This window comes from Isoptericola jiangsuensis (genome assembly GCF_002563715.1).
GTDB classification, from domain to species: domain Bacteria; phylum Actinomycetota; class Actinomycetes; order Actinomycetales; family Cellulomonadaceae; genus Isoptericola; species Isoptericola jiangsuensis.
The window spans coordinates 454,956-567,938 of the sequence record NZ_PDJJ01000001.1; the positions used below are offsets into that span (position 1 = coordinate 454,956).

At 74.6% G+C, this 112,983-nt stretch carries 104 protein-coding genes, 4 tRNA genes and 1 riboswitch (2 of these 109 running past the window's edge); of the genes, 59 read left to right on the forward strand and 49 right to left on the reverse strand.

Annotation, left to right across the window (positions count from 1 at the left end; all coding sequences use genetic code 11):
• From ATJ88_RS02120 to fbaA, 3 genes are all read left to right on the forward strand, one after another.
• Positions 1-956, forward strand: partial view of a DUF368 domain-containing protein gene (locus ATJ88_RS02120; protein ID WP_141538591.1) — the 3' portion only. Its footprint begins 43 nt before the window's first position; 956 of the gene's 999 nt are visible here — the last part of the coding sequence; its start codon lies beyond the left edge, outside the window; it ends in the stop codon at positions 954-956.
• Positions 949-1,611, forward strand: a complete 663-nt coding sequence (locus tag ATJ88_RS02125) for a TrmH family RNA methyltransferase (protein WP_098462400.1) — start codon at positions 949-951, stop codon at positions 1,609-1,611. The genes ATJ88_RS02120 and ATJ88_RS02125 overlap by 8 nt, the downstream gene beginning before the upstream one ends.
• A gap of 241 nt (positions 1,612-1,852) precedes the next feature.
• Positions 1,853-2,872: a class II fructose-bisphosphate aldolase gene (gene fbaA, locus ATJ88_RS02130; protein WP_098462401.1), complete on the forward strand. Its 1,020-nt coding sequence runs from the start codon at positions 1,853-1,855 to the stop codon at positions 2,870-2,872.
• A 142-nt stretch (positions 2,873-3,014) separates the two neighbouring features.
• Here the strand turns inward: fbaA and ATJ88_RS02135 are convergent, their stop codons facing one another.
• Complete coding sequence (locus ATJ88_RS02135) at positions 3,015-3,434, reverse strand: STAS domain-containing protein (RefSeq protein ID WP_342744829.1); 420 nt, start codon at positions 3,432-3,434, stop codon at positions 3,015-3,017.
• 113 nt (positions 3,435-3,547) lie between these two features.
• Here ATJ88_RS02135 and ATJ88_RS02140 point away from each other — a divergent pair, with 113 nt between their 5' ends.
• A complete protein-coding gene (locus ATJ88_RS02140) occupies positions 3,548-5,734 on the forward strand; it encodes an ATP-binding SpoIIE family protein phosphatase (protein WP_098462402.1) in 2,187 nt (728 codons plus the stop codon).
• 29 nt (positions 5,735-5,763) lie between these two features.
• Here ATJ88_RS02140 and ATJ88_RS02145 read toward each other — a convergent pair whose 3' ends face one another.
• A complete protein-coding gene (locus ATJ88_RS02145) occupies positions 5,764-6,207 on the reverse strand; it encodes a DUF3151 domain-containing protein (protein ID WP_098462403.1) in 444 nt (147 codons plus the stop codon).
• Between the two features lie 92 nt (positions 6,208-6,299).
• Here ATJ88_RS02145 and ATJ88_RS02150 point away from each other — a divergent pair, with 92 nt between their 5' ends.
• The 4 genes from ATJ88_RS02150 (at position 6,300) to purD (ending at position 10,311) form a co-directional block, all read left to right on the forward strand.
• Positions 6,300-6,677, forward strand: coding sequence for an STAS domain-containing protein (locus ATJ88_RS02150; protein ID WP_098462404.1), 378 nt, complete (start codon positions 6,300-6,302; stop codon positions 6,675-6,677).
• 100 nt (positions 6,678-6,777) lie between these two features.
• Entirely contained in the window at positions 6,778-8,073 is a 1,296-nt protein-coding gene (locus tag ATJ88_RS02155) for an adenylosuccinate synthase (RefSeq protein WP_098462405.1), read from the forward strand.
• 116 nt (positions 8,074-8,189) lie between these two features.
• Positions 8,190-8,924 (forward strand): transporter substrate-binding domain-containing protein, encoded by a 735-nt coding sequence (locus ATJ88_RS02160; protein ID WP_098462406.1) that lies wholly within the window; start codon positions 8,190-8,192, stop codon positions 8,922-8,924.
• A gap of 91 nt (positions 8,925-9,015) precedes the next feature.
• On the forward strand, positions 9,016-10,311 hold the full coding sequence (gene purD / locus ATJ88_RS02165) for a phosphoribosylamine--glycine ligase (protein ID WP_098462407.1): 1,296 nt from the start codon (positions 9,016-9,018) through the stop codon (positions 10,309-10,311).
• A gap of 18 nt (positions 10,312-10,329) precedes the next feature.
• Here purD and ATJ88_RS02170 read toward each other — a convergent pair whose 3' ends face one another.
• Positions 10,330-10,821: a hypothetical protein gene (locus ATJ88_RS02170; protein WP_098462408.1), complete on the reverse strand. Its 492-nt coding sequence runs from the start codon at positions 10,819-10,821 to the stop codon at positions 10,330-10,332.
• Positions 10,822-11,080: 259 nt separating this feature from the next.
• On the opposite strand from ATJ88_RS02170, the gene ATJ88_RS02175 reads away from it, so the two are divergent.
• A complete protein-coding gene (locus ATJ88_RS02175; protein WP_245852066.1) occupies positions 11,081-12,058 on the forward strand; it encodes a phosphoribosylaminoimidazolesuccinocarboxamide synthase in 978 nt (325 codons plus the stop codon).
• Positions 12,059-12,124: 66 nt separating this feature from the next.
• On the opposite strand, the gene ATJ88_RS17990 is transcribed toward ATJ88_RS02175, so the two are convergent.
• On the reverse strand, positions 12,125-12,868 hold the full coding sequence (locus ATJ88_RS17990; RefSeq protein WP_141538592.1) for a DUF4190 domain-containing protein: 744 nt from the start codon (positions 12,866-12,868) through the stop codon (positions 12,125-12,127).
• Positions 12,869-13,044: 176 nt separating this feature from the next.
• Here ATJ88_RS17990 and ATJ88_RS17995 point away from each other — a divergent pair, with 176 nt between their 5' ends.
• The 4 genes from ATJ88_RS17995 to ATJ88_RS02195 all read left to right on the forward strand — a co-directional run bounded on the left by ATJ88_RS17995 (position 13,045) and on the right by ATJ88_RS02195 (position 14,948).
• Positions 13,045-13,290 carry a hypothetical protein gene (locus tag ATJ88_RS17995; RefSeq protein ID WP_141538593.1) on the forward strand — a complete coding sequence of 82 codons (246 nt, stop codon included), beginning with the start codon at positions 13,045-13,047 and terminating at the stop codon, positions 13,288-13,290.
• A 115-nt stretch (positions 13,291-13,405) separates the two neighbouring features.
• Positions 13,406-13,678, forward strand: a complete 273-nt coding sequence (purS, locus tag ATJ88_RS02185) for a phosphoribosylformylglycinamidine synthase subunit PurS (protein WP_068202872.1) — start codon at positions 13,406-13,408, stop codon at positions 13,676-13,678.
• Positions 13,678-14,397, forward strand: a complete 720-nt coding sequence (gene purQ, locus ATJ88_RS02190) for a phosphoribosylformylglycinamidine synthase subunit PurQ (protein ID WP_098462410.1) — start codon at positions 13,678-13,680, stop codon at positions 14,395-14,397. Before purS ends, purQ begins: the two co-directional genes overlap by 1 nt.
• Complete coding sequence (locus ATJ88_RS02195; RefSeq protein WP_098462411.1) at positions 14,394-14,948, forward strand: GNAT family N-acetyltransferase; 555 nt, start codon at positions 14,394-14,396, stop codon at positions 14,946-14,948. The genes purQ and ATJ88_RS02195 overlap by 4 nt, the downstream gene beginning before the upstream one ends.
• A 30-nt stretch (positions 14,949-14,978) precedes the next feature.
• Here ATJ88_RS02195 and ATJ88_RS02200 read toward each other — a convergent pair whose 3' ends face one another.
• The 4 genes from ATJ88_RS02200 to ATJ88_RS02215 form a co-directional block, all read right to left on the reverse strand.
• On the reverse strand, positions 14,979-15,350 hold the full coding sequence (locus ATJ88_RS02200) for a VOC family protein (RefSeq protein WP_098462412.1): 372 nt from the start codon (positions 15,348-15,350) through the stop codon (positions 14,979-14,981).
• 148 nt (positions 15,351-15,498) lie between these two features.
• Positions 15,499-16,389 carry an LLM class flavin-dependent oxidoreductase gene (locus ATJ88_RS02205; protein ID WP_098462413.1) on the reverse strand — a complete coding sequence of 297 codons (891 nt, stop codon included), beginning with the start codon at positions 16,387-16,389 and terminating at the stop codon, positions 15,499-15,501.
• Between the two features lie 113 nt (positions 16,390-16,502).
• Complete coding sequence (locus tag ATJ88_RS02210) at positions 16,503-17,270, reverse strand: MBL fold metallo-hydrolase (RefSeq protein WP_098462414.1); 768 nt, start codon at positions 17,268-17,270, stop codon at positions 16,503-16,505.
• A gap of 37 nt (positions 17,271-17,307) precedes the next feature.
• Positions 17,308-17,727 (reverse strand): RidA family protein, encoded by a 420-nt coding sequence (locus tag ATJ88_RS02215; RefSeq protein ID WP_098462415.1) that lies wholly within the window; start codon positions 17,725-17,727, stop codon positions 17,308-17,310.
• 202 nt (positions 17,728-17,929) lie between these two features.
• On the opposite strand from ATJ88_RS02215, the gene ATJ88_RS02220 reads away from it, so the two are divergent.
• Positions 17,930-18,484 (forward strand): hypothetical protein, encoded by a 555-nt coding sequence (locus ATJ88_RS02220; protein ID WP_098462416.1) that lies wholly within the window; start codon positions 17,930-17,932, stop codon positions 18,482-18,484.
• A 13-nt stretch (positions 18,485-18,497) separates the two neighbouring features.
• On the opposite strand, the gene ATJ88_RS02225 is transcribed toward ATJ88_RS02220, so the two are convergent.
• The 6 genes from ATJ88_RS02225 to ATJ88_RS02250 all read right to left on the reverse strand — a co-directional run bounded on the left by ATJ88_RS02225 (position 18,498) and on the right by ATJ88_RS02250 (position 30,273).
• Complete coding sequence (locus ATJ88_RS02225) at positions 18,498-19,541, reverse strand: LLM class flavin-dependent oxidoreductase (protein WP_098462417.1); 1,044 nt, start codon at positions 19,539-19,541, stop codon at positions 18,498-18,500.
• A gap of 59 nt (positions 19,542-19,600) precedes the next feature.
• On the reverse strand, positions 19,601-21,574 hold the full coding sequence (recD, locus tag ATJ88_RS02230) for an exodeoxyribonuclease V subunit alpha (RefSeq protein ID WP_098462418.1): 1,974 nt from the start codon (positions 21,572-21,574) through the stop codon (positions 19,601-19,603).
• The gene (locus ATJ88_RS02235; protein WP_098462419.1) at positions 21,571-25,044 is read right to left on the reverse strand and encodes a UvrD-helicase domain-containing protein; all 3,474 of its coding nucleotides are present in this window, start codon (positions 25,042-25,044) and stop codon (positions 21,571-21,573) included. Before ATJ88_RS02235 ends, recD begins: the two co-directional genes overlap by 4 nt.
• Positions 25,041-28,418, reverse strand: coding sequence for an exodeoxyribonuclease V subunit gamma (recC, locus tag ATJ88_RS02240; protein WP_098462420.1), 3,378 nt, complete (start codon positions 28,416-28,418; stop codon positions 25,041-25,043). Before recC ends, ATJ88_RS02235 begins: the two co-directional genes overlap by 4 nt.
• Positions 28,419-28,558: 140 nt before the next feature.
• A complete protein-coding gene (locus ATJ88_RS02245; protein ID WP_098462421.1) occupies positions 28,559-29,830 on the reverse strand; it encodes an O-succinylhomoserine sulfhydrylase in 1,272 nt (423 codons plus the stop codon).
• On the reverse strand, positions 29,827-30,273 hold the full coding sequence (locus ATJ88_RS02250; RefSeq protein ID WP_098465064.1) for a rhodanese-like domain-containing protein: 447 nt from the start codon (positions 30,271-30,273) through the stop codon (positions 29,827-29,829). Before ATJ88_RS02250 ends, ATJ88_RS02245 begins: the two co-directional genes overlap by 4 nt.
• A gap of 266 nt (positions 30,274-30,539) precedes the next feature.
• Positions 30,540-30,655: riboswitch (SAM riboswitch) on the forward strand.
• Between the two features lie 30 nt (positions 30,656-30,685).
• Between ATJ88_RS02250 and ATJ88_RS02255 the strand changes: the two genes are divergently transcribed.
• Entirely contained in the window at positions 30,686-32,113 is a 1,428-nt protein-coding gene (locus tag ATJ88_RS02255; protein WP_098462422.1) for an aminotransferase class V-fold PLP-dependent enzyme, read from the forward strand.
• A 25-nt stretch (positions 32,114-32,138) separates the two neighbouring features.
• On the opposite strand, the gene ATJ88_RS18260 is transcribed toward ATJ88_RS02255, so the two are convergent.
• Positions 32,139-32,621, reverse strand: a complete 483-nt coding sequence (locus tag ATJ88_RS18260) for a redoxin family protein (protein ID WP_098462423.1) — start codon at positions 32,619-32,621, stop codon at positions 32,139-32,141.
• Positions 32,622-32,697: 76 nt separating this feature from the next.
• Between ATJ88_RS18260 and ATJ88_RS02265 the strand changes: the two genes are divergently transcribed.
• The gene (locus ATJ88_RS02265) at positions 32,698-33,156 is read left to right on the forward strand and encodes a MarR family winged helix-turn-helix transcriptional regulator (protein WP_170023491.1); all 459 of its coding nucleotides are present in this window, start codon (positions 32,698-32,700) and stop codon (positions 33,154-33,156) included.
• 6 nt (positions 33,157-33,162) lie between these two features.
• Here the strand turns inward: ATJ88_RS02265 and ATJ88_RS02270 are convergent, their stop codons facing one another.
• Complete coding sequence (locus ATJ88_RS02270; RefSeq protein WP_098462425.1) at positions 33,163-34,617, reverse strand: amidase; 1,455 nt, start codon at positions 34,615-34,617, stop codon at positions 33,163-33,165.
• Between the two features lie 307 nt (positions 34,618-34,924).
• Here ATJ88_RS02270 and ATJ88_RS02275 point away from each other — a divergent pair, with 307 nt between their 5' ends.
• Positions 34,925-35,503 carry a GNAT family N-acetyltransferase gene (locus tag ATJ88_RS02275; RefSeq protein WP_098462426.1) on the forward strand — a complete coding sequence of 193 codons (579 nt, stop codon included), beginning with the start codon at positions 34,925-34,927 and terminating at the stop codon, positions 35,501-35,503.
• A 214-nt stretch (positions 35,504-35,717) separates the two neighbouring features.
• On the opposite strand, the gene ATJ88_RS02280 is transcribed toward ATJ88_RS02275, so the two are convergent.
• Genes ATJ88_RS02280 through ATJ88_RS02290 form a run of 3 tightly spaced genes read right to left on the reverse strand, consistent with a single transcriptional unit; the run spans position 35,718 to position 39,489 of the window.
• Entirely contained in the window at positions 35,718-36,794 is a 1,077-nt protein-coding gene (locus tag ATJ88_RS02280) for a MaoC family dehydratase (protein ID WP_245852067.1), read from the reverse strand.
• Entirely contained in the window at positions 36,791-38,140 is a 1,350-nt protein-coding gene (locus ATJ88_RS02285) for a 3-oxoacyl-ACP reductase (protein ID WP_098462427.1), read from the reverse strand. Before ATJ88_RS02285 ends, ATJ88_RS02280 begins: the two co-directional genes overlap by 4 nt.
• Before the next feature lie 17 nt (positions 38,141-38,157).
• Positions 38,158-39,489, reverse strand: coding sequence for an acetyl-CoA C-acetyltransferase (locus ATJ88_RS02290; RefSeq protein WP_245852068.1), 1,332 nt, complete (start codon positions 39,487-39,489; stop codon positions 38,158-38,160).
• Between the two features lie 90 nt (positions 39,490-39,579).
• On the opposite strand from ATJ88_RS02290, the gene ATJ88_RS02295 reads away from it, so the two are divergent.
• The gene (locus ATJ88_RS02295) at positions 39,580-40,299 is read left to right on the forward strand and encodes a TetR/AcrR family transcriptional regulator (protein WP_098462429.1); all 720 of its coding nucleotides are present in this window, start codon (positions 39,580-39,582) and stop codon (positions 40,297-40,299) included.
• On the forward strand, positions 40,299-42,395 hold the full coding sequence (locus tag ATJ88_RS02300) for an acyl-CoA dehydrogenase family protein (protein WP_098462430.1): 2,097 nt from the start codon (positions 40,299-40,301) through the stop codon (positions 42,393-42,395). Before ATJ88_RS02295 ends, ATJ88_RS02300 begins: the two co-directional genes overlap by 1 nt.
• Positions 42,396-42,419: 24 nt before the next feature.
• Here ATJ88_RS02300 and ATJ88_RS02305 read toward each other — a convergent pair whose 3' ends face one another.
• Both ATJ88_RS02305 and ATJ88_RS02310 read right to left on the reverse strand, forming a co-directional pair.
• Positions 42,420-42,704: a hypothetical protein gene (locus ATJ88_RS02305; protein ID WP_141538595.1), complete on the reverse strand. Its 285-nt coding sequence runs from the start codon at positions 42,702-42,704 to the stop codon at positions 42,420-42,422.
• A gap of 186 nt (positions 42,705-42,890) precedes the next feature.
• Positions 42,891-43,370, reverse strand: a complete 480-nt coding sequence (locus ATJ88_RS02310; RefSeq protein WP_098462432.1) for a hypothetical protein — start codon at positions 43,368-43,370, stop codon at positions 42,891-42,893.
• Positions 43,371-43,551: 181 nt separating this feature from the next.
• On the opposite strand from ATJ88_RS02310, the gene ATJ88_RS02315 reads away from it, so the two are divergent.
• Positions 43,552-44,196, forward strand: a complete 645-nt coding sequence (locus ATJ88_RS02315) for a hypothetical protein (RefSeq protein ID WP_098462433.1) — start codon at positions 43,552-43,554, stop codon at positions 44,194-44,196.
• Positions 44,197-44,296: 100 nt separating this feature from the next.
• Here the strand turns inward: ATJ88_RS02315 and crtI are convergent, their stop codons facing one another.
• From crtI to ATJ88_RS02330, 3 genes are read right to left on the reverse strand one after another with little or no spacing between them, the layout of a single operon-like run.
• A complete protein-coding gene (gene crtI / locus ATJ88_RS02320) occupies positions 44,297-45,946 on the reverse strand; it encodes a phytoene desaturase family protein (protein WP_098462434.1) in 1,650 nt (549 codons plus the stop codon).
• 5 nt (positions 45,947-45,951) lie between these two features.
• Entirely contained in the window at positions 45,952-46,836 is an 885-nt protein-coding gene (locus tag ATJ88_RS02325; RefSeq protein ID WP_098462435.1) for a phytoene/squalene synthase family protein, read from the reverse strand.
• The gene (locus ATJ88_RS02330) at positions 46,833-47,828 is read right to left on the reverse strand and encodes a polyprenyl synthetase family protein (RefSeq protein ID WP_098462436.1); all 996 of its coding nucleotides are present in this window, start codon (positions 47,826-47,828) and stop codon (positions 46,833-46,835) included. The genes ATJ88_RS02325 and ATJ88_RS02330 overlap by 4 nt, the downstream gene beginning before the upstream one ends.
• Before the next feature lie 72 nt (positions 47,829-47,900).
• Between ATJ88_RS02330 and ATJ88_RS02335 the strand changes: the two genes are divergently transcribed.
• A complete protein-coding gene (locus tag ATJ88_RS02335; protein WP_245852069.1) occupies positions 47,901-48,440 on the forward strand; it encodes a MarR family winged helix-turn-helix transcriptional regulator in 540 nt (179 codons plus the stop codon).
• Between the two features lie 129 nt (positions 48,441-48,569).
• Entirely contained in the window at positions 48,570-50,909 is a 2,340-nt protein-coding gene (gene purL / locus ATJ88_RS02340; protein ID WP_098462438.1) for a phosphoribosylformylglycinamidine synthase subunit PurL, read from the forward strand.
• Positions 50,910-51,161: 252 nt separating this feature from the next.
• Here purL and ATJ88_RS02345 read toward each other — a convergent pair whose 3' ends face one another.
• The gene (locus ATJ88_RS02345; RefSeq protein WP_098462439.1) at positions 51,162-51,647 is read right to left on the reverse strand and encodes a Dps family protein; all 486 of its coding nucleotides are present in this window, start codon (positions 51,645-51,647) and stop codon (positions 51,162-51,164) included.
• A gap of 269 nt (positions 51,648-51,916) precedes the next feature.
• Here ATJ88_RS02345 and ATJ88_RS02350 point away from each other — a divergent pair, with 269 nt between their 5' ends.
• Positions 51,917-52,318 (forward strand): hypothetical protein, encoded by a 402-nt coding sequence (locus ATJ88_RS02350; protein ID WP_245852071.1) that lies wholly within the window; start codon positions 51,917-51,919, stop codon positions 52,316-52,318.
• Positions 52,319-52,512: 194 nt separating this feature from the next.
• Here ATJ88_RS02350 and ATJ88_RS02355 read toward each other — a convergent pair whose 3' ends face one another.
• The gene (locus ATJ88_RS02355; protein ID WP_098462440.1) at positions 52,513-54,744 is read right to left on the reverse strand and encodes an NADP-dependent isocitrate dehydrogenase; all 2,232 of its coding nucleotides are present in this window, start codon (positions 54,742-54,744) and stop codon (positions 52,513-52,515) included.
• Positions 54,745-54,879: 135 nt separating this feature from the next.
• On the opposite strand from ATJ88_RS02355, the gene ATJ88_RS02360 reads away from it, so the two are divergent.
• From ATJ88_RS02360 to ATJ88_RS02385, 6 genes are all read left to right on the forward strand, one after another.
• Positions 54,880-56,352 (forward strand): RNB domain-containing ribonuclease, encoded by a 1,473-nt coding sequence (locus ATJ88_RS02360; protein ID WP_098462441.1) that lies wholly within the window; start codon positions 54,880-54,882, stop codon positions 56,350-56,352.
• Positions 56,353-56,534: 182 nt separating this feature from the next.
• Entirely contained in the window at positions 56,535-58,268 is a 1,734-nt protein-coding gene (locus ATJ88_RS02365) for an ABC transporter substrate-binding protein (protein ID WP_098462442.1), read from the forward strand.
• 56 nt (positions 58,269-58,324) lie between these two features.
• A complete protein-coding gene (locus ATJ88_RS02370; protein ID WP_098462443.1) occupies positions 58,325-59,317 on the forward strand; it encodes an ABC transporter permease in 993 nt (330 codons plus the stop codon).
• Positions 59,310-60,353 carry an ABC transporter permease gene (locus ATJ88_RS02375; protein ID WP_098462444.1) on the forward strand — a complete coding sequence of 348 codons (1,044 nt, stop codon included), beginning with the start codon at positions 59,310-59,312 and terminating at the stop codon, positions 60,351-60,353. The genes ATJ88_RS02370 and ATJ88_RS02375 overlap by 8 nt, the downstream gene beginning before the upstream one ends.
• The gene (locus ATJ88_RS02380) at positions 60,350-61,246 is read left to right on the forward strand and encodes an ABC transporter ATP-binding protein (RefSeq protein WP_098462445.1); all 897 of its coding nucleotides are present in this window, start codon (positions 60,350-60,352) and stop codon (positions 61,244-61,246) included. The genes ATJ88_RS02375 and ATJ88_RS02380 overlap by 4 nt, the downstream gene beginning before the upstream one ends.
• Positions 61,243-62,076 (forward strand): ATP-binding cassette domain-containing protein, encoded by an 834-nt coding sequence (locus ATJ88_RS02385; protein ID WP_098462446.1) that lies wholly within the window; start codon positions 61,243-61,245, stop codon positions 62,074-62,076. The genes ATJ88_RS02380 and ATJ88_RS02385 overlap by 4 nt, the downstream gene beginning before the upstream one ends.
• Positions 62,077-62,120: 44 nt before the next feature.
• Here the strand turns inward: ATJ88_RS02385 and ATJ88_RS18515 are convergent, their stop codons facing one another.
• Entirely contained in the window at positions 62,121-62,303 is a 183-nt protein-coding gene (locus tag ATJ88_RS18515) for a hypothetical protein (RefSeq protein ID WP_211287445.1), read from the reverse strand.
• On the opposite strand from ATJ88_RS18515, the gene ATJ88_RS02390 reads away from it, so the two are divergent.
• From ATJ88_RS02390 to purM, 5 genes are all read left to right on the forward strand, one after another.
• Positions 62,294-62,668 (forward strand): sterol carrier family protein, encoded by a 375-nt coding sequence (locus tag ATJ88_RS02390; RefSeq protein WP_098462447.1) that lies wholly within the window; start codon positions 62,294-62,296, stop codon positions 62,666-62,668. The genes ATJ88_RS18515 and ATJ88_RS02390 overlap by 10 nt on opposite strands.
• Before the next feature lie 307 nt (positions 62,669-62,975).
• Positions 62,976-65,669, forward strand: a complete 2,694-nt coding sequence (locus ATJ88_RS02395) for an ExeM/NucH family extracellular endonuclease (RefSeq protein WP_425432697.1) — start codon at positions 62,976-62,978, stop codon at positions 65,667-65,669.
• A gap of 83 nt (positions 65,670-65,752) precedes the next feature.
• Entirely contained in the window at positions 65,753-66,163 is a 411-nt protein-coding gene (locus ATJ88_RS02400) for a hypothetical protein (protein WP_098462449.1), read from the forward strand.
• 84 nt (positions 66,164-66,247) lie between these two features.
• Positions 66,248-67,795, forward strand: a complete 1,548-nt coding sequence (gene purF, locus ATJ88_RS02405; protein ID WP_098462450.1) for an amidophosphoribosyltransferase — start codon at positions 66,248-66,250, stop codon at positions 67,793-67,795.
• Between the two features lie 40 nt (positions 67,796-67,835).
• Positions 67,836-68,939: a phosphoribosylformylglycinamidine cyclo-ligase gene (purM, locus tag ATJ88_RS02410; protein WP_098462451.1), complete on the forward strand. Its 1,104-nt coding sequence runs from the start codon at positions 67,836-67,838 to the stop codon at positions 68,937-68,939.
• A 168-nt stretch (positions 68,940-69,107) separates the two neighbouring features.
• Here purM and ATJ88_RS02415 read toward each other — a convergent pair whose 3' ends face one another.
• Positions 69,108-69,320 carry a DUF3073 domain-containing protein gene (locus tag ATJ88_RS02415; RefSeq protein ID WP_098462452.1) on the reverse strand — a complete coding sequence of 71 codons (213 nt, stop codon included), beginning with the start codon at positions 69,318-69,320 and terminating at the stop codon, positions 69,108-69,110.
• Positions 69,321-69,655: 335 nt separating this feature from the next.
• Here ATJ88_RS02415 and ATJ88_RS02420 point away from each other — a divergent pair, with 335 nt between their 5' ends.
• Complete coding sequence (locus ATJ88_RS02420; RefSeq protein ID WP_098462453.1) at positions 69,656-69,913, forward strand: BldC family transcriptional regulator; 258 nt, start codon at positions 69,656-69,658, stop codon at positions 69,911-69,913.
• Between the two features lie 80 nt (positions 69,914-69,993).
• On the opposite strand, the gene ATJ88_RS02425 is transcribed toward ATJ88_RS02420, so the two are convergent.
• The 5 genes from ATJ88_RS02425 to ATJ88_RS02445 form a co-directional block, all read right to left on the reverse strand.
• Complete coding sequence (locus ATJ88_RS02425) at positions 69,994-70,317, reverse strand: DUF3618 domain-containing protein (protein ID WP_098462454.1); 324 nt, start codon at positions 70,315-70,317, stop codon at positions 69,994-69,996.
• Positions 70,314-70,730: a phage holin family protein gene (locus tag ATJ88_RS02430; RefSeq protein WP_098462455.1), complete on the reverse strand. Its 417-nt coding sequence runs from the start codon at positions 70,728-70,730 to the stop codon at positions 70,314-70,316. The genes ATJ88_RS02425 and ATJ88_RS02430 overlap by 4 nt, the downstream gene beginning before the upstream one ends.
• Before the next feature lie 121 nt (positions 70,731-70,851).
• A tRNA-Phe gene (locus ATJ88_RS02435) sits at positions 70,852-70,924 on the reverse strand.
• A gap of 51 nt (positions 70,925-70,975) precedes the next feature.
• Positions 70,976-71,049, reverse strand: a tRNA-Asp gene (locus ATJ88_RS02440).
• A 146-nt stretch (positions 71,050-71,195) separates the two neighbouring features.
• Positions 71,196-71,271: transfer RNA gene (locus ATJ88_RS02445), tRNA-Glu, on the reverse strand.
• 57 nt (positions 71,272-71,328) lie between these two features.
• Between ATJ88_RS02445 and ATJ88_RS02450 the strand changes: the two genes are divergently transcribed.
• Positions 71,329-71,691 (forward strand): metallopeptidase family protein, encoded by a 363-nt coding sequence (locus ATJ88_RS02450; RefSeq protein WP_098462456.1) that lies wholly within the window; start codon positions 71,329-71,331, stop codon positions 71,689-71,691.
• A gap of 67 nt (positions 71,692-71,758) precedes the next feature.
• Here ATJ88_RS02450 and ATJ88_RS02455 read toward each other — a convergent pair whose 3' ends face one another.
• A complete protein-coding gene (locus tag ATJ88_RS02455; RefSeq protein WP_098462457.1) occupies positions 71,759-73,222 on the reverse strand; it encodes a M15 family metallopeptidase in 1,464 nt (487 codons plus the stop codon).
• Between the two features lie 241 nt (positions 73,223-73,463).
• On the opposite strand from ATJ88_RS02455, the gene ATJ88_RS02460 reads away from it, so the two are divergent.
• Together ATJ88_RS02460 and ATJ88_RS02465 are read left to right on the forward strand one after the other, a co-directional pair.
• The gene (locus tag ATJ88_RS02460; RefSeq protein ID WP_098462458.1) at positions 73,464-74,072 is read left to right on the forward strand and encodes an antibiotic biosynthesis monooxygenase; all 609 of its coding nucleotides are present in this window, start codon (positions 73,464-73,466) and stop codon (positions 74,070-74,072) included.
• A gap of 17 nt (positions 74,073-74,089) precedes the next feature.
• Positions 74,090-75,826 carry a mechanosensitive ion channel family protein gene (locus ATJ88_RS02465; RefSeq protein WP_211287446.1) on the forward strand — a complete coding sequence of 579 codons (1,737 nt, stop codon included), beginning with the start codon at positions 74,090-74,092 and terminating at the stop codon, positions 75,824-75,826.
• 29 nt (positions 75,827-75,855) lie between these two features.
• Here ATJ88_RS02465 and ATJ88_RS02470 read toward each other — a convergent pair whose 3' ends face one another.
• Together ATJ88_RS02470 and ATJ88_RS02475 are read right to left on the reverse strand one after the other, a co-directional pair.
• The gene (locus ATJ88_RS02470) at positions 75,856-76,623 is read right to left on the reverse strand and encodes a glycerophosphodiester phosphodiesterase (protein WP_245852073.1); all 768 of its coding nucleotides are present in this window, start codon (positions 76,621-76,623) and stop codon (positions 75,856-75,858) included.
• Between the two features lie 61 nt (positions 76,624-76,684).
• Positions 76,685-76,757: transfer RNA gene (locus ATJ88_RS02475), tRNA-Lys, on the reverse strand.
• Between the two features lie 188 nt (positions 76,758-76,945).
• Between ATJ88_RS02475 and ATJ88_RS02480 the strand changes: the two genes are divergently transcribed.
• Both ATJ88_RS02480 and ATJ88_RS02485 read left to right on the forward strand, forming a co-directional pair.
• Positions 76,946-77,233, forward strand: a complete 288-nt coding sequence (locus tag ATJ88_RS02480) for a Fe-S cluster assembly protein HesB (RefSeq protein WP_098462460.1) — start codon at positions 76,946-76,948, stop codon at positions 77,231-77,233.
• Positions 77,234-77,425: 192 nt separating this feature from the next.
• Entirely contained in the window at positions 77,426-78,250 is an 825-nt protein-coding gene (locus ATJ88_RS02485) for a DUF1206 domain-containing protein (protein ID WP_098462461.1), read from the forward strand.
• A 9-nt stretch (positions 78,251-78,259) separates the two neighbouring features.
• Here the strand turns inward: ATJ88_RS02485 and ATJ88_RS02490 are convergent, their stop codons facing one another.
• Positions 78,260-79,006 (reverse strand): M50 family metallopeptidase, encoded by a 747-nt coding sequence (locus ATJ88_RS02490; RefSeq protein WP_098462462.1) that lies wholly within the window; start codon positions 79,004-79,006, stop codon positions 78,260-78,262.
• 236 nt (positions 79,007-79,242) lie between these two features.
• On the opposite strand from ATJ88_RS02490, the gene ATJ88_RS02495 reads away from it, so the two are divergent.
• The 3 genes from ATJ88_RS02495 to ATJ88_RS02505 all read left to right on the forward strand — a co-directional run bounded on the left by ATJ88_RS02495 (position 79,243) and on the right by ATJ88_RS02505 (position 82,015).
• Positions 79,243-80,757: a DEAD/DEAH box helicase gene (locus ATJ88_RS02495; RefSeq protein ID WP_098462463.1), complete on the forward strand. Its 1,515-nt coding sequence runs from the start codon at positions 79,243-79,245 to the stop codon at positions 80,755-80,757.
• An 83-nt stretch (positions 80,758-80,840) separates the two neighbouring features.
• The gene (gene msrB, locus ATJ88_RS02500; RefSeq protein WP_098462464.1) at positions 80,841-81,245 is read left to right on the forward strand and encodes a peptide-methionine (R)-S-oxide reductase MsrB; all 405 of its coding nucleotides are present in this window, start codon (positions 80,841-80,843) and stop codon (positions 81,243-81,245) included.
• Between the two features lie 41 nt (positions 81,246-81,286).
• Entirely contained in the window at positions 81,287-82,015 is a 729-nt protein-coding gene (locus ATJ88_RS02505) for a tyrosine-protein phosphatase (protein WP_098462465.1), read from the forward strand.
• On the opposite strand, the gene ATJ88_RS02510 is transcribed toward ATJ88_RS02505, so the two are convergent.
• The 4 genes from ATJ88_RS02510 to ATJ88_RS02525 form a co-directional block, all read right to left on the reverse strand.
• Positions 81,984-82,505, reverse strand: a complete 522-nt coding sequence (locus tag ATJ88_RS02510) for a MarR family winged helix-turn-helix transcriptional regulator (RefSeq protein WP_098462466.1) — start codon at positions 82,503-82,505, stop codon at positions 81,984-81,986. The two genes, ATJ88_RS02505 and ATJ88_RS02510, sit on opposite strands and share 32 nt — an antisense overlap.
• Positions 82,506-82,660: 155 nt before the next feature.
• Positions 82,661-84,232 carry an MDR family MFS transporter gene (locus ATJ88_RS02515; RefSeq protein WP_098462467.1) on the reverse strand — a complete coding sequence of 524 codons (1,572 nt, stop codon included), beginning with the start codon at positions 84,230-84,232 and terminating at the stop codon, positions 82,661-82,663.
• On the reverse strand, positions 84,229-84,678 hold the full coding sequence (locus ATJ88_RS02520; protein ID WP_098462468.1) for a MarR family winged helix-turn-helix transcriptional regulator: 450 nt from the start codon (positions 84,676-84,678) through the stop codon (positions 84,229-84,231). Before ATJ88_RS02520 ends, ATJ88_RS02515 begins: the two co-directional genes overlap by 4 nt.
• A gap of 167 nt (positions 84,679-84,845) precedes the next feature.
• Positions 84,846-86,303, reverse strand: coding sequence for a sugar porter family MFS transporter (locus ATJ88_RS02525; RefSeq protein WP_098462469.1), 1,458 nt, complete (start codon positions 86,301-86,303; stop codon positions 84,846-84,848).
• Positions 86,304-86,483: 180 nt separating this feature from the next.
• Here ATJ88_RS02525 and ATJ88_RS02530 point away from each other — a divergent pair, with 180 nt between their 5' ends.
• The 3 genes from ATJ88_RS02530 to ATJ88_RS02540 all read left to right on the forward strand — a co-directional run bounded on the left by ATJ88_RS02530 (position 86,484) and on the right by ATJ88_RS02540 (position 89,067).
• Complete coding sequence (locus ATJ88_RS02530; RefSeq protein ID WP_098462470.1) at positions 86,484-87,083, forward strand: hypothetical protein; 600 nt, start codon at positions 86,484-86,486, stop codon at positions 87,081-87,083.
• A 356-nt stretch (positions 87,084-87,439) separates the two neighbouring features.
• Complete coding sequence (locus ATJ88_RS02535) at positions 87,440-88,060, forward strand: DUF47 domain-containing protein (RefSeq protein WP_098462471.1); 621 nt, start codon at positions 87,440-87,442, stop codon at positions 88,058-88,060.
• 2 nt (positions 88,061-88,062) lie between these two features.
• Positions 88,063-89,067 (forward strand): inorganic phosphate transporter, encoded by a 1,005-nt coding sequence (locus tag ATJ88_RS02540; protein ID WP_098462472.1) that lies wholly within the window; start codon positions 88,063-88,065, stop codon positions 89,065-89,067.
• A 6-nt stretch (positions 89,068-89,073) separates the two neighbouring features.
• Here the strand turns inward: ATJ88_RS02540 and ATJ88_RS02545 are convergent, their stop codons facing one another.
• The 3 genes from ATJ88_RS02545 to mshD all read right to left on the reverse strand — a co-directional run bounded on the left by ATJ88_RS02545 (position 89,074) and on the right by mshD (position 93,483).
• Positions 89,074-90,123 carry an NUDIX hydrolase gene (locus tag ATJ88_RS02545; RefSeq protein WP_098462473.1) on the reverse strand — a complete coding sequence of 350 codons (1,050 nt, stop codon included), beginning with the start codon at positions 90,121-90,123 and terminating at the stop codon, positions 89,074-89,076.
• Positions 90,124-90,131: 8 nt separating this feature from the next.
• Complete coding sequence (locus ATJ88_RS02550) at positions 90,132-92,363, reverse strand: RNA degradosome polyphosphate kinase (protein ID WP_098465068.1); 2,232 nt, start codon at positions 92,361-92,363, stop codon at positions 90,132-90,134.
• Between the two features lie 181 nt (positions 92,364-92,544).
• On the reverse strand, positions 92,545-93,483 hold the full coding sequence (mshD, locus tag ATJ88_RS02555) for a mycothiol synthase (protein WP_098462474.1): 939 nt from the start codon (positions 93,481-93,483) through the stop codon (positions 92,545-92,547).
• A gap of 94 nt (positions 93,484-93,577) precedes the next feature.
• On the opposite strand from mshD, the gene ATJ88_RS02560 reads away from it, so the two are divergent.
• The 8 genes from ATJ88_RS02560 (at position 93,578) to ATJ88_RS02595 (ending at position 102,566) form a co-directional block, all read left to right on the forward strand.
• Entirely contained in the window at positions 93,578-94,417 is an 840-nt protein-coding gene (locus tag ATJ88_RS02560) for a helix-turn-helix domain-containing protein (protein WP_098462475.1), read from the forward strand.
• Between the two features lie 146 nt (positions 94,418-94,563).
• The gene (locus ATJ88_RS02565; RefSeq protein ID WP_245852075.1) at positions 94,564-95,937 is read left to right on the forward strand and encodes an amidohydrolase family protein; all 1,374 of its coding nucleotides are present in this window, start codon (positions 94,564-94,566) and stop codon (positions 95,935-95,937) included.
• Complete coding sequence (locus ATJ88_RS02570; protein WP_098462476.1) at positions 95,934-96,695, forward strand: ABC transporter ATP-binding protein; 762 nt, start codon at positions 95,934-95,936, stop codon at positions 96,693-96,695. Before ATJ88_RS02565 ends, ATJ88_RS02570 begins: the two co-directional genes overlap by 4 nt.
• The gene (locus ATJ88_RS02575; protein ID WP_098462477.1) at positions 96,692-97,663 is read left to right on the forward strand and encodes an ABC transporter permease; all 972 of its coding nucleotides are present in this window, start codon (positions 96,692-96,694) and stop codon (positions 97,661-97,663) included. Before ATJ88_RS02570 ends, ATJ88_RS02575 begins: the two co-directional genes overlap by 4 nt.
• A gap of 145 nt (positions 97,664-97,808) precedes the next feature.
• On the forward strand, positions 97,809-98,987 hold the full coding sequence (locus ATJ88_RS02580; protein ID WP_098462478.1) for a substrate-binding domain-containing protein: 1,179 nt from the start codon (positions 97,809-97,811) through the stop codon (positions 98,985-98,987).
• Between the two features lie 8 nt (positions 98,988-98,995).
• A complete protein-coding gene (locus ATJ88_RS02585) occupies positions 98,996-100,354 on the forward strand; it encodes an FAD-binding oxidoreductase (protein ID WP_098462479.1) in 1,359 nt (452 codons plus the stop codon).
• Entirely contained in the window at positions 100,354-101,193 is an 840-nt protein-coding gene (locus tag ATJ88_RS02590; protein ID WP_098462480.1) for a creatininase family protein, read from the forward strand. Before ATJ88_RS02585 ends, ATJ88_RS02590 begins: the two co-directional genes overlap by 1 nt.
• On the forward strand, positions 101,190-102,566 hold the full coding sequence (locus tag ATJ88_RS02595; RefSeq protein WP_245852076.1) for an amidohydrolase family protein: 1,377 nt from the start codon (positions 101,190-101,192) through the stop codon (positions 102,564-102,566). The genes ATJ88_RS02590 and ATJ88_RS02595 overlap by 4 nt, the downstream gene beginning before the upstream one ends.
• Here the strand turns inward: ATJ88_RS02595 and ATJ88_RS02600 are convergent.
• Complete coding sequence (locus ATJ88_RS02600; protein ID WP_098462481.1) at positions 102,535-103,170, reverse strand: helix-turn-helix domain-containing protein; 636 nt, start codon at positions 103,168-103,170, stop codon at positions 102,535-102,537. The genes ATJ88_RS02595 and ATJ88_RS02600 overlap by 32 nt on opposite strands.
• Positions 103,171-103,297: 127 nt before the next feature.
• On the opposite strand from ATJ88_RS02600, the gene ATJ88_RS02605 reads away from it, so the two are divergent.
• The 3 genes from ATJ88_RS02605 to ATJ88_RS02615 are packed head-to-tail and all read left to right on the forward strand — an operon-like array spanning position 103,298 to position 106,694.
• Positions 103,298-103,837, forward strand: a complete 540-nt coding sequence (locus ATJ88_RS02605) for a flavin reductase family protein (RefSeq protein ID WP_170023495.1) — start codon at positions 103,298-103,300, stop codon at positions 103,835-103,837.
• A complete protein-coding gene (locus ATJ88_RS02610) occupies positions 103,834-105,255 on the forward strand; it encodes an FAD-binding oxidoreductase (RefSeq protein ID WP_098462483.1) in 1,422 nt (473 codons plus the stop codon). Before ATJ88_RS02605 ends, ATJ88_RS02610 begins: the two co-directional genes overlap by 4 nt.
• Positions 105,252-106,694 (forward strand): amidohydrolase family protein, encoded by a 1,443-nt coding sequence (locus ATJ88_RS02615; protein WP_098462484.1) that lies wholly within the window; start codon positions 105,252-105,254, stop codon positions 106,692-106,694. The genes ATJ88_RS02610 and ATJ88_RS02615 overlap by 4 nt, the downstream gene beginning before the upstream one ends.
• Before the next feature lie 7 nt (positions 106,695-106,701).
• On the opposite strand, the gene ATJ88_RS02620 is transcribed toward ATJ88_RS02615, so the two are convergent.
• Together ATJ88_RS02620 and ATJ88_RS02625 are read right to left on the reverse strand one after the other, a co-directional pair.
• Positions 106,702-107,370 (reverse strand): GntR family transcriptional regulator, encoded by a 669-nt coding sequence (locus ATJ88_RS02620; RefSeq protein ID WP_098462485.1) that lies wholly within the window; start codon positions 107,368-107,370, stop codon positions 106,702-106,704.
• 32 nt (positions 107,371-107,402) lie between these two features.
• Entirely contained in the window at positions 107,403-108,392 is a 990-nt protein-coding gene (locus ATJ88_RS02625) for an isopenicillin N synthase family dioxygenase (protein WP_098462486.1), read from the reverse strand.
• Between the two features lie 202 nt (positions 108,393-108,594).
• Here ATJ88_RS02625 and ATJ88_RS02630 point away from each other — a divergent pair, with 202 nt between their 5' ends.
• Positions 108,595-109,779: a nitrate ABC transporter substrate-binding protein gene (locus ATJ88_RS02630; protein ID WP_098462487.1), complete on the forward strand. Its 1,185-nt coding sequence runs from the start codon at positions 108,595-108,597 to the stop codon at positions 109,777-109,779.
• A 161-nt stretch (positions 109,780-109,940) separates the two neighbouring features.
• Here ATJ88_RS02630 and ATJ88_RS02635 read toward each other — a convergent pair whose 3' ends face one another.
• Positions 109,941-111,380, reverse strand: a complete 1,440-nt coding sequence (locus ATJ88_RS02635) for a cellulase family glycosylhydrolase (protein WP_098462488.1) — start codon at positions 111,378-111,380, stop codon at positions 109,941-109,943.
• Positions 111,381-111,754: 374 nt separating this feature from the next.
• Here ATJ88_RS02635 and ATJ88_RS02640 point away from each other — a divergent pair, with 374 nt between their 5' ends.
• Positions 111,755-112,225, forward strand: a complete 471-nt coding sequence (locus ATJ88_RS02640; protein WP_098462489.1) for a hypothetical protein — start codon at positions 111,755-111,757, stop codon at positions 112,223-112,225.
• A gap of 453 nt (positions 112,226-112,678) precedes the next feature.
• Here the strand turns inward: ATJ88_RS02640 and acs are convergent, their stop codons facing one another.
• On the reverse strand, positions 112,679-112,983 hold the 3' portion of the coding sequence (gene acs, locus ATJ88_RS02645) for an acetate--CoA ligase (protein ID WP_245852077.1). The gene runs 1,705 nt beyond the window's last position; 305 of the gene's 2,010 nt are visible here — the last part of the coding sequence; the start codon falls outside the window, past its right edge — the gene reads right to left on this strand; the stop codon is at positions 112,679-112,681.

The window sequence follows — 112,983 nt, forward strand, 5'->3', positions numbered from 1 at the left end:
GGCGCCATGCCGCGCCGCCCTCCGGGACGCCCTGGCACCACGCCCCGGGCCTGGCCCTGCGGGGCGGGCTCGTGGGGATGGCGGAGTCCGTCCCCGGGATCTCGGGCGGCACGGTCGCGCTGGTCGTGGGTCTGTACGACCGGCTGCTCACCGCGGCCAGCCAGGTGGTGCACGCGCTGCGCGAGCTCGTGCAGGGCGTCGCCCAGGGCCACGGCCTGCGGCCGGCACGCCGGGCGCTGCGGGCCGTCGACTGGCGGTTCCTCGTGCCGGTCGCGCTCGGTATGGTCGTGGTGCTGCTGGTGTCGCTGAGCGTCATCGCGCCGCTGCTGGAGTCGCAGCCGGTGATCATGCGGTCCATCTTCTTCGGGATGATCGCGGTGTCGGTGCTGGTGCCCCTGCGGATGATGCCGGGCCGGTTCCGGGTGCCGGACGCCCTGCTGGTGGTCGGGGGAGCGGCGGCCGCGTTCGTGCTGAGCGGGATGCCGCCGGCACAGGTGACGGACCCGTCGCTCTGGTACGTCGTGCTGGGGGCGGCGATCGCGATCAACGCGCTGGTGCTGCCGGGCATCTCGGGGTCGTTCCTGCTCGTCGTCATGGGCCTGTACGTGCCGGTCCAGGAGGCGATCGCGGACCGCGACCTGGCGTTCGTCGGGGCGTTCCTCGTCGGGGCCGCGCTGGGGCTGGGCAGCTTCGTCAAGCTGCTGCACTGGCTGCTGGAGCACCGGCGGCAGGGGACGATGGCCGTCCTCGCCGGACTGATGCTCGGTTCGCTGCGCGCCCTGTGGCCGTGGCAGGACGCGGACGGCGGGCTGCTGGCGCCGCCGGACGCGACGGCGCTGTTCGGGCCGGTGCTGCTCGCGGTGGCGGGTGCCGCGGTCGTGGGTGCCGCCCTGTGGTGGGAGGCGTCCCGGGCCGCCGAGGCGGACACGGACGCGACCGTCCCCGCCGATGCCTGACGGTGGGGACGAGCCCGCCCAGGTCGGCGTCGGGCCGTGGCCCGGCGGCGAGGCGGCGTGGCCGCGGACGCCCGACGGTGAGCCGGACCCGCGCCTCGACCCGGAGCTGCTCGCGCACGGCGACCGCCGCAACGTGGTGGACCGCTACCGGTACTGGACCGTCGAGGCGGTCCGCGCCGACCTCGACGCGCGCCGCGCGCCGGGCACCGCCCTGCACGTCGCGGTGGAGAACTGGGCGCACGACCTCAACATCGGCTCGGTGGTGCGCACCGCGAACGCGTTCAACGCGGCCGGGGTGCACGTCGTGGGGCGGCGGCGCTGGAACCGGCGCGGCGCGATGGTGACCGACCGCTACCTGCACGTCCACCACCACGAGGGTGCCGACGCCCTGGCGGCGTGGGCGGCGGCCGCGGACGGCGGACCCCTGACCGTGGTGGGTGTGGACAACGTGCCGGGCTCGGTGCCGATCGAGGGTCGGGAGCTGCCGGCGCGCTGCGTGCTGCTGTTCGGCCAGGAGTCGTCGGGGCTGACGCCGCAGGCGCAGGCAGTGTGCGACGTCGTCGTGCACATCACCCAGCACGGCTCCACCCGATCGCTGAACGCGGGCGCGGCCGCCGCGATCGCCCAGCACACGTGGGCGCTGCAGCACCTCTGACGGGTCCCGGCACCTCGTCCCGGGGCCGCGCGCAGGCCCCTCACGGGAGCGCCCGGGACGGCCGTCGCGGACCGCGCCGTCTCACGGGTCCGACGCGATGTGACGTCCGCATCGCGTTCGTGAGAAAATCTGTGTGCATGTGGGCCTCGTGCCCGCCCGCCCGGCTTCGGCACCTGCCGGCGGCACGGACGGCACTGCGCCCGCTGCGTCCCTCGTACGCCCCTTCATTGGAGTACCGCAGATGCCTATCGCAACCCCCGAGGTCTACGCCGAGATGATCGACCGGGCGAAGGCCGGCAAGTTCGCCTACCCCGCCGTCAACATCACGTCGTCGCAGACGATCACCGCTGCCCTCCAGGGCTTCGCCGAGGCGGAGTCGGACGGCATCATCCAGGTCTCCGTCGGTGGCGCGGAGTACGCCTCGGGCTCGACGGTCAAGGACCGCGTCGTCGGCTCCCTCGCGCTGGCCGCGTACGCGACCGAGGTGGCGAAGAACTACTCCGTCAACATCGCGATCCACACCGACCACTGCGTCAAGAAGAACCTGGACTCCTGGGTCCGCCCGCTGCTCGCCCTCGAGGCCGAGCAGGTCAAGGCCGGCAAGAACCCGACGTTCCAGTCGCACATGTTCGATGGCTCGGACATCCCCCTGGACGAGAACCTCGTCATCGCCGCGGAGCTCCTCGAGCTCTCGCAGGCCGCGCGCACCATCCTCGAGATCGAGGTCGGCGTCGTCGGTGGCGAGGAGGACGGCCACGAGGCCGAGATCAACGAGAAGCTGTACACCACCGCCGAGGACGGCCTCGCGACCGTCCGCGCGCTCGGTGCCGGCGAGAAGGGCCGCTACCTGACGGCCCTCACCTTCGGCAACGTGCACGGCGTGTACAAGCCGGGTGCGGTCAAGCTGCGTCCGTCGATCCTCGCGGACATCCAGAAGGCCGTCGGCGACGAGATCGGCCAGGAGAACCCGTTCGACCTGGTGTTCCACGGCGGCTCCGGCTCCACGGCCGAGGAGATCTCCGAGGCGGTCGACAACGGCGTCATCAAGATGAACATCGACACCGACACGCAGTACGCGTTCTCGCGCCCGGTGGCCGACCACTTCTTCAAGAACTACGACGGCGTCCTGAAGATCGACGGCGAGGTCGGCAACAAGAAGACCTACGACCCGCGCGCCTGGGGCAAGCTGGCCGAGGGCGGCATGGCCGCGCGCATCGTCGAGGCCTCGCAGCAGCTGCGGTCCGCCGGCAACAAGATGTGACGACCCCGCCTGCCGCCGGGTCCGCCCGGCACGGGTGAGGTCGAAGGCCCCCGGGACCAGCTGGTCCCGGGGGCCTTCGCGCTGCGCGGGTCGCCGCGGAGCCGTCGACCGGGGTCGGCGACCGGTCCGGGCGACCGTGCGGTCAGTTCGGCGCGGTGGTGATGTCGAGGTCGACGCCGGGGTCGTCGTCGACGATCTCGAGGAGCTCGCCGATGCGGGTGACGTCGAGCAGGAACCGGACGGTGGGCGGGGCGCGCAGCACCCGGACCTTGTGCGGGCTGCGGGTCGCGAGGCGCGCGAGGAAGGCGACGCCGGACGAGTCCATGAAGGTGACGTGGTGGGCGTCGATCTCGACGGGCAGGCCGGAGGCCTCCGCGTCGGAGATGGCGTCGCCGAGCTCGGCGCTGACGTCGGCGTCGATCTCGCCCGACAGCACGACCCGTGCCCGGGAGCTCCCGACGATGACGTGGATGCTGGCGGGCTCGCCGATCGCGGGCGTGGCGTGCTCCGCTCCGGCCCCGGCAGCGGGGTTGCGCGGCGCCGCGTTCGTTCCGTCCTGCACGGTGCTCCTTCCTCGAGCTGGTCGCTCACCTCGTGTCCCGGCGGACACCAATCTACGGTTGAATGTGCTTCGAATGCACCAACCTGGCCGACACCGGAGCTGGACGGAGGGGTATGACCGATTTGCCCGCCCTGCCGTCGATGCCGGTCACAGGATTCCAGCTCGCCTCGGCGCTGACGGTCACCACGGTCCCGGCGTTCATCACGGGGTCGTGGGACGACGGCATGCCGGTGCTGTGGGTGAACGAGGCGTTCGTCCAGCTCGGCGGGGTCGGCGTGACGGACCTGGAGCTCCTGGGCCCGCACGCGCTGCTCGCGCTGGTCGAGGACGACCCGAACCGCGCGGCGGCCCAGAACGACCTGCGCGAGGGGCGCCCCATGCGGCGCATCGTGAGCACGCGGCGGCGCGACGGCGGCACCACCTGGCTCCAGGTCGACGTGACGCCCCTGCCGTCGCCGGACGGGCTGGCGCACGTGTGGGTGGGCGTCACGACGGACGTCTCGGAGTACGTGGACCAGCAGGCCGCGCAGCTCGCGTCCCTGGAGGTGGAGCGTCGTCAGCGGGCCGACCTCGACCTCATCGCCCAGACCACCGAGCTGCTGGGCGACCTGGAGTACCCGTTCGCGCTGCGCGACATCGCCGACCTGCTGCGGTCCCTGGTGCCGTGGGCGGGGTTCTACCTCAACGACGACGGGCTGGTCTTCGCCGAGGGCGTGGACGTCGCCTCCCCGCCGTCGGGGCGCGGTCGGCGGCACGCCCGCTACGTGCCGGACCGCTGGCAGGGCGACCACCTGGAGGACGCGCCGTCGACGCTCCCGGCCCCGGCGTCGGCGGGCACGGACCGGGTGCAGGACCTCCTGGACGGCGTCGTCGACGGGCCCGTGCACCTGGACCTGCAGCGCGAGTACCCGCCGCTGTCGGCGTCGGGCTGGCTGCGTCGGGACCTGCTGCGCCGCGTCGTCGACGAGACGGGTGCGATCCCGCGCCGGGTGGTCGTGCACGCCGTGGCGGGGCGACGCCGGGTGCTCGGCATCCTGGTGACGTGGACGTCGGGCTCGGGCGGACCGCTGGGCGGCACCCCGGAGCCGGAGCACCTGTACACGGTGATCGAGGTGGTGGCGCGGCGCGCGGGCACGGCGGTGGACAACGCCCGGCTGTACGCGCGGGAGCACCGGCTGGCCGAGGCGCTGCAGCGCGCGATGCTCCCCGAGCAGGCCGAGGTGACGGGCCTGGACGTGTGGACGTACTACGCGCCGAACGCCGAGCACGCGCAGGTGGGCGGCGACTGGTACGACGTGCTGCAGATCTCCGAGGACACGGTCGGCCTGGTGATCGGCGACGTCGTGGGGCACGACGTCGAGGCGGCGGCCGCGATGGGCCAGCTCCGCTCGGTGGTGCGGGCGTACGCGTACGAGCTGACAACGCCCGGGATCGTGCTGCACCGCGTGGACCAGCTCGTCGCGGGGATGCGGGTACCGCGCCCGGCGTCGCTGGTGTACGCGGCCCTGCACCACGCCGCCGAGGACGACTCGTGGTTCCTGGAGTACACGCGCGCCGGGCACCTGCCGCCGCTGCTGCTCCGTGACGGCGAGGTGCGGTCGCTGGCGGCCTCCAGCGGGATGCTCGTCGGGTTCGGCGGGGACGTGCGCACCACCGCGCACGAGGAGCTGCGCCGCGGGGACGTGCTGCTGTTCTACACGGACGGGCTGATCGAGCGCCGCGACCGGTCGCTGAAGGTGGGCCTGGACGCGCTGGTCGACATGTCGTCGCGGATCACGGCGCGCGACGCGGCCGGCGTGGGGGAGGAGCTGCTGTCACGGCTCGCGGACGCCCCCGAGGACGACGTGGCGATCGTCGTGGTGCGGGTGCCGGACCCGGAGGCGGACGCCCGCGTGACGGCGCTGAGCCCGCGGTCGCGTCGCTGGCTGCTGCCGAGCGAGCCCGCGTCGATCGGGCGGGCCCGGCACGCGGTGCTGCGGACCTGCCAGGCGTGGGGCCTGCCGGACTCGGCGGCGGCCGAGCTCGTGGTGTCGGAGCTGGTGGCGAACGGCGTGCTGCACGGCTGGGGCAACATCGCCCTGCGGCTCTTCGACACCGGTGACGGCCTGCGCATCGAGGTGGAGGACGCCAACCCGGCGCCGCCGGTCGCGACGGACGGCCACCCCAACCGGCTGGGCGGGTTCGGCATGCAGATCGTCGAGCGCCTCGCCGACTGGGGCTGGCGCCCGGCGGGGTCGGGCAAGCTCGTGTGGGCGAAGCTGCGGCCCGTCCCGGCGGCCGCCACCCCGCCCGAGGACTGACGCCCGGGCGGGTCGGCGGCAGGTCGCGGTCAGCGCAGCGCGCGGACCTCGTCGGCCGACGTGCGCGAGTCCTGGAGGAACCGGGCGCAGCGCTCGGCCTCGTCGTCCTCACCGATGCGGGCGGCGGCCTCCGACAGGGCGAGCAGCGCCCGCAGGAACCCCTGGTTCGGCTCGTGGGTCGCGGGCACGGGACCCTGGCCGCGCCACCCGGCGCGCCGCAGCGCGTCCAGGCCCCGGTGGTAGCCGGTGCGGGCGTAGGCGTACGCCGTGACGGCGTGCACGACGTCGTCGCCGCCGTCGAGGGTCTGCTCGGCGAGCACCGCCCACGCGAGGCTCGCGGCGGGGTGCTCGGCCGCGAGCCGCGCCGGGTCCTCGCCGGCGGCGAGCGCCTCGCGCACCCCGGCGTGGTCGTCCGGGAGCAGGGTCGGCGCGGGGCCGGACAGCAGGTTGTCCACAGGCTCGGAAGGCGTCATGGGCCCATCCTCGCAGGGTCCCCGGGACCGTCACCATCGGTGCCCCCGCTCCCGACCCGCGCTCCGGGCGACCCGCGGGTAGGCTCGGCGCCATGATCGAGATCGCGACGTCCTCCACGACGACGACGCTCGTGATCGCGGGTGACCTGGACCTCGCCGAGAGGGAGCAGTTCCCGGAGATCACGGCACGCGTCGTCGGCCTGCGCCGACAGCTCCTGGTGATCGACATGTGCCGGGTCACCTTCATGGACTCCACGGGCGCGGCGTTCCTCATCTCGCTCGCGGACTCGGGGCGCAAGCGCGGCGGCGCCACGGTGCTGCGCGGTGCCGACGAGCGCGACCTGTTCGTCCTGGAGGTGTGCGGCGCGCTCGACCTGTTCCGCGTCGACTCCGACCACCGGTGCGAGCAGACGGCTCCCGCGTCGGGTGCGACGCCGATCACGCTCCCGCAGCGTCCCCGGCCCGCCTGAGCCGGACCTCCCGACCCCCCAGGTCATGGGCAGGTAAACTCTGGCGGGGCCCGGCCGGTCCGGCCGTGTCCCCAACCGACCCTCGAGGAGAGTGGATCCCATGCCAGCGGTGGTGCTCGTCGGTGCCCAGTGGGGCGATGAGGGCAAGGGGAAGGCGACGGACCTCCTGGGTGACCGGGTCGACTACGTCGTCAAGTTCAACGGCGGCAACAACGCCGGGCACACGGTCGTCATCGGCGACGAGAAGTACGCCCTGCACCTGCTGCCGTCCGGCATCCTCTCCCCGGGTGTCACGCCGGTCATCGCGAACGGCGTCGTGGTGGACATCGAGGTGCTGTACGAGGAGCTCGACGCGCTGAACGAGCGCGGCGTCGACACGTCGAAGCTGCTGGTGTCGTCGGGCGCGCACGTCATCGCCAGCTACCACCGCACCCTCGACAAGGTGACGGAGCGGTTCCTCGGCAAGCGCCGGATCGGCACCACGGGGCGCGGCATCGGCCCCGCGTACGCGGACAAGATCAACCGGGTGGGCCTGCGGATCGCGGACCTGTTCGACCCGAAGATCCTCGCGGAGAAGGTCGAGGGCTCCCTCGACCAGAAGAACCACCTGCTCGTGAAGGTGTACAACCGTCGCGCCGTCGAGGTCGACGAGGTCGTCGAGGAGCTGCTCGCGCACGCCGAGCGGCTCAAGCCGATGGTCGCGGACACGGGCCTGGTGCTGAACCGCGCCCTCGACGACGACAAGACCGTCCTGTTCGAGGGCGGCCAGGCGACCATGCTCGACGTCGACCACGGCACGTACCCGTTCGTCACGTCGTCGAACGCGACGGCCGGCGGCGCGGTGACGGGTTCGGGCGTCGGCCCGACCCGGATCGACTCCGTCATCGGCGTCATCAAGGCGTACACGACCCGCGTCGGCGAGGGGCCGTTCCCCACCGAGCTGTTCGACGCGAACGGCGAGTACCTGCTCAAGACGGGCGGCGAGTACGGCGTGACCACGGGCCGCGCCCGCCGCTGCGGCTGGTACGACTCGGTGATCGCGCGCTACTCGGCGCGCGTCAACGGCCTGACCGACCTCGTGGTGACCAAGCTCGACGTCCTCACGGGCATGGAGAAGGTCCCCGTCTGCGTGGCCTACGACGTCGACGGCACCCGCTACGACGAGATGCCGGACGACCAGTCGGCGTTCCACCACGCGAAGCCGATCTACGAGGAGTTCCCCGGCTGGTGGGAGGACATCTCGCACTGCCGCACCCTGGAGGAGCTCCCGGCCAACGCCCGCGCATACCTGAACGCGCTGGAGGACGTCTCGGGCTGCCGCATCTCCGCGGTGGGCGTGGGCCCGCGTCGTGACGAGATCATCCCGGTCCACGACCTGGTGCACCCGCGCGGCTGACCGCGTCCCGGCCTGCGGGCCGCCCGACGAGCGTCCCCGTGCGTCCCCTCCGGTTCCCCGGAACGGGTCGCGCGGGGACGCTCGTCGCGTCCGGGGCGGTGTCTACACTCGCGCCCATGAGCCACGTGCCCGCCCCCGGCCCCGACGTCGTCGCCGCGCTCGCGCCCACGGGCAGGCTGCGGGCGGTGGTCAACCTCGGCAACCCGGTGCTCGCGCAGGGCACGCCGGACGACCCCCGCGGCGTCACGGTGGACCTCGCGCGCGAGGTCGCCCGGCTGCTCGGCGTCCCGGTGACGTTCGCGTGCGTCGACGCGGCCCGGCTGTCGTTCGCGGCCGTCGCGGAGGGGCGGGCCGACGTCGGGTTCCTCGCCGTCGAGCCGGCCCGTGCCGCCGAGGTGGCGTTCACGGAGCCGTACGTGCTCATCGAGGGCGTGTTCGCCGTCCGCGACGGCTCCCCGGTCCGCACGGCCGAGGACGTCGACGCCGCCGGCGTGCGGGTCGGTGTCAAGGAGGGGTCGGCCTACGACCTGTTCCTCACCCGGACGCTGGAGCGCGCCGAGGTGGTCCGCGGCGCCGAGGGCACCGCGGTGTTCGAGTCCGCCGGGCTGGAGGTCGCCGCGGGCATCCGCCAGCCCGTGCAGCGGTGGGTAGCCGAGCAGGGCGGCCTGAGGGTCCTGGAGCCGCGCTTCACGGAGATCCGGCAGGCCGTCGCCACGGGCCGGGACCGGACGCCGCAGGCCGTCGCCTGGCTGCGCGACGCCGTCGAGCGCCTGCGTGACGGCGGGTTCGTCGCCGCTGCCCTCGCCCGGTCCGGCCAGGACGCCACCGTCCCGCCCGCGGCGCACGGCTGACCTGCGCGGTCGCGCCGCACCGGGGTGGGCGGCCGTCCGGGACCCGACGGTCCGCGCGGACGACCGGCCGCGCCGCCTAGACTTGGCGCCCGTGAAGATCCTCGTCGTCGGGAACGGTGCCCGCGAGCACGCCATCGTCCACGCCCTCGCGTCCGAGTCCGCCACGGGGGGTGCACCGCACGAGCTGCACGCCGCACCCGGCAACCCGGGCATGGGCCGGCAGGCGACGCTGCACGCCGTGGACGCCCTCGACGGCGCCGCCGTCGCGGGCCTCGCGACCTCGCTCGGCGCCGACCTCGTCGTCGTCGGCCCGGAGGCGCCGCTCGTCGCGGGCGTCGCCGACGCCGTGCGCGACGCCGGGATCCCCGTCTTCGGCCCGTCCGCGCAGGCCGCGCAGCTCGAGGGCTCCAAGGCGTTCGCCAAGGAGGTCATGGCCGCCGCCGGCGTGCCGACCGCCATGGCGCACGTCTGCACCACGGTCGACGAGCTCGCCGATGCCCTCGACGCGTTCGGCGCCCCCTACGTCGTCAAGGACGACGGCCTGGCCGCGGGCAAGGGCGTCGTCGTCACGTCCGACCGCGCCGCGGCCCTGGCGCACGGCGAGGCGGCGCTCGCCGCGCGCGGCGACGAGGGTGTCGTCGTCGTCGAGGAGTACCTCGACGGCCCCGAGGTGTCCCTGTTCTGCCTGTGCGACGGCACGACCGTCGTCCCGATGGTCCCCGCGCAGGACTTCAAGCGCGTCTTCGACGCCGACGCCGGCCCCAACACCGGCGGCATGGGCGCCTACACGCCGCTCGACTGGGCGCCCGCCGGGCTCGTCGGGGAGGTCGTGGACCGCATCGCGCAGCCCACCGTCGACGAGATGGCCCGCCGCGGCACCCCGTTCTCCGGCGTCCTGTACGTCGGCCTCGCCCTCACCTCGCGCGGCACCCGCGTCGTCGAGTTCAACGCCCGGTTCGGCGACCCCGAGATCCAGGCCGTCCTCGCGCGCCTCGACACCCCGCTGTCCGGCGTCATGCTGGCCGCCGCCCGCGGCGAGCTCGCCGACCTGCCGCCGCTGCACTGGTCCGACGAGGCCGTCGTCAACGTCGTCGTCGCCTCCCACGGGTACCCCGAGGGTCCCCGCACCGGCGACCCGATCACCGGCATCGAGGACGCCGCAGCCCTGGACGACGTGCACGTCCTGCACGCGGGCACCGCCCTGACCGACGACGGCACGCTCGTGTCCGCCGGCGGCCGCGTGCTGTCCGTCGTGGGTCGCGGCACCGACCTCGCCGCCGCACGCGCAGCGTCCTACGCGGGCGTCGCGAAGATCGACCTGGCGGACTCCCACCACCGCACGGACATCGCGCTGAAGGCCGAGCGGGGCGAGGTCACCGTCCCCTGACCCCGGACCCGTCGTGGGTCAGGACGTGACCGCCAGGACGCCGCCGTCGGTGGTCACGGCGACGCGGTCGGGGAGCAGGCTGTCGGGTGTCGTCAGGCTGCCCGTGTCTCCCTTGACCCGCCACACGCTCTGGCCGCCGACGACGACGAGCTGACCGTCGCCCTCCGTGTCGTCCGGGTCGAAGGACGTCCAGGGCTTGAGGTAGGCGACGTACGACTGGTCCGGGTCGAGGGTCGGCGCGATGTTGGAGAACCGCCCCTGCATCTGGCGGATCTCGATCCCCTGACCGGGCTCGAGATCGCCTCGGGCGTCCGTCGCGGCGACGACGGCGCTGGTGACGGTGAACGGGAGGTCGGGGTCGCCCTCGACCCGACGGTCTTCCGTGGTGGTGAACAGGACTGCCGTGGTGCTCGCGTCCTCGAGTTCGGTGAGGGACGAGTAGGCCACACCGAGGTCCAGCTCCTCGGCCGGCCCGTCGCAGCCTGCTGCCACCAGGGCGGCAAGGGTCATGACGTAAGCCAGGCGCCTGCGTGGTGCACGGGCAGACATGGGTCTCCGATCTCCGGGTCCGGCGAGCTCGTGCGAGTGTGGCAGACGCACCGCTGCTCGCCCGTCACACACTGCTCGACCGAGCAGGCGGTGCCCCGGTGCCGCACCGGGACACCCTCTCCTCCGTCTGACCCGGAGGCGCTGGCGGCGGCGGCGCTGTCGGGGCCGGGGGGACGTGCCGGCGACGGAGTGCGAGGCCCGGGATGGGAGACTGTGCCTCGTGACCGACGCGCGCACCGATGACCTGCCCGACGCCTTCGCCGGCGGCCCGCTCGACCTGCCGGGGTGGACGCACGTCTACTCGGGCAAGGTCCGCGACCTGTACGCGCCGGACCTGCCCGCGCTCGGTGGCGTGCACCCCCTGGGCGACGTCGTGCTGGTCGTGGCGTCCGACCGTGTGTCCGCGTACGACCACGTCCTGAGCCCCGGCATCCCGGACAAGGGCGTGGTCCTCACCCAGCTCAGCCTGTGGTGGTTCGAGCAGCTCGCCGACCTGGTGGACAACCACGTGGTGTCCACCGAGGCCAGCGCGGAGCCGGGCGACGGGCTGGTCCCGGACGTCGTCGCGGGCCGCGCGATGATCTGCCGCCGCCTGGACATGTTCCCCGTCGAGTGCGTCGCGCGCGGCTACCTCACCGGGTCCGGGCTCGCGGAGTACCGCGCGAACGGCGAGGTCACCGGCATCGCGCTGCCGGCGGGGCTCGTCGACGGCTCGCGGCTGCCGGAGCCGATCTTCACGCCCGCCACCAAGGCCGAGGTGGGCGAGCACGACGAGAACGTGTCGTTCGACGAGGTGGCGCGGCGCATCGGCGACGCCGACGCGGCCGCGCTGCGCGACCTCACCCTGGCGGTCTACGGCCGCGCCGAGGAGATCGCCCGCGAGCGCGGCGTCGTCCTCGCGGACACCAAGCTGGAGTTCGGCACCGTCACCGGCCCGGACGGCGAGCGGCGCATCGTCCTCGGCGACGAGGTCCTCACGCCGGACTCGTCGCGGTTCTGGCCCGCCGACGACTGGGAGCCGGGCCGCGCGCAGGCCAGCTTCGACAAGCAGTACGTCCGCGACTGGCTGACGTCCGCGGAGTCCGGCTGGGACCGCGCCGGCGACGCCGCACCGCCCGCGCTGCCCGCCGCCGTCGTGCTGCGCACGCGCGAGCGCTACCTGGAGGCGTACGAGCGCCTCACGGGCCGTCCGCTCTGAGCCGACGCCCGCGGACGACGACGCCCGCCCCTCGGTGCGAGGGGCGGGCGTCGTCGTGTCCGGAGGTCAGAGGGCGCTGCCCGCGACCGTGGTCTCCAGCGGGGTGCCGTCCATCGTCACGATGCCGCACACGACGCGGCGGTCGCCGAAGGTCCACGACACGTCGGTCGGGTGGAAGTACATGACGTCCAGGGAGGAGTCGACGTACTCGGAGCCGACGTAGGGCGCGAACGCGTCGAGGCAGCGGGTCTGCGCCTCGGCCGCGACGGCCTCCATGCCGGGGAAGTCGCCGTCGGGCAGGTCGTAGACCTCGTACGCCTCGGCGGTGTGCGGGGTGGCGCAGTCGGCGCTCTCCAGCGGGTCGCCGCTGGTGAGGTCCGCCGGGGGCTCGAAGCAGTCGCCCACGACGAGGTCGGTGCCGGTCTGCTCCTGGTAGACCTCGTTGAACGAGTCGGCGAGGCTGTCCGCGACGGCGTCCTGGTTGGTGGCGAGGAACACGGCGCCGGCCAGGACGAAGCCCCACACGACGGTCGACAGCACGCCGAGCACGAGGCCCGCGATGGCGAGCCCGCGGCCGCGACGCTTCTTGTCCTTGGTGCGCACGATGCCGGCGATGCCGAGGCTGACGGGGATCAGCGCGAGGCCGAGGAGGCCGGTGACGAGGGCGCCGATGGAGACGCCGTCGGTCGGGACCGGTGCGCCGTACCCGGGCGGGGGACCGGCGGGGGACCCGGGGGCGGGCGGGGCGTCGGTCGGACCGGAGGAGGCGGGCTGCGGGGCGTACGGGTCGCCCGACGGCGGGACGTTCACTGTGTGTCTCCTGACTGAGGGTTGTGCGCCCGACGGTATCGGTCGTGTCCGACATGCCGCACCTGTGTCCCGAGACCGGGACCGGGACGCCGGGTCGCGGCGACGCGTCCGTGAAACGTCCGGGGCGCCGTCTACCGGAAGCTGCTGGCCGCCCACCGCTCGACGACGGTCTCGTCGTGCCGCACGTCCCCACCACGGGCGGCGGCGCGGCGGACGACGCGAGCGGCACACCGGGCGTGGACGCCGCCGAGGAGGAACGGTGGAGCGCGGTGCCGCCGCAGGCCGCGCTGGGCGCCGACGTCGAGCGGCTGCGCGCACAGCTGGAGGAGGCGGAGGACCGCCCCGCCGCACGGGACCCAAGGCCCGCCCGGATCGGTCCGCGGCCGGGCGCCGAGGTCCGGCGACCTCCGGACCCCGGGTAGACTGACCCGCGGAATCCCGCCGTCGTGCTCCCGCCCGCTGCCCGCGCGCCTCCGCGCCGTCCGGCACCGGGATCCCGGAGCGACGGCACCGTGCAGAGCACCTGAGGAGCCCGTTGTGGGACGCGTCGTCGTCGAGGTCATGCCGAAGCCCGAGATCCTGGACCCCCAGGGCAAGGCCGTCGTCGGGGCGCTGCCGCGCCTCGGCTTCACCCAGTTCACCGGTGCCCGTCAGGGCAAGCGGTTCGAGCTCGAGGTCGACGGCGAGGTGACGCCGGAGGTCCTGCAGGCCGCCCGCGAGGCCGCCGAGACCCTCCTGTCGAACCCGATCATCGAGGACGTCGTGCGCGTCGCCGACGCGTCCGAGGAGTCCGCCGGGGTGTCGGCCTGATGAGCGCCCCCACGCTCGCGTCCGCCCGCGTCGGCGTCATCACGTTCCCCGGCACGCTCGACGACCGGGACGCCGCGCGCGCCATCCGCCTGGCCGGCGGCGAGCCGGTGTCGATCTTCCACGCGGACGGCGACCTCCAGGGCGTCGACGCCGTCGTGCTGCCCGGCGGGTTCTCGTACGGCGACTACCTGCGCGCCGGCGCGATCTCCCGGTTCGCGCCCGCGATGGACGCCCTCGTGGACGCCGCGAAGGGCGGGATGCCGGTGCTCGGCATCTGCAACGGCTTCCAGATCCTCACCGAGGCGCACCTGCTGCCCGGCTCGATGGTGAAGAACGACCACCTGCACTTCATCTGCCGCGAGCAGGTCCTGGCCGTCGAGAACGCGGACACCGCGTGGACCAACCGGTACGTCGCGGGCCAGCAGATCACCATCCCGCTGAAGAACCAGGACGGGCAGTTCGTCGCCGACGAGCGCACCCTGGACGAGCTGGAGGGCGAGGGCCGCGTCGCGTTCCGCTACGTCGGCTGGAACCCGAACGGGTCGCGCCGCGACATCGCGGGCATCAGCAACGCGGCGGGCAACGTGGTCGGCCTCATGCCGCACCCCGAGCACGCCGTCGAGGCGGGCTTCGGTCCGGAGGCGGCCGACGGGTCCCGCACCGGCGTCGACGGGCTCGGCTTCTTCACCTCGGTGCTCGCCTCCCTCGTCCACGCATGACGACCGTGCTCCCCGGCCCCGGCCGGCCCGACGGCGACCTCCCGGTCGCGGCGTCGGCGCCGGGCGGGGTCGAGCTCGTCGAGGTGCCGTTCGACCACCCCGACGCCGTCGCGCTGCGCGCCGAGGCGGTGGCCGAGCTGGGCCGCCGGTACGGCGGTGACGACGACGCGCACGAGGTGATCGACGCGGCGACGATCGTCGTCACGCTCCTCGCCGTCGTCGACGGCGTCGCGGTCGCGTGCGGCAGCGTCCGCGACGTGTCCGGCACCGACGACCTCCGCGGCCACGGGACCCTGCACCCGGCGGCCACCGGCGAGCTCAAGCGGGTGTTCGTCCTCGAGGAGCACCGCGGACGGGGGATTGCCCGGCGGCTCACCGTCGAGCTGGAACGGTCCGTCCGGCAGGTCGGGTTCCGCCGGCTCGTGCTGGAGACCGGCACCGCGCAGCCCGAGGCGATCGCCCTGTACACGACGCTCGGCTACGAGCCGGTCGAGTCGTACGGCCGGTACGCGGGCGAGCCCGAGCAGCGCTGCTTCGGCAAGCGTCTCTGACGAGCCGACCGCGCTCCGCCCCCCGAGGGGTCAGGGGCGCGGCGGCAGCTGCTGCAGCGTCCAGCGGTTGCCGTCCGGGTCGCGGAAGGTGACGAACCGGCCCCACGCCTGCTCGTCCACGCCGTCCGCCTCGGCGCCCACCGCGCGCAGGTGCGCCAGCGCCTCGTCGGCGTCCGGCACGACCACCTGGATCGTGTTCTGCCGGCCGGGTTCGAGGTCCACGCCCAGCCCTTCGCCGAACGCGATCGAGCACGCCGACCCGGGCGGCGTCATCTGCACGAACCGCAGGTCCTCGCTCACCACCTGGTCGTGGTCGGGGTGGAACCCGAGGCGTTCGTAGAACTCCTTCGCCCGGTCCACGTCGGTGACGGGCACGAAGATCAGCTCGATCTTCCAGTCCATGGCGGTCTCCTTCGACGTTCCCTCGTCGCTGGTGGGACTCCTCCACGCTAGACCGGACCACCGACACGACTGGGGTCCGGACGGCGGTCCCAGCGGGTCCCGGCGCGCGGCGGCCGGCCCCCGCGCGGCGACCAGCAGGGGCGTCCGATCAGCGCAGGAGCGGGCGGACCTCCGTGCCGAGGAACGTCGCGAAGGCCGCCAGGTCCGGCTCGTCCGCCGTGGGCTGCACCGCCACCGCCGTCGCCCCGGCGTCGGCCAGCGCCCGCACCGCCGCCGCGATCGTCGACGCGTCACCCGCCACGCCCACGCCCCGGCCCGGGGCCGAGCCCCAGGTGGGCAGCTCGGCGTCCAGACGCTCCTGGGCGCGCGGACCCGTCGTCGCGATGAGGGTGGCGTGCACGTCGACCAGGGTGCGGCCCGCCCTCGCGGCGGACTCGCGGGCCGTGCCGGTCGCCGCCCGCACGTCGTCCGGGGTGAGGGCGTTCGCCAGGATGAGACCGTCGCCGAGCTCGCCCGCCAGCGCCAGGGACCGCGGCCCCACGCCGCCCACCCACAGGGGCACCGGCGTCGTCGGCGGCCAGTCCAGCCGGACGGCGTCGAGCGACACGTAGCGGCCCGACGTCGTCACCTCCTCGCCCGCCAGCAGCGCCCGCAGGGCCACGGTGTGCTCCCGCAGCAGCGTCAGCGGCGAGTCGACCCGCACCCCCGCCTGCGCCATCCACGACTGGACGCCGTGCCCCACCGCCGGCACGAACCGGCCCGGGAACAGCCGCGCCAGCGTCGCGACCTCCATCGCCGTGATCGCCGTGCTGCGCAGCGGCGCCGGCATCAGCCCCAGACCCACCCGGACCCGCCCCGTCCAGCCCAGCGCCGCCGCGGCCGCCGCGAGACCGCTCTGCTTGAAGCAGTCCTCCCACACCCACAGGTCGTCCAGGCCCGACGCGTCGGCGGCGACCGCCAGGTCGTGCAAGGTCTCCGGGGCGTGCGTCGGCACCGAGGCGATGCCCAGGCGGACGGGGGTACGGACGTCGTCGGTCATGGGCCTACCGTGCCACGGCTCGCCGACAACCTCGCGAGGTCCGGACCGTGACGGCCCGATCGCGGAGTCACGGCCCGGCGTCGGCCCGTGGCCCGGCGTCCGCCGGGTGCGGGTCAGCGCCGCAGGTAGGCGAGCTGAGCGGCCACCGACTGCCGGGCCGCCCGCAGCACCGACGGGTCGACGTCCGCGTAGACGTGCGCCGTCACCGCGTCGACGTCCGCGTCGGCGCCCAGCACGTCGAGCGCCGACCGTACCTGCGCCAGCCGCACGAGCCGGTGCTCCCGGTAGGCGCGCACCGCCACGCCGAGGTCGTCGACCTCCGGCCCGTGCGCCGGCACGGCGAGGCGGCCGTCACCCACCGCCTCCAGCACGTCGAGGCTCGCCAGGTAGTCGGCCAGCGACCCGTCCGGTTCCGCCAGGACCGTCGTGCCACGCCCCAGCACCGTGTCCCCGGTCAGCACCACCGGGTCCTCGCCCGGACCCGTCACGACGAACGACACCGAGTCCGCGGTGTGCCCCGGCGTCGCCAGCACGTCCACGCGCAGCCCCGCCGCGGCGATCGCCTCGCCCCCGGTCAGCAGGTCACCGCCGTGGCAGTGCGCCGGGTCCGCCGCCCGCACCGGCGCACCCGTGCGCGCCACCAGGCCCGGCGAGCCCGCCGTGTGGTCCGCGTGCCGGTGCGTCACCAGCACCAGTGCCACCGGCCCCACCGCCGCCAGCGCGTCCAGGTGCGCGGCGTCGTCCGGCCCCGGGTCCACCACCACGCACGCGGCGGCACCCGGCGCCCGCAGCACCACCGAACGAGTGCCGTCCAACGTCATCGGGCCAGGGTTGTCCGCCCGCAGGACGGACACCGACGGGGTGAGGCGTCGCAGGGTCATGCCGTCATCGTGGCACGTCGTCCCGGCAGCCCCGGCGTCATTCCGGCCCCGGTCCCTCCGGTAGCGCCGCGACAGCCTCGACCTCGACGAGCTGGTCCGGGTACCCCAGCACCGTCACGCCCAGCAGCGTGCTCGGGACGTCGTGGTCGCCGAACGCGTCCCGCACCACCCGCCACACCGCCACCAGGTCCGCTCGGTCCGCCGACGCGACCAGCACCCGCGTGTACGCGACGTCCGCGAGCGTCGCCCCGACGTCGGCGAGCGCCTGCACGAGGTTCGTCACCACCTGCCCCGCCTGGGCCGCGTGGTCGCCCGGCGCGACCGTCAGCCCGTCCGCGTCGAGCGGGCACGCGCCGGCCAGGTGCACCAGCCGCGTGCCCGCGGGCACCACGGACGCGTACGCGTAGTCGACGTCGTCGGTCAGGGTCGAGGAGCGCACCAGGCGCACGGCGGACATGCGGGCATCGTCGCCGCCGCAGGGGCGGCACGCACGGGAATAAACCGAGGCGCCACGACGGGGATCGTGAGACGGTTCGGCGGCCACCCGCGTCGCCGGGGTCATCCGGAGGCGTGCCGAGGGTGGCACGTGGGGCGGACGGACGGAGGGACGGGTGACCGTGGACGAGACGACCGGGCCGAGCGGGGCCGCCAGGAGGCCGGTGGTCCGGACCGTCTTCGCGACCGCGTCGTACGCGCTGAACCTGCCCGTCGGGCCCGGGCAGGACGAAGTGCCCGCGGCGGTCGAGCACCTGGCGGCACGGCTGCGGCGCGACCGTGTCGCGGCCGAGGACGTGATCGACATCGGCTACCGGTGGGAGCTCACTGACGACGGCGTCGACCTGCCGGGCTTCAGCGTGACGGTGCGTCGCGGGCCGCGTTCGCCCGGGTCGGGCGGGCGCACGTCGCGCACTCCCGCCGCGCCGTTCACGACCGACACGTCGTCGCCAGGCACGGAGTCGCGGCAGGCGGCGGACGGCGACGTCGCCCGGATCGGCGGGTACCCGTCGCGAACCGTGCTGTTCCGCCTACCCGAGGGGCCGGGGCTCGACTCAGTCCCCGACCTCCTCGAAGGGCTCGCCGACACCCTGCGGGAGTGGGAGGTCGGTGCGGAGGACCTCCTCGCCCTCACCCACGTCCACGGTTGCGACGCGCACGGGAACCCGCGCCCGGGGTTCCTGGTGACCCTCGCCGAGCCAGGGGATGATCGCCCGTGACGGCCCGGGGCCGTCAGGTGGTCAGCAGCTCCAGGGTCTGGACGCGGCCCGGGGTCTCGTCGAGCGGCTCGCCCGCGTAGGTGCCCGCGACGGGCACGACCATGACCTCGTCGACGCCGTGCCGGGCGGCCAGGCGGGCGACCTCGGCGCGGGCGGTCTCGGGCTCGGCGACGAGCCAGCGGGCGCGCATGTCCTGGACCATTTGCTGCCCGAGACCGTCCAGGGGCTCGGCGAGCGCCTCCTCGACGGTCTCCGAGCGGCCCATCGGGCGGCCGGTGCGCAGCCGCGCCATGGCGCGCAGCTGCGGCATGGCGCGCTCCTCCGCCTCGGCGAGCGTGGGGGCCACGACGGCGTTCACCGTGAGGAAGGTGCGCGGGCTCGGGTGGGCCTCGCTCGGGGTGTACCCATCGCGGTACAGGGCGAGGACCTGGTCGATGCCCGCACCGGAGAAGTGGTTGGCGAACACGTACGGCAGGCCCAGCTCGGCGGCGAGCCGTGCCGAGTAGTCGCTGGAACCCAGGAGCCACACCGTGGGCGTCGCCTCGGCGGCGGGCGTGGCGTGCACGTCGTACACCTGGCCGTCCGTGAGGCGCAGGCGCGCGCCGTCGGGGTGCATGAGCGCGAGGATGTTCTGCACGTGCTCGGGGAACCGGTCGACGTCGGACGTCGGGCCCGAGGACCGCAGCAGCGCCGTCACGACAGGGTCCGACCCGGGCGCCCGGCCGATGCCGAGGTCCACGCGGCCCGGCGCCAGCGCCTCCAGGGCGGCGAACTGCTCCGCCACGACGAGCGGGGCGTGGTTCGGCAGCATGACGCCGCCCGACCCGACGCGGATCCGCTCGGTCCGCGCCAGGGCCGCGGCGATCATCACCGGCGGCGTCGAGGCGGCGACGGCCGGCATGTTGTGGTGCTCGGCGAACCAGTAGCGCTCGTACCCGAGCGCGTCGGCGCGGCCGGCCAGCGCCAGCGACGCGGCGAGCGCCTGCGCGCTGGACTGGCCCGTGCGCACCGGCACGAGGTCGAGGACGGACAGGCGGGGAGCGGTCATGTCGTTCATCGCTCGGGTCAACCGGTTGTGCTGGTGCGGCATTCCGGCCGGCGGTCGTCGGCCAGGTGTCAGCGGGGGAGCGGGTCGCGCAGCCCGCTCGCCCGGCGGACCGGGCGGGCGACCGCGGCCCGGACCGCCTCGGCGGTGCCGAGCACGCGCACGTGCTCGCTCGCGCGGGTCACGGCCGTGTACAGCAGCTCGCGGGTGAGCAGCGGCGACGACGGCGGCGGCAGGATCAGCGTCACGCGCCGGAACTGGCTGCCCTGCGCGCGGTGCACCGTCATGGCGTGCACGGTCTCGACCGGGGGCAGCCGGTGGGTGCGGACCCGCACCGGGTCGCGCGGGTCGCCGAACGCCGCGACGACGCCGTCGCCGTCCGCCACCACCACGCCGGTGTCCCCGTTGTAGAGGCCGACCTCGGCGTCGTTGCTGGTGACCAGCAGCGGACGCCCCACCACCCACGGCCCGTCCGTGCCGGCCCGGTCGGTGCCGGTGGCCTCCTCGACCCAGGCCTCCACCTGCGCCGCCCACCGGGCGACGCCGACGGGACCCCGCCGGTGCGCCACCATCACGCGGTGCCGCGTGAGGGCGTCGAGCGCCCCGGCCGGGTCCCCGGCCGCCGCGGCGGCCACGAGGAGGCGGCCCGCTTCGAGGGCGTCGTCGTGGACGCCCCGGACGTCGTCCTCGGTGAGCCGCTCGGTGTCCGTCTCGACCAGCTCCACGCCGCCCGTCCCGGCGCGCAGCACCGCGAGGACCGCGTCGGCGTCACCGGTACGGATCGCGCTCGCGAGCGGCAGGATCGCGGAGTCCTCGTCCTGCCGGTGCACCGTCACGAGCCCGACGACGCCGTTGCGCAGCCGGTCGGGCTCCTCACCGGCCAGGGGGACGGGGCCGGCCGCCTCCGCCGCCGTCACGGTCCGCACGCCGTCCACGGCCGGGGCGCCGTCGATCGACGGCCGCTGCACGAGGTCGCCGAGCACGGCCCCCGCCTCGACGGACGCGAGCTGGTCCGGGTCGCCCACGAGCACCAGCCGGGCGTCCGGGCGCAGCGCCTCCAGCAGCCGCGCCATGAGGGACAGCGGCACCATCGACGTCTCGTCGACGACGACGACGTCGTGCGGCAGGTGGTGCCCCGCGTCGTGGCGGAACCGGGTGGCGCTGCGGTACCCGAGCAGCCGGTGCACCGTCGTGGCCACGGGCTCGCCGACGCGCTGCCGGTCGTCGGTGTCCAACGCGCCGACGACGTCGCGCACCGCCTCCTGGAGCCGGGCCGCCGCCTTGCCCGTGGGGGCGGCGAGCGCCACGCGCAGCGGCCGGGCGTCGGCCGCCGCCTGGTCCGCGACGTCGTGCACCACGGCGAGCAGCCGTGCCACCGTCGTCGTCTTGCCCGTGCCCGGGCCGCCGGTGAGCACCGTGATCCGTCGTCGGGCGGCGTGCTCCGCGGCGAGACGCTGCCGGGTGTCGCCGTCGGCGGGGAAGAGCCGGGCGAGCGCCCCGGCGAGCCGGTCGGCCGGCACGTCGAACGGCTCCGCGCGGACGCGGTCGTCCACGAGGCGTCGCACGGTGAGCTCGTCGCGCCAGTACCGGTCCAGGTACAGGCGCCCGCCGACCCACCGGACCGGCAGGTCCGCCGGTCCGTCCGTCCCGACGGCCACCAGGGGGCTCGCCTCGATCGCCGCGACCCAGCCGTGGTGCTCCGGCCAGGGCGACGGCGCGCCCTCCTCGATGCCGTCGGGGGCGTCCTCCGGGGTATCGGTCGACATCGTGCCGTCGTCCTCGGGCCGGGCGAGCGCCGCCAGCTCGGCCGCGTCGTCGAGGCGGACACACACGGACCCGCCGCGCAGCGCGCGCACCGCCAGCGCGACGGCGAGCAGCACCCGCTCGTCGGACTCGTGCGTGAGGCGGCCCAGGCGTCGGGCGACGTGCACGTCCGTCGCGGCGACGATCCCCGCCGCGTTGAGGTCCCCGAGCAGGCCGGGCGTGCCGACGGCGAGGCGGACGTCGCCGTCGACGGGCGCGGCGCTGGTGGTGTCCACGGTCATGCGGCCTCCTCGGCGCTCAGGGTGCCTCGGTCGAGCAGGTCGGACAGCGCGGGGACCAGCCCGGGCGGCGGCACCCACGCGACGACGCCGTGCGGCGCGCCGTCCGGCCCCACCGGCGTCCGCGGCCCGCACATGCCGCGCACGAACAGGTACAGCCCGCCGCCCAGGTGGACGTCCGGGTCGTAGCCGGGCAGCCGCCAGCGCAGGTAGCGGTGCAGCCCCACCAGGTAGAGCACGAGCTGCAACGGGTAGTGGGCGTGCAGCATCGCGTCGACCGTCGCGTCGGGCCGGTAGTCGTACGCCGTCAGGGGGGTGTCGGGCACTCCGAGCCGGTTCGTCTTGTAGTCCACGACGAGGAACCGGGGCGCACCGTCCGCGCCCGTGACGCGCAGCACGGCGTCGATCGATCCCGTGAGGTAGCCGCACAGCACCGCCGGGTGCGGGTCCGCGGCGGCGAGATCGCCGAGCATCGCCGGATAGGCGGCGAACGGGTCGTCGGCGGCGAGGTGCCGACCCAGCAGGGCGGCGACGTCGGCGAGGGTCGCGCCCGCGGTACCGCCGGCCCGGGCGGCGGACGACCGGGCGCCGGGGGACGAGGTGCCGAGACCGTCGCCCCCGGCGAGCGGCAGCTCGAACTCGAGCTCGGCGAGCCGGTCGCGCGGCTGGACGTCGGCCAGCGTGGCCCCGTCGGCGAGCGGGCCCAGCGGGGTGCGGGCGACGACGGCCAGCGCAGCCGCGAGCCGGGCCGGGTCCGTGCCGGGCAGCCGGGACGACGCCGCGGCGCGGGTGCAGTGCGCCAGCAGCTCGGCGTCGAGGTCCGTCGCCGAGGTGTCCACGTACTCCAGCACCTCGTGCACCAGCGTGCCGAACGCCGCCCCGGCGGGCAGGTCCGACATCGGGGACGGCAGGTCGCCGCCCGCGCCGGTCCGGCCGGGGTCGACCGCCCCGACCGGCAGCACGTCCGCCGACTGCTCGGCGGGCTCGTCCTCGACGACGGCGTCCTCCGGCTCGGACGCCACCCCTGTCGGGACCGCGACACCGAACCCGGACCCGGCCGGACCGTGGTGCGCACCCGCGGTGAGCGCCGTGTACGAGGCCCGCCGCCACGAGGCGTCCGGCAGCCGGTCCAGCGTGGACACCCCGAGCGGCGGCAGGTCCCGGGCCGGTGGCCGCCAGCGCGCCGTCGACGGCGTCGCGTCGGCCTCCTCGACCACGACGGTGCCGCGGGACCGCGCGGCCACGGCGTCGAACGCGGCCCGGGCGTCGTCGTCGCGCATCTGCCGCGGCGTCGCGTGCGGGGCGGGCTCCCCGCCGAGCAGCCGGTCGGCGAGCAGCACCCGCGTCAGGGCGCCCTTCGCGGAGTTCGCCTTCGACGGCGCCCAGTGCGCGACCACCTGGTGCCGGGCGCGGGTGAGCGCCACGTACAGCAGACGCAGGTCCTCCCCGGCCTCCTCGGCGCGGCTGCGGTCGAGGGCCGCGTCGTAGCCGGGTGACGCCGGACCGCCGACGTGCAGGGTGCGCTGGCCGTGGTCGTCGTGGAACCGCAGCACGTCGGGCGTCGTCGGCTCCCAGCGGTCCCACGCGTACGGCACGTAGACGACGCCGAACTCCAGCCCCTTGCTGGCGTGGACGGTGACGACCTGCACCGCGGCGGCGTCGGTCTCCAGGCGGCGGCTGCGCTCCTCGTCGAAGTCGACCTTGGCCTCGGCGATGCGGCGCCGCAGCCACGCCGTGAGGGACTGGGTGCCCAGCCCCTCGGCGAGCGCAGCGGCGTGCAGCACCTCGCCGACGTGCCGCAGGTCGGTGAGCTGCCGCTCCCCGGTGGTGGAGGTCAGCAGCCGCTCCGCGAGCCCTTCGCGGGTCACGGCCTCGTGCAGCGCGGCCACGCCGCGGGTCGCGAGCAGGCGCGACCAGCGGCGGACGGTGTCGGACAGGACGTCGTGCGCGGCGTCGTCGGCGCCCGCGAGCCGCGCGGCGTCCCAGCCGACGAACGGCGTCAGTGCGAGCGCGGACGCACGCCCGTGCGCGCCCGGCTGCTCCAGGGCGTCCAGCAGCGTCAGCCAGTCCCGCGCGGCGGGCGTCGCGAACACGCTCGACAGCCCGGACACCACCGCGGGCACGCCCCGGTCCGTCAGCGCCTGGCGCACCAGCTCCGCCTGCACGTTCGTACGGGTCAGGACGGCGACGTCGCGCGGCTCCAGCGGCCGCCGTGCCCCGCCGTCCTCGACGAGGTCCCGGCCCAGGCGCGCGACGACGTCCGCCGCGACGTCCTGCGCGACGTGCGCCCGCGGCGTCCCGACAGCGGGCACCGACCCGGCCTTGAGGCCGAGCGACCGGCTCGTGACGTGCCGCAGCCGCAACGGCGCCCCGCCGTCGAACCGGGCCTCGTGCGCGGCGTCCACCGCTCGCACGACGATCCGCGGGTCGCCGAGCGCGACGTCGCCGAGCAGCGTGTGCAGGGCGTCCAGGAGCGGCCGGTCGCTGCGGTAGGACGTGCCGAGCGTCGCCACCGTCGTCGCGTCCGCCTGCGCGTCGAGGTACGCGACGACGTCGGCGCCGCGGAACGCGTAGATCGCCTGCTTCGGGTCGCCGATGAGCACGAGCGTGCGGTGCCCGTGGAACGCCGTGCGCAGGATGTCCCACTGCACGGGGTCGGTGTCCTGGAACTCGTCCACCATGACGACGCGGTACCGGGACCGGACGCGCTCGGCCGCCGTCGGTCCGTGCACCGGGTCGGTGAGGGTGTCGCGCAGCAGCACCAGCAGGTCGTCGTAGTCCATGAGGTGCTGCGCGCGCTTGCGGCGCAGGGTCTCGGCGCGGGTGTCCGCGGCGACGCGGTGGCGCAGCGCGCCCCCCGACGTCGGCTCGCCGCCGCCGGGCTCCGCCGGGACCAGGCAGGCCTGGTGGTCGCTCACCGCGGCCCGCCCGACCTCGCCCGCCAGCGACGGCGTGAGCGCCGGCCGCGCCTCGTCGGCGAAGCGGCGCACGTACAGGTCGTCCGACACCTCCTGGACGAGGTCGGCCACGTCCGGCAGGAACGTCGCCGCCGGGTCGACGTCCGCGGCGATGCCGAGCGCCACGAGCATCTGCTGGCAGAACCCGTGCGTCGTCGTGATCGTCGCGGCGTCGAGCTGGGACAGGGCTACCGCGAGCCGGTGGCGGCGCGCGTCCAGCTCGTCCGGGTCGACGGCGGCGAGCAGCCGCACCAGCGGGTCGTCGTCGGTGGCCGGGTCGGCGGCGCGCAGCGCCCGCTCCGTGCGCACCAGGCGGTCACGCACCCGGTCGCGCAGCTCGGAGGTGGCGGCACGCCCGAACGTCACCAGCATGAGGTCGCGCAGCTCGGCGACGCCCTCGGCGACGTACCGCGTGGCGAGGGCCGCGATGGTGAACGTCTTGCCCGTGCCTGCGCTCGCCTCCAGCACCGTCGTGCCCTGCGGCAGCGGCCCGTGGACGTCGAACACGGAGGTCATGCGGTCCCCTTCTCCTCGCGCTCCAGCAGCGGGTCCCACACACGGCGCGCCAGCGCCCCGAACCGGGTGGTCTCGCCGGGCAGGGCGCGGCGGTCGTCGTCGGTGGGGAGCCCGGCGAACGCGTCGAGCGCGACCCCGGGGCCCCAGCAGAGCACGTGGTAGGCGTCGTTCTTCTCGAACCCGCCGCCCCACGTGTACCGGGCCTCGCCGAGCGCGGCCGCGACGTCCACGGCGCCCCTGTCGCGGGTCACGGCGTAGGCGTGCGCCGCCTCGGGCGGCGCGGGCAGGGGTGCGCGGGCCGCCTCGGTACGCAGCCGCACGAGGTCGTCGAGCAGCCGTACCGCCTCGGCGTGCTCGGGAGCGGCGATGCGGCTCCACGCCGCCCGCGGGGCGGAGACCGGCGCCCGGCCCACCGTGCCCGTCTCCCACGCCGTGCCCGGGTGCGCCGCGGCCAGCGCCAGCACCTGCACCCAGGACCGTAGGCGGTGCTTCGGCGCCAGCTTCGAGTACTCGGCGCGCACCACCCGGTCGCCGTGCACGCCCGGCACGGTGCCCACCACGGTGACGCCGGACGGCAGGGCGACCGTGAGGTCCACCGACCGGGGCTTGCCGGTGGACATCGCGTTCGACGCCGTCGCGTACACCGGCTTCACCCGGTCCATGACGTTCGACAGCGCAGCGTGGCCGAGCCTGCGCGGCGGCGCCTGCCCGCGCCGCCACTCCGCCTGGAACACCTGCTGCGGGTCCGCGCCCGCCAGCGTCGCCGTGAGGATCCGGTCCCCGGCACCCCAGCCGACCAGCGGGTCCAGGCTCAGCGGCAGGCGGTCGTCCACCTCGTCCGCCTCCAGGGTGAGCCGCACCCCCAGCGCGCGGGTGACGAACCACCGTGCCGGGTGCTCAAGCACGGCGACGAGGTCGTCGAGGTCGACCTCGACCGGCGCAGCCGACACCGGCAGCGGCTCGGTGACCAGCAGTCCGGGTGCCGTCCGGTCCGCGCGGCCCGCCACCGCGCCCGCGAGGGCGGCCGCGTCGTGGCTGAACGGCCCCGGCGTGCCGAGCGCACCCGGCACGAAGTTCGGTTCGCCGACCGCCTGCAACGGGTGCCGCACCACGACGTGCTCGCGCGCCCGCCCGCCGTCGGCCGGGACGGCGAGCCGGTCGAGCGTGTCCAGGAGCTCCGCGACGGGCACCGCGGGCGGTCGGGCCGCGCCCGTACGCTCGTCCGCGCCCGTGTGCAGCACCACGAGGTGCTCCGCGGCCGCGCCCAGGGCGTCGAGGAAGATCTGCCGGTCCTCGGTGCGCCGGTCCCGCTCGCCGACGCACGCGTCGCGGGCCAGCAGGTCGTCCCCGTCCGGGGAGGCGGACCGCGGGAACACCGTGTCGTCCATGCCGAGCAGGCACACCACCCGGTGCGGAACGGCGCGCATCGGCTCCATCGAGCACACCGTCAGCGCGCCCGTCCGGAAGCCGGAGCGCGTCGGCCGGCCCGCCAGCCGGTCGGCGAGCAGCGCCCGCACGTCCTCCAGCGCCAGGCGCGAGCCCGCGTGCGCCTCGCCCGACGTCCGCACACCGGCGAGCACCCGCCGCGCCTGCGCCGTCTGCCACGCGTCGTCTGGCGCCGGGTCCGTCAGCAGCGTCACCGCGCGGTCGAGGGTGTCCAGCCAGTCCTCCAGCGGACGGCTGCCCGTCAGCCCCGCCAGGAGCTCCGTCAGTCGGGCGACGAGCTCGGAGAACCGGCCCACCACCTCGACGTCCGTCGACCCGACGTCGTCCAGCGGCAGCGCCGAGCCGACGAACCGGGCGTCCTCCTCCGCCATCGCCACGCCCAGGAGCACCCGGTCCAGCGCCGCGTCCCACGTGCCCTGCCGCACCCGCGGGTCGATGCCGAACCGCTCGCGGCGCGCGCCGTCCTCGCCCCAGCGCACCCCCACCTCGACGGCCCAGCCGCGCCAACGGTCGAGGTCGTCGTCGGAGAGGCGGAACCGGCGCCGCACCGGCGCGGACGCCGCCAGGTCCAGCACCTCCGACGCCGTCACCCGGCCGTCGGCCAGGCGCAGCAACGTCGACACCACGCCCAGGACCGGGTTGAGCACCCCCGCGCCGCGGTCCGCGAGGCTCACCCGCAGCCGCTGGCCGGGGTGCGCCGCGGTCGTGCCGTCCCCGACCGCGCCGAACGTCGCGGTCACCAGCGGCGCGAACGCCTCCACGTCGGGGCACAGCACGACGACGTCGCGCGGCTCCAGCGTCGGGTCCGCCGCGAACAGCCCCACCAGCACCTCGCGCAGCACCTCCACCTGCCGCGACCGGCCGTGGCACGCGTGCACCTGCACGCTGCGGTCGTCGGGCGCGATCACCAGGGGAGCGGCCGGGTCGGGGTCGTCGTCGCGCAACGACGCCTGCAACGCGCCCAGCACCGTGGCCGGGGGAGCGGGCGCCGGGTGGTGCGTCTCGACGACGTCGGCCTCGTCCGCGTCGAACGCCCCGGTGAGGCGCAGCTGCATCTCCACGGAGTCCCGGGCGGTCGACGTCAGCAGCGGGTGGAGGGCGACGGCCGGCAGGTCCGCGCGGCGCGAGCGCCCCGGGCGCGCCGGCAGCGCGGCGACCCGGTCCCACAGGGCGGGCGACGGGTGCGGCAGCCACAGGTGCACGTCCCGGTGGCGGGCCAGGGCGTGCAGCACGCGCAGCTCGTCCTCGGGCAGCCGCGTCGGCCCGAACACCGACAGCCGCGACGGCAGGTCCACGGCCGCCGGGTCCCGCTCCAGCACGGCCACGGCGTCGGCCAGCACCTCCGCCGGGCTCGGCGCGGCCAGCAGGTCCCGGACCCGCCGCCACAGCTCCGGCTGCCACGCCAGGTCCGACGGCACCGGGGCGCCCGCGCCGTCGGAGTCCTCGCCGTCGTGCCACGCCACCGGCAGCGCCGGGCGCTGCCGCGCGTACGCCGAGAACAGGTCCGCGACCCGCTGGGCGAGGGCCACCCGGCGCGACCGCCGCACCGCGTCGTCCGGCCCACCGACGTAGCGGGCGAGCGGGGCCGCCCACGGCTCCTCCAGGGCGGCGTCCACCACCTGGAGCACCGGCCAGACGAGGCGCTCGCGGCGCCACGGGTCGTCGTCGGGCTCGACGCCCGTCACCGCCGCCACGGCAGAGGCGACCAGGCGCGACGGCGAGCCGAAGTCGACGTTCGCGCACACCCCCGCGCCGGTGCCGCCGTCGCCCAGGTGGTGCGACAGCCGCTGCGCCAGCCACCGCTCCACGCCGCGCGTCGGTACCGCCACGACGTCGGGCGTGAACGGGTCGTCCGGCGGCGCGGCCAGGACCTCCGCGAGGGGCGCGACCAGCGCGTCGGCGCGCTCGGAGCGGTGGATGTGCAGCACGGGGACAGGCTAGGGGCAGTCCCCGACAGCCCGCCCGACGGTGCACTCCCGCGGCGCACCGCTGTGGACGGCGGCCCGCTGTGGACGGCCCCCGACCGGCCGGTCATCGCGTCGACCATGCCCCCGCGTCGACGGAGGCGTCAGGCGTGCAGGGCCTGCGTGACGTCCTCGATGAGGTCCAGCGGGTCCTCCAGGCCGATCGACAGCCGCACCGTGGTCTCGGTGATGCCGACGGCGGCGCGGCCCTCGGCGCCCAGCTTGCGGTGCGTGGTCGTCGCCGGGTGCGTGACGAGGGACTTCGCGTCACCGAGGTTGTTGGAGATGTCGACGACGCGCAGCGCGTCGAGGAACGCGAAGGTGTGCTTCTTCGCGGCCTCGGGGGAGGTGCCCTCGGGGACGTCGAGGTCGAACGTCACGACGGTGCCGCCGCCGGACTGCTGCGCCAGGGCGAGCTCGTGCTGGGGGTGCGAGGGCAGGAACGGGTAGCGCACCCCGGTCACGCCGTCGAGCCCGTCGAGGGCCTGGGCGACCTGGAGCGCGGAGGCGTTCTGGGCGCGCACCCGGACGTCGAGGGTCTCGAGGCCCTTGAGCAGCACCCACGCGTTGAACGGGGACAGCGACGGCCCGGTGTGCCGCAGGAACGTCTCGACGGGACCGCCGACGAACTCGGCCGAGCCGAGGATCGCGCCGCCGAGCACGCGGCCCTGGCCGTCGATGTGCTTGGTCGCGGAGTACACGACGACGTCCGCGCCGAACTCGAGGGGGCGCTGGAGGATCGGGGTGGCGAACACGTTGTCCACCACGACGACGGCGCCCGCCGCGTGCGCGAGGTCGCACACGAGCCGCATGTCGACGAGGTCCTGCATGGGGTTGGACGGCGTCTCGAAGAACACGACGTCCGCGGGGGTGGACAGCGCCTCCTCCCACTGGGAGGCGACGTGCCCGTCGACGAGGTCGACCTGCACGCCCCACTTGGCGAGGATCTCGGAGTAGATGACGTTCGTGGAGCCGAACAGCGCGCGGGCGGACACGATGCGGGAGCCCTGCGAGACGAGGGCCGCGAGCGTGGTGAACACCGCGGACATGCCGGACGCGGTGGCGTAGCAGGCCTCGGCGCCCTCGACGAGGCGCAGCCGCTCCTCGAACGTGCGCACCGTGGGGTTGCCGTACCGCGAGTAGACGAACCGCGAGTGGTCGCCGGAGAACGCGGCCTCGGCGTCGGCGGCCGAGTCGTACACGTAGCCCTGCGTGAGGAACAGGCCCTCGGAGGTCTCGTTGAAGTCGGAGCGGCGGTGCCCGCCGCGGACGGCGAGCGTCGCGGGTCGCGCGCTCCCGGGCAGGGGGCCGCGGCCGGACCCGCCCAGCAGCTCGGGGTTCGCGCCCGGCCCGGTGGGGATCTCGACGCGGCTCATCGGGCGTACTCCGCACACGGCAGGCCGGCGACCTTCCAGCCCTCGCGGTCACGGATGCCGTTCAGGCCCGGCGCGCCCTCGAAGCCCTCCAGGACGTTGTACGACGGTGCGATCCCGGCGGACGTCGCGAGGCGGGCGGCGCCGATGGAGCGCTGCCCGGAGCGGCACAGGAACACCACGGGGCCGTCGCCGGTGACGCCGGCGGCCTGGAGCTCGGTGAGGAACCCGGGGTTGGGGCGGCCGTCGGAGGTCACCCACTGGGTGAAGACGACCTGCTTGTCGAGCCCGGCGACGTCCGGCACGCCGACGAGGCGCCACTCGCCCTCGGTGCGGACGTCGACGAGCACGGCGTCGGGGGTGGTGGCGAGCAGGTCCCACGCCTGCTGCGGGGTGATGTCTCCGGCGTAGCCCTCGGCGGGGCGTGCCTGCACGGTCGCGGTCATCGCGCACTCCTCCATCGGTCGTGGCGGTAGCACCCAGCTCGTCCCGGACGCCGACGACGGCGCTGCCCGGTCCCGCGGGGTTGCTGCGGCGTCGTCGTGCCACGTCACTCGGCCGCTCGGGATGGTCAGGGCGATCGTACGACAGGAGGTCCGCTCTGCGGGACGGGCATCTCGCAGAGTGGTCGTTCGGGCGTTCATCGCCCGCATCGTGAGATGCCCGTCCCGACACTTGACGACGTCCGGACGGCACCCCAGCATGGATGCCAGGTCATGAGCGCCAGCGCGAAGCCCCGGCTCGCTGGCCGGCAACCCTCCCCTCGCGGCGGGGTGCCCCGGGTGACGACCAGGCACGACGCCGACCGGCGTCGGGCAAGCGCGGGGAGGCCCCCTCCCCGGACCAGGAGGGACAGTCATGACCACGCTCACCGAGGCCCCCACGTGTCCGCAGGTCGACACCGTCGCCGACCTCGCCCCCGTCCTGCCCGTCGCCGGGCAGGACACCCTCGCCCCCCTCGTCGACGGCCGCCGCGTCCCGTACGCGAACCTCGACGTCGCCGCCTCCGCCCCGGCCCTGCAGTCCGTCGCCGACCGCGTCGCCGCGACGCTCCCGCTGTACGCCTCCGTGCACCGCGGCGCCGGGTACCTCTCGCAGGTCTCCACCGCCCTGTACGAGCAGGCCCGCCGCACCATCGGCGAGTTCGTCGGCGCACGCGAGGACGACGTCACCGTCGTCGTGCGCAACACCACCGACGCCCTCAACCTGCTGGCCGGCTGCGTCCCCGCGACCGCCGACGGCGCGCCCGGCCGCGTGCTCGTCCTCGACGTCGAGCACCACGCGAACTTCCTGCCCTGGCAGCGGGAGGCCGACACGACCGTCGTCACCGGCAAGGACACCGCCGCCGCGACGGTCCAGGCGCTGCGCGACGAGCTCGCCGACGGTGCTGCCGCGGGTCGCGGCTACGCCCTGCTCGCCGTCACCGGCGCGTCGAACGTGACCGGGGAGGCCCCCGACGTCGCCGCGCTGGTGGCCGCCGCCCACGACCACGGCGCCCGGCTCCTGCTCGACGGCGCCCAGCTCGTGCCGCACCGCCGCTTCTCCCTGGCGGACACCGGCGTCGACTACGTCGCGTTCTCCGGCCACAAGACCTACGCCCCGTTCGGCGGCGGCGCCCTCGTCGGCCGCCGCGACTGGCTCGACACCGGCACCCCGTACCTCGCCGGCGGCGGCGCCGTCCGGCGGGTCCGCACCGACTCCACCGAGTGGCACGACGCCCCGGCCCGGCACGAGGCCGGGTCGCCCAACGTCCTCGGCGCCGTGTCGCTGGCCGCCGCCTGCCAGGCGCTCGCCGAGGTCGACCCCGCCGAGCTGCGCGAGCACGAGGACACCCTGCGCCGCCGCCTCGTCGCCGGCCTGTCCGCGATCGACGGCGTGGACGTCGTCCACCTGTGGCCCGACGCCGCCGACACCGTGGGCGTCGTGACGTTCACCGTGGCGGGCTGCGACGCGGGCCTCGTCGCCGCCTACCTGTCCGCCGAGCACGGCATCGGCGTGCGCGACGGCCGGTTCTGCGCCCACCCGCTGCTCGCCCGCCTCGGCCTCGACGGCGGCGCCGTGCGTGCGTCCGTCGGCGTCGGCACCGCCGGCGAGGAGGTCGAGCGGCTGGTCGCGGCCGTCGCCGCCCTCGTCGCGGACGGGCCGCGCGCGCGGTACGACGTCGTCGACGGGCTGTGGGTCGTGGTCGACGACCCGCGCCCCGTCCCCGAGGGCTCCGGGCTGGAGGGCCTGCTCGCCACCGCCGCCCTGGGCGCGGAGGACGCCGTCGGCTGCCTGCCCGACTGACCCGCCGGCCCGTCGTGGCGTGCGCTCAGGCCGTGTCGCGCAACGCGGCGAGCGCGCCGCGGACCTCGGCGGCGTCGAAGCTCGCGGGCGGGAGCGCGGCCGTGCGGGCCGCGAGCACCGTCCCGGCGCCGTCGAGCACGAACGTGCCGCTGTGCTGGAGCAGGGCGACCTTGTCGAGCCCGGCCGCGCCGTGACCGTCGCCCGTGGCCCAGACCTCGGCGACGGGGGAGCGGCGTGCGGCCCGCTGGGCGGCGGTGGCCGCCTCGGCGGCGTCGCCCGGCGCGAGCAGGAGGAACGCGGCGCCGCCCAGCTCCCCGGCGTCGTGCATCCGCTGCACGTGCGCGGCGTGCGCGAGGCAGACGGGACAGGTGGCGGACCGCATGAGGTGGACGACGGCGGGGCGGCCGTCGAGCACGTCGGACAGGGTGCGGTGCGCGCCGTCGGGGGCGACGAGCTCGAGCGCCGGGAAGGTGCTGCCGGGCGCGGGAGTCTGCGGGTCGGTGATCATGGCACGTCCTCGAGGTCGTAGGCTGGGACCATGATCGTCAACCGCATTGCGTATTCTGTCAAGGGGGTTGCGTAGTTTGACCGAGGACGCCATCGCCCGCTTCGCCGCCCAGTCCCGTGACGACCTCGGCTTCCTGCTGCTCGCCGCCGCCGACGCCGTCGTCGCCGCGACGCTCGCCGAGGTCGCCGCGCAGGGGCACCCCGACGTCCGCCGCGTCCACGTGCCCGTCTTCGCGCACGTCGACGCCACCGGCACCACCATCAGCACCCTCGCCGAACGCGCCGGCGTCTCCCGGCAGGCCATGACCGGCGTCGTGCGCGAGCTCGAACGCCTCGGCTACGCCGCCACCGCGCCCGACCCCGCCGACCGCCGCGCCCTGCGCGTCACCCTCACCCCGCTCGGCGCCGGCTACTGCGACGCCGCCACCGCCGTCAGCCGCCGCCTCACCGACCGGTGGGCCGACCGCCTCGGCGCCGACGCCGTCGACCTTCTGCGCACCCAGCTCCGCGGCCTCGCCGCCGGGACACCCGACTGACCGACGTCACCAGGTCGGGGGCCGCCGCTCCGGCCAGCGCAGCACGTCCTCCAGCTGCGCGGCCAGCGCCAGCAGCGTCGCCTCGCCGCCCGGACGGCCGACGAGCTGGACGCCCATCGGCAGCCCGTCCGCCGTCCAGTGCGTGGGCACCGTGACCGCGGGCAGGCCGGCCACGTTCAACCACGACGTGAACGGCGTGTACTGGCACTGCTGCACGAAGTTGCGGTCCGGGTCCTCCGCGTCGAACCAGCCCACCGGTCGCGGCGTCATCGCCAGCGCGGGCGTCACCACGGCGTCCAGGTCGCCGAACCCCGCGATGAGCCGCCGCTCGAACATCACCAGGGTGCGCAGCGCCGTCACCAGCTCCCGGGCGGGCACCTCCCGGCCGCGCCGCACCAGCCACGCCGTCAACGGCTCCATCCGGTCCAGCGTCGCGTCGTCGTCGACCGGGACCGCGGACGCCCCCGCCATCCACAGGGTGCGGAACGCGTCGCCGTACTCCGGCGCCGGGTCCCACCGGTGGTCCTCCACCCCGTGCCCCAGCCTCGTCAGCGCCCGCACGCCCGCGTCCAGCGCGGCCCGCGCCTCCGGCTCGACGGTGATGTCGTAGTAGTCCTCCCACGCGGACCACGTCGTCACACCCAGCCGGAACCGGCCGCCGTCGTCGTCCCGGCCCGCGACCTCGCCCCGCTGCGCCGCCGCCAGGTACGCCCCCGCGTGCGCGACCGGCGCGCGCAGCGTGAACGGGTGCGCCGCGCCGCCGTCCGGCCGCCGCCGGATCATCCCCTCCAGCAGCAGCGCCGTGTCCGCCGTGGTGCGCGCCAACGGACCGTTGACCACGAGCCCGCCCGCCGACTCGATGCCCGACCCCGACGGCAGCAGCCCTCGCGACGGCTTCAGCCCCACCACCCCGCACGCCGCCGCCGGGATGCGGACCGACCCGCCGCCGTCCGACCCCGGCGCGAACGGCAGCAGCCCCGCCGCCACCGCCACCGCGGCCCCGCCGCTCGACCCGCCGGCCCCCCGCGACGTGTCCCACGGGTTGCGCGCCACGGGTCCCGCCAGCGGCTCCGTGTACGCCGGGAACCCGAGCTCCGGCGCCGTCGTGCGCCCCAGGCTGACCAGCCCCGCCGCGTCCAGGTCCAGCACGACGTCGTCCGACACCTCCGGCACGAACCCCGCCAGCGCCCGCGACCCGAACCCCGTCGGCACGCCGGCCCGGCTCCACAGGTCCTTGTCCCCGCTCGGCAGCCCCCACAGCGGGCCCGCAGGTCGCCCCGCGCCGAGCCGACCGGCGCGCTCGCGGGCGCTGTCCGCCGTGACCAGGCAGAACGCCCCCAGCTCGGCGTTGCGCGCCGCGATGCGCGCGAGGAAGTGGTCCGCGACCTCCGACGGCGTCAGCTCGCCCGCCCGCAGGCGGTCCCGGAGCTCGACGGCGGTCTGCTCGTGCAGGGCGTCCATCCTCCGACCCTAGCCCCGCCGTGCTCACCGCCGTCCGCCCGCGACCCAGCGCACGTCCCCGCGAGTCAGCGCAGGACTCGGCGAGTCAGCGCAGATCCCCGCGACTCAGCGCAGATCCGCGCGACTCAGCGTCGGTGGGTGCGAGTCAGCGCGGGATCCGCCGACTCAGCGCAGGACTCGGCGACTCAGCGGTGCCGGGTCCGGGGTGTGCGGCGTGCGGACGGGACGCCCGCTGAGCCCGGGAAGCACGGTGGCCACCGGACGAGACCCGATGCCGCCGTCGCCGGCGAGCAGGGAAGATGGGTGCGTGCGCCACGACCTGCGACTCACCGCCCACGGGATCCGGCTCGAACCGCTCGAGCATCGGCACGCCGCCGATCTGCTCTCGATGATCGACGACGACCTCTGGTTCGGGATGGTGTCCCCGCCGCCGCGCACGGTCGCAGACGTCGAGGCGGTGGTCGACGCCGCGCAGGCCGCCGACGGTGCGTACGCGTTCGCCGTCGTCGGGCCGGACGGCGAGCTGCGGGGCTCGACCCGGTTCTACGAGCACGTTCCCGCGCAGTGTCGCGTCGAGATCGGCTACACGTTCTACGGCCGTGCCTGGTGGGGCGGCCCCACCAACCCGGCGGCGAAGCTCGCCCTGCTCACGCACGCGTTCGACGTCTGGCAGGTGCACCGCGTCGCCCTGCGGGCCGACGCGCGCAACGTCCGGTCCCGTGCCGCCATCGAGAAGCTCGGTGCCCGTGCCGAGGGCGTGCTGCGCAAGCACCGGGTGGCCGCGGACGGCTCGGTGGGGGACACGGCCTACTACGGCATCGTCGACGACGAGTGGCCCGTCGTCCGCGCGGGGCTCGAGGCCCGTCTCGCCCGCCAGGAGCGCTGAGTCGCGCATTCCTGCGCTGACTCGCCCGATCCTGCGCTGACTCGGCGGATCCTGCGCTGACTCGGCGGATCCTGCGCTGAGTCGGCGGATCCTGCGCTGAGTCGCCGGATCCTGCGCTGAGTCGGCGGATCCTGCGCTGACTCGCGGAAGTCCGCGCTGGGTCGCGGGCGGTCCGGCGCCGGTCCGACGAGCGTGGACCGGCGCCGGGCAGCCGCTACAGCGGGGTGACCTCGCCCTGGAAGTGGCGGCGTCCGCGGCGGGCGTTCCAGCCGACGTAGCCGAACCCGTCGGGGGTGTCGCAGAGCTCGGGCGTCACCGCGACGTCGACCGTGCCCGGCAGCAGCACGGGCTGGGCGAACTCGACGGTCCACCGGTAGGCGTCGCCGCGGGCGTGCCCGACGTCGGCGAGCGCGCGGGACGCGGTGTACATGCCGTGCGCGATGGCGCGGGGGAACCCGAACGCCTTGGCGGACAGCGACGACAGGTGGATGGGGTTGCGGTCGCCGGACACGGCGGCGTAGGCGCGGCCGGTGCCGGGGCCGAGCGCCCACCGGCCGGTCGGCAGCGGCGGGACCCAGGCGTCCGTCGGCGACGTCGTGGCTCCGGTCGCCAGGTCGTGCTCCGGGGGGACGACGTCACGACCGGCGGTACGACCTCGCGGCGCCGGGTCGACGGGGACGGCCGGGAGCACGACGTCCGGCTCGGGGGCGGTGAACCCCTTCGCGAGGTACGTGGACACGCCACGCCACCGGGGCAGGCCGGAGTCGTCGCCGTCCGGCCAGATCTCCGCGACGAGGTCGACCTGGACGCCGCGGCGGTGGGGCCGCAGGTTCTCCGCCCACGCGCGCACCTCGAGGACGTCGCCGACGCGCACCGGCCCGCGCATCTCGACGTGGTTGGCGAGGTGCACCATGCCGAGCAGCGGCAGCGGGAAGTCGCCGCGCACCATGACGGCGGTGGCCAGGGGGAACGCGAGGACGTGCAGGTACCCGGCGGGCAGGACGTCGCTGACGGGCTCGTGCAGCAGCCGCTGGTAGTCCCGCAGGTGGCCGCGCAGCTCCGACGTGGTGACGCCGGAGACGCGCAGCGCCACGGTGGGGAGCACGAGCGGTCGGTCGGGGTCCTGCGACCCCGACCCGAGGCCGGGCAGCGACGGCAGGGCGCGCCCCGCCGCGATGCGGCCCGACGCCGCGGCGCCGCGCGCGTAGAGCCCGGCCAGCCCGGGGAGGGTCTGCTGGGTCTCGACGTGCAGCACCTGCCCGGTACCGGTCCGCCAGGGCGCAGCCGTCACTGGCCCACCAGGTGCTGGCCGCACACGCGCAGCACCTGCCCGTTGACGCCCGCCGCGACGGGGGACGCGAGGAACGCGATCGCCTCGGCGACGTCGACCGGCTGCCCGCCCTGCGCGAGCGACGGGATGCGTCGCGCGACCTCGCGGGTGGCGAACGGGATGCGGGCCGTCATCTCGGTCTCGATGAAGCCGGGGGCGACGGCGTTCGCGGTGCCGCCGGTCGCGGCGAGGAGCCGCGCGGTGGCGCGGGTGTGCCCGATGACGCCCGCCTTGGAGAACCCGTAGTTCGTCTGGCCCTTGTTCCCGGCGATGCCGGAGGTGGAGGCGAGCGACACGATGCGCAGGCCGTCGATCCCGGCGGCGAGCAGCACCTCGTTGATGCGGAGCTGCGCGGCGAGGTTGACCGCCACGACCGACTCCCACTGCGCGGGCTTCATGTTGGCGAGCAGCTTGTCCCGGGTGATGCCGGCGTTGTGCACGACGACGTCGAGGCGGCCGTGGCGCTCGCGGGCGTGGTCGAGGATCCGCTGCCCGGCGTCGGGGGCGGTGACGTCGAGCTGGAGCGCGGTGCCGCCGACGGCGTTCGCGGTGGTGGCGAGCGACTCCCCGGCGGCGGGGACGTCGACGCACACGACGGTGGCGCCGTCGCGGGCCAGCGTGCGGGCGATGGACGCGCCGATGCCGCGGGCCGCGCCGGTGACGACGGCGACCTGACCCTCCAGGGGCCGCTGCCAGCCCGTGCCGTCGACGACGGCGGCGTCGGCCGGGCCGACGCGCAGGAGCTGGCCGTCGACGTAGGCGCTCTTCGCGGACAGGAAGAACCGCAGCGCGGCGACGACGGACGGGTGGGCGACCTCGACGTCATCGGTCAGGACGACGCCGTTGGAGGTGGACCCGCCGCGCAGCTCCTTGCCGAGGGAGCGGACGAGCGCGTCGACGCCCTGGCGGGTGGCGGCGAGCGCGGGGGTGTCGTCGTCGGCGGGCGCGCGGGAGATCGTCACGACGCGGCCGTTGCCGGCGAGCGCGCGCAGGACGGAGCCGGTGGCGAGCACGGGCTCGGTGACGGCGGTGGGTTCGGCGGCCTCGGTGAGCACGAGGACGACGGCGCCCCAGCGGAGGTCGTCGTGGGGGTCGCGGCGCACGTCGAGGTCCCACCCGAGCAGGGTCTGGGCGAGGGTGTCGGCGTCGCCCTTGGAGGCGGCGTCCGCCAGGACGAGCACGGGCCCGACGGTGAGCGGGTCCCCGGCGCGGTGGCGCCGCAGGATCGCGGGGCGGGGCAGGCCGAGCTTCTTCGCGAGGGTCTTGGTGAACCCGGAGTTCACGGCCTGGGCGTAGCGGTCGGTCATGGTGGCTCCTTCCGGGGTCAGGCGGACTCGAGGATCGCGGTGGCGCCGAGGCCGCCGGCCGCGCAGATGGAGATGAGCGCGCGGGCGGGCCGGCCGGTCTCCGCGGCCTTCTGCGCGAGCAGCTTGGCGGTGGTCGCGACGATGCGGCCGCCGGTGGCGGCGAACGGGTGCCCGGCGGCGAGCGAGGACCCGGCGACGTTGAGGCGGGCGCGGTCGACGCTGCCGAGCGCGCCGGTGAGGCCGAGCTCGTTCTTGCAGTAGTCGTCGTCCTCCCACGCGGCGAGGATGGTCAGGACGGTGGAGGCGAACGCCTCGTGGATCTCGACGAGGTCGAAGTCGGCGAGGGTGAGGCCGTTGCGGGCGAGCAGGCGCGGCACCGCGTGGGCGGGGGCCATGAGCAGGCCCTCGTGGCCGTGCACGAAGTCGACGGCGGCGGTCTCGGCGTCGACGAACTTCGCCAGGACGGGCAGGTCGTGGGCCTGCGCCCACTCGCGCGAGCCGAGCAGCACGGTGGAGGCGCCGTCGGTGAGCGGGGTGGAGTTGCCGGCCGTCATGGTGGCGGGCGTCTCCAGGGAGCGGCCGAACACGGGCTTGAGGCTCGCGAGCTTCTCCGCGGAGGTGTCGGGGCGCATGTTGTCGTCGCGCGTCAGGCCGCGGAACGGGGTGACGAGGTCGTCGAAGAACCCGGAGTCCCAGGCGGCGGCGAGGTGCTGGTGGCTGGCGAGCGCGATCTCGTCCTGGGCCTCGCGGGTGATGCCCCAGCGGGCGGCGGTGATGGCCTGGTGCTCGCCCATGGACAGCCCGGTGCGGGGCTCGTCGGTGGCGGGGACCAGCGGCTTGAGGTCGGCGGGGCGCACCTTGGCGAGCGCCTTGAGGCGGGCCTGGAACGTCTTGGCGTGCTGCGCGTCGAGCAGGGCGCGGCGCAGGCCCTCGCTGACGGCGACGGGCGCGTCGGACACGGTGTCGGTGCCGCCGGCGACGCCGGACTCGATCTGGCCGAGCCGGATCTTGTTGGCGACGGTGATGGCGGCCTCTAGGCCGGTGGCGCACGCCTGCTGGAGGTCGAACGCGGGGGTGGCGGGGTGCAGGGCGGAACCGAGCACGGACTCGCGCACGAGGTTGAAGTCGCGGGAGTGCTTGAGGACGGCGCCGCCGACGACCTCGCCGAGGCGCTCGCCCTGGAGCCCGAAGCGGGCGACGAGGCCGTCGAGCGCGGCGGTGAACATCTCCTGGTTGGACGCGTCGGCGTACTTCTTGCCGGCGCGGGCGAACGGGATGCGGTTGCCGCCGATGACGACGGCGTCGCGGACGCCGGTCGTCGTCGCGGCGGTGGTCTGACGAGTGGCCACGGCGTGCTTCCTCACACTGGGTCGATTTCAGGTGGTACTCACAGTACCTGATACTGTGAGTCTCGTGAGACGGATCACAGGGGGTGGCCGATGACGGTCGCGACGGACGGGCAGCAGGTGCGCCCGAGGCCTGACGGACGATCGACCCGCTGGGACGATCATCGCGCCCAGCGCCGGGCCGCGCTCGTGCGCGAGGCCCGCCGGGCCGTGCACGAGCTGGGACCCGGGGCCTCGATGGACGACATCGCGGCGATCGCCGGCACGTCGAAGTCCATCTTCTACCGCTACTTCGACGACAAGGCCGGGCTGCGGCTCGCCGTCGCCGAGGCCGTGGTGCGCGGCATGCACCGCCGGCTCGCCGAGGCCGCGGCCGAGGCGCCCAGCCCCCACGCGGCGCTGCGCGCCATGGTGCGCACCTACCTCCAGACCATCGAGAGCTCGCCGCACGTCTACTGGTTCGTCACGCGCACCGCGATCGGCGGCAACGAGTCCGACGACGGCCGCACCGAGGCGCTCGGCGCCTATCTCGACTCCGTGATCACCCTGGTCGCGGAACCGTTCGCGCAGGCCGCCGGCGTCCCGCCGACCACGGCCGCCGCGTGGGCGTCCGGCGCCGTCGGGTTCGTCCGCGGCTCCGGCGAGTGGTGGCTCGGGCACTCCCGCGCCGAGGGCCTCACCCGCGACGAGCTGGTCGAGCAGGTCACCACCTGGCTGTGGACCGGACCCGTCGGCGTCCTCCACCACGACGACGCCGCGACCCGGCGCACCCCCGACACCCCTGGCACCCCCGAGACCGAGCAGGAGTCCTGATGACGACGATGTCCGCACCCGCCACCGGCCACGACGACCACGCCGGGCCCGACGACGCCGCCACCGCGCGCGTCGACGTGGCGGGCCTGTCCGAGCTGCTGCTGGGCCGCTGGCCCGACCAGCGCCGCCGCGCCCGCGCCCGCGCGGGCGACCCCTTCTACGCGAAGGACGAGTCGCTGACGCCGACGGAGCACCGGGAGCGGGTGCTCGAGCAGATGCGCGCGATGGTGGCGTCCGACGACAAGCTGTCGTGGCTGGCGTTCCCGGAGCGCCTGGGCGGCTTCGACGAGCCGGGCGCCAACCTGGCGTGCTTCACGGAGCTCGTGGCGGCGGACCCGTCGCTGCAGATCAAGTCGGGCGTCCAGTGGGGCCTGTTCGGTGCGGCGATCCTGCACCTGGGCACCCCGGAGCAGCAGGACCGCCTGCTGCCGGGCGCGATGGACCTGTCGGTGCCGGGCGCGTTCGCGATGACGGAGACGGGTCACGGCTCGGACGTCGACTCGATCGGCACGACCGCGACGTACGACCCGGAGACCGAGGAGTTCGTCATCCACACCCCGTTCCGGGGCGCGTGGAAGGACTACCTGGGCAACGCGGCCGTGCACGCGACGGCGGCGACCGTGTTCGCGCAGCTGATCACGAACGGCGTGAACCACGGGGTGCACTGCTTCTACGTGCCCATCCGGGACGCGGCGACGATGGAGTTCCTGCCGGGCGTCGGCGGCGAGGACGACGGCCTCAAGGGCGGTCTGCGCGGCATCGACAACGGCCGCCTGCACTTCACCGGCGTCCGCGTGCCGCGCACGGACCTGCTGGCCCGGTACGGGTCGGTCGCCCCGGACGGCACGTACTCGTCGTCGATCGACAGCCCGGGACGCCGGTTCTTCACGATGCTCGGCTCGCTGGTGCAGGGCCGCGTGTCCCTCGACGGCTCGGCGGTCACGGCCGCCAAGCTCGGCCTGGCGATCGCGGTGAAGTACGGCGCCGAGCGCCGCCAGTTCGCCGGGGCGCAGGGCGAGGAGGTCGTGCTGCTCGACTACGCGACCCACCGGCGCCGGCTGTTCCCGCGCATCGCGGAGGCGTACGCCGGCCACTTCGCGAACGAGCGGCTGCTGGACCTGTTCGACGACGTCTTCTCCGGCGCGCAGGACACCCCGGAGCGCCGCGAGGACCTGGAGACGACGGCCGCGGCGCTGAAGTCGACGTCGACGGCGTTCGCGCTCGACACGCTGCAGGAGTGCCGCGAGGCGTGCGGCGGCGCGGGGTTCCTCACGGAGAACCGGATCACGTCGCTGCGGGCCGACCTCGACGTCTACGCGACGTTCGAGGGCGACAACACGGTGCTCGCGCAGCTCGTCGCGAAGCGGCTGGTCGCGGACTACGGCCGTGAGGTCAAGGGGGCGACCCGCACGCCGGCGGGCATGGCGCGGTTCGTCGTCGAGCGGGCGACGTCGGCGGCCCTGCACCGCACGGGCCTGCGGCGGGCGCAGCAGGCGCTGGCGGACGTCGGCGACCCGCGCCGTGCGGCCGGGCACCTGCGGGACGCCGAGACCCAGCGCGAGCTGCTCGCCGACCGCGTCGCGACGATGGTCGAGGAGGTCGCCCAGGCGATGCGCCCGGCCCTCAAGGCGGACCCGGCGGAGGCGGCCCGCATCCTCGACGAGAACCAGACGGCGCTGGTCGAGGCGGCCCGCGCGCACGCCGACCTGCTGCGGTGGGAGGCGTTCACCGAGGCGCTGGCCACCATCGAGGACACGGGCACGCGCCTGGTCATGACGTGGGTGCGCGACGTGTTCGGCCTCACCGTCATCGAGCGGAACCTCACCTGGTACCTGCTGCACGGGCGGCTGTCCGACCAGCGGGCGCGCACCGTCACGGGCTACGTGGACCGGCTGCTGCGCCGGCTGCGGCCGCACGTCGTCGACCTGGTCGACGCGTGGGGCTACGGCCAGGAGCACCTGCGGGCCGCGATCTCCTCGGGTGCCGAGGCGGAGCGCCAGGACGAGGCCCGCGCGTACTACCAGGCGCTGCGGGCGTCCGGGAACGCGCCGGTCAGCGAGAAGGCGCTGCGCAAGAAGGAGCAGAAGCAGCGCTGATCGCGCCGCTCGCGCCGGTCGTCGTCAGGCGGCGACCGGCGTGGGAGCGGCCACCGGGGTGCCGAGCGCGGGTGCGCCGTCGGTCTCGGTGGTCGCCGGGGCCTCCCGCATCGGGACGCCGAGCGTGACGGTGGCGGGGCGGGCCGGTGTGCGGCCCGCGGGGACGTTCCGTGCGACGAACAGGGCCCCACCCAGCCCGACCAGCACCGCCAGGACCACCAGGGCGATCCAGCCCAGCGCCGCGGACGCCCCGAGGAGCATCCCGTCTCCCAGGACGACGGCTCCCGCCGTCCACATCATGCGTCTCATTCCCCTGACCCTCCACGGTCCGCCTCATCCGTGTCGCCTCCCAGCCAACGTCAGTTCCGGGCCGACCGCATCCCGGGGAGACGTCGTGCTGGTCACAAGTCGGTACCGACTCGCCGAAGGCTCAGGGGAACCTCAGGTGCGAGCGGTCGGTCGGGTGCGGAGACCCGTCGGGGAACGTCCCGGGGTTCAGCGCGGGGCGAGGGTGGCGTGCTGGAGGCTGTGGCCGAGCAGGAGGGGTGACGGTGCCGGGGCGAACCGCTGCCGGTGCAGCTCGCCGGTCATGCGCAGGGCCAGCTCGAGCCGGACGGGGACGGCGGACGCGGCGCTGAGCCGGCCCCCGAGGACGGGGTGCGGCATGAACGTCAGCACCTCGTCCGGGCCCGGGGAGACGCCGTGCGCGGCGGCCTCGACCACGAGGTCCTCCAGCAGGAGGTCCTGACGGCCGGCGGGGGAGTCCAGCTCGGCCGTGAGCTCGACGGCGGTGGGCCAGCGGAGCTCGAGCGAGCCCTCGACGGTGTCGAGGAACCACCAGCCCTCCAGGGACTCGAGGAGGACGTCACCGAACACGGTGGCGAGCCGGGGGGTCATGCCGGCCAGGTCGAGCCACGACCAGGCCGCCAGCCCGTACTGGAAAGCGCGGGGTGCGAAGGGCCTGAGGTGTTCCACCGGCGCATCAAAGCACGGTGGGGAGATACGTGGAACCCCGCGTCGCACTGAACAAGATGTGACGGGGTTCACGGGTGCAGATCACGTTCTTCACGGGTTGTTCACGGGTGTCCGGGCCGGGAACCGGGGCGACCCCTGCCCCGTTCGACGAGGTACCGCACCCGATCCCGGAGGACCGCCCGTGAGCACCCTGCGCCGCCCCGACCCCCGTACCGTCGCCCTGGCCGGACTGACGACCTGGGCCTGGTACGCGGTCCCGGACGTCGTCGGCCCCCGGTGGGCCCGCGCCACCGCGAAGTCCGTGATCGGGGTGGGCGCGACCGCGCTGGCCGTGGGCGGCACGCGCGAGGGCCGGGAGCTGCGCGCCGGGCTGCGCGACCTCGCCGACGCCGTCGCGGCCGACGTCGAGGCGCTGCCCGGTGACCCGGCCGGCCCCGACCTCGGACCCGACGACCTTCCCTGCGAGGCGTGCGACCCCACACCTGCGGGCCGTGACGCCCCGGACGAGGACCCCGCCGACGACAACCCCGCGCCGACCGCCGGAGCGGTCGTCGCGGCGGGTGCGCCGACCGCCGGGGCGGTCGCCGCCGTGGGCGTCGGGACGCTGGCCGCGGTCGGCCTCGCCGTGGCGGCGGCGGTCGCCGGGGAGCGATGGGCGTACCGCCGTGGCGAGGCGCTGCGGGAGCGCGGCGTCGTCGCACCGCACACGAGGGTCGGGTTCGTGCTGGGCCTGCTCGCGGCGGGGCTCGCGGCGATCGACCTCGACCTGGACGGCCGCCCCGCCGACGACCGCGACCCGACGGGCGACCCGGCACCCGCGCCCTGAGGGCCCGGCTCAGCCGGGCGGCCGCTCCCCGACGAGGAGCCGGGACACGAGGGACGCGGTGGTCACGTCCACCGGCGGGGTCCGGGGCGCAGCGGCGAGGTCACCGGTCCCCCGGCACGGCGCTCGCCGTGCCGGGACCCGTGGCGACAGGGGCCGCGGCGGGCTCCGGCAGGGGAGCGGCACCGGTGTCGCCGCGGAGCTCCTTCAGCACGAGCTCGGCGCTGATGAGGCACATCGGCAGGCCGACGCCCGGGATCGTGGTGCCCCCCGTGTGGAGCAGACCCGCGACCTTCGACGAACGCACCGACCCGCGGAACATCGCGCTCTGCCGCAGCGTGTGCGCGGGTCCGAGCAGGCTGCCCGACCAGGAGGCGAGGTCGGCCGCGAAGTCCCCCGGGCCGACGGTCCGGCGCACCACCACGCGGTCGGCGAGGTCGGGCACCCCCGCCCATCGGGCCACCTGGTCGATCGCGGCGTCCGCGACCTGCTCGACGACCGGGTCGCCGGCGCCGTCCACGCCGCCCCGGCCGATCGACGGGTCCGCGGGGACGGGCACGAGGACGAACAGGTTCTCGTCGCCCGCCGGTGCGACCGTCGGGTCGGTCCGCGACGGCGTGCACACGTACGCCGACGCCGGGCGCGGGACGCGGCCGTCCCGGATCGCCCCGAAGTTCTCGGCCCAGTCGGCCGTGAAGAACAGCGAGTGGTGCGCCAGCTCGGGCACGCGGCCGCGCACCCCCAGCATGGCGATCACGCCGCCCGGGCCGGGGTCGCCGTGGTTCCACGACCGGTCCGACCGGCCGCGCAGCCGCGGCGGCAGCAGGTCCTGCTCCACGTGGTGCAGGTCCGCGGCGGTCACCACGACGTCGGCCGACGTGCGGTGGACGGCGCCGTCGGCGTCCGTCCACCGCACCCCGGTGGCCCGGGCGCGGGGGCGCCGCGGTCCGGGGGGAGGAGGCCCCGGGCGGTCACCGCCCCCCGGCCGGGCCCCGACGGCGGCGGTCGTGATCGCCGTGACCCGGGCGCCGGTGCGCAGGGTGACGCCTGCCTGCACCGCCAGCCGGGCGATCACGTCGACCAGGTGCGCGAACCCTCCCAGTGGGTAGCGCACCCCGCCGTCGAGGTCGAGGGAGCTCATGAGGTGGTAGAGGGCCGGGGTGCGGTCGGGGGAGGACCCGAGGAACACCGCCGGGTAGCCGAGCACCTGGCGCAGCCGCACGTCGTCGAACCGCGACGCGACGAACCCCTCCAGGGAGCGGCCGAGCAGCGGGGCCAGGCGCGGCAGCGCGGTCACGACCTCCCGGGACGCGAAGGGCCGCCAGGACGCGAACGTCGTGTAGAGGAAGTGCCGCAGCGCCATGTCGTACGCGTCGCCCGACGAGTCCAGGTAGCGCTCCAGCGCGGCTCCCGCGCCGGGCTCGACCGCCTCGAACGCGGCGACGTTCGCCGCGCGCGAGCGGGCGACGTCGAACGGGCCGTCGTGGCCCTCGAAGAACACCCGGTAGGCGGGCTCCGGGGCGACCAGGTCCAGGACGTCGGCGGTGGAGGTGCCCATCAGGGCGAAGAAGTGGTCGAACACCTCCGGCATGAGGTACCACGACGGGCCCGTGTCGAAGCGGAACCCGTCGCGCTCCCACGAGCCGGCGCGTCCGCCCACGGCGTCGTGCCGCTCCAGCAGCTCGACCTCGTGCCCCTCGCGGGCGAGCAGCGCGGCGGACGCGAGGCCCGAGATCCCGCCACCCACGACCACGACCCTCACGACGACCTCCGGACCCGCTCGCGCAGCACCGCCGCGGCGACCAGGCGTGCCTTGACGGCGTCGGGGACGCGCACGCGCCGCCGACGCAGCTCCGCGGCGGGCGTCGCCCGCAGCCGGCGGGACAGCTCGGCGAACAGGTCGTGCGCGACCCGGACGGCGAGCCGGCTGGAGCGGGGCAGCCCGTCGATCGCGGCCGACGCCGCGGCGAGGTCCGCGTCGACGTCGTCGAGCAGCACGTCACGGGTCGCGTCGTCGAGGTCGCCGTGGACGCCCGGGAAGTAGGCGCGGCCGCGGTCGTCGAGGTCGTCGGCGAGGTCCCGCAGGAAGTTGACCTTCTGGAACGCGGCGCCCAGCCGGGCCGCCCCCGGTGCGAGGTGCGCGTAGGCGTCGTCGTCACCGCCCACGAACACGCGCAGGCACATGAGCCCCACGACCTCCGCCGACCCGTGGACGTACACGGCCATGCTCTCCGCGTCGTGCTCGCGCACCGTCAGGTCGGTGCGCATCGACGCGAAGAACGGGTCGATCAGCTCCGCGTCGATACCGAACCGGCGGGCGGTCCGGGCGAAGCCGTGCACCACGAGGTCGGTGCTGTGCCCGCGGGCCACGGCCGCGGCGGTCTCCCGCTCGTAGGCGTCGAGGAGCGCCGTGCGCTCCTCGGTGGTGAGGGAGGCGTCGACGTCGTCGACGACCTCGTCGGCGACGCGCACCAGCGCGTAGACGGCACGCACGTGGTCGCGGGCGTCCGGGCCGAGGAGGCGGCACGCCCAGCCGAAGGAGGTCGAGTACTCGTCGACGACGGCGCGCGCCACGCGGGCGGCGGCCGCGTCGTACGCGCCGGCCCGGGGGTCGGCACCGGTGGTGGGTCGGGTGGCGGTCATGCAGCCCACTCTCCCTGATCGTGGCCGGCCGGCACGGCCAGCGCGAGCAGCTGCGCCACGGGGGCGTCCAGGCCGAGCGCGGCGGCGCGCTCGACGGCGGAGTGCTCGTAGCGGTGGGCGAGGTCCTCGGTGGCGGCGCGGGCGCCGCAACGGTCCAGGAGCGCCCGCACGGCCTCGAGGTCGGCGTCCGCGGCGTCCTGGCGGCCGAGCCACGGCGAGATCCGCGGCCAGTCGGCGGTGGTCCGGGCGAACGCCACCAGCGCCGTCCCGCGGCCCTCGCGCAGGTCCGAGGTCGCGGGCTTGCCGGTGCGTTCCGGGTCGCCGAACGTGCCGAGGACGTCGTCGCGGAGCTGGTAGGCGATGCCCAGGTCCTGGCCGAGGGCGGTCAGCTCGCCGTCGAGGTCGGCGCGCCCGGCGAGCACGGCGGCGAGGCGCAGCGGCAGCTCGAACGAGTAGGCGGCGGTCTTGCCGCGCGCGGTGCGCACGACGTCGTCGAGGGCGGGCGGCAGGTGGCTGAACCAGAGGTCGCGGAGCTCGCCGTCGGCGCTGAGGCGGACCGCCTCGTCCAGCAGGTCGAGGAGGCGGGTGACGACGGCGGGGCGCGCGCCGCACAGCGCGAGGCCGCGGACCGCGTCGACGAGGGCGAGGTCCCCGGCGAGCAGACCGGCCGCGGCGCCGTAGCCGTGCGCGGCGGCGTCGGGCAGGCCCTGCGAGCGGGCGTGCGCGGCGTACCGGCCGGCGACGTTCGCGTGGCCCCGGCGCACGTGGTCGTCGTCGATGACGTCGTCGTGCGCGAGGAACGCGGTGTGGAGCGACTCGACGGCCTCGCCGGCGGCCAGCGCGGCGCTGCGCGGCTCGGGCTCGGTCGCCGTGGGGGCGAGGGTGTCGTAGGCGCCGACGAGCAGCCGGGGGCGGAGCCGCTTGCCGGGCGGGACGGCGGGGCTCGCGGAGACCCACGGTGCGTCGTCGGGGGGTGCGTGGGAGGCGTCCACCGGAACTCCTTAGATCGGGCAGAATCTAGCCTAGCAAGAAACTAGTTCGACTAACTAGGTATCATGGTGATCGTGCAGCAGCCACCCGGGGGAACCGCCTACTGGTACGACTCGGACGACGACGACGCGCGGCACCTCCTCGAGGCGCTCCGGGTCTTCCGCCGCTCCGACGAGGCCATGCGCCGCCGTGCCGGCCGGGAGATGGCGATGAACCTCACCGACCTGCGCGCACTGCGGCACGTCATCGCCGCCGAGCGACGCGGCGACTCCGTCACGCCCCGCGACCTCGCCGAGGACCTCGGCATCTCCACCGCGTCCACCACCAAGGTCCTCGACCGGCTCACCGGCTCCGGCCACCTCGAACGCCTCCCGCACCCCCGCGACCGCCGCTCCGTCGTCGTCGTCGCCACCCCCGACGCCCACGCCGAGGTCCGCGCACGCCTCGCCGGCGCCCACGCCCGCATGCTCGCCGCCGCCCGGGCCGTCCCCGAGCACTGCCGCCCCGCCGTCCGCGACTTCCTCCTCGCCATGGCCGCCTCCGTGGACACGCCGGACGACGCCGTCGCGGAGGCCGTCGTCGGCGACGACGGGGCCCCCGCCGCGGGCCGGTAGACTGGCACCCGCGCCGACCCGGGAACCCGGGCCAGGGCGCGAACCCAGGCCCCGGACCGATGCCGGACGCCGTCCGCCCCGAGCGCGGTGGTCACCCGGTCCGGCACCCCGTGCGACCCGAGGGATGAGATGACCGCAGACCGCGCCGAGACCGTGGCCTCCCCCCGTCCGACGCTCGACACCGTCGAGACCGCCGCCGCGACCCCGGACGAGAGCCAGCCGTACGCCGAGCTGGGCCTCAAGCCCGACGAGTACCAGCGGATCAAGGACATCCTCGGGCGCCGCCCGACCGCCGCCGAGCTCGCCATGTACTCCGTCATGTGGTCCGAGCACTGCTCGTACAAGTCCTCCAAGGTGCACCTGCGCAAGTTCGGCGAGCGCGTCACCCCCGAGATGACCGAGCACCTGCTCGTCGGCATCGGCGAGAACGCGGGCGTCGTCGACATCGGCGACGGCTGGGCCGTGACCTTCAAGGTCGAGTCCCACAACCACCCCTCGTTCGTCGAGCCCTACCAGGGTGCCGCGACCGGCGTCGGCGGCATCGTCCGCGACATCATCTCCATGGGCGCCCGCCCTGTCGCGGTGATGGACCAGCTCCGCTTCGGCGCCGTCGACCACCCCGACACGGCCCGCGTCGTGCACGGCGTCGTGTCCGGCGTCGGCGGTTACGGCAACTCCCTCGGCCTGCCCAACATCGGCGGCGAGCTCGTGTTCGACGGCTCCTACCAGGGCAACCCGCTCGTCAACGCCCTGTGCGTCGGCGTGCTGCGCCACGAGGACATCCACCTCGCCAACGCGTCCGGCACCGGCAACAAGGTCATCCTGTTCGGCGCCCGCACCGGCGGCGACGGCATCGGCGGCGCGTCCATCCTCGCGTCCGAGACCTTCGAGGACGGCGTCCCCGCCAAGCGACCCTCCGTCCAGGTCGGCGACCCGTTCATGGAGAAGGTGCTCATCGAGTGCTGCCTCGAGCTCTACGCGGCGCAGGTCGTCGAGGGCATCCAGGACCTCGGCGCCGCCGGCATCTCCTGCGCCACCTCCGAGCTCGCGTCCAACGGTGACGGCGGCATGCACGTCGACCTCGACGACGTCCTGCTGCGCGACCCGTCGCTCAACGCCGGCGAGATCCTCATGTCGGAGTCGCAGGAGCGCATGATGGCCGTCGTGCGGCCCGAGAAGCTCGACGAGTTCCTCGCCATCACCGGCAAGTGGGACGTCGAGACGTCCGTCATCGGCGAGGTCAACGGCTCCGGCCGCCTCACCATCGACCACCACGGCCAGCGCATCGTCGACGTCGACCCGAAGACCGTCGCGCACGAGGGCCCCGTCTACGAGCGCCCCTACGCCCGCCCGGACTGGCAGGACGAGCTCCAGCGCGCCTCGGTCACCGGCCTCGGCCTGGAGCGCCCCGAGACCGCGCAGGACCTGCGCGCCACCGTGCTGCGGCTCCTCGCCTCCCCGAACCTCGCCTCCAAGGCGTGGGTCACCGACCAGTACGACCGGTTCGTCCAGGGCAACACCGCGCTCGCGCAGCCCGACGACGGCGGCGTGATCCGCGTCGACGAGGCCACCGGCCGCGGCGTCGCGCTCGCCACCGACGCGAACGGCCGCTACGGCAAGCTCGATCCCCGCACCGGCGCCCAGCTCGCGCTGGCCGAGGCCTACCGCAACGTCGCCACCACGGGTGCGACCCCGCTGGCCGTCACCGACTGCCTCAACTTCGGCTCGCCCGAGCACCCCGACTCCATGTGGCAGCTCGTCGAGGCCATCGAGGGCCTCGCGGACGCCTGCCAGGAGCTCGGCGTGCCCGTCACCGGCGGCAACGTGTCCCTGTACAACGGCACCGGCGAGCTCGGGCAGATCGACTCCGCGATCCACCCGACGCCCGTCGTCGGCGTGCTCGGCGTCCTCGACGACGTCCGCACCGCCCTCGCCTCCGGCTGGCGCTCCGAGGGCCTGTCCGTCCTCCTGCTCGGCGCCACCGCCGACGAGCTCGACGGCTCCGCCTGGGCCGACGTCGTCCACTCCCACCTCGGCGGCCTCCCGCCGCGCGTCGACCTCGCCGCGGAGAAGGCGCTCGCCTCCGTGCTGGTCGAGGGCCGTCGCTCCGGCGCGATCGCCGCGGCGCACGACCTGTCCGAGGGCGGCCTCGCCCAGGGCCTCGTCGAGTCGTCGCTGCGCCACGGCGTCGGCGTCTCGGTGAACCTCGACGCGGTCGTGGGCCGCGACGGCGTCACCCCGTTCGCCGCGCTGTTCAGCGAGTCCACCGCCCGCGCGCTCGTCGCCGTCGACCCCGCCCAGGAGGCCGCGCTCGTCGCCTCCGCCGAGGCCGCCGGCGTGCCCGTGCTGACCCTCGGCACCACCGGCGGCGACGCCGTCGAGGTCGCCTACGGGATCGACGCGTTCACCCTCACGCTCGACGACGCCCGCGAGGCCCACGAGGGCACGCTGCCCGCGCTGTTCGGCTGACACCCGCCGGCCGCCCCCTGCGGTGGCGGTGGGAACGACGGCCCGTCCCGGACCCCGGGGCGGGCCGTCCTCGTCCCGCGACTCAGCGCAGGCCCCGCCGAGTCAGCGCAGGTCCCGCCGAGTCAGCGCAGGAATCGCCGACTCAGCGCAGGGACGAGGGCGCGGCCCCGGCGGGACGCGCGCGGACGACGACGGGCGGCCGGCACGGGCACCCGCAGGTGCCGCGCCGACCGCCCGTCGGTGCTGAGGTCGTCAGACCTCGGTGTTCTCGGAGGTGATCATCCAGGCCTGCTTCTCCAGGTCGGCGATGATCTCGTGGAGGATGTCGGCCGACGTCGGGTCCTCGGCGTCGACGTCGTCGTGGACCGTGCGCACGACCTCGACGGTCTGCGCGACGCGCTCGACGACGGCGTCGACGGTGTCGCCGACGGAGACGAGGCCCGCCGGGTAGGGGGACAGGTCCGTGGTGGTCGCGACGGTCTCGGTGCGGCCGTCGGGGACGGCCTGGAGGGCGCGCAGCCGCTCGGCGACGGTGTCGCTGTGCTCGCGGGCGACGTCGACGAGCTCGTCGAGCTGGAGGTGCAGGTCGCGGAACCCGCGGCCGGTCACGTTCCAGTGGGCCTGCTTGCCCTGGACGTGCAGGTCGACGAGGGCGACCAGGACGCGCTGCAGGTGTCCGGTCAGCTGCTCCGACGCCTGCGTGCGGTCGGTGCTGCGGTGGATGCTGGGGGTGCTCATCGTGCTCTCGCTCTCTCGGGTGTCACCCGGTCGACGATCACTGGAACCATTCCAGAATAGGCCGCATTCCGGCGTCCTGCCAGCAAGGACAGGCGACCCTGAGACGTGTGAGGCGAGCCTTGCCGGGCGGCGGGCGACCGGGCGGCGTGCGACCGGGCGGCGTCCCGCGGGGCCGAGCCCCGCGCGTCCGGGGGCCGGCGGTCCTCGTCCGGTCAGGTCCGTCGGGGCCGTGCGCACGTGTGGCGGGGGTCACTACAATGAGGTCGGGGGTGTGCACGTTGACGTGGCAGCTGGCCTATCTCATCGCCGTCGGGCTCTTCGTCGCCGGCCTGGCGGTCGGCGCCTGGCTGCGCTCCGCCCCCCACACGGCCGCCGTGCGACGTCGTCGTCGACGGCAAGCACCCCCCGACCCCCTGGCCACGCTCGCCATCCAGATCCGGCTGGGCGAGCTCGCGCGCGAGCTCCGCACCGTCGTCGACGACCCCGACGTCTACGCCCGCGCCCACCACTGGCGGGCCGCCCAGGACGCCTACGACGCGATGCTCCGCGAGGCGTGCCGTGCCGCGGGGCTGCCCGTCGTCGACCAGCCGCTGCGCACCGACGAGCACGTCGCCGAGGAGGAGCGCCTGCGCGAGGAGCTCGAGCTCAGCTCGCGCGGCTGGTCCTGGTGACGCCGATTCCGTCGGCCGCCGAACACCCCCCCGCGCTGACTCGCACACCTGGGCTGAGTCGGTGGGATCTGCGCTGACTCGCGCACACCTGCGCTGGCTCGCGGGAACGCCGACGGGGCCGGTCCTGGCGGACCGGCCCCGTCGGTGGTGCGACGACCGTCCCGACGTCGTGGACGCCGGGACGGCCCGCCGGGTCAGAGCGCGTCGATCGCGGCGTTCAGCGTCTTGGACGGGCGCATCACCGCGGCGGCGAGGTCGGCGTCGGGGCGGTAGTAGCCGCCGACGTCGGCCGGGTTGCCCTGGACGGCGAGCAGCTCGTCGACGATGGTCGCCTCGGAGCCGGCCAGCTTCTCGGCGAGGGGCGCGAACGCGGCGGCGAGGGCGGCGTCCTCGGTCTGCTGCGCGAGCTCCTGGGCCCAGTAGAGCGCCAGGTAGTAGTGCGAGCCGCGGTTGTCGATGCCGCCGACGCGACGGGTCGGGGACTTGTCCTCGTTGAGGAACGTCTCCGTGGCGCGGTCGAGGGTGTCGGCGAGGACCTGGGCGCGGGCGTTGCCCTCGACGCGGGCCAGGTGCTCGAACGACGCGGCGAGCGCGAAGAACTCGCCGAGCGAGTCCCAGCGGAGGTAGTTCTCGGCGAGGAGCTGCTGGACGTGCTTCGGGGCGGAGCCGCCGGCGCCGGTCTCGAACAGGCCGCCGCCGTTCATCAGCGGGACGATCGACAGCATCTTCGCGGACGTGCCGACCTCGAGGATGGGGAAGAGGTCGGTGTTGTAGTCGCGCAGCACGTTGCCGGTGACGGAGATGGTGTCGAGGCCCTCGCGGATCCGGTCCAGCGAGTAGCGGGTGGCCTCGGCCGGGGCCATGACGAAGATGTCGAGGCCGTCGGTGTCGTGCTCCGGCAGGTACTGCTCGAGCTTGAGCAGGAGCTGCGCGTCGTGGGCGCGGTCGGCGTCCAGCCAGAACACGGCGGGGGTGGCGGACTCACGGGCGCGGCGCACGGCGAGGCCGACCCAGTCGCGGATGGGGGCGTCCTTGGTCTGGCAGGCGCGCCACACGTCACCGGCGGCGACGTCGTGCGAGATGAGCACCTCGCCGGCGGCGTCCACGACCTCGACGGTGCCGTCGGCCGGGATCTCGAACGTCTTGTCGTGCGAGCCGTACTCCTCGGCCTTCCGCGCCATGAGGCCGACGTTCGGCACGGAGCCCATGGTGGCGGGGTCGAGCGCACCCTTGGCCTTGCAGTCGTCGATGACGGCCTGGTAGACGCCGGCGTACGACGAGTCGGGGATGACGGCGAGGGTGTCGTGCTCGGCGCCGTCGGGGCCCCACATGTGACCGCCGATGCGGATCATGGCGGGCATGGAGGCGTCGATGATGACGTCGGAGGGGACGTGCAGGTTGGTGATGCCCTTGTCCGAGTCGACCATGGCCAGCGCGGGGCCGTCGGCGAGGCCCTGCTCGATGGCGGCGCGGATCTCGGCGCCGTTCTCCAGCGCGCCGAGGCCGGCGAGGATGCCGCCGAGGCCGTCGCGCGCGGACAGGCCGGCGGCCCGGAGGTCGGCGCCGTAGCGCTCGAACACCTCGGGCAGGAACGTCTCGACGACGTGACCGAAGACGATGGGGTCGGAGACCTTCATCATCGTGGCCTTCAGGTGGGCGGAGAACAGGACGCCCTCGGCCTTGGCGCGCTCGATCTGCGCGGCGAGGAAGGTGCGCAGCGCGGCGACCGACATGAAGGTGGCGTCGACGACCTCGCCGGCCTCGACCTGCAGGCCGTCCTTGAGGACGGTGGTGCCCTCGGCGGTGCGCAGGCGGATGGTGAGCGTGTCGGCGGCGGGCATCGTCACGGACTTCTCGTTGGCGAAGAAGTCGTGCTCGCCCATGGTCGCCACGGCGGTCCTCGAGTCCGCGGACCAGGCGCCCATGCGGTGCGGGTGCGCCTTGGCGTAGTTCTTCACGGCGCCGGGGGCGCGGCGGTCGGAGTTGCCCTCGCGCAGCACGGGGTTGACGGCGGAACCCTTGACCTTGTCGTACTTGGCGCGGGCCTCGCGCTCGGCGTCGGTGGTGGGGGCCTCGGGGTAGTCGGGGACGGCGAAGCCCTGCGACTGCAGCTCGGCGACGGCGGCCTTGAGCTGGGGGACGGACGCCGAGATGTTCGGCAGCTTGATGATGTTCGCCTCGGGCGTGGTGGCCATCCGGCCGAGCTCGGCCAGGGCGTCGTCGACGCGCTGCTCGGCGGTCAGGGCCTCGGGGAACTGCGCGAGGATGCGACCGGCCAGCGAGATGTCGCGGGTGTCGACGTCGACACCGGCCTGCGCCGCGTACGCCTGGACGATCGGGAGGAACGAGTAGGTCGCCAGCAGCGGCGCCTCGTCGGTGTACGTGTAGATGATCTTGCCGGCAGCGGGCTGGGGCTCGGTGGTCATGCGGGAGTACTCCTGAGGACGACGTGAGGGGACGACCAGATTGCTTGACATCAAGATACTTGTCGCTGTGCGGCCGTGTCGAAACCGCCCGGCGCTCCCCGCGCGCTCCGCGAGCCGCACAACTACGGTCGAGGCGTGCCCTCCCGACACCTGCGTCTCGACCCGACGGCGCCCGACGACGTCGCCGACGCCCTCGCCGTCCTGCGGGCCGAGGTGGGCCTGCCGGCCCTCTACCCGGCGGACGCCCGGGCCGAGGCCGAGCGGGCGGCGCGCGGGGACCTGAAGGACTTCCGCCAGGACCGTCGTGACGTCGAGTTCGTCACGATCGACCCGCCCGGGTCGAAGGACCTGGACCAGGCGGTGCACGTCGCGTCGTCCGGGCACGGCTACGTGGTGCGGTACGCCATCGCGGACACCGCGGCGTTCGTGTCGCCGGGCGGTGCCCTGGACACGGAGGTGCACCGGCGCGGGGTGACGTTCTACGGGCCGGACGCCAGGACCCCGCTGCACCCGGTGGTGCTGTCGGAGGGGGCGGCGAGCCTGCTCCCCGGCGAGGACCGCCCCGCGGTGCTGTGGACGATCGCGCTGGACTCGTCGGGCGAGATCTCGAGCGCGATGGTGACGCGCGCGGTGGTGCGCTCGCGGGCGCGGCTGACTTACGGCGAGGCGCAGACGGCGCTGGACTCGGGCACCGCGCCCGACCCGTTGGTGCACCTGGCCGACGTGGGGCGCCTGCGCCAGTCGTGCGAGCTGGCCCGGGGCGGGGTGTCCCTGCCGGTGCCGGAGCAGGAGATCGTGCGCCGCGCGGACGGCTCGTTCGGTCTGGAGCTGCGCCGGACCCTGCCCGTGGAGGAGTGGAACGCGCAGATCTCCCTGCTGACGGGCATCGCCGCGGCCGGCCTCATGCGGGAGGGCGGCGTGGGTGTGCTGCGGACCCTGCCGCCGGCGGGGGCGGACGACGTCGCGAGGCTCCGGCGGTGCGCGGACGCTCTCGGCATCGAGTGGCCCGACGACATGCCCTATGCGGAGCTGCTGCCGCGGATCGAGTCGCGGCGGGCGTCGCACGCGGCGTTCCTCGCGGAGGCGGTGTCGCTGTTCCGGGGCGCGGACTACACGACGTTCGGGGTGCGGGCGCCGGGGGGCGGTCCCCGGTCGGTGCTGCCGGACGACGCGCGGCACGCGGCGGTGGGGGCGGAGTACGCGCACGTGACGGCGCCGCTGCGGCGGCTGGTCGACCGGTACGGCCTGGAGGTGTGCCTGGCGCTGTCGGCGGGCCGGGAGGTGCCGGACTGGGTGCTGGAGGCGCTGCCGGGGCTGCCGGCGACGATGCGGTCGGCGGCGGGGCGGGCGTCGGCGTTCGAGCGCGCGTGCGTGGACATCGTGGAGGCGGCGCTGCTCGCGCACCGGGTGGGCCGGGTGTTCGACGCGGTGGTGGTGGAGGCGGGGGAGCCGGACGCCGAGGGGGTGCGGCGGGGTGAGGTGCTGCTGCGGGAGCCGGCGGTGCGGGCGCGGGTGGAGGGTGCGGAGCTGCCGTTGGGGCAGCGGGTGCGGGTGACCCTGGCGGAGGCGTCGGTGCCGGACCGCCGGGTGCGTTTCACGCTGCCCTGACCTCGGGCGGAGGCCCGTGTGACCCAGAACACGGTTTGATAACACTCCTGCTTTATAACGATGCAGGGGGTGGCGCGGCCGCGAGTTTGTTTGTTAACTCTCCTTTCAACCGAGCGGTACCCACCCCGGCGCGACGACGCGCCGTCCAGCCGGCGCGCTGCAGCGCCACAGGAAGGAACACCATGCACGGACGTACTCGGCGGCAGCGCCTGCTGGCCGCCACCGCGCTCGCCGCGAGCGTGACCCTCCTCGCGGCCGCCTGCTCCGGCGGCACCGACGAGACCCCCGAGGCCGAGACCAGCGAGGGGACGACCGCCGGCGCGAGCACGGACCGTGTCCTCAACATCTGGGCCGGCTCCCAGACCCCGATCACCGCGAACTTCAACCCGTACGCGGTGGGCGTCCTGCACCTCGCCAACGGCGGCATCTACGAGACCCTGTTCTCGTACAACAAGGTCGCGGACACCGCGCCCGAGCCGATGCTGGCCGAGTCGTTCGAGTGGAACGAGGACGGCACCGAGCTCACCATCACGCTCCGCGAGGGCGTGACGTGGAACGACGGCGAGGCGTTCGACGCCGACGACGTCGTCTACTCGCTCACCAACGAGACCGCCAAGCCGGTCTACCTCACCGACGCCGTCGCCTCCGACGCGAAGACGGTCGTCGTGAGCTTCGACGAGCCGCAGTACGCGAACGAGTTCGCGATCCTCGGCTCGACCTACATGGTCCCGCAGCACGTCTTCAGCCAGCACGAGGACGCCGAGGACTCCGAGGCCGGCCTCACCGGCCTGGTCGCGTGGACCAACGCCGAGGCGCCGGTCGGCACCGGCCCGTACCTGGTCGAGACCACCTCGGACGCCTCGTACACCGCCGTCGCGAACCCCGACTACTGGGGCGGCGAGCCGGCCGTGAAGAACCTGCGCTACCTGGGCATCGACGCCAACCAGTCGGCGGAGGACCTGCTGGCCACGGGCCAGATCGACTGGGCCACGATGTTCGTGCCCGAGCCCGACCGCCTCGAGTCGGCCGGCCTCGGCTACATCAACACGCCGGTCGACCCGACCGTTCTCTACACCTGCTCCAACGCGGACCAGGGCTGCCAGGGCGAGCAGACCGACGTCGCCGTCCGCCAGGCGCTGTCCGCCGCCATCGACCGCGGTTCCATCAACGAGAAGGCGTTCGTGGGTCTCGCCAAGGAGATCTCCCCGACCTTCGCGCTGCTGGGCCGTGACGACAAGTGGATCGCGGACGGCATGCCGGCCGCGATCGAGCAGACCGCCGACGCCGCCAAGGCCGGCGAGATCCTCGAGGCCGCGGGCTACACCAAGGGTGACGACGGCTTCTACGGCAAGGACGGCAAGGCCATCGAGCTGACGCTGACCTCCGTCGACGGCTGGACCGACTACAACAACGCCGCGAAGCTCATCGAGGAGCAGGCCGCCGCCGCCGGCCTCAAGGTCGTCGCCTCGACGGTCTCCTGGAACGAGTTCGCCGACTCCCGCACCGCCGGCGAGTTCGAGCTCATCATGGGTGGCGTCGTCGGCACCTCCATCGCCGACCCGTACCAGATCTACCGCGACTGGTTCACCACGGACTACACGACGCCGGTCGGCACCCCGCTCGAGCCGGGCGACTGGAACTTCTCCCGCTACGCCAACACCGAGGTCGACGACGCGGTGAAGGCCGCCGCCGCCACGAACGACGAGGCCGCCAAGGCCGCGGCGTACGCCACGGTGCAGGAGAACATCGTCAACGACCTGCCGTACATCCCGCTGCTGGTCAACGCGTCGCAGACGTTCTACAACCAGACCGACTACACGGGCTTCCCGACCGAGGAGGACCTCTACGTCTTCCCGCCGGCCTGGCAGGGCCCGTCCTCCGGCGTCATCCTCGGCAAGCTCGCCGGCGCCGAGTGACGCACTGATCGACCGCTGAGGAGGAGTCGGATGCTTGCGACGAAGGACGGCACGCCATGAGGTTCTACGCACGACGGATCGGGTTCTACGCGGTGACGCTGTGGATCGCGGTCTCCCTGAACTTCCTGCTGCCGCGCCTGCTGCCCGGAGACCCTTACTCGATCCTGCTGGCCAGGCTCCAGCGGAACGGTGAGGTGTCCCCGGCCGTCCAGAACAGCCTCCGGCTCCTCCTCGGCGCCGAGGAGGACGCGAGCCTCTGGGAGCAGTACGTCACCTACCTGGGGAACCTGCTGCGCGGGGACCTCGGGGTGTCGGTGACGCAGTTCCCCACCCCGGTGACGGAGCTCATCGGGAACGCCCTGCCGTGGACGATCGGGCTGGTCGGCACCGCGACCGTCATCTCGTTCGTCCTCGGCGTCACTCTGGGTGCCTGGGCCGGATGGCGCCGCGGCACCTGGGTGGACTCGATCATCCCGTCCACCACGATGCTGCAGTCCCTGCCCTACTTCTGGGTCGCCCTGCTGTTCATCTTCGTGTTCTCGGTGACGCTCCAGTGGTTCCCCATCATCGGCGCCTACGACGTCTTCACCTTCAACGGGCCGGAGATGAGCTGGGCGTTCGTCGGGTCGGTGCTCTACCACGCGATCCTCCCGGCGATCACCATCGTCATCTCGTCCGTGGGCGGTTGGCTGCTCGGGATGCGCAACATGATGGTGGCGACCCTGTCGGAGGACTACATCGTCACCGCGGAGGCCAAGGGCCTGTCCCGCCGCCGCGTCTACACCACCTACGCCGTGCGCAACGCCGTCATCCCGTCCGTGAACGGGTTCGGCGTGACGCTCGCCTTCGTCGTCGCCGGCTCGATCGTCACCGAGCAGGTCTTCAGCTACCCGGGCCTCGGCAAGCTGATGATCGACGCCGTGCAGAACAACGACTACGCGCTCATGCAGGGCGTCTTCCTCATGATCACGCTCGCCGTGCTCGCCGCGCTGTTCGTCATGGACCTCGTGCACGGCCTCATCGACCCGAGGGCACGCCACAGTGACTGACACGACCGCTCCCGCCCCGTCCCGCACCGCCCGTCCCGCGGCCCGCCGCGGCCTGCGCGACCGCCTCCGCGGCCGCGGCAAGCTCATCGTCGGCCTGGTGATCGTCTCGTCGATCGTGCTGTTCGCGCTCCTCGGGCCGCTGCTCTCCCAGGACCCGCGCAACTCGGACAACCCCGCGATGCTGCCGCCGCAGCCCGGCCACTGGCTGGGCACGACGAGCCTCGGCTACGACGTCCTGGCGCAGCTCGCCGAGGGTGCCCGCGGCTCCCTCCTCGTGGGCGTCGTCGCGGGTCTCCTCGCGATCGTCCTGTCGCTGGTCTTCGGCGTCGTCGCCGGGTACAGCCGCGGCTGGACGGACGAGGGCCTGTCCCTCATCACGAACGTCATGCTGGTCATCCCGGGTCTGCCGCTGATGATCGTCGTGTCGAGCTACCTGTCGGTCCGCAGCCTGCTGGTCGTGGCCCTCATCCTGGGGGCGACCGCCTGGCCGGGCGCCGCCGTGGTCCTGCGCCTGCAGTCGCGGTCGCTGCGCAACCGCGACTACGTCTCCGCGGCGCGCGTGGCGGGGGAGAAGACCCCTCGCATCCTCATGGTGGAGATCCTGCCGAACCTCCTGCCGCTGCTCACCGCGCAGTTCCTGTTCGCGGTGGTCCTGGCGATCCTCGGCGAGGCCGGCCTGTCCTACCTGGGCCTCGGCCCGAACGGCTCGATCACGTGGGGCACGATGCTCAACGAGGCCCAGGGCGGCGGGGCGCTGACCCGCGGCGCCTGGTGGTGGTTCGTGCCGCCGGGCCTCATGATCGCGCTGCTCGGCTGCGCGCTGAGCCTCATCAACTTCTCGATCGACGAGATCGTCAACCCCAAGCTCCGGTCGGCCCCGGCGGCCGCGCGCAGCGTCCGCAAGGCGCGCGCCGAGGGCCGTGACATCACCGTGCAGGACGACGACGAGGCGGACGCCCCGACGGCGGACTCGCCCACGGTGACGGTCGACGGGACCGCCGACCCCGACAGCGAGAAGGAGAGGGTGCAGGCATGAGCGCGCCCACGACGACGACCGGGCCGCTGAGCTCGGCCGCGCACGCCGAGCACGTGGCCGGCCTGACGCCGGTGCTGACGGCCCGGGACGTGTCCATCGAGTACGAGGTCAACCCGCCCGTGCTCGCCGTGCAGGACGTGTCCCTCACGCTGCACCGCGGGGAGATCCTCGGTCTGGCCGGCGAGTCGGGCTGCGGCAAGTCGACGCTCGCGTACGGGCTGAACCGGCTGCTCAAGCCGCCGGCGATCCTGCGCTCGGGCGAGGTGACGTTCCACGACGCCGACGGCTCGGAGACCGACGTCGTCGCCCTCGACGGGGACGCGCTGCGCGCCTTCCGCTGGGACAAGGTGTCGATGGTCTTCCAGGGGGCGATGAACTCGCTCAACCCGGTGATCAGCGTGTACGCCCAGCTCGAGGACGTCCTGCTCACGCACCGGCCGAACCTGACGAAGGCGGAGCGGCGCGAGCGGTGCGCCGAGCTCCTGCGGCTCGTCGGGGTCGACCCGTCCCGCCTGGACTCGTACGCCCACGAGCTGTCGGGCGGCATGCGCCAGCGCGTCATGATCGCGATGGCGATGGCGCTGGAGCCGCAGGTCATGATCATGGACGAGCCGACGACGGCGCTCGACGTGGTGGTGCAGCGCGGGATCCTGCGCGAGCTGATGCTGCTGCGCGAGAAGTTCGGGTTCGCGGTCGTGTTCATCACGCACGACCTGCCGCTCCTGCTCGAGATCTCCGACCGGATCGCGGTGATGCGCGCCGGGCGGATCGTCGAGCTCGACACGGCCGAGCAGATCTACACGGCCGCCCAGCACGAGTACACCCGGAAGCTCCTCGGGTCGTTCCCGAGCCTTCTCGGTGACTTCTCCTACGACGACGGAGAGTCCGCATGAGCACGCTCGAGGTCCGCCACCTCGTCAAGGACTTCAAGGTGCGCGGTGGTCTGCGGCGCAAGACCCTGCGCGCGGTGAACGACGTCTCCTTCACCCTGGAGGCCGGCAGGACGGTCGCGGTGGTCGGGGAGTCGGGGTCCGGCAAGTCGACGGTGGCGCGCATGATCGCCCAGCTCGAGACGCCGACGTCGGGCGAGATCCTGCTCGACGGCACGCCGATCGGCCGTCGGGGCAAGGCGCTGACGCAGTACCGGCACGACGTGCAGATGGTGTTCCAGGACCCGTTCGCGTCCCTCAACCCGTACCACCCGGTGCGTCACCACCTGGAGCGGCCGCTGAAGATCCACGGCGTCGCGAAGGGCAAGGCGGTCGAGCCCGCCGTGCTGGAGCTGCTGGAGCGCGTGAACCTCACGCCGGCCGAGGTGTTCGCCGCGAAGCGGCCGCACGAGATGTCGGGCGGTCAGCGGCAGCGCATCGCGATCGCGCGGGCGCTCGCGCCGGGAGCGCGGTTCCTCGTCGCGGACGAGCCGGTGTCGATGCTGGACGTGTCGATCCGACTCGGCGTGCTGGGCCTGCTGGCCCGCCTGCAGCGGGAGCAGAACCTCGGCGTCCTGTACATCACGCACGACCTGGCGACCGCCCGGCACTTCAGCGACGAGATCGTCGTGATGTACCGCGGCGACGTCGTCGAGCAGGGGCCGAGCGACCAGGTGATCCTCGACCCGCAGCACGACTACACCAAGACGCTGCTCGCCGCCGCCCCGGAACCGTCACGGCACGGCCGGCTCCGGGACGAGGTGCGGGCAGAGCTCGCGGCGCAGGCCGGCTGAGCGTCGTCGGTGCCCGGCAGGGTCGTGCCGGGCACCGACGTGTGTCATCGCCGCTGCGCGCGGTACAGGTCGCGCAGCAGGCAGATCTCGGCGCCGTGCGCCATCGCCTCCCAGTTGAGGTGGGCGACGAGCGCCGCGGGGGAGTCCGGCGCGAACGGCCCACGGTCCCGAGCACGTGCGGCGCCACCGACGTCGGCGCGCCACGTAGCCTGCTGCCATGCCTGCACGACGACGGACCGACCCTGTGGCGGGGCGCGCGGCGCTCACCGCCTGGCTCGGCGGCGACACCTCCCGTCCCACGACGACCACGGCCGTGCGCTTCACCCTGGAGGAGCTGGCCGCGGTGGCGCCGGGCAACGCGGTCGAGGTGCGGGTGCCGCCCGCGGGCGCGGTCCAGGTCGTCGAGGGGCCTCGCCACACGCGCGGCACGCCCCCGAACGTGGTCGAGACCGACGTCGAGACGTGGCTCGCCCTGGCGTCCGGCCGCACGACGTGGGCCGACGCCGTCGCCGCGGGGCGGGTGCACGCCTCGGGGGAGCGGGCCGACCTGACGGCGTGGCTCCCCCTGCAGGCGGCGCGCCCCCGCCCCTGACGGTCGGTGGCCGGGCGCGGCGACGCGCGCACCGGGTGCGGCTCCGCTAGCGTCACGGCTGCGGCCCTCGATCAGTAGCACGCCCGTGACCTGCGGTTCAACAGCGGTTCACACCGTCCTGCTTGGCTGGGGCCGACATCGTCGACCCTGATCGAGGAGGACCAGCGTGACCACCACGTCACCGAACCCACGCCGCCGGCCGGCCGCGTACACCGCGGCCCTGGCGGCGTTGCTCGTCCCGGCCGCAGCCCTGGCCGTCCCGGCCGTCGCCACCCCGTCCGTGGACGCCGTCGTCCTCGTCGACGAGGTGTACGGCGGTGGCGGCAACAGCGGAGGCGCGTTCGACCGCGACTTCGTCGAGCTGTACAACCCGACGGACGAGCCGGTGTCGCTGGACGGCTGGTCCGTGCAGTACGGCTCCGCGACGGGCACGACCTGGTCCGGGCAGACGAACCTGACCGGGCAGATCCCCGCCGGCGGGTCGTTCCTCGTGGCGCAGGCCTACGGCGCGAACACCGACCTGCCGGACCTGCCGACGCCGGACGTCGAGGGCAACATCGCGATGTCGGGCTCGGGCGCCAAGGTGGCGCTGGTGTCCGGCACGACCCGGCTCACCTGCCTGGGCGCGGCCTGCACGTCGGCGACGGACGTCGTCGACCTGGTCGGCTGGGGCTCCTCGACCACGACCTACCTCGGGTCCGCCCCGGCCCCGGGGACGACGAACGCCACCTCGGTGTCCCGCACCGGCCACGGCCACACGCTCGACAACGCGGCCGACTTCGCCGCGGGCACCCCGACGCCCGCGAACAGCGGTGACGGCGGGCCGGAGCCCACGCCCGACCCGAGCCCGAGCACGTCGACGCCGCCGGCGACCGTCGTCCCGATCGCGCAGATCCAGGGCACCGGCCCCGTCGCGGCCCTCGACGGGCAGGTCGTCACGACCCGCGGCGTCGTCACCGCCGCCTACCCCACCGGCGGGTTCGACGGCATCTACCTGCAGACCGCGGGCTCCGGCGGCGACCCCGCCGACGACGCGACCCCCGGCGCGTCCGACGCGGTCTTCGTCTACTCCGCGGCGCTGGCCGGCCAGGTGCAGGTCGGCGACCACGTCGAGGTGACGGGCACGGTCGGCGAGTACTTCGAGCTGACGCAGGTGCGGGCGTCGTCGTGGACGGTGCTCACCGAGCCCGCCCCGGCCGTCAAGCCCACGACCACGACGTGGCCCGCCACGGAGGCGGAGCGCGAGGCGCTCGAGGGCATGCTGATCGCCCCGCATGGCGGGTTCGTCGTCACCGACAACTACAGCACGAACGCGTACGGCACCGTCGGTCTCGCGGCCGGCGGCTCGCCGCTGGTGCAGCCGACGTCGGTCGGCCGGCCGGGCTCGGCCGAGGCTGCCGCGCAGGCGGCCGACAACGCGGCCCGCGGCGTCCTGCTCGACGACGGATCCACGTGGAACTACACCAGCGCGTCCCGCTCGGGCACGCCCCTGCCGTGGCTCGACGGGACGCACCCGGTGCGGGTCGGCGCGGAGGTCACGTTCACGGCGCCCGTCGTCCTGGACTACCGGTACTCGGCCTGGGGCTTCCAGCCGACGCAGCAGCTGACCGGCGCGAACGCGGACGCGGTGCAGCCCGCGACGTTCGAGGACACCCGCACGGACGCGCCCGAGGCCGTCGGCGGTGACCTGAAGGTCGCCACGTTCAACGTCCTCAACTACTTCACCACCACCGGCGACCAGCTCACCGGCTGCCAGTACTACACGGACCGCGAGGGCGCCCCGATCTCGGTGCGGACCGGCTGCGACGCGCGCGGCGCCGCGGACGCGGAGAACCTGGAGCGGCAGGAGACGAAGATCGTCGCCGCCATCTCGGCGCTGGGCGCCGACGTCGTCGCGCTGGAGGAGATCGAGAACTCCGCCACGTTCGACAAGCCGCGCGACCAGGCGCTGTCCGACCTCGTGGACGCGCTCGACGCGGCCGACGGCGCCGGCACCTGGGCGTACGTCCCGTCGCCCGCCGAGGTCCCCGCGTCCGAGGACGTCATCCGCAACGCGTTCGTCTACCGCACCGCCACGGCCGAGACCGTGGGGGAGTCGACGATCCTGCTCGGCTCGGAGGCGTTCGGCAACGCCCGCCAGCCGCTCGCCCAGGTCTTCCAGCCGGTCGGCGGCTCCGCCGGCGCGGACGACGACCTGCTCGTCGTGAGCAACCACTTCAAGTCGAAGGGCTCGGCCGGCCCGTGGCCCGGCGACGCCGACACCGGTGACGGCCAGGGCGCGTCCAACGAGTCGCGCGTGCGCCAGGCGACCGCGCTGGTCGAGTTCGCCGACGACGTCGCGGCCGCGGCGGGCACCGACAAGGTGCTGCTCGTCGGCGACTTCAACGCCTACGAGCAGGAGGACCCGATCGTCGTCCTCACCGACGCCGGGTACACCGACCTCGGCCCGACGACGGGGAAGTGGACGTACTCGTTCGGCGGCCAGGTCGGCTCCCTCGACCACGTGCTCGCCTCCCCGGCGGCCCTGGCGGCCGTGACCGGCACCGACATCTGGAACATCAACGCCGTCGAGCCGGTGGCGAACGAGTACAGCCGTCACAACTACAACGTGACGGACCTCTACGACACGACGCCGTTCCGGTCGTCCGACCACGACCCGCTGCTGGTGGGCCTCGACCTGCTGGCCGACGTCCCCACGGCGCCGGCGTGGGAGCCCGGCACGGTCTACACGGCCGGTGACGTCGTCAGCCACGACGGCCGCACGTTCGAGGCCCTGTGGTGGACGCGCGGCGAGACGCCGGGCGTGAGCCCGTGGGGAGCCTGGTCCGAGATCGGCGCCGAGGTCACGACGCCGTCCGGCACGTTCCGCGCGTGGACGCCGTCGACCGTCTACACCGGCGGCGAGACCGTCGTGCACGACGGCGTGACCTACCGCGCCCGCTGGTGGACCCGCAACCAGGTCCCCGGCACGCCCTGGGGCCCGTGGGAGAAGCTGGGCTGACCCGCCCCGCACCGGTCTCGGGCCGCGGTCCCCGCACGGGGGCCGCGGCCCGAGCCGTCCCGGGACGGCGTTAGGCTCGACGGGTGAGCAGCACCCGTCCCGAGCACCCCGCCGACGCCGACGCGACCCCCGCCGAGCCCGCGGCCGTCCCCGAGGCCGCCCCCGAGCCCGTCGCGCAGCCCGGCGTCGCCGAGCCCGAGACCACCGAGCCCGCGGACGCGGGCGAGGAGGACGACGTCCTGCTCGTCGACCCCGCCAAGGTGCGCCGCGCCCCGCGCTACAAGGCGTTCTTCACCACCGGGGCCGTCGTGGGCGTGATCGTCGGGGTCGCGCTCGGTGCCTGGTTCACCGGGGTCGCCACCCAGGAGGGCGTCGGCCTGCTCAAGCCCGGCGTGTACGTCTCCGTCGTCGTGCTCGGCTCCACCACGTTCTTCGTGCTGCTCGCCGGGGCGCTGGCGGTCCTGGCGGACCGCCGCAGCCTGCGACGACGCTGACGCCCCCCGACGGGACCCGGCAGCGGGCCGCCCGGACCGCGGGCGGCCGACGGGGACCTCGGGAGCCTGTGGGATACTCGACGCATGCCCTTGCGCCCTGATGGCCGCCTGAACCACGACCTCATGCCCGGCGAGAAGGGGCCGCAGGACGCCTGCGGCGTCTTCGGCGTCTGGGCCCCTGGTGAAGAGGTCGCCAAGCTCGCGTACTTCGGTCTCTACGCCCTGCAGCACCGGGGCCAGGAGTCCGCCGGGATCGCCACCAGCAACGGTGAGCAGATCCTCGTCTACAAGGACATGGGGCTGGTGTCCCAGGTCTTCGACGAGACCGCGCTGAACGCCCTGACCGGCCACATGGCCGTCGGGCACTGCCGCTACTCCACCACCGGTGGGGTCACGTGGGAGAACGCGCAGCCGACGCTCGGCGCCACCGCCGCCGGGACCGTGGCGCTCGGCCACAACGGCAACCTCACCAACAGCGCGGAGCTCGTCAACCTCGTCGCGGAGCGCTACGGCGCCCAGCGGCGCGGCGAGCTGGCCCGCGGCAACACCACGGACACGGCGCTCGTCACCGCGCTGCTCGCGGGCGACGCCGACCACACGCTCGAGCAGACGGCGCTGGAGGTGCTGCCCCGGCTGCGCGGCGCGTTCTCGCTCGTGTTCATGGACGAGCGCACCCTGTACGCCGCCCGCGACCCGCAGGGCGTGCGCCCGCTGGTCCTGGGCCGTACCCAGCGCGGCTGGGTCGTGGCGTCCGAGACGCCCGCCCTCGACATCGTCGGCGCGTCCTACGTGCGCGAGGTCGAGCCCGGCGAGCTCATCTGCATCGACGAGGACGGCCTGCGCTCCACGCGGTTCGCCCCGGTCGAGCGCGCCGGCTGCGTCTTCGAGTACGTGTACCTCGCCCGCCCGGACACCACGATCAAGGGTCGCCCGGTCCACGCGGCGCGCGTCGAGATGGGTCGCGTGCTCGCCCGCGAGCACCCCGTCGAGGCGGACCTCGTCATGCCGGTGCCCGAGTCCGGCACCCCGGCGGCCGTGGGCTACGCGGCCGAGTCCGGCATCCCGTTCGGTCAGGGCCTGACGAAGAACGCCTACGTGGGCCGCACCTTCATCCAGCCGTCGGACACGCTGCGCCAGCTCGGCATCCGCCTCAAGCTCAACCCGCTGCGTGAGGTCATCCGCGGCAAGCGGCTCGTCGTCGTGGACGACTCCATCGTGCGGGGCAACACCCAGCGGGCGCTCGTGCGCATGCTGCGCGAGGCCGGCGCCGCCGAGGTGCACGTCCGCATCTCCTCGCCGCCCGTCAAGTGGCCCTGCTTCTACGGCATCGACTTCGCGTCCCGCGCCGAGCTCATCGCGAACGGCCTCACGCCGGACGAGATCGGCCAGTCCCTCGGCGCCGACTCCCTCGGCTACATCTCCACCGAGGGCATGATCGCCGCGACGGAGCAGCCGGCGTCCCAGCTCTGCACGGCGTGCTTCACCGGGAAGTACCCGATCGAGCTGCCGCAGGCCGACCAGCTCGGCAAGCACCTGCTGGAGCAGGCGCAGCTCCCGCTCGGCGCGCCGGAGGACGGGCTGTCCCAGCTCACCGTCGGCGTCGGCGCCAACACCGCGCTCGACCACCCCTGACCCCGCCGACCGGCGAACCGCACCACAGGAGCCAGACCCCGTGACCGAACCCCTGACCTACGCCGCCGCCGGAGTCGACACCGAGGCGGGCGACAAGGCCGTCGAGCTGATGAAGGACGCCGTGCGCCGAACGCACGGCCCGGCCGTCCTCGGCGGCGTCGGCGGGTTCGCCGGCCTGTACGACCTCTCCGCGTTCCAGCGGTACCGCAAGCCGCTGCTCGCCACCTCGACCGACGGCGTCGGGACCAAGGTCGCCATCGCGCAGGCCATGGACAAGCACGACACGATCGGGTTCGACCTGGTCGGCATGGTCGTGGACGACATCGTCGTGGTCGGCGCCGAGCCGCTGTTCATGACGGACTACATCGCCACGGGCAAGGTCGTGCCGGAGCGGATCGCGGACATCGTGCGCGGCATCGCGCAGGCCTGCGAGGTCGCCGGCACCGCGCTCGTCGGCGGCGAGACCGCCGAGCACCCCGGTCTGCTCGCCCCGGACGAGTACGACGTCGCCGGTGCCGCCACCGGCATCGTCGAGGCGGACGCGGTGCTCGGCCCGGAGCGGGTCCGCGCCGGGGACGTCCTGATCGCCATGGCGTCCAGCGGCCTGCACTCCAACGGCTACTCCCTGGTCCGCGCCGTCGTGAAGCACGCCGGCTGGGAGCTGGACCGGCACGTCGAGGAGTTCGGCCGCACCCTCGGCGAGGAGCTGCTCGAGCCGACCCGGGTCTACGCCGCCGACTGCCTCGCGCTCGCGCGCGACGAGGCCGCCCAGGTGCACGCCTTCACGCACGTCACCGGCGGCGGGCTCGCCGCCAACCTCGCCCGGGTGCTCCCGGAGGGCCTGGTCGCCACGGTGGACCGGTCGTCGTGGGAGGTCCCGGCGGTCTTCCGGACGGTCCGCGAGCTCGGCTCCGTGCCGCGCGGCGACCTGGAGAACACGCTGAACCTGGGCGTCGGCATGGTCACCGTGGTCGGGGCGGACGGCGCCGACGCGGCGCTGGCCCGGCTCGCCGCGCTCGGGGTCGACGCCTGGACGCTCGGCACCGTCGCGGAGCTCGACCCGGCGGCTCCCGCTGCGGACCTCGTCGCCGGCACCAAGGGCGTGCACGGCGGGGCGGTCCGGCTGGTGGGCGACTACCGCTGACCCCCGCACGACCGATGCCGCCCGACGTCCTCGTCGGGCGGCATCGGCGTCCCCGGGCCTGTGCTCACGTCGACGGCCCGGGCCCGGGCAGCACGACAGGGTCGGGCGGCGTGCGCCGCCCGACCCTGTCGGTGTGGTCGGAGACCGGACCTGGAAGGAGGGCCGCCGTCAGCGGCGGTCGTCGTCCCAGGCCGTATAGCTGGAGTTGTCGTACTCCGAGTCGCTGGTGGAACCCCAGCGATCGTCGGTGGCGACATCCGTCTGGTTGCTCCCACTGCCCTGGAGCTCCTGCTCCAGCGCGTGGTAGTTCGTCTCGGGGCTGTAGTACTTCAGCGCCCGGGCGACCTTGGTGTGCTTAGCCTTCTGACGGCCGCGGCCCATGGCTCCGACCCCCTCAACGTAGGAGCGGGGCGGCAACGTCTCAGACGTGCGGCCCCGAGAGAAGATTTCGTCTGTTCAGGCTCTAACGGTACATGCTCCGGGAGCATTCCCTCCACTCGATGGGGGACCTTCCGCGTGTTCTCCGTCATGCCGGACCCCGTCAGAGCCCGGATCCGGGGACCTGGCGTGATCTTCGCCACCCTGGTCGCGGTGGTCGGGAGGGGACGTTCCCGGTTCAAGTCGCCTCAATCCCACTTTCTGCACACAATGGCATGACACGGCCGTCGTGCTCACGGACGCCGTCCGGACCGGTCGCGTACCAGGAGGTGCAGGGGATGAGTTTCCACGGTGACTCCGAGGTGCTGTTGACGCCCGCCGAGGTCGCGAGCCTGTTCCGCGTCGACCCCAAGACCGTCACGCGGTGGGCCAAGGCGGGCAAGCTCTCGTCCATCCGGACGCTCGGGGGTCACCGGCGCTACAAGGAGTCGGAGGTCCGGGCGCTGCTCGGCGCCGCCTCCGAGGCGGCCGAGGCCGAGGCGGCGGCGAACGCCGCGGCGGCCGAGGCGGACAGCGCCGGCGGCCCCGGCCGCTGACCGCGGCACGGCGGCGACAGCGAGCACACGACGAGCATCGACCCGGGCGACGGAGCCGCCGGGTCGATGCTCGGTGCCGTCTAGCGGCGGAACGCCTTGACGACGAGGAAGGCGACCGTGACCGCCCCCGCCGCGGCGACGCCCAGGAGGATCTTGGCGTTGCGCGCGCGCCGCTCGTCGTGGGCCGGCAGCCCGTCCCCCGAGAACAGCCCGCCGACGTCCTGCGCCGCCTGGCGCGTGTTCCGGGCGAGCTGGGACGCCTGGTAGGACGGCGACACCCGCGTCGTGAGGGCGTCGATGGCGTCCGCGAGCTCGCGGCGCGCCTGCTCGACCTCGGAGCGCAGCTCGGCCGGGGTCGGGGGCGGGCCGGTCAGGTCGTCCGGCGTGGGCGTCGTGCGGCTCACCTCGAGATCCCCTCCTTGACGCTCGCGACGTCGTCCTTCACGCGGTCGATGGTCTCCGGTCGCTTCGCGGCCTGCTTGAGCAGCCGCACCCCGACCAGGACGAGGAGCGCGGCGAACAGCATCATGGCGACGCCCACCACGAGGGCGGACAGCCACAGCGGCCACGCCTCGGCGAGCCCGATGATGCCGGACCAGATCAGCACGCCGACCGCGTACAGCACGATGACGAGCGCGACGGCGAAGAGTCCGACGCCGATGCCCGACCGCTTGGCCTTGTCGGCCATCTCGGCCTTGGCCAGCGCGATCTCGGCCCGCACCAGGCGGGTGGCCTGCTCCGAGATCTGCTCGACCAGCCGGCCCATGCTGGGCGGCTGCTCGGCGGGCGGGGTCCGCCCGTCGTCCCAGTCCGTCATCGGCTGCTCCGATCCTCGTGGTGATCCGTGTGCACCCCACTCAACCGTGACCAGCCGAGACAGGCAATTCCTGGGAACGACGAAGGCCGCAGCCCTGGGGGCTGCGGCCTTCGTGCTGAGGTGGCTCCGACCGGCGTCGATCCGGTGACCTTTCGATTTTCAGTCGAACGCTCTACCAACTGAGCTACAGAGCCTCGGACACGAAAGCCCGGGCGCCGTTTCCGACGTTCCGGGCGCTTCATGCGCGACCCTGACGGGACTTGAACCCGCGACCTCCGCCGTGACAGGGCGGCGCGCTAACCAACTGCGCTACAGGGCCATGGTCGACGATCTCTCGCCTTCCTGGCGGCTCGTTTCCGAACCGAGAAGAAGCGTACCCCATGCTTGGCCTGAACCTGAAATCGGCTCCTGACCAGGGATGACACCCCGTTCTGCGGGCTTCGAGGTGCTGACTCGAGACCTGCGTGGTACCCCCAACGGGATTCGAACCCGTGCTACCGCCGTGAAAGGGCGGGGTCCTAGGCCGCTAGACGATGGGGGCCGGCCGGGCCAGCATACCGGTCGGGCCGGGTCGGGAGCCGTCGGGACGTGCGGGAGGATGGACGACGTGGTGGAGATGTCGCGCGAGGAGTTCGAGGCCGCTGTCGCCGAGGGGCTCGACCAGGTGCCGCGGGAGCTGACCCGGCTCATGGACAACGTCGTCGTCCTCGTCGAGGACGACGCGCCCGCCGACGACCCCGAGCTCCTCGGCCTCTACGAGGGCGTGCCCCTCACGGAGCGCGGCGAGGCGTGGGCCGCGGGGTCCCTGCCCGACCGCATCACCGTCTACCGCCACCCCACGCTCGCGATCTGCGACTCCGTGGACGACGTCGCCGAGGAGGTGGCCGTCACCGTGGTGCACGAGATCGCCCACCACTTCGGCATCGACGACGACCGCCTGCACGAGCTCGGCTGGGACTGAACCCCGGACGCACGACGACGCGCCCCGCGAGATCGCGGGACGCGTCGTGCGACGGTGCGGTGGCCGGTCAGTCGAGCGGCGTGTACTCCCAGTGCCACGCCTCCGGCTTGCGGCCGTCGGCGCGCGCCCAGGCGGGGTTGTCCCACCCGAACCGCGGGGCGTTGGCGCGCAGCCACTCGTACCGCGCGGTGCCGAACGTCTCCACCCCGCCGTTGAGGTCGACGGCGACGCCCCAGCCGTGGTTCGAGTAGCCGGGGACCGCGGCCAGCGAGCCGCGGGCGGCCTTGGTCGCGACCTGCGACGCGTACGACCGGTAGGAGTCGTTGATGAACAGGTGCTCGCCGAACTTCGCGCGGTACGCGACGTCCAGCCGCTCGAGCTGCTCGGCGGCGTCGCAGCGGAGGGTCTCCCCGGGCGCGAAGTCGAGCTCGCACAGCTTGTCCGACGGGATCTCGCCGTTGCCGTAGCCCGCCACCGAGTCGACGAACTTGCGCAGCCCGGAGGCCGCCTTCTTCGCGGCCGTGGCCTGGGCGGTCGTGATGTCGACCGGGGTCTCGGGGGCGGCCTCGACGTCCAGCGCGCCGGACTGCGCGGCGTCGAGGAGCGTGACGAGGGTGTCGGTCGCCTTCTCCAGCGCGGTCGCCTCGGCGGCGGTGAGCTCGGCCTCGTCTGCGGCAGCGTCGGCAGGGGCGGCGGCAGCGTCGGTGGCAGCGTCCGTAGCGGTAGCGGTAGCGGCAGTGTCGGTGTCGGCGTCGGTGTCGGCGTCGACGGTGTCGGTGGTGCCCGCGTCCGACCCGTCGGCGTCCTGCGACGATCCGGCCGCGTCCTCGGAGTCCTCGGCGGTGCCGGCGTCGTCGGTGGCGGTGCCGGCCGCCGCGGCCTCCTGGGCGGCGCGGTTCGCGGCGAGGATCTCCGCGGGCGTCGCGTCGACGGGCGTCCCGTCCGTCCCGGTGGCCTCGTCGGCGGGGACGGTGTCGTCGGCGCCGTCCTCGGCGGTGGCGTCGGCCTCGTCCGTGGGCAGCGCGGTGCGCTCACCGGCGCGGGACGCCGCCACGGCGTCCCGGTCCTGCATGAGCTCGGTGATCTTCTCCACCTGGGCGTCGATCTTGCGCTCCTGGGCGGCGGTCAGGGAGGCCTGCTCGGCGGTCACGTCGACGGCGCGCTGCAGGGCCGTCGACGCGCGGACCGCGGTCTCGTCCTGGGACACGACGACGGTCGTGTCGTCCTGGAGGTCGTCGGCGGGCGTGGCGGAGGCGGTCGTGGACGTGTCCGTCGTGGTGGTCGGGGACGGCTCGGCGCCGGCGGGACCGCCGGTGATCGCGGTCGCCGCCACGGCGGTCACCGCGAGCAGCGTCATCGCACCGCCGACGGCGGTGCGGGGCCCGGGGGACGCGGTGGTCCTCGCCGGGGTCTTCGGGGTCGTCGATCTCTTCGCGGGGGTCGCCGTGCGGGCGGCACCGGTGTGGTGGTGCCGGCCGGACCCGGGGCGCGGGTGGGCGCGCCCGGGCAGGCGAAGGCGGGGCAGGTTCACAGGGGGAGTCCTCGGGTGTGGTCTCGGGGCCGCCGTCCATGGTGGGCCCGCGATGTGACCGGACCCTGGGCGCTGCGCGGGGAAGCGTCACGCAGAACGGGGAAGACCGGGGTGGTGTTCGTGAAGACCGGGCATAGGGGCGACGCCCCGGTGGCGAGTGCGGCGTCCGTATGACGGGCGTCACCGTCCCGCGCGTCGTCGTCGGCGGGCGTCGCGCGGCCCGGCGACGAACACTGCGGGGATGAGCACCGCACCCGTCACCGTGTCCATCCACCGTGTCGTGAGCCCGGACCGGGTCCCGGAGGTCACCGCCTGGGTGCAGGCGGGCGTCCGGCTCGCCAACCGCTGGCCGGGGTTCCTGGGGTCCGGGTGGATCCGGGCCGCGGAGGGCTCCGAGGACTGGGTGATGCTGTACCGGTTCGCCGACGCCGACCGGCTCGAGGCGTGGGAGGGGTCGCCCGACCGGCGCGACTGGCTCGCCCAGGGCGAGGGCCTCGTCACCGAGCGGGCCGTCACCCGCCGGACCGGGATCGAGGGCTGGTTCGACCCGCCGGTCCGGCAGGACGAACCGTCGGGTCCGCCGCTGCTGCCCGCGCCGCCCCGCTGGAAGCAGTCGGTCGCGATCTGGCTCGGGTTCTTCCCCGTGAACCTGGCGTTCACGCTGCTCGTGGCCTGGCTGGTGCCCGCGTTCCGGGACCTGCTCCTGCCTCTCCAGGTGCTCGTGTCGACGCTGATCCTCACGCCGATCATGTCGTTCTGGGTGCTGCCGTGGGTGACGGGGAGCCTGCGCGACTGGCTGCACGCCCCCACAGGTCGCTCCCGGTCCCGCGACGAGCGAGGCCCAGCCTGACTCCCTAGCCTGGGCGGATGCTCTACCTGGACGGAGACCCCGCCATCCCCGAGGAGACGGTCCAGTCGACCGTCTCCCTCACCGTGACCCTCGCCTGGGCCGCCGCCGCCCTCGTCGCCGCCTACCTGGTGGTCACCATCGTGTCGGCGATCGTCAACCGGTTCGCCCGGAGCCGGCCCCTGCTGCGCGACATGTCGCTGCGCATGCGGCGCCCGCTGCGCGTGCTCCTCATGATCGTGGCCGTGTGGGTCGCGTTCCAGATCTCCGCGCACCAGGACGAGGCCTGGTACGACCCGCTGCGGCACGGCCTGTTCATCGCCACGATCCTCGCGACGGCGTGGCTCGTCGGGGCGATGGCGTTCGTCGTCGAGGACCGCACGCTCGCCCGGCTGAGCCACTCCCAGGACGACCGGCACGCCCGCCGCGTCCAGACCCAGATCTCCGTCGTGCGGCGGGTCACCGTCGCCGTCATCGTGGTGCTCGCCGTCGGCGCGGTGCTGCTGACCTTCCCCGCGATGCGGGCCGCCGGCGCGTCCATCCTCGCCTCGGCGGGCCTGCTGTCCCTCGTGGCCGGTCTCGCCGCGCAGTCCAGCCTCGCGAACACGTTCGCGGGCATGCAGATCGCGTTCACCGACGCGATCCGCGTCGACGACGTCGTCGTCCTCAACGGCGAGTTCGGCCGCATCGAGGAGATCACCCTCACCTACGTGGTGGTGCACGCCTGGGACGACCGGCGCCTCATCCTGCCCAGCACCTACTTCACGACGACGCCGTTCGAGAACTGGACGCGGCGTGCTGCCGACCTGCTCGGCACCGTCGAGATCGACGTCGACTTCCGGGTGCCGCTGGACGACATGCGCGCCGAGCTCGACCGGCTGCTGCAGGAGTCGTCGCTGTGGGACCGTCGGCTCGGCATCCTCCAGGTCACCGCCGCGACCGAGGGCGTCGTGCGCGCCCGCGCGCTCGTCAGCGCCGCCGACGCCGGCAACCTGTGGGACCTGCGCTGCGCCGTCCGCGAGGGCCTGGTGCTCTGGCTCCAGCGGGAGGCGCCCTACGCCATCCCGCGCACGCGTCTGCAGGGTGTCGCGCCGCTGCCCGACGACGCCCCGGACGGTCCCGAGAGCCCGCCGTCGGCCGGGTCGGCCGGGTCGGCCGACGTCGGGTCGCCGGACCGGGAGGGGCGCCGCGCGCCCGCCGTCCTGCCCCCGCCCGCGCCGGCGGCCGGGTCCGGGTCGGCCGCGGAGCCCGCCGTCGAGTCCTCGACCGGGTCGGCCGCCGAGTCCGCCGCGGGGTCCGCCGCGGAGCCGGCCGGGGAGGGCACGAAGCGGTCGAGGGTGGGTCGCGGCCCGCGCCGGGCCCCGGTCCGGGACCGTCGCCTGCCGTCCCCGACCCGGTCGTCCGTGCCGCCCGCGGAGACCCCCGAGACCACGGTGCTGCTCGGCGAGGTCGCCGCTCCCGTACGCGGCCGCGCCGACGAGACCGTGGTGCTGCCGCCGACCGAGCGCCCCGGCCTCTACAGCGGCAGCAAGGACGCCGAGGAGCGGTCCAAGCACTTCTCCGGCCCCGGGCAGGAGGCCATCGACGAGCGCGAGGAGCTCGCCGAACGGCGCCTCACCGGCGAGATCGCCGTCGACACCCTGGACGACGAGGACCGCCGTCGGCGGCGCGTCGCACCCGACTCCGGGGACGGTGGTCCCGTCGCCGGCCCCGGGGAGGGCGGTGACGGCGGGCACGACGGCGGCGACGGCCAGTAGGCCCCCACCAGGGTCGATCTCGGCGCGGGTCAGGCGTCGGCGCGGCCCGCCAGCCAGCCCGTCAGCTCGCCCGGCCGGTCGGTGATGATCGCGTCCACCCCGGCCGCGACCAGGCCGCGCCACAGCGACGGCTCGTTCGCCGTCCACGGCATGACCCGCAGGCCGGCGTCGTGGGCGCGGCGCACGAGGTCCGGGTCGGCCAGCACGGCCGCGACCGACGGGTTCACCGTCACCGCGCCCAGGTCGAGAGCGGCTTCGATCAGGTCGTCGGGGGCCGCGTCGCACAGCAGCCCGCGCGGCAGGTGCGGCGCCGCCTCCCGCAGCGCGGCCACCGTCTCGCGGCGGAACCCCTGCACCAGCACGCGGCCGGCCATGCCGGCCGCGTCCAGCGCGCGCGTCGTCGGGGCGAGCTGTTCCGGCGTCCAGACGCCCTTGTACTCGCACAGCAGGTCCAGACCCGGACGGCGGGCGAGGAACCGCAGCACCTGCGCGAACGTCGGCACGTGCTGGCCCGCCAGGTGCTCCGAGAAGCGCGCCCCGGCGTCCAGGCCCGCGATGGTCGCGCCGTCGAGGTCTGCCACCGCGCCGGAGCCGTCCGTCACGCGGTCCACCACCGGGTCGTGGATCACCACCGGCACGCCGTCCGCCGACAGCCGCACGTCCAGCTCGAGCGCCGGGGCGCCGCTGCGCCACGCCGCCTCGAACGACGCCATCGTGTTCTGGGGCGCCACGGCCGCGTACCCGCGGTGGGCGACGACGAGCGGGGCGGGCAGGATCGGGTCCAGCAGCACGGTCACGCACGCCATCCTGGCGTGCACCGGTGCGAGGCGACAACAGGGCGACGGCGCGCGCAGGGGGTGGGCCCCGTGGGGATCGAACCCACAACCCGCGGATTAAAAGTCCGCTGCTCTGCCAGTTGAGCTAGAGGCCCGCCGGCCGGGGCCGACTGCGGGTCAGCCTACGCGGACGCGCGTGCGCACCTCGCACCGGTCCCTCACCGCATCACCACGTCCCGTCTCACCCAGCGGGAGGTTTCGTCTCGTCAGGGCGGTCGCGTTGCATCCTCGGCAGCCTTTTGCTTCGGTGGAGGAGTCGCGAACCCCGACGAGAGGAGCACTCATGCTCACCGTGACGGAGAACGCCCGTACCGCTGTCGACACCCTGGCCGAGCAGGCCGGCGTACCCGCCGAGGGCGGCCTGCGCATCGCGCAGTCGGCCGACCAGCCCGGCAACTTCGAGCTCGCGCTCGTCCCCGCCCCCAAGCCCGACGACCAGGTCGTGGACGAGAAGGGGCAGACCCACGTCTTCGTCGACTCCGAGGCCGCCGTCGCGCTGGCCACGCTGGAGCTCGACGCGCAGCCCTCGACCGAGGGACCGGGTTTCGTCCTCACCCCGCAGCAGGACTGAGCAGCAGGACCCACCGGTCCCGGCCGGCGCGACGGCGGAGCCCCCACCCGGGGTGCTCCGCCGTTCGTCGTCCCGGGGAGCGCCCGGCGAGCCGCGGAGACGCTCGTCACCGGCGTTCCGGTGGCGGGGCGCCCGGCCGTGAGGCACGGTGTCCGGGCATGTCACGAGATTCCTGACACCTGGAGGTGAACCGTGACTTCCCCGACGAACTCCGCCGAGCACGCCGCCCGTCGCGCGAAGAACAGCAAGGCCCTGCGCACCCTGGCCCGCGTCGGCTACGTCGCGTCCGGCATCCTGCACCTCATCATCGGCTGGCTCGCCGTCCGTCTCGCGTTCGGCGACTCCGGCGGCGGCAGCGCCGACCAGTCGGGCGCGCTGCGCCAGCTCGCCGACGCCCCCGGCGGCGCGTTCCTGCTGTGGGCCGCCGCCGTCGGTCTCGCGGCGCTCGCGCTGTGGCACCTCGTCGAGGCCGCCGTCGGCGTCCCCGGCTCCGACACGGCGAAGCAGACGGGCGCCCGCCTCAAGGCCGCCGGCAAGGGCATCCTCTACGGCTTCCTCGCCGTGCTCGCCGCCCGCATCGCCACCGGCGGCGGAGGCGGCGGCGGGAACACGCAGGAGGACCTCACCGCGAAGGTGCTCAAGGCGCCCGGCGGGGAGCTGCTCATCGGTGCCGTCGGCCTCGCCATCGTCGCCGTCGGCGTGTTCCACGTCTACAAGGGCTGGACCAAGAAGTTCCGCGAGGACCTCGTCACCACCGGGCCCGGCGCCGTCGGCGACGCCGTGGTGCGCCTCGGCCAGGTCGGCTACATCGCCAAGGGCGTCGCGCTGGGCGTGCTCGGCGTGCTGTTCGTCGTCGCCGCCGTCACCCACGACGCCGACAAGGCCGGCGGGTTCGACGACGCCCTCAAGGCGATCCGCGACCAGCCGTTCGGCGTGGTGCTGCTGGTCGTCGTCGGGCTCGGCATCGCCGCGTACGGGCTGTACTCGTTCGCCCGCGCCCGGTACGCCAAGCTCTGACGGGTGCCGTCAGGCGGCGGGCTCCACGATCCACGTCGTGCCCAGCACGAGGCAGCCCACCGTGACGAGCACGAAGACCCCCACCCACACGATCGCGGGGACGCCGGTCAGCCGACCGAGCTGGTCCGCGTCCGAGCTGCGGGCCCGGCCACGAGCACGCTGGGCCTGCAGCTCGAAGACGGGCCGCACCGACCCGAGCAGCAGGAACCACGTGACGGCGTAGGCCACCGTCGACTGCGCGGCCGGTTCCAGCCACCACGACACCGCGACCAGCGCGGCGCCGCTCACCAGCACCGACCACAGGCCGAACCAGTTGCGGATCTTCAGCAGCAGCAGCGCCAGCAGCGCGACGAGCAGCCACAGCAGCCCCACCGCGTAGCCGGCGCGCAGCAGCCACGCCGCCCCCAGCCCCACCAGGCCCGGCCCCACGTACCCGGCGAACGCGGTGAGGATCATGCCGATGCCGCGGGGGCGCCCCGCCGTCACCGTGAGTCCCGACGTGTCCGAGTGCAGGCGGATGCCGTCCAGGCGGCGGCCCGTCAGCATCGCGACGACGGCGTGCGCGCCCTCGTGCGCGATCGTGACGACGTGCCGTGCCACGCGCCACACCGGCGACACCAGCACGACCGCCAGCGCGGCCAGCCCGGCCGCCAGCACGACCGTCCGGTCGGGCGGCGCGACGGGGGTCGTCGCGGCGGACCAGATCTGCGCGAGCACGTCGCCGGCGGCGGTGAGGAAGTCGTCCACGGCGCCCATTCCACCACGACCGCCCGGGGCCCGGTGGGGGCGACGAGGGGCGTGGGAGAGGTCCGCCGCGGCCCCGCCGGACGGTCCGCCGGACGGCCGACCAGGACGCCGACGGGCGTCCGTGCGAGAATGGGGCACCGAGGCTGCGCGACCGCGCGCGCCTGCGTCGTGGAGATCCGCCCCCGGATTGCGTGCGGCGGTTCCCGACCCGGACGTCCTTCGACGTCCTCAGAGAGGTTTCCTGCGTGACCACCTTCGCCGATCTCGGCCTGCCCGCGCCCGTCGTCTCCCACCTGACGTCCGCCGGCATCACCTCCCCGTTCCCCATCCAGTCGGCGTCCCTGCCGGACACCATGGCGGGCCGTGACGTCCTCGGCCGCGGCCGCACGGGCTCCGGCAAGACGCTCGCGTTCTCCCTGCCCGTCGTGACGCGCCTCGCCCGTTCCGCGGCGCAGGCCAAGGCGGAGGGCCGCGCCCGCCGTACCGCGAACCGGCCGCGCGCCCTCGTGCTCTGCCCGACGCGCGAGCTCGCGAACCAGATCGACGCCACGATGAAGCCGCTCGCCGAGGCCCTCGGCCTGCGCACCACCACCGTGTTCGGCGGGGTCGCCCAGTCCCGGCAGGTCACCGCGCTCGGCGCGGGCGTCGACGTCCTCATCGCGTGCCCCGGCCGTCTCGAGGACCTCCTCAACCAGAAGGTCCTCACCCTCGACGACGTCGAGATCACCGTGCTCGACGAGGCCGACCACATGGCCGACCTCGGGTTCCTGCCCGGCGTGAAGCGCATCATGGACCGCACCCCCCGCACCGGGCAGCGCCTGCTGTTCTCCGCCACGCTCGACAACGGCGTGGACGTGCTGGTCAAGCGGTACCTCACCAACCCCGTCACGCACTCCGTCGACGAGGCCGCCGCGCCGCCGCCGCAGATGACGCACCACATCCTCGCCGTCGCCGACAAGGAGGTGAAGCGGGACGTCGTCCACCAGCTCGCCCAGGGCACCGGCCGCCGCGTCCTGTTCACCCGCACCAAGCACCAGGCGAAGAAGCTGGCCCGCCAGCTCACCGCCGCCGGCGTTCCCGCCGTCGACCTGCACGGCAACCTCGGCCAGGGCGCCCGCGAGCGGAACCTCGCCGCGTTCTCCTCCGGGGACGTCAAGGTCATGGTCGCCACCGACATCGCGGCGCGCGGCATCCACGTCGACGAGGTCGAGCTCGTCGTGCACGTCGACCCGCCCGCCGAGCACAAGGCGTACCTGCACCGGTCGGGCCGCACGGCCCGCGCCGGGTCCGGCGGCGACGTCGTCACCCTCATGCTCCCCGAGGAGCGCGGCGACGTCCGCGACCTCACCCGCAAGGCCCGCATCTCCGCGCGCCCGCAGGACGTGCGCCCCGGCGACGCCGTCGTGTCCGCGCTCGTCGGCGAGGTCGCCGCGTTCGTCGAGCCCGTCGCCGCCCCCACGCCGCAGCAGCAGACCCGTGCCGCGGCGCCCGCGGGCGGGCAGACCGCCGGTGGCGGTCGACGTCGTCGTGGCGGTCGTGGCCGCTCCGGCGGCGGCCAGGCCTCCGGGCAGGGCGCCTCCCAGGGCGCCCCGCAGGGCGGTGGCCGCTCCGGCGGCGCGCAGGGCAACGGCGGCCGGGCCTCCGGCGGTCGCCACGCCGGCGGTCAGACCGCCGGTCGCGGCCAGGGCGGACGCCCCGCCGGGCAGGGCGGCGGCCGCTCCGGCCAGTCCCGCGGCCGTCAGGGCGGCTCCGGCCGCTGAGCCCGGACACCCCTCGACGCCCCGGACCGCACGTCGGCCCGGGGCGTCGGAACATCGGGCCCGGACCCACGGTTGACCCGGGCATGACCTACGACGTGAACAAGACCGACGACGAGTGGCGTGTCGAGCTGAACCCGCAGGAGTTCCACGTGCTGCGGCAGGCCGGCACCGAGCGCGCCTGGACCGGCGAGCTCCTCGACGAGAAGCGCGACGGCGTGTACCGGTGCCGGGCCTGCGGCAACGAGCTGTTCCGCAGCGGCACCAAGTTCGACTCCCACTGCGGGTGGCCCTCGTTCTACACGCCGCTCGCGGGGGACCGGGTCGAACTGATCGAGGACCGGACGCTCGGCATGGTGCGCACCGAGGTGCGCTGCGCCCGCTGCGGGTCCCACCTGGGGCACGTGTTCGACGACGCCCCGCAGACCCCGACGGGGGACCGCTACTGCATGAACTCCGTGAGCCTGACGTTCGAGCCGGCCGAGTCCTGAGGCGTCGGGTCGGCGGCACGGTCGTCGGCTAGCGTCGGGCCATGAGCGTCGAGATCCCTGCTGCCCGGCCCCACCTGGTGAACCTGCGCGACGTCGCGTCGGCGTCGGCGGCGCTGCGCCCCGGCGTGCTGCTGCGCTCCGACGCGCCGCACGCGGGCGACGAGCCGCCCCGGGACGTGGCGTGGCCGCCGCGCACCGTGGTGGACCTGCGGGACGCGGGGGAGGGCGACGCCGCGCACCCGCTGGCGGACGTGGCCCGGGTCGTGTCGCTGCCGGTGCTCGACGGCGCGACGCGGAACGCGGAGGCGCGGGACGCCGTGCCGTTCGACCTGGCGCGGCTGTACGTCGAGCTCCTGGACGGGGTGGCGGCGCGCCACCTCGTCGACGGGGTGCGGGCGGTCGCGGCGGACGACGCGCCCGTGCTGGTGCACTGCACGGCCGGCAAGGACCGCACGGGCATCCTGGTCGCGATCGTCCTGACGCTGGTCGGGGTGGAGCGCGCCGCCGTCGTCACGGACTACGTGCGCACGGACCCGCACATGCCGCAGGTGGTGGCGCGGGCCTGGCCGGCGGGGTCCACCACGGCCGGTCGGCCCAGCGAGCACGTGCTGGCCGCGCTGCCGCCCGAGCTGCTCACGGCGCCGCCGCACGCGATCGAGGCGGTGCTGGACCACCTCGACGCGCACGAGGGCGGTGCGGCGGGCTGGTTCGCCGCGCAGGGCGGCGAACCGGAGGTGCTCAGCGCTCTGCGGTCGCGTCTGGTGCGCTGAGCTGCCGTCCCTGGTGCGTGTCGAGCCAGGCGACGACGTCCTCGGAGTAGCGGCGCATCAGCGTCGCGAGCTCGGAGACGTCGGTCTTCTCCCAGTCGCCGAGGGCGTGCTCGAGCATGGTGATGCGGGCGTCGCGGGCGCGCAGGAACCGTGCGGCGCCGTCGTCGGTGAGCGTGATGAGCTGCCCGCGGGTGTCCGCGGGATCGACGCGCCGCTGCACGAGGCCGAGGCTCTCGAGGCGGCTCAGCTGCCGGGACACCGTGGCCCGGCCGACGCCGAAGTGCGCCGCGAGGTCGGAGCCGCGCGTGCCGGGGTTCTTCGCGATGTGCGCGAGCAGGGGGTAGGCGGACGCGTTGAGCTCGGGATGGATGCGGGCCGCCGTCTGCGCGGCCATCGACTGGGCACGGCGGATGAGGAGCCGCACCTCGCGTTCGAGGGCGCCGAACGGGTCGGTGCGGGGGTCCGGCAGGCTGCTCGCGGCGTCGTGCATGCCTCATGATGACTGGTTCCGGGACGTTTCGGGGACGGATCTTCGCCACGAATCGCGCCGGAACGCCCCAAGAGCGGGTGAAGTTCCGCACAGCGACGCGTCGAGGGGCGGCCCGCGGGTGTGCGGACCGCCCCTCGGCGCGGACGGTGCGGGTCTCAGACCGCCGTCGGCTCCTCGACGAGCTCCTCGTCGCGCAGCTGCTCGATGCCGGACCGCTGCCCCAGCGGGACCTCCTTGATGAACAGCACGGCGACGAGCGACACGAGCGCCATCGGCACCGCGAGCAGGAAGATCTCCGTGATGCCGTCGGAGTAGGCCGACGCGATGACCGACGCCACGGGCGCGGGGAGCGCCGACAGGTCGGGCACGGCCCCGGCGCTGCCGCCGAGGGCGGAGGCCGGGACGCCGAGGTCGGCGAGGCCGGACGTGATGCCGTCCTTGACCTGGCTCGCCATCACGGCGCCCAGGACGGACACGCCGATGGCGCCGCCGAGCGACCGGAAGAACGCGACGCCGGAGGTCCCGGCGCCCATCTCGTGCACGTCGAGGGTGTTCTGCGTGGCCAGGACGAGGTTCTGCATGAGCGCGCCGACCGAGATGCCGAGACCGAAGAGGTACACGGAGATGACGACGAAGCTCGTGTCGACCTCGATGGTGGACAGGCCGAACAGCGACAGCGACAGCACCGCGGCGCCGCCGACCATGATGGCCTTGTACCGGCCGGTGGCGGAGATGATGCGGCCCAGGACGAGGCCGGCCAGCATCGTGCCGACCACCATGGGGATGGTGAGCAGGCCCGACTCGGTGGGCGTCTTGCCGCGGGCCAGCTGGAAGTACTGGCTGAGGAACACGGCCGTGCCGAACATCGCGACGCCCACGGACGCCGAACCGATGACGGCGAGCACGAAGGTGCGGTTGCGGAACAGGTGCAGCGGGATGATCGGCTCGGTCGCGGCACGCTCCACGAACACCGTGGCGACGAGCGCCAGGGCGGCGCCGCCCACCATGGCGGCGGTCTGCCAGGACGCCCAGGCGAACTGGTCGCCCGCGAACGTGACCCACAGGAGCAGCAGCGCCACGGCCACGGCGATGAGCGTCGCACCCGCGTAGTCGATGGTGACCTTGCGCTGCTCGCGGGTGGGCAGGTGCAGGGTCTTCTGCAGGGTGAGGGCCGCGGCGACGGCGAACGGGATGCCGACGAAGAACGTCCAGCGCCAGCCGACGCTGTCCGTCAGGACGCCGCCGAGCAGCGGGCCGCCGATCTGCGCGACGGCCATGACGCCGCCCATGAGGCCCATGTACTTGCCGCGCTCGCGCGGGCTGATGATGTCGGCCATGAGGACGGTCGCGAGGGCCGTGAGGCCGCCCGCGCCGATGCCCTGCACGGCGCGGAACGCGATGAGGGTCTCGATGTTCTGGGAGAGGCCGGCCGCGGCGGCGGACACGACGGTGATGACGAGCGCGACCTGGATGAGGACCTTGCGGTTCGTGAGGTCGGCCAGCTTGCCCCACAGCGGGGTCGAGATCGTCATCGTCAGCAGCATCGCGGTGACGACCCAGGTGTAGGAGTGCTGGGAGCCGCCGAGGTCGCTGACGATGTGCGGCAGCGACGTGGACGTGATGGTGGTGGCCAGGAGCGAGACGAAGACGCCGAGCAGGATGCCGGACAGTGCTTCGAGCGTCTCGCGCCGGGTCATGGCGGGTGCGGGTGGTGCGGTGGTGGTCATCGGACGAGTTCCTCCCGGGGGATGGAGCTGATGGCGTCCGCGACGCTGCGGATCTGCTGGGCGGCGTGCAGGAGGTCGGACTCGTCCCAGTCGGCGAAGCCGGTGGCGACGAGCCGGCCGAAGGCCTCGTGGGCGTCCGCGGCGAGCGAGCGCCCGGCGTCGGTGAGCTCGAGGGTGCGGGCGCGGCGGTCCTGGTCGTCGACGCTGCGTCGGACGAGGCCGGAGTCGACGAGGGCGCTGACCTGTCGGCTGGCGACGGAGGAGTCGACCTTGAGGGCCTCGGCCACCTCGCAGAGCGGGAGCGTGCCCCGCCCGTCGAGGAGCAGGACGATGCCGAGGCTCGCCCGCGGGCAGCCGAGCGACTCGGCGAGGTGCCCGGCGGACTCGCGCTGGGCGCGACCGAGCGCCTGCAGGGCGCTGATGAGCGTGCGGCCGGCGTTCGGCATGTCTTCCCTCCTGTGGTTGCTTGGCGCAACGATAAGTGTGTTGCTTGCAGCAAGCAAATGTCGGGCGGGTGATCTTCCCGACCCACGACGACGGCGGCCGCCCCCACCGGGGACGACCGCCGTCGAGACGTCGTGCGGCGACGCGGCCGCAGCCGCGACGCAGGGCCTCAGCCCCGGTGCCGCACCTCCTCCGTCATCGACTCCAGCTCCTTGCCCTTCGTCTCGTCCACCTTCCACAGGATGAAGAAGAACGACAGCGCCGCGAACGCCCCGTACATGCCGTACGGCACCGCCGGACCCAGGTTCGCCAGCATCGGCGGGAACGTCAGCGTGATGGTGAAGTTCGCCAGCCAGTTCACCGCCGCCGCCAGGCCGAGGGCCGCCGCCCGGATCCGGTTCGGGAACATCTCGCCGAGCATCACCCACATCAGCGGGCCCCACGTCGCGCCGAAGAACACCACGAACGCGTTCGCGCCGATCAGCGCGATCGTCGCCCACGGGTCACCCAGCGACAGCGTCGTCTCGCCCGCCGCGTCCACCGACGTCGTGCCCTGCGTGAACACCGCCGCCATCGCCAGCAGCGACACCGCCATGCCCGCCGACCCGATGAGCAGCAGCGGACGCCGCCCCACCTTGTCGATCAGCGCGATCGCGATGAACGTCACCGCGATGTTCGTCACCGCCGTGATCGTCGAGACCAGGAACGCCTGCGACTCGTCGAACCCGACCGCCTGCCACAGCGTCGTCGAGTAGTAGAAGATCACGTTGATGCCGACGAACTGCTGGAACACCGCCAGCAGGATGCCCACCCAGACGATCGACTTCAGGCCGAGGAACCCGTCGCCGCGCAGCGAGCCCAGCTCCGCGTTCTTCTCGTCGGTGGCGATCGACGACTTGATCTCGCCGATCCGGTCGCCCACGCCCTCCTCCGGGCCGAGCACCGAGTCCAGCACCGCGCGGGCCTCGTCGTCGCGGCCCTTGGCCACCAGGAAGCGCGGCGACTCCGGCATGCGGATCGCCAGCACCCCGTACACCACGGCCGGGACCACCCCCACCATGAACATCCACCGCCAGGCCTCCCAGCCCAGCCACAGCTCGTTCGCCGCGCCGCCCGCGGCCTCCGCCAGGAGCTGGTCGCTCAGCAGGGCCGCGAAGATACCGACCGTGATCGCGAGCTGCTGCAGCGAGCCCAGCGTGCCGCGGATGCTCGCCGGCGCGATCTCCGCGATGTACGCGGGCGCGATCACCGACGCGATACCGATGCCGACCCCCGCCATGAACCGCCAGATCGACAGGTCGAGCGCCGACCACGCGATCGCCGACAGGATCGACGACACGAGGAACAGTCCCGCGCCGAGCACCATCGTGCGGATGCGGCCCCAGCGGTCGGCCAGCCGACCCGCGCCCCACGCGCCCAGCGCGCACCCCAGCAGCGCCACCGCGACGACGAGACCCGTCACCGTCGACGAGAGGTCGAACTCGCCCTCGACCGCCTCGACGGCGCCGTTGATGACCGAGGAGTCGAACCCGAACAGGAAGCCGCCCACGGCCGCCGAGATCGACAGCGCCATCGCCTTGCGATGTGCCCCGCGGGCGCCGGTGCCGGCGGGAGAAGGATCCGACATGCGTGTGTCTCCTTGGTCGTCGGGAACAGCGACCGGGCGGGCCGCCTACGGCCGATGCTAGGTCGGTCGTCGCAGGTCGGCACGGTGGGGCGGGACGGCGCCGCCCCGCCCGGCCGGGTCCCGCACCGGGCCTGCGACACTGGGGTGATGACCTCAGCTCCCCGGTTCCGCCGCCCGGCCATGCCCGACCCGCGAGCCGCCGACGAGCTGCCGGGCGACGTCGACCCGGCCCGCCGGGACGAGGTCGCGCACACCACCGCCCGCGCCGTCGTGCACCGGGCGCGCGCGGCCGAGGACCCGGAGGTCGTGGGCCGGCTCGTGCGGCTCGTCGAGGACGAGGGGCTCGACGTCGTCGCCGGCCTGTGGGCCGACGCCGCCCCGGCGACGCTCCCCGGCGCCCTGTGGCGGCTGTACGCGCTGCGCGAGTGGGTGCGCCGCGACCCGCGCACGGTGGGCCTGCGCTACCGGCTCGGCGTGGACGTCGCCCCCGTGGCGGAGGTCGTCGCGGGGGTGCCCCGCCCGCCGTCGCCGGACGACCTGCGCGCGCTGGCCGACACCGTCCTGTCGGGCGTGTTCGCGGGCGACCTCGCCGTCGCGCTGGAGCGTGCCGCGGCGTTCTGCCGCATCCTCGCCGCGGGTGCGGCCTACGACGCCGACGCGCGGGAGGTCGCCGACCCCGACGGTGCGGCCCGCATGACGCGGGGCGCGGCGGACCTCGTGGGGACGGCGACGGAGCTGGAGCACGCGGCGGCGCTGTGGCGCACCGGCGCCCTCGACTGAGCCCGGCACCCGCCCGGCGTCGAGCCGCGGGCCCGGTCGCGACGAGGGTCGCCGAGCCGGCAGCGGGGCCGGCGTGAGGATCGACACGCCGGTCGCGGGTGCGTCGGACTTGTCCCGGACGGTGGGGTGGTGCTTACGATGCCGGTGCGACGTCGGGCCGCGGTTGCCCCGGGCTCCATCTTCAGCCGCTACGAGCGGCCACGCGCCGAGAGGCGCTTCCCGGTCCGGCGTCGCACCTCCTCTTCCTCCGGCCGAGGAGCACGCCCACGCCGTCCCGCCTGCGCGGATTTAGCGCTGCGTCGTGCCGGGACCTACCCTGTGACTGATCGTGCGTCCTTCGCCTCCGGGAGCCCTCCGTGCGCCTGCGCCTCACCCCGCGTGACACCACCTACTTCGACCTCCTGGCCGAGATCGCGCGTCACACCGTCACCGGCGCCACCCTCCTGGCCGAGCTCCTCGGTGCGTCACGGCTGGACCGGCACGAGATCGCGGACCGCCTGTCGGAGGCCGAGCACGCCGCCGACGACGCCACCCACTCGATCATGCGCCGCCTCAACCAGACGTTCGTCACGCCGCTCGACCGGGACGACATCTACCATCTCGCGTCCGCGCTGGACGACTGCATGGACGCGATGGACGAGGCCGGCCAGCTCATCGTGCTGTACAAGATCGACGAGCTGCCGATGGCGGTGTCCGAGCAGGTGCAGGTGCTGCAGCGCTGCGCGGAGCTGACGGCGGACGCCATGCCGCGCCTGCGCAAGCTGGACCAGCTCCCCGAGTACTGCGTGGAGATCAACCGCCTGGAGAACCAGGGCGACACGCTGCACCGGACGCTGCTGGGCGACATGTTCGACCGTGCCACCGACCCGATCGCTCTCATCAAGCTCAAGGAGGTCGTGGACGTCCTCGAGGAGGCGACGGACGCGTTCGAGCGGGTGGCGAACATGGTCGAGACCATCGCGCTCAAGGAGTCCTGAGCGTGGAGCTCGTGATCGTCGGCGTCATCGTGGCGCTGGCCCTCGGGTTCGCCTACACCAACGGCTTCCACGACGCCGCCAACGCGGTGGCGACGTCGATCTCGACGCACGCCCTGACCCCGCGGATCGCGGTCGGCATGGCCGCGGTGATGAACTTCGTGGGAGCGCTCCTCGGCACCCAGGTCGCGGAGACCATCGCGACGTCGATCGTGGACCTGTCGGGCGCGACGGTCCAGCAGTCGCTGCTCGTGCTGCTCAGCGCGCTGGTCGGTGCCACCGCGTGGAACGTGCTGGCCTGGTGGTTCGGCATGCCGACGTCCTCCACGCACTCCCTCATCGGCGGGCTCATCGGTGCGGGCCTCGCCGGCGGGATGACGGTCTACGGCCCGGAGATCGTCGACAAGGTGGTGCTGCCGACGCTGGTGTCCCCGCTGGTCGGCTTCGTCGGCGCCTACGCCGCGATGATCGGCGTCATGTGGATCTTCCGCGACAAGCCGCACGCGAAGGTCAACCGGCGGTTCCGGGTCGCGCAGACGGCGTCCGCCGCCGCGATGGCGCTCGGCCACGGCCTCCAGGCCGCGCAGAAGACGATGGGTGTCATCTGGCTGGCGCTGCTCACCGTCGGCACGGTCGCCCCCGCGGACGGCATCCCCTGGTGGGTCAAGCTGTCCGCCGCGACCGCCATGGGCGTCGGCACGTACGTCGGCGGCTGGCGGATCATGCGCACGCTGGGGCGTCGCATCATCGAGCTCGACCCCGCGCGCGGGTTCGTCGCCGAGTCCGTCGCCTCCCTGCTGCTGTACGTCAACGCGCTCGTGCTGAACGCGCCCGTCTCCACCACGCACATCATCACCTCGGCCATCACCGGCGTCGGCGCGACCCGACGGCTGTCCGCGGTCCGCTGGGGCGTCGCCCGCAACATCGCGGTCTTCTGGCTCCTCACGGCGCCCGTCGCGGGGCTGCTCGCCGCGGGTGTCACCTGGGCCGTGCTGCTCGCCGTCGGCTGAGCCGGCTCACCACACGGGCGGGGAGATCCGTTCGGCCGCGACGACCCGAGGCCCCTTCGACGTGGCCGCGACGTGCGCGACGAGAGCCTCGCCCGGCTCCAGGTACGGGTCGCGTCGCGGCAGCACCGCCGCGACCGACCGGCGCGAGTGCTGGCCGAGGACGTCCAGGACCGTCGGCAGCACCGGACGGTGGGTGCACAGCACCGACGCGCGCGGCTGCTCCAGCAGGTCCCGCACCGCGGCCGCGACCCGGGCGGGCGAGCGCTCGTGCTGCGCCTCGCCGAGCGAGTCGCTGTACTCCGGGCGCAGCCCCGCCGCCCGCACGTACGGGTCCATCGTCGTCGCGCACCGCTCCCACCGGCTCGACACGACCGTGCTGACGCCGTACCCGGCCAGCACCGGCACCAGGGCGGACGCCTGCGCGTGCCCCACGGGCGTCAGGGGGCGCTCCTGCTCCTCGCCGTGCCACGTCTGGCGGGGCACCGCGCGGCCGTGCCGCACGATCACGAGGGCGCGGGTGTCCAGGCGCAGGTCGGCGTGGGCCTCCCGCAGCTCGTCCAGCGGCCCGCGGTCCGACGCGCGCGTCAGGCGCTCGGCCGCCTCGTCGGCGTCCAGCCACTCCGTCCGGTCGATCTCGCGCTTGTTCACCGGGGCCACGGGTGCCCGCGCGGCCAGCGCCCGGGCGTCCGTCTCCGCGCCGGCCCGTCGGGCCGCCCAGTAGTGCACGCGCTTCACGCGCCCCTCGGGCGTCAGGTACTGCAGGCCCGGCAGCGGCACGCCCACGACGATCGGCTTGCCCGTCTCCTCGGTGACCTCGCGCACCGCGGTCGTGGACAGCGCCTCGCCGTCCTCGTGCTTGCCCTTCGGCCACGACCAGTCGTCGTAGCGCGGCCGGTGCACGAGCTGCACCTGGAGGCGACCCTGCCGCACCCGCCACACCAGGGCGCCCGCCGTCTCGATGACAGGGGCGTGGGGCACCGACGTCGCGCCCAGCGGGTCGACGAACGGCGTGGACGTCAGCAGGGGGCGGGTCGCCCAGGGCAGGGAGCTGCTCATCGGCGCCGTCAGGACCGGGACGGGCGCCGACGGTGCCGGTCCACCAGCACGGCCTGCAGGTCGTCGGTGGGCTCCCCGTCGGGACCGGTCACCTGGCGCTCCCAGCCGCCGTCGGGGCCGAGGTGCCACGACGCCGTGCGCGGCGACACCGAGTCGTTCATCAGCTCCAGCAGCTCGAGGATCTGCCCCTGGTCGGTGATGCGCACCAGCGCCTCCACGCGACGGTCGAGGTTGCGGTGCATGAGGTCGGCCGACCCGATGAACACCTCCGGCCCGGCCTCGGGCCCCTCGCCGATCTGCGGTCCCGCCGAGTTCGCGAACGCGAAGATCCGCGAGTGCTCCAGGAACCGGCCGAGGATCGACCGGACCCGGATGTTCTCGCTCAGGCCCGGCACGCCCGGCCGCACCGCGCAGATGCCGCGCACCACCAGGTCGACCTTCACGCCGGCCTGCGACGCCCGGTACAGGGCGTCGATCGTGGCCTCGTCGACGGCGGAGTTCACCTTGAACTTCACCCACGCCTCGTGCCCGGCACGGGCGGCGGCCGCCTCGCGGTCGATGCGCTCGATGAGGCCGCTGCGCACCGTGCGGGGCGCCACCAGCAGCCGGTGGAACCGGGACCGGGGCGCGTACCCCGAGAGCTGGTTGAACAGGCGCGTGAGGTCCTGCCCCACGTCCGGGTCGCACGTCAGCAGGCCGTGGTCGGTGTACAGGCGGGCCGTCTTCGGGTGGTAGTTGCCGGTGCCGACGTGGCAGTAGCGGCGCAGCCCGTCGGACTCCTGGCGCACCACGAGGGACAGCTTGCAGTGCGTCTTGAGGCCGACGATGCCGTACACGACGTGGACGCCCGCCTCCTCCAGCTTGCGCGCCCACGAGATGTTCGCCTGCTCGTCGAACCGCGCCTTGATCTCCACCAGCGCGAGAACCTGCTTGCCGGCCTCCGCGGCGTCGATGAGGGCGTCCACGATGGGGGAGTCGCCCGACGTGCGGTACAGCGTCTGCTTGATCGCCAGGACCTTCGGGTCGGCGGCGGCCTGCTCCAGGAACGTCTGCACCGACGTCGAGAACGAGTCGTATGGGTGGTGCAGCAGGACGTCGCGCTCCCGGATGGACTGGAACACGTTGCCCGGCATCGCCGACTCGACCTCGGCGAGCTGGCGGTGCGTCGTCGGGACGAACCGCGGGTAGTGCAGGTCCGTCCGGTCGATGTCCGCGATGACGTTGAGGCCCGTGAGGTCCAGCGGGGCGGGGAGCTCGTACACCTCCTCCTCGGACACGGCGAGCTCGCGGATCAGCAGCTCGCGGATGCGCTCCGAGATGCCCTCGGCCAGCTCCAGGCGGACCGGCGGGCCGAACCGGCGCCGCAGCAGCTCCTTCTCCATCGCCTGGAGCAGGTTCTCGGCGTCGTCCTCCTCGACCTCCACGTCCTCGTTGCGGGTGACGCGGAACGTGTGGTGCTCGCGCACCTCCATGCCGGGGAACAGGTGGTCGAGGTGGTGGGCGATGACCTCCTCGAGCGGCACGAACGACGTCTGCGTGCCGCCGCCCTGCGTGGGCGTCGGCGCGCTCGGGCGGCCCCGGTCGTCGACCGCGATGAACCGCGGCAGCAGCGGCGGCACCTTGACGCGCGCGAAGTGCTCCTTGCCCGTCACCGGGTTCGCGACCACGACGGCGAGGTTCAGCGACAGCCCCGAGATGTACGGGAAGGGGTGCGCGGGATCGACGGCCAGCGGCGTCAGCACGGGGAAGATCTGCTTGCGGAAGAACTTGTGGAGGCGGATCTGCTCCTTCTCCGCCAGGTCCTCCCAGTGGACGATCGTGATGTTCTCGTCCGCGAGGACCGGCTGCACCTGGTCGCGGAACACCTCCGCGTGCCGGCGCATCAGGCGGTGCGCGCCCGCCCCGATGCCCTCCAGGACCTCGCGCGGGGTGAGGCCCGACGCCGCGGTGACCGCGATGCCCGTGGCGATGCGCCGCTTCAGGCCCGCCACCCGCACCATGAAGAACTCGTCCAGGTTCGACGCGAAGATCGCGAGGAACCGCACCCGCTCCAGCAGCGGCAGCGTCGGGTCCTCCGCGAGCTCCAGCACGCGCTCGTTGAACGCGAGCCAGCTCAGCTCACGGTCGGCGAACCGGTCCGCGGGCAGCGGCTCCAGCTCCGCCGGCACCGGGACCGCGGCCGGCTCCGCCGGCTCCTCGGCGATGTGCTCGGCGATGTGGGCGGCGAGCTGGGGGTCCATGCGGCGAGGGCCTGCCTTCACGGTCGTGCGGGTGTCGGTCGGGGCGGAGGTGGCGGCGGTCACGAACCGCCCGCGGGCGTCTCGTCGCCGCGCCGGTCGCGAGGGGGACGCAGTCATAGGCCCCATCGTGGCACCTCCGCGTGAACGGCGGGTGACGAGGCGCGCATCCGGGTCCGCAGGGTCAGGCGGGGGCGTACTGCACGTCGGTCCCCGCGCGGGCGAAGCCCAGCCGGTCGTACGTGCGCCGGGCGGCCGTGTTGTCCCCGTCGACGTACAGCACGCCGCGGGCGCAGCCGACGGCCGCCAGGTGCGCCAGGCCCGCCGCGGTGAGGGCCGTGCCCAGGCCGCGACCCTGCGCGGCCGGCGCCGTGCCGACCGCGTAGATCTCGCCGTCGACCCGGCCCGCCTCCTGGCCCGGCTCGACCTTGGTCCACACCGACCCGACCAGCGCGCCGTCCGGGTCCTCCAGCAGCAGGAACCCCGCCGGGTCGAACCAGGGCTCGGCCGCGCGGTCGTGCAGGTCCGCGACGGTCAGGCGGCCCTGCTCCGGGTGTCCCGCGAACGCCGCCGCGTTGAGCGCCACCCAGGCGTCGTCGTCCGCGCCGGGGCGGAACGGCCGCAGCACGTGGTCGGCGGGCAGGGCGGGGGCCGGGAGGTCGGCGTCCAGCGGGCGGGCAAGGAACAGCAGCTCGCGCGCCGCCGTCAGGCCGCGGGCCGCGGCGAAGCCGCGCGCGGCCTCCAGGTCGCCGTGCGCCCAGAGGCGCAGCGGCTTGCCGCGCTGGTCCGGCGCCCCCGACCGCTCCGGCAGGCGTGCGTCCCGCTGCGCGGTGCGCAGCAGCAGCGACCCGATCCCGCCGCGCCGGTGCTCCGGGTGCACCACCAGCTCGGCGCTCGCCACGTCGCCCGACCGGTCCACCTGCAGGTAGCCCGCCGTCGCGCCCGCGGAGGTTCGCGCCACGACGTGCGTCGTGGCGGCGTCGTCCGCCCCGAGGTGCAGCAGCGGCTGCTCGGACAGCGGCGCGACGCCGTCGTGGCGCGCGGCGTCGTCCGCCAGCGCACGCACGGCGTCCTGCGCGGCAGGGCTCAACGGACCGATCTCGACCGGGACGGGAAGGCGCACCCCCCTATCCTGCCTCCTGCCGGCGACAGGGCGAAGATCACGGTGCGACGACGGCCACGGACGGCCCGGCCTCCCGGTGGTAGCGTCACCCGTCATGGCGATCCTGGCAGCGGGCAGCTCGCCGCCGACCGGGACGAGCCCGCGGGCGGACGAGGTCCCCGCAGCACCTCCGCAGCGACGCGGCGCCTCCGGCCTGTGGCCCGAGGCCGACCGCCTCCTCGACGCGCTCTCGCCGGAGCTGGTGCTGCTGCTCGACGACCTGTCCGCCGTCATGTTCTGCGCGAAGGACGTCACCGGGCGGTACGTGCTGGTCAACCGGACGTTCGTCGACCGCGCCGACCGCCGGTCCCCGCGCGACGTCGTGGGCCGCGCGTCCGTGGAGCTGTTCGCCCCCGAGCTCGCGGAGCGCTACGACGAGCAGGACGAGTACGTGCTGCGCGAGGGCTGGCCGCTGCGCAACGAGCTGGAGCTCATCCGCAACCTGCGGGGCGAGCCCGGCTGGTACCTCACCACGAAGATCCCGGTGCGCCGCGACGGCGAGGTCGTCGGCCTGGTCTCGACCTCCCGCGACCTGCGCACGGGCGACGTCGACGACCAGGTCATCGGGTCCCTCACCCGGGTGGTGCAGCTGGTCGACGACCGGCTCGACGAGCGGCTCGCGCTGGCCGAGCTCGCGACGGCCGCCGGTTGCCCGACGAGCGTCCTGGAGCGGCGGATGCGCCGCGTGTTCGGGCTCTCGCCCAAGCAGTTCCTGCTGCGCGCCCGGGTGGACCGGGCGACCTCCCTGCTCACGGGCTCGGACCTGCCGCTGGCGGAGGTCGCGGTCCGCTCCGGGTTCTACGACCAGCCGTCGTTCACGCGCACGTTCGTGCGGCTCACCGGCGAGACGCCGGCCGTCTACCGGCGCAAGAGCCGGGCGCTCGACGCCTCCTGACCGTTCCCGCCGCGAGGCACCTGGTCATTCACACGGTTGCGCCCGGACGGTTACGCGTCCGAAACAGCGGCCCCCTAGGTTTCCTGAATGTTCCTCTGATCAACATTGGGACTCCGTGAAGGCCTCGGCCCTGGGGAGGTTGCGCCGTGCAGGACGTCGCCCAGCACCACCGGTTCCACGTCGGCAGCGCCGACGGCACGACCCTGCCGACCGGCGCGCGGGTCGCCGCCCTCACCGGCGTGCGGACCCCCGACGGGACGCCGGTCGACGTCGAGATCTCCGCGGGCACCGTCACCGCCGTGGTCCCCGCCGGGACCGACACCCGCCCGGACGGCGACGGCCTCCGGCTCGACGCCACCGGCTGGCGCGTCCTGCCCGCCGCGTGCGAGCCGCACGCCCACCTCGACAAGACCCACACCGCGTCGCGCGTGCCCGCCGGCACCGGCCTCGACCTCGTCGGCGCCGTCACCAGCTGGCGCGAGATCGCCCGCGACGTCGACGGGCCCGACGTCGCCGCCCGCGCGCGCCGCGCCGTCGAGCGCTACGCGGTGCGGGGCACCACCACGATCCGCACCCACGTCGACGCGCCCGCCGAGGGCGACCCGCTGCGCCTGCTCGACCCGCTCCTCGCGCTGCGCGACGAGGTCGCCGGCAGCGTCGCCCTCCAGGTGTGCCTCCTCGGTGGCTCCCACACGAGCGACGACGTCTACCTCGAGGCCGCCCGGCGCGGCGTCGACGTGCTCGGCGGCTGCCCGCACCTGTCGCCCGACCCCGCCGCGGAGATCTCCCGGGTGCTCGACCTCGCCGAGCGGACGGGCCTGCCCGTCGACCTGCACGCCGACGAGCAGACGGCCCTGCCGCCGCACGGGCAGCTCCTCGACGTGGCGGACCTCGCGCAGCAGGTGCTGGCCCGCGGGCTCCAGCAGCGGGTGACCGCCAGCCACGTCGTGCGGCTCGGCTCCCTGCCGCCGGACCGGCTCGGGCCCGTCGTCGACCTGCTCGCCCGCGCCGGGCTCGGCGTCGTCACGCTCCCCATCACCAACCTGTACCTCCAGGGCCGCGACAGCACGCACCTCGTGCCCCGGGGCCTGACGGCCGTGCGGGCGCTCCTCGACGCCGGCGTGCCGGTCGCGGCCGGGGCCGACAACGTGCGCGACCCCTTCAACCCCGCCGGCACGTGCGACCCGTTCGAGACGACGTCGCTCCTCATGACCGTCGCCCACCTGGGCGCCGACGAGGCGCTCGCCGCCGTGACGTCCGGTGCGCGCGCGGTGCTCGGCCTGCCCGCCGCCGGTCCCGTCGCCGGGCACCGGGCCGACCTCCTGCTCGTCCCCGACGTCCCGCTGGGGGACGTCCTCGCGGGGGGCGAGACCGCACGCGTGGTGATCACCGGGGGGCGCGTCGTCGCCGACACCCGCGTCACCCGGGCGCTGGCCCTCACCGGGACGGCCCCCACCGCCCCGGCGCACGACCCCTGGCTGACCGAGTCCGTCCCGACGATCCACGAGGTGACCCCGTGACCACGACGACCCCGCGCCCGCCGTCCCTGACCCGCACCCTCGTGCTCGACGACGTCACCAAGCAGTTCGACACCGGCACCGTCGCGCTCGAGGACGTCACCCTCCAGGTCGCCGCCGGGGAGTTCGTCTCCGTCGTGGGCCCGTCGGGCTGCGGCAAGTCGACGCTGCTGCGCCTCGCGTCCGGCCTCGACGACGTCACCGCCGGCGGCATCGAGGTGAACGCGCACTCCACGTCCTACGTGTTCCAGGAGCCGACGTTGCTGGAGTGGCGCAGCGCCCTGCGCAACGTCGAGATCGTCGGCGAGCTGCGCGGCCGGGGCAAGGCGGACCGCCGCCGCGCCGCCCGGGAGGCGCTCGACCTCGTCGGCCTCACCGGGTTCGAGAAGCAGCACCCGCGCCAGCTCTCCGGCGGCATGCGGATGCGCGTGTCGATCGCCCGCGCGCTCGTCGCCGAGCCCGACCTCGCCCTGTTCGACGAGCCCTTCGGCGCGCTCGACGAGATCACGCGCCTGCACCTGCAGACCGAGCTGCAGCGGCTCTTCGCCCTCAAGCAGTTCGCCGGCCTGTTCATCACCCACTCCGTGTCCGAGGCCGTCTACCTGTCGACGCGCGTCATCGTCATGAGCGGCCGCCCGGGCCGGGTCGTCGCCGACATCCCGGTGCCCTGGTCCTACCCCCGGCCGCCGGAGCTCCGGTTCGACCCGGAGTTCGCCGCGCTCACCGGCGAGGTCTCCGCCGCCCTCGGGGAGCACTCATGAGCACCCCGGCGACCGACCAGACCGCGACCCCGACCGCACCGCAGGAGGTCCCCGTGCCCACGACCGTCCTCCCCCCGACGGCCACCACGCCCCCCGCCGACCCGGCGCCCGCGACCGCCGACGCCCCGCCCGCGAAGCCCGCCGGCGGCACCCCGTCCCGCGGCGGCGCCGGTCGCCGGACCGCCGCGAAGGTCGCTGCGAAGGTCGGGCCCACGACCGCCGCCGTCGGCGGCCTCGTGGCGATCTGGTACGCCGTCAGCTACCTCGTGCTGCCGCCCGAGCGCCAGTTCCTCCTGCCGCCCCCGCACGAGGTCCTCGCGAACACGCTGGGCAACCCGAACATCATGGGCCCGATGCTCGACGCGCTGTGGCAGACCGTGGGCGTCGCGCTGTGCGGGCTCGCCGTCGCCGTCGTCCTCGGCATCGGCTACGCCGTGGTGATGGTCCAGTCCTTGTGGGCCGAGAAGATCCTCTACCCGTACGCCGTCATCCTGCAGACCATCCCCATCCTCGCGCTCACCCCGCTCATCGGGATCTGGATGGGCTACGGCTTCAGCGCCCGCATCGTGGTCTGCGTCATCATCGCGCTGTTCCCCATGATCGCGAACACCCTGTTCGGCCTGCAGTCCGCCGGCGCCATGGCGCACGACCTGTTCACCCTCAACAAGGCGACCCCGGCGCAGCGGCTGTTCAAGCTCCAGTTCCCCGCCGCGCTGCCGTCCATCTTCACCGGGCTGCGCAACGCCGCCGGGCTGAGCGTCATCGGCGCCATCGTCGGCGACTTCTTCTTCCAGCAGGGCTCGCCCGGCATCGGCGGCCTCCTGCGGACCTACACCCTGCGGCTCAACATGGACGCCCTGTTCATGGCGATCATCCTCACCGCGCTGTTCGGCGTCCTCGTGTTCTCCGTCTTCGCGGCGCTCGACCGGGCCGTCATCGGCCGCTGGTACGGCCGCCCCGCGCGCTGACGACGCCTCGCCCCGACCCGCTCGCACCAGCACGTCCCCCTCGCCCCACCCCTCCCGACGGCCGCCACGCCGTCGGCGGCACGACTCCCACCCCCGGCGCGCCCCCGGCGTGCCCGGAACCGCCTCCACCCACCGAGGAGCACCCATGTCCCACCGCCGTCGTCCCCTGCTGGCCCTGCTGGCCGTGGTCCCGCTCGCCGCCCTCACCGCGTGCAGCGCCGACACCGTCGAGGCCGCCCCGGCCGAGCAGGTCGACGTCCCCGCCGCCGAGGCGGGCGGGCCGCTCGACCTCGCCGACGTCTGCCCCGCCACCGTCGTCCTCCAGCAGGACTGGCAGCCCGAGGCCGAGCACGGCGCGATGTACGCGCTCGTCGGCTCCGACCACACCGTCGACACCGACACGAAGTCCGTCACCGGGTCCCTCGTCGCGCAGGGCGTCGACACCGGCGTGGACGTCGAGGTGCGTCCCGGCGGTCCGAACGTCAACTTCCAGCCCGTGCCGTCGCTGATGTACCTCGACGACTCCATCCTGCTCGGCGCCGTCACCACCGACGCGCAGATCACGGCGCTCGCGGACAACCCGGTCGTCACGGTCGCGTCGCAGCTCACCACCAGCCCGCAGATCGTCATGTGGGACCCGGACAGCCACGGCGGCGCCACCACCATCGAGCAGGCGGCCGCCGGCGGCGACCCGCTGGTCTCCTCCGGCGACGTGTTCCCGCGCCTGCTCGAGTCGCAGGGCCTCATCACGGCCGACCAGATCGACCTCAGCTACGAGGGCACGCCGCAGCGGTTCGTGTCCGACCCGAGCATCATGCAGCAGGGCTTCGCCACCGCTGAGCCCTACATCTACGAGAACGAGATCCCCCAGTGGGGCAAGCCGGTCGGCTACCAGCTGCTGGCCGAGGTCGGCTACACCGTCTACCCGGAGGCGCTCACCGTCCGCGCGGACAAGCTCGAGGAGAACGCCGACTGCCTCGCCAAGCTCGTCCCGATCATGCAGCAGTCGCAGATCGACTACCTCGAGGACCCGGACGCCACCAACGCCCTCATCGTCGACCTCGTCGAGCAGTACCAGACCGGCTGGACCTACTCCGAGGGCGTCGCCGACTTCTCCGTCCAGGCGCAGAAGGACCTCGGGATCGTCACCGACGACCCGGCCAGCGGCGTCTTCGGGCAGATCGACCCCGACCGCGTGGCCGAGATCGTCGACACGTTCGGCCCGATCCTCGTCGACGCCGGCCAGATCGAGTCCGCGGACATCGACCCCGCGACCCTGTTCACCAACGAGTTCATCGACGGCTCCATCTCGATGGGCAGCTGAGGAGCACCATGACCACCACCACGCAGACCGTCCCCGAGCGGGCGGCGCTCGCCACCGCGCGCATCACGGAGCTCCTCGGCCCCGACGTCGTCACCACCGACCCCGAGCTGCTGCTCAAGACGTCGGCGGACTGGTCCCGGATGTCGCCGATCCTCCAGGAGAAGGTGCCGGCCGGCCGGTACATGCCGGACGCCGTCGTGCGACCCCGCACGGCCGACGACGTCGCCCGCGTCCTCCAGGTCGCCTACGAGCACGACGTCCCCGTCACCCCGCGCGGGTCCGGCACGGGCAACTACGGCCAGGCCACCCCGTTCGACGGCGGCCTCGTGCTGGACCTGCGCGGCCTCGACACGATCACCGTCAACCCGTCGGGCACGGTCAGCGCCGGGGCCGGGGCGAAGATCACCGCGATCGACGCCGCGGCGCGCGCCGCGGGCCGCGACATCTGGATCTACCCCTCCACCAAGGGCTCGACCATCGGCGGGTTCGTCGGCGGCGGGTCCGCCGGCACCGGCACGATCGAGCACGGCTCCACCTCCGACGGGTACGTCGTGGCCGTGACCGTCGCCCCCATGGACGGCAGCGGCACCACGTTCACCGTCCGCGGCGCCGACGCCATGCCGTACGTGCACGTGTACGGCGTCACGGGCGTCGTCGTCGAGGTCGAGGTCGCCACCGAACCCGCGCGGGAGTGGGTCGCCGTCTACGCGGCGTTCGACGACTGGGCGTCCATGGTGCAGGTGCACCGGTCCCTCCTGGACCTGCCGGTGCTGCCGCGCCTGGCGTCGGCCGACCCGCCGGCGCTGGTGCCCAGCCTGCCCGCCGCCGTCGAGCTCGACCCGACCCGGCACAGCCTGCGCGTCATCGCCGAGGCCTCCACCGTCGCCGAGGTCGAAGCCCGCGTGCTCGCCGCCGGCGGGACCGTCGTGGCCACGTTCGCGGACTACGCCGAGACCGACCGGCTCTCCTCGATGTCGTACAACCACCCCGTCTACTTCCTCCAGAAGGCGCACCCCGAGCGCACCTGGTTCCACATGGAGACCGGCGGGAAGGCCCACTGGGACGACCCCGACGCCGTCCGGGCCGTCTACGACGGCGAGGTCCACCTCCACCTGGAGCTCATGGGGCACGCGCCGCTCGCGATGGTCGTCGCGGACTACGTCTCCGAGGAGCAGGTGCTCGACGGCATCCCGCGGCTCGAGGCGCTGGGGCTCGGCGTCCACTCCCCGCACCAGTGGTACGTCGACCGGCACGTCGAGCTCGCCCGCGCCACGGCGCGCTCCACCGACCCGAAGGGGCTGCTCAACCCCGGCAAGCTGGTCGACTCCCCGCCGGAGGACACCCGCGTCAACATCGGGGTCCGCTGATGGGCGCGCGCGTGCCCGGCGCCCCGGCCGTCCCGCGGTTCCTCGACATGACGTGGCCCGAGGTGGCCGCCCTGCCCGCCGGGACGGTCGCCGTCCTCCCGCTCGGCGCCGTCGAGCAGCACGGCCCCCACCTGCCCGTGTCGACCGACCTCGTCACCGCGAGCGAGGTCTCCGCCGCCGCGGTCGAGGCCGTCACGCAGGCCGGGACCGCCTCGCTCGTGCTCCTGGAGCCGCTGGCGTACACCAAGTCCGACGAGCACGCCGGGTTCCCCGGCACCGTCTGGCTGTCCTGGGACACCCTGATGCGCGTCCTGGTGGACGTCGGTCGCTCGCTGGCGGCGTCCGGCATCGAACGGCTCGTGTTCGTCAACGGGCACGGCGGCAACTCCGCGCTCGGGCAGGTGGCCAACCGGGAGCTGCGCCGACGCTTCGGCCTGCGCACCTTCTTCGCCCACGTGTCCACCCCGCGGGACCAGGGCGGTGCCCCCGTCGCGGCGGGGGAGCACGGCCTGGGCGTGCACGGCGGGCACTCCGAGACGTCGCTCATGCTCCACCTGCGGCCCGAGCTCGTCCATCTCGACCTCGCCGAGCGGCGCGTGCCGGAGGACCTGCTCGTCCACGAGCGCATCGGGTTCGGCAAGCCCGTGTCCTTCGGGTGGCTGTCGAGCGACTTCGGCCCCGACGGGCACGTCGGCGACCCGACGACGGCCACCGCCGAGCAGGGCAAGGTCCTGTTCGAGCACGCCGTCGCCGAGCTCGCCGCCACGCTCGTCGAGGCCTCGACGTTCACCACCCCGGCCGACGGCGCCGCCGGGCTCGACCCGCGGGACCGCGGGTGAGCGGTGCCGCGGCCCGGCTCGTCGTGCGCGGGGCGCTCGCGCTCCGCCCGGGTCCGGACCTCCTCGGGGGCCCGGACCCGGCGCCGGGCGGGGACGGGCCCGGCGACGTCGTCGTCGGGCCCGACGGCCGGGTGTCCGCCACGGGGCCCGGGGTCGGCGCGGCCGTCGCCGCGACCGAGGAGCTCGACGCGACGGGCTGCGTGGTGACCCCGGGCCTCGTCAACGCCCACCACCACCTGCTCCAGACGGCGTTCCGCACCCTGCCGGGCACGCGCGGTGTGCCGATGCGCGAGTGGCTGCCGACCATGGCGGCGGCGTACACCGCCGCGCACGTCGACGCCGGTCTGGTGGGGGCCGCGGCCCGTGCCGGACTCGCCGAGGCGCTGCTGTGCGGCGTGACGACGGTGGCCGACCACCACCTGACCTGGCCCGCGCACGTCGGCGTCGAGGACTCGGTGGACCTGGCGCGCGCGGCGGCCGGTGCCGCCGAGGAGCTGGGTGCCCGCCTCGTGCTGGTGCGCGGCACCGCCGGGGACGACCCGGAGCGCGCCGCCCTCAGCGCGGACGCGATCGCCGGGGCGCTGGTCGACGGGTGCCCCGGTGGGGTGCGCGCCGACGGCCGGGTGCAGGTCGCGGTCGGACCCGCGGGCGTGCACAGCGACCGCGAGGAGACGTTCCGCCTGCTGGGCGAGGTCGCGGCGCGGCGCGGGCTGCGGCGCCGGACCCAGGCGAACGAGCAGGTCGACGTCGCGGTCGCGCTCGCACGGTACGGCCGCCGCCCGCTCGACCTCCTGGCGGACTGGGGCTGGCTCGCCCCGGACGTCACGGTGGCCCACCTGTGCGAGGTCACGGACGACGAGGTCGCGCGGTTCGCCGCGTCGGGCGCGACCGCGACCCACGCGCCCGGCTGCGACGTGCCGATGGGCTGGGGCGTCGCGCCGGTGGCGCGGCTGCTCGCGGCCGGGGTGCGGGTCGGGCTCGGCACCAGCGGCGGCGGGTCCAACGACGCCGGCCACCTGCTGGCCGACGCCCGCCTGGCGATGCAGGTGTCCGGGCTGGTGGGTCGCCAGCTCGCCGCGCGCGAGGTGCTCGACGCCGCGACCGCGGGCTCCGCGGACGGGCTCGGGCGGCCCGAGCTGGGGCGGCTCGCCCCCGGGACGGCGGGCGACCTGTGCGTGTGGGACGTCTCCGGCGTGGCCGACGCCGGCGTCGCGGACCCGGTCGCGGGGCTGCTGTGGGCGTCACCCGGGCGCCGGCCGCGGCACGTCGTCGTCGCGGGCCGGGTGGTGGTGCGCGACGGGCGCCTCGTGGCGGCCGACGAGCGCGAGATCGTGGCGGGGCTCAGCGCGCGGGTCGCGCCAGCCGCTGCTTGACGGTGAGCAGGCGGTAGTAGCCGCCGTCGGCGCTCGCCCAGCGGTGCCGGGTCCCGCCACGGTAGGAGGCGGAGTCCCCGGCCTCCAGGACGTCGACGGTGCCGTCGAGGTCCAGCAGGACCCGGCCCTCCACGATGTAGACGAACTCCTCCTCCTCGTGCTCCCAGTGGTCGCCGAGGTCCTGCGAGGTCCCCGTGTACTCCAGGGGGTCGAACGGGTGGTCCCCGGGGGGCGCGAGCGCACGGACGCTGCCGCCGCCCGAGGACGCCGACGCCTCGTCGGTCCGCCGCACGACGTGGGACGTCCCGGAGACCGGCCCGACGGCGTCGGCGAGCAGCATCTGCTGGGTGGTCCCGAGCGTCGTGGCCACGCGGAACAGCGACGACATGCTCAGGCGGGCGCGGCCCCGCTCGACCTGGCTGAGGAACGAGTGCGAGAGCCCGGTCGCCGCGGCGAGCTGGACGAGGGTCAGACCCTCGGAGTGCCGCAGGCTGCGGATACGCCGACCCAGGCGTTCGACGGACCGGTCGAGCGGGTCGGGGCCGGGGGAGCGGTCCCGGGACGGCGGTGTCTCCTCGGCGGGGGCGTCCGACATGGCGGCCATGGGTCGATCGTACGGGCGCGCCGACGCCGTGCCGCCGCAGGTGAGGCGGTCGCGCCGAGTCGTAACAGACGTCGTGGGTCGGCGTGACGCCGCCGAAACATCCGCCCTGCACGATGGACGTATGTTGATGACATCAACATCGCGCACGGAGTCCGTCACCGACGGATTCCGGGACGCGATGGCCGGGCTGGCGAGCGGGGTGTGCGTGGTGACGACGTCGGCGGGAGGCAGCCCCGCCGGGCTGACGACCACCGCGGTGATGAGCGTGAGCCTCGACCCGCCGCTCGTCGCCGTCGGCGTCGGCCGCACCAGCCGCACCCTCGCCGCCCTGCGCGAGGCCCGCGCGTTCGTCCTGCACGTGCTGCACCACGACCGGGAGGCGACCGCCGCCGTGTTCGCCTCCCGCTCCGCCGACAAGTTCGCCGGGCTGGAGGTGCGCCCCGGCCGCCACGGCATCCCCGTGCTGGCCGACGACGCCCGCTACGCGCTCGAGTGCACCACCTGGCAGGAGGTCGACGCCGGCGACCACGTCCTGCTGCTCGGCCGGGTGGACGAGGTCCACCGCGCACCCGCTCACGAGCCCCACGGCGCCACCGCCCGCGCGCTCGTCCACTTCGAACGGACCTTCCACCGCGTCGGCGGACCCGCCGCGGAGGCCGTGGCGTGAACCCACCGACCGCGCCCTGGGTCCGCCCCGGGGACGCCGGGTACGAGGACGCCCGCCGGCGCCTGTCCGTCTCCGCCGTCGTCCCGCCCGACCGGCCCGCCGCCGTGGTCCGTCCGCGGGACACGGAGGGCGTCGTCGCGGCGGTGCACGCCGCCCGCGCCCACGACCTGCCCCTGACCGTCCGCTCCGGCGGGCACGGCACCGCCTTCACGGCCCTGCGCTCCGGCGCGCTCGCGCTCGACCTGTCGGGGCTGGACCACGTCCGGGTGGACCCGGCCGCCGGCACGGCCGACGTCGGGCCGGGGGCCACGTCGCTCGCGGTCGCCGAGGCGCTCGCCGGCACCGGCTGGTCGTTCCCCGTGGGGCACAAGGGGGACGTCGCCCTGGGCGGCTTCCTCCTCGCCGGCGGCAACGGCTGGAACCAGGGGGACTGGGGGAGCGCCTGCGAGTCGGTGCTCTCTGCCGAGGTCGTCCTCGCCGACGGCAGCGTCACCAGGATCGACGCCGCCTCGGGCGACGCGTTCGCCGCCCTGCGGGGCGCCGGACCCGCGTTCCCCGCCGTGGTGACCGGGTACCGGTTGCGCCTCCACCGCGAGCCCGTGCTCCGGGCGCGCACCGTCGGCTTCCGTGCCGACACGTCGCCCGCGCTGGCCGAGGTCGGGGCGTGGCTCGACGCCCTCGCCGCTCGGGTGCGGCCCGAGGTCGAGCTGACCGTCGTGCTGGGCACCGGGGCGTCCGGGACCGAGGCCGTGGTGCGCGCCACGGCGTTCGGGCGGGACGCCGCGCACGCCGACGACCTCCTGGCGACCCTCGACGACGACGTCCCGGAGCGCGCCACCACCTACGTGCGGACCACGACCACGATCCCCGCGCTGCTGCGCGGCGACACCGCCCCGCCCGGCCTCGCGACCGTCGCCCAGCAGGCGTGGACCCGCGCCGGGTACGCCGACGTCCTGCCGCTGCTCGCCGGCCCGATGGCGTCCGCGCCGTCCTCGCGCTCCACCGTGCTGGTCAGCTCGGCCTCCTACCGGCGCTCCGCGCCGCCCGCCACGGAGCCGCTGCACCGACCGCTCGGCACGCTGACCGTCGCCGCGTACGCCGTCTGGGAGGCAGGCGACGGCGACGGGTCCGCCGCGGCGTGGCCGACCGCCACCACCGAGGCGCTCGCCGGTCTGGTCACCGGTCACTACGTGGGCGAGGCGGACCTGCGCCGCACGCCCGGTCGGCTCGTCCGCTGCTGGGCCCCGGGCGGGCTCGCCCGGCTCGCCGCCGTGCGGTCCCGCCTCGACCCCGAGGGCCGGTTCCTGCCGCCCCCCGGGGACCTCCTGCCGTCCGCCGCGACCCGGTTCCGCCCGCCCGCCGCGCACCCCGTCGGCGCCGCCGCGCCCGGTCCCGTCCCCGAGGAGCTCACCGCATGACCCGCACCGCACCGGTCGCGCTGACCGTCGTCGACGCCCTCGTCCTGCCCTGCGCCGACGACGGCCCCGAGTGGTTCTTCGGCTGGCTCCAGGTCGGCGCGGACGGCCGGATCGTCGGCCTCGGCCCCGGCGAGCCGCCCGCCGACGTGCCGGCCGGCGAGGTGCTGGACGCCGACGGCGCGATCGTCGCCCCCGGGTTCGTCTCCGCGCACTCCCACCTGTTCACCTCCGGTCTGCGCGGCATCGCCCCCGACTCGACGCTGTACCCGTGGGTGCGCTCGATGATGGAGCTGTTCCGCCACACCGACGCCGAGGACATGTACTGGGCGTCCCTGCACGGCGCGACCGACTTCCTCGTCAACGGCGTCACCAGCGCCTACAACTTCATGCAGTCCGGCGTGACGTGGCTCTACGACCCGCGCACGGCCCGCAACGTGCTCGGCAAGGTCCACCCCGACGACTACACGACCCGCCAGATGGACGGCGTCCTCGACGCCGGGCTGCGTGTCGTCCACTCCATCCGGCTCGACGACGAGTCCGGCCCCGAGGACCAGGTGCTGACCCGGTTCGCGCGGATGGTCGACGCGGCGCGCGACCCGTCCCGCACCGCCGGCGGACAGCTCCTCGGGGTGTCCGTCATGGGGGCCGTGCAGTGGGCGAGCGACCCGCGCACCGCGGAGCTCGAGGTGCTCGTGATGCGCGAGCACGGCATCTCCGACCAGGCGCACTTCGTCGAGACCGCCGAGGGCCTGGACGTCCAGCGCGAGAAGTTCGCCTGGTACGCGGAGGCCGGCGCGCTCGGCCGCGACCTCCTGCTCGGCCACTTCGTCCACCCCACCGACGAGATGGTCGACGCCGTGGCCGAGGCCGGCAGCCCCGTCGTGTGGCAGCCCACCTCCAACGGGCGCCTCGGCTCCGGGGTCGCCGACGTCGTGCGGTACCGCGAGCGAGGCGTCCCCGTGGGTGTCGGCCTCGACGACCAGTCCTGCACCGACATCTCCGACCCGTGGGCCAACATGCGCCAGGGCCTGTACGGCCAGCGCGCCCTGCACCGCGACGCCGGGGTCATGTCGCCCCGCGACGTGCTGCGGATGCACACCCTCGGGTCGGCCGAGGTCCTAGGCGTCGCCGACCGGGTCGGCAGCCTGGAGGTCGGCAAGCACGCCGACTTCGTCGTCGTCGACCACCGCTCGCCCAGCACGGGCCCCGTGTGGGACGTCGTGGCGACCTACGTGCTGGCCTGCGGGCTGCGCAACCTCCGGGCGACCTACGTCGGGGGGCGCTGCGTGGCGCGCGACGGCCGGGCGACCGTCGTCGCCGCCGCCCGGGCCGACGCCGAGCTCGCCGTGCGCATCGAGCGGGCCGCGCACGCCGACGGGCGCCGGCTGGCCGTCACGGCGGAGCAGCTGGTGGACGCCGCCGCGCGCCGGGCGCGCTGAGCGGTCGTCAGTCGGAGGGTCCGGTGCGCCGCCAGCGCCGCATCCGCACGCCGACGGCGGCGACGTGGGCGCTCGCCGCCGCCCGCGCCCGCTCCGCGTCGCCCGCCGCCACGGCCTCCACGATCGCGCGGTGCTCCGCCACGGCGTGCGCCCGCACGTCCGGGTGGTCCCACATCCCCGACGTGTGCAGGTGCGCCTGGGCGTCCAGGCGGCGCAGCGCGTCCACCAGCGGCGCGTTGCCGGACAGGGCGCGCACCCGGCTGTGCAGGTCGAGGTCGAGCCGGGCGTCCCGGCGCGGGTCGGCCGGGGCGTCGAGCAGCGCGGCCTGCTCCTCCACGAGGGCGCGCAGGTCGTCGGCGTCGGCGAACGACGCGCGCAGCGCCGCCTCCTGCGCGGCCAGCCCGTCCAGCACCTCGCGCACCGCGAGCACGTCCCGCACGGCGTCGTCGTCGAGCCGCAGCACGCGGGCGCCGGCGTGCGGGACGTGCACGGCCAGCCCCTCGTGGATGAGGCGCTGGACGCCCTCGCGGACGGGGCTGCGGCTCACGTCCAGGGCGGCGGCGAGCGCCGGGACGCTCAGGGGGGAGCCGGGCCGGAGCTCGCCGTCGAAGATCTTCTCGACGAGCGAGCGGTACACGGACTCGGCGAGCAGGGCGCCGGGCTCGGCGGTGGTCATGCGGCACTGTAACCGAGCCCGGCGCCCACCGGTCAGCCCTTGCGGTAGTTCGCGCTGACCCGCTCCTGCAGGTAGTCGTCCGCGGTGATCGGCGGGTACGTGCCGAGCGGCGGGTCGATGACGACGTCCCGGTTCGCCTGCGCGAAGAACGGGATGGAGAAGCGCGAGCCCGTGTAGTCGCCCTGGCCGGGGAGCTTGACCCGGTGGAAGTTCGACAGCAGCCGGTCGTCGCTCCAGCGCATGAGCATGTCGCCGATGTTGCACGTGATCGCGTCGTCGGACGGCGTGACCGGGGTCCACTCCTGGGCGTCGGCGTCGCGGCCCGGGCAGACCTGGAGCCCGCCCTGACCGTCGCGCTGGAACAGCAGCGTCAGGCAGTCGAAGTCGGTGTGCGCGCCGGCGCGCCACACCCCGGGCCGGCCCTTCTGGTCCTCCGGCACCGGCAGGTAGTGGATGAGGCGCAGCGTGGACTGGTACTCCGGCGACGCGGGGTCGTGGGCGCGGGCGAAGAAGTCGCGGTCGAACCCGAGCTTCTCCGCGAAGCAGGACAGCACCCGCATCGCGAGGTCCCAGCACTGCGCCTCGAAGGCGAGGACGAAGTCCTGGAACCCGGCCAGCTCGGCGTCGTCCGGCCACAGGCCATCCATGCGGGGGCGGGTGACCTGGTACGACTCCTTCTGGTCCGGCGTGCCCACCGACGGACGGGTCTGGGAGAGCTTCTCCCAGCCCGCGTTGGTGCCGGGCAGCAGCGGGAACCGGCCCTTGGTCTCGTCCGGCAGGGAGAAGAACCGTGCCGCCTCGGCGAACACGCGGTCGACCTGGTCCTGGGGGATGCCGTGGTTGACGAGCTGGAAGAACCCGATCTCCGTCGCCGCGGTCCACAGCTCCTCGGTGATCTCGGCGCGGCGCGCCTCGAAGTCGGTCAGGTCGATGCGGGGGATGGCGCGGTCGGCGTTCTCGGTGCCGACGCCTCCCATCCGCGACTCCTTCTGCAGCTCGGCGAGAGCGTAGGTGTCGGTCATGGTGACTCCCTCGGGGGTGTCTGGTCCCTGGCGGTGTCGCTGGACGATGACGATATGTAATAACCCGCTCTAGTGGGCTGTCAATCCGGATCTGACATGCAGTCATGGTTTAACCGAGCCGCAACACGGCGGCGATGCCATGTAATCATCCGGCGGTCAGGGTGTGATCGTCCCGCCCCCGCCGGAGAGAGCGAGCACCACCATGACCACGCCCCCCACCCACCGCACGCGAGCCCACGTCACGACGGCGGCCCTCGCCGTCGGCGCGCTCGTCACCCTGTCCGCCTGCGCCGGCGCCGACGACCCGGGCAGCACCGGCGCCGCCGGGACCGCGAGCACCGCGGCCTCCGGCACCGGCGCGCTCGCCGGCACCTGCCCCGACGAGGTCGTCGTCCAGCTCCAGTGGCAGCCCCAGTCCGACATGGGTGCCGTGTTCGGGCTCCTCGGCGACGGCTGGACCGTCGACGCCGAGCAGCACTCCGTCACCGGGCCGCTCGTCGACGACGGCACCGACACCGGCGTCGCCCTCACCCTCCGTGCCGGCGGACCCGCCATCGGGTTCCAGTCCGTCCCCTCCCAGATGTACGTCGACGACACCATCACCGTCGGCCTCGTGCACGGCGACCAGCTCGTCGCCGCCGCGGCAGAGGCCCCCGTCGTCGGTGTCGCCCCCCTGCTCAAGCACAGCCCCGCCATCCTCATGTGGGACACCGCCTCCCACCCCGAGATCGGCGGCGTCGACGACGTCCGGGCCAGCGGCGCGCCCGTCGTCGTCTCCGCCGACCAGATCTACCCCGCGTGGATGGTCGCCCACGGCCTCCTCGACGCGCAGCAGGTCGACACCAGCTACGACGGCAACCCCGCCCGGTTCGTCGGCGACCCGACGGTCGTCCAGCAGGGCTTCGGCAACTCCGAGCCCTACACCTACGAGCACGAGGTCCCCGACTGGGCGCGGCCCGTCGGCTTCGGCTACGTCAAGGACGCCGGCTACGACGTGTACGCGTCCAACGTGTCCGTGCGCGCCGACCGCGTCGACGAGCTCGGCGGCTGCCTCGAGGAGATCGTCCCGATGATCCAGCGCGCCAACGCCCGCTACGCCGCACAGCCCGACGCCGTCAACGACGTCATCGTCGACGTCGTCGCCCAGGACGCGTCCTACGCCCCGTACTCCGCCGGCGAGGCGGCCTACAGCGCCGCGACCCTCGTCGACGAGGGGCTGCTCGCCCCCGAGGCCGACGGCTCCTGGAGCACCTACGACGTGGACCGCGTGGAGGCGTTCGTCGACGACCTCGTCACCGTCCTCACCGACGAGGGGTCCGACCTCGGCCCCGTGGACGCCGCCGACCTGTTCACCGACCGGTTCACCGACCACACCGTCACCGGCTGAGCGGTCCGGCCCGAGCGGTGGGCCCGATCCGTGCGGACCGAGCGGCCGAGGGCCGAACGGCACCGCCCGCCACCGGCACGACGACGCCGACCGCCCCGGAAGGAGGCGGCCGGCGTCGTGCCGTGCGACCGCCGGTGCGACCGCCGTGCGACGGGCCGGGGTCAGTCCGCGACGCAGGTCGCCGCCGGGGCCGACGACGGTGCCGTGCCCGACGCGACGAACCCGGCCGTGGCGGTGCCGTGCGCGGCCAGCGAGCCGTTCCACGCCGCGTTGCTCACGTGCACGCCGTCGCCGTCCGCCGTGTGGGTGCCGCCCCAGAGGTTGTTCACCGTCGAGCCGGGCACCGCGAACGACGCCTCCCATCCCGTGATCGCGGCGTCGCCCGCGGTGACGACGAGCTCGCCCTGCCAGCCGCCCGGCCAGGAACCCACCACACGGAGCGTCGCGGCGCAGGCGTCGTCGACGGGCTCCTCCGTCGGCTCCTCGGTCGGCTCCTCGGTGGGCTCCTCGGTCGGTTCCTCCGTGGGCTCGCCCCCGCCGCCGAACCACGACGCCTCGACCGCCGTCTCCTTCAGGCCCTGCGGACCGTCGATGATCCGGGTGCCCCACGCGCTCGGCGTCGACGCGTCGAAGTTCAGCACCATGTCGAGGTACGGGTCCGTGTTGCCGCTCCACGACCAGGCGAGCCAGCCCAGGTCCAGCCGCTCCGCCTCGGCCAGCACCACGTCCTCGTCGACGTCCGCCGACGTCTGCTGCCAGCCGAACTCGCCCACGATGATCGGCAGCCCCGCGTCCACGAAGAACTCCAGGTAGTCGGTGATCGTCTGCGGCTGGTTGTACACGCCGTACATGTGGATCGAGAACACCGTGTTCGCGTCCGGGTCCGCGGCGAACACCCCGGCCGCCGCCGGCCGCATGTAGTTCTTCCAGTCCTGCCCCCAGTTCGGGGCGTCCACCACGAGGGCGTGCTCGTAGCCGATGTCGCGCATCCGCTGGATCGCCGCTGACGTCTCGGACGCCCACGTCGCGTTCGTCGCGTCGTCGTTGCCCATCGGTTCGTTGCCGATGTTCACCATGACGAAGTCCTCCGACCCGGCGAGCGTCGGGTACAGGTCCTCCCAGTAGTCCACCGCCTGGTCCAACGTCGCCGCGTCGGGCGCGTACTGGTCGCCGTAGCCGGTGGTGTCGTGCACCTCCAGCACGCAGACCAGCCGGTTCTCCTCGCACAGGTCCACGACGTTCGCCACGTCCGCCGGCGAGTTGCGGGTCCACTGGTCGCCGCTGGACAGCACCACGCGGACCGTGTTCGCGCCCGCCGCCTTGATGTCCGCGAACGAGCCCGTCGTGTGCGTGTACCAGGTGTGCGCGTGGTTGACGCCCCGCAGCACCAGGTCCGTCCCGTCGGCCTCCACGACCCGGCCGTCGGCCACGTGGATGCCCGGCGGCGTGTCGGCCAGGGCCGGGGGAGCCGCGGCCACGTACGCCGCCGCGGCCGCGGTCAGCAGGGTCGCGGCGGTCACGGCGGCCGTGGTCGCCGTCGCCCGGGAGCGTCGGGCCGCCACGTCGGCCGCACGGCCGGGGCGCAGGGGTGAGGGTGCCATCGTCGGACGTCCTTGTCGGTCGGGAGCAGCGTTCACCCGCCACCCTCGCCGGTCGCAGGCCCGCGCGGACCCGTCCGAAACGGTTCAGTCGCCCCCGAGCCGCGGCCAGACCGGCGCTGACTCGCGCCGGAGAGCGCTGAGTCGGCGGGACCTGGGCTGACTCGCGAGTCAGCGCGGGTCGCGCCGAGTCAGCGCCGATCTGGTCGAGTCAGCGCATGGCTGGTCGAGTCAGCGCAGGTCCCGCCGAGTCAGCGCACACCCGGCCGCCCGGAGCTCCCAGGCTCGCCACAGGTCCGGCACAGCACCACCCCGGGTCCGTGCGATGTCCTGACTTTCGTCGACCGGACGTCCCGGTCCGCCGATCAGGAGGAACGATGAGCCAGGAGCACCCCACCAGCCCCACCGTGCCGGCGGCCCCCGCCACCGCCGTCGGCCACGAGACCGACGGGGTGACGCAGGGGTCCGCCGGGGCCGACGCCGGTCAGCAGCAGTACGTCGCCCCTCCGGCGCCCGCGCAGCAGCCCTACGGTGCGGACCCGCACGCCTACGACCCGCAGCGCGCCGCCTACGACCAGCCCTACGCCTACCCGGCCGCGCAGGCCCCCACGCAGCACCCCGCCGGTCAGGAGCACCTGCCTGCGCGGTCCCGCCGGCTCTGGTCCACCACCGTCGTCGCGATCGTCGCCGCCGTGAGCCTCGTGCTCGGTGGGCTCGTCGGTGCCGGCGCGGCCGTCTGGGGTGCCGCGGACTCCGGCCCGGGGAACTTCCAGCCGGGCGACGGCACCTTCCCGGGCGGCCAGTTCCCCGGCCAGGACTCCGGTACGTCGAACGGTTCCTCCCTCTGACCTCGCCCGCCGCGTCGTCGCAGACCGGCTCGACCGGTCGTCGACCTTCCGGGCGTACCCGCCGTCGACCGTCTCCCCTCACCGCGCGACACGTGAGGAGCCCCGTCATCGGTGGACTCCCGTGCTGCAGCTTCTCGTCGATCAGCTCCTGGGGTGCGAGAAGCGACGACGCAGGTTACCCCCAGGGCGCACCTTCCCTGCCATCGGCGCGTGATGGGTGAGAAGGTGCACCCACGACGAAGGGCCGGTGCCGACGATGGCACCGGCCCTTCGGCCGCAGGCTCGCTCCGGTCAGTCCGCCAGGCTCGTGGGTCGGACTGACCTGCACTCGCAGGCTCGCTCCGGTCAGTCCGCCAGGCTCGTGGGTCGGACTGACCTGCACTCGCAGGCTCGCTCCGGTCAGTCCGCCAGGCTCGTGGGTCGGACTGACCTGCACTCGCCGGCTCGCTCCGGTCAGTCCTCCGACTTCGTGCCGGACGAGAGGCCCGCCGAGATGAGGTCCATCACCGACGAGTCGGCGAGCGTGGTCGCGTCGCCCACCGTCCGGTTCTCCGCGACGTCCCGCAGGAGACGACGCATGATCTTGCCCGACCGGGTCTTCGGCAGCTCAGGAACGACGAGGACACGGCGCGGCTTCGCGATCGGGCCGATCTCCTTGGCGACGTGCGCGCGCAGCACCTCGGAGATCTCCGCGGCGCCCTCGGGCGTCTCGGCCTTCGCGGCGTGCTCGCCGCGCAGGATGACGAACGCGACGACGG

Coding starts and splice junctions, on each gene's coding strand:
- purL (WP_098462438.1), top strand. CDS start 48,570: ATGACCGCAGACCGCGCCGAGACCGTGGCCTCCCCCCGTCCGACGCTC.
- ATJ88_RS02250 (WP_098465064.1), bottom strand. CDS start 30,273: ATGACCGCGACCGTGCAGGCACGCCCCGCCGAGGGCTACGCCGGAGAC.
- ATJ88_RS02385 (WP_098462446.1), top strand. CDS start 61,243: ATGAGCACGCTCGAGGTCCGCCACCTCGTCAAGGACTTCAAGGTGCGC.
- ATJ88_RS02235 (WP_098462419.1), bottom strand. CDS start 25,044: ATGACCTCCGTGTTCGACGTCCACGGGCCGCTGCCGCAGGGCACGACG.
- ATJ88_RS02205 (WP_098462413.1), bottom strand. CDS start 16,389: ATGACCGACGACGTCCGTACCCCCGTCCGCCTGGGCATCGCCTCGGTG.
- ATJ88_RS02305 (WP_141538595.1), bottom strand. CDS start 42,704: ATGAGACGCATGATGTGGACGGCGGGAGCCGTCGTCCTGGGAGACGGG.
- ATJ88_RS02575 (WP_098462477.1), top strand. CDS start 96,692: ATGAGCACCCCGGCGACCGACCAGACCGCGACCCCGACCGCACCGCAG.
- ATJ88_RS02150 (WP_098462404.1), top strand. CDS start 6,300: ATGATCGAGATCGCGACGTCCTCCACGACGACGACGCTCGTGATCGCG.
- ATJ88_RS02615 (WP_098462484.1), top strand. CDS start 105,252: ATGACCCGCACCGCACCGGTCGCGCTGACCGTCGTCGACGCCCTCGTC.
- ATJ88_RS02170 (WP_098462408.1), bottom strand. CDS start 10,821: ATGACCCTTGCCGCCCTGGTGGCAGCAGGCTGCGACGGGCCGGCCGAG.
- ATJ88_RS02380 (WP_098462445.1), top strand. CDS start 60,350: ATGAGCGCGCCCACGACGACGACCGGGCCGCTGAGCTCGGCCGCGCAC.
- ATJ88_RS02125 (WP_098462400.1), top strand. CDS start 949: ATGCCTGACGGTGGGGACGAGCCCGCCCAGGTCGGCGTCGGGCCGTGG.
- ATJ88_RS02515 (WP_098462467.1), bottom strand. CDS start 84,232: ATGACCACCACCGCACCACCCGCACCCGCCATGACCCGGCGCGAGACG.
- recD (WP_098462418.1), bottom strand. CDS start 21,574: ATGACCGTGGACACCACCAGCGCCGCGCCCGTCGACGGCGACGTCCGC.
- ATJ88_RS02420 (WP_098462453.1), top strand. CDS start 69,656: ATGAGTTTCCACGGTGACTCCGAGGTGCTGTTGACGCCCGCCGAGGTC.
- ATJ88_RS02480 (WP_098462460.1), top strand. CDS start 76,946: ATGCTCACCGTGACGGAGAACGCCCGTACCGCTGTCGACACCCTGGCC.
- msrB (WP_098462464.1), top strand. CDS start 80,841: ATGACCTACGACGTGAACAAGACCGACGACGAGTGGCGTGTCGAGCTG.
- ATJ88_RS02550 (WP_098465068.1), bottom strand. CDS start 92,363: ATGGACCCCCAGCTCGCCGCCCACATCGCCGAGCACATCGCCGAGGAG.
- purQ (WP_098462410.1), top strand. CDS start 13,678: ATGAGCGCCCCCACGCTCGCGTCCGCCCGCGTCGGCGTCATCACGTTC.
- ATJ88_RS02355 (WP_098462440.1), bottom strand. CDS start 54,744: ATGACCACCGAGCCCCAGCCCGCTGCCGGCAAGATCATCTACACGTAC.
- ATJ88_RS02145 (WP_098462403.1), bottom strand. CDS start 6,207: ATGACGCCTTCCGAGCCTGTGGACAACCTGCTGTCCGGCCCCGCGCCG.
- ATJ88_RS02345 (WP_098462439.1), bottom strand. CDS start 51,647: ATGAGCACCCCCAGCATCCACCGCAGCACCGACCGCACGCAGGCGTCG.
- ATJ88_RS02635 (WP_098462488.1), bottom strand. CDS start 111,380: ATGGCACCCTCACCCCTGCGCCCCGGCCGTGCGGCCGACGTGGCGGCC.
- ATJ88_RS02365 (WP_098462442.1), top strand. CDS start 56,535: ATGCACGGACGTACTCGGCGGCAGCGCCTGCTGGCCGCCACCGCGCTC.
- ATJ88_RS02370 (WP_098462443.1), top strand. CDS start 58,325: ATGAGGTTCTACGCACGACGGATCGGGTTCTACGCGGTGACGCTGTGG.
- ATJ88_RS02520 (WP_098462468.1), bottom strand. CDS start 84,678: ATGCCGAACGCCGGCCGCACGCTCATCAGCGCCCTGCAGGCGCTCGGT.
- ATJ88_RS02195 (WP_098462411.1), top strand. CDS start 14,394: ATGACGACCGTGCTCCCCGGCCCCGGCCGGCCCGACGGCGACCTCCCG.
- ATJ88_RS02585 (WP_098462479.1), top strand. CDS start 98,996: ATGACCACCACCACGCAGACCGTCCCCGAGCGGGCGGCGCTCGCCACC.
- ATJ88_RS02160 (WP_098462406.1), top strand. CDS start 8,190: ATGAGCCACGTGCCCGCCCCCGGCCCCGACGTCGTCGCCGCGCTCGCG.
- ATJ88_RS02155 (WP_098462405.1), top strand. CDS start 6,778: ATGCCAGCGGTGGTGCTCGTCGGTGCCCAGTGGGGCGATGAGGGCAAG.
- ATJ88_RS02530 (WP_098462470.1), top strand. CDS start 86,484: ATGCCCGACCCGCGAGCCGCCGACGAGCTGCCGGGCGACGTCGACCCG.
- ATJ88_RS02600 (WP_098462481.1), bottom strand. CDS start 103,170: ATGGCCGCCATGTCGGACGCCCCCGCCGAGGAGACACCGCCGTCCCGG.
- ATJ88_RS02450 (WP_098462456.1), top strand. CDS start 71,329: ATGGACGACGTGGTGGAGATGTCGCGCGAGGAGTTCGAGGCCGCTGTC.
- purF (WP_098462450.1), top strand. CDS start 66,248: ATGCCCTTGCGCCCTGATGGCCGCCTGAACCACGACCTCATGCCCGGC.
- ATJ88_RS02590 (WP_098462480.1), top strand. CDS start 100,354: ATGGGCGCGCGCGTGCCCGGCGCCCCGGCCGTCCCGCGGTTCCTCGAC.
- ATJ88_RS02295 (WP_098462429.1), top strand. CDS start 39,580: ATGACGGTCGCGACGGACGGGCAGCAGGTGCGCCCGAGGCCTGACGGA.
- ATJ88_RS02630 (WP_098462487.1), top strand. CDS start 108,595: ATGACCACGCCCCCCACCCACCGCACGCGAGCCCACGTCACGACGGCG.
- ATJ88_RS02210 (WP_098462414.1), bottom strand. CDS start 17,270: ATGACCCTGCGACGCCTCACCCCGTCGGTGTCCGTCCTGCGGGCGGAC.
- ATJ88_RS02245 (WP_098462421.1), bottom strand. CDS start 29,830: ATGAGCCGCGTCGAGATCCCCACCGGGCCGGGCGCGAACCCCGAGCTG.
- ATJ88_RS02325 (WP_098462435.1), bottom strand. CDS start 46,836: ATGACCGCCACCCGACCCACCACCGGTGCCGACCCCCGGGCCGGCGCG.
- ATJ88_RS02640 (WP_098462489.1), top strand. CDS start 111,755: ATGAGCCAGGAGCACCCCACCAGCCCCACCGTGCCGGCGGCCCCCGCC.
- ATJ88_RS02525 (WP_098462469.1), bottom strand. CDS start 86,303: ATGTCGGATCCTTCTCCCGCCGGCACCGGCGCCCGCGGGGCACATCGC.
- ATJ88_RS02300 (WP_098462430.1), top strand. CDS start 40,299: ATGACGACGATGTCCGCACCCGCCACCGGCCACGACGACCACGCCGGG.
- ATJ88_RS02255 (WP_098462422.1), top strand. CDS start 30,686: ATGACCACGCTCACCGAGGCCCCCACGTGTCCGCAGGTCGACACCGTC.
- ATJ88_RS02620 (WP_098462485.1), bottom strand. CDS start 107,370: ATGACCACCGCCGAGCCCGGCGCCCTGCTCGCCGAGTCCGTGTACCGC.
- ATJ88_RS02505 (WP_098462465.1), top strand. CDS start 81,287: ATGAGCGTCGAGATCCCTGCTGCCCGGCCCCACCTGGTGAACCTGCGC.
- ATJ88_RS02140 (WP_098462402.1), top strand. CDS start 3,548: ATGACCGATTTGCCCGCCCTGCCGTCGATGCCGGTCACAGGATTCCAG.
- ATJ88_RS02490 (WP_098462462.1), bottom strand. CDS start 79,006: ATGGGCGCCGTGGACGACTTCCTCACCGCCGCCGGCGACGTGCTCGCG.
- ATJ88_RS02215 (WP_098462415.1), bottom strand. CDS start 17,727: ATGTCCGCCGTGCGCCTGGTGCGCTCCTCGACCCTGACCGACGACGTC.
- ATJ88_RS02270 (WP_098462425.1), bottom strand. CDS start 34,617: ATGGACGCCCTGCACGAGCAGACCGCCGTCGAGCTCCGGGACCGCCTG.
- ATJ88_RS02430 (WP_098462455.1), bottom strand. CDS start 70,730: ATGACGGACTGGGACGACGGGCGGACCCCGCCCGCCGAGCAGCCGCCC.
- ATJ88_RS02510 (WP_098462466.1), bottom strand. CDS start 82,505: ATGCACGACGCCGCGAGCAGCCTGCCGGACCCCCGCACCGACCCGTTC.
- ATJ88_RS02460 (WP_098462458.1), top strand. CDS start 73,464: ATGAGCACCGCACCCGTCACCGTGTCCATCCACCGTGTCGTGAGCCCG.
- ATJ88_RS02625 (WP_098462486.1), bottom strand. CDS start 108,392: ATGACCGACACCTACGCTCTCGCCGAGCTGCAGAAGGAGTCGCGGATG.
- ATJ88_RS02605 (WP_170023495.1), top strand. CDS start 103,298: ATGACATCAACATCGCGCACGGAGTCCGTCACCGACGGATTCCGGGAC.
- ATJ88_RS02285 (WP_098462427.1), bottom strand. CDS start 38,140: ATGACCGACCGCTACGCCCAGGCCGTGAACTCCGGGTTCACCAAGACC.
- ATJ88_RS02545 (WP_098462473.1), bottom strand. CDS start 90,123: ATGAGCAGCTCCCTGCCCTGGGCGACCCGCCCCCTGCTGACGTCCACG.
- ATJ88_RS02560 (WP_098462475.1), top strand. CDS start 93,578: ATGGCGATCCTGGCAGCGGGCAGCTCGCCGCCGACCGGGACGAGCCCG.
- ATJ88_RS02225 (WP_098462417.1), bottom strand. CDS start 19,541: ATGAACGACATGACCGCTCCCCGCCTGTCCGTCCTCGACCTCGTGCCG.
- ATJ88_RS02200 (WP_098462412.1), bottom strand. CDS start 15,350: ATGGACTGGAAGATCGAGCTGATCTTCGTGCCCGTCACCGACGTGGAC.
- ATJ88_RS02415 (WP_098462452.1), bottom strand. CDS start 69,320: ATGGGCCGCGGCCGTCAGAAGGCTAAGCACACCAAGGTCGCCCGGGCG.
- ATJ88_RS18260 (WP_098462423.1), bottom strand. CDS start 32,621: ATGATCACCGACCCGCAGACTCCCGCGCCCGGCAGCACCTTCCCGGCG.
- ATJ88_RS02390 (WP_098462447.1), top strand. CDS start 62,294: ATGCCTGCACGACGACGGACCGACCCTGTGGCGGGGCGCGCGGCGCTC.
- fbaA (WP_098462401.1), top strand. CDS start 1,853: ATGCCTATCGCAACCCCCGAGGTCTACGCCGAGATGATCGACCGGGCG.
- ATJ88_RS02465 (WP_211287446.1), top strand. CDS start 74,090: ATGCTCTACCTGGACGGAGACCCCGCCATCCCCGAGGAGACGGTCCAG.
- ATJ88_RS02580 (WP_098462478.1), top strand. CDS start 97,809: ATGTCCCACCGCCGTCGTCCCCTGCTGGCCCTGCTGGCCGTGGTCCCG.